This is a genomic window from Empedobacter brevis (assembly GCF_965118635.1).
In the GTDB taxonomy this organism is placed as follows: Bacteria; Bacteroidota; Bacteroidia; order Flavobacteriales; family Weeksellaceae; genus Empedobacter; species Empedobacter brevis_A.
On sequence record NZ_CBCPHV010000001.1, the window covers coordinates 1 to 115,343 of the forward strand.

The window sequence follows — 115,343 nt, forward strand, 5'->3', positions numbered from 1 at the left end:
TATATTACTGTAATTAAGACAATTAAAAAAAATGAAATAATGATTAAAAATATTTTAATGTTTTTTTGATTTCGAATTTCTAAATCGTTTCTTTTATTCTGAATTTCTTTCTCAAGTATTTGAAGTTTACCACTTTGATTAATCGCATCTAATTTTGTAGCAAGTTCTTCTAGTATAACTCTTGTTTCATACGCTTTTTCCCATTTTTTGAATTTAGCATAATGATAGGATAAAGAATCATACATATTATATATATACAAATCCATCTTATATTTCTTAGCATAATATAGTCCTTTATTAAAGGCTTCCATGGATAATTCTTCTTCACCCATATCAGCATAAACACTCACAAGTTTTCGATAGATATTTGGTAAATGTTTTGGACTATTTTTCTCAAGTATATCAATTGCTATTTCATATTCTTCGACAGCCTTTTCATAGTTCTTTTTTCTAGCTTGGTCCGTACCTAAAACAGAGATGAAAAATGCATGCGTTTCTGGATCTAAAGTAACTAGATCTTCTCGAATTACTTTTTTCAATAAGTCATCCACTTCAATAAATCTGAGATGATCAAATTCTATAAAAATTCGTTCAACAAGAATGCGAGTTTTAATTTCTTTGAGATGATCTTTATCTTCCAATCCATATCGTTCAGCAATGTTAAGATTTTCTTCCGCTTGTGGATAGTTTAGTAAACTTTTATAGGTTAAATATTTTTGTAAATATGCATTATACAAATCATAGTTTGTCGAATTTTTATCATGTATAATTTTATCTAATCGAATTATAGATTCGGTGTAGCGTGCTTCACTATTATATTTTGCTATTTCGTACTTTAGAATTTCGGAATTATTAATAGAACAAAACCCTACTTGAGCGAAAAGTGTATAAATGATAATTGCTAAATACTTTTTAAATAAAATCTTTAAATGCATGATGTACAGATATTAAAAATTGACTACCTATAAGGTAGGTGATAAAACTACCTCTTAACTACTCTTGTAAAAATAGTTATTTTATATTTTATAAATGATATTTGTGTAGATCAACTTAAACAATTAGAAAGTATTAATTTATTAAATCAGATTATTTTTTAAAATAATAAATGAATTTGAGACTATAATAATCTATTCTGTAAACTAATTTCTTATATATAAAAACAATTAACAATGAAAAACATTTTTATTTTAGGTTTCACTTTCTTGACAACTTTTGCTTTTGGTCAAGTAGATAAAATTTACAAACATTCTGGAGAAGTTATAGAAGGACAAATTAAACGTGTAGGTGAGTTCACTGTAGAATTTACTTATGACGGAGAAGATGCCATACAATCGTTAAGTCGTTATTCGGTAAATAAAGTTTTTTATGGAAAAAGTACTCGGATAGAGGATGTTTCTTCAAAAATAGAAATTACTGATGATAATGATTGGAATAAAGTTATTATACTAGAAGATAAACAATTAGTTGCTGGTCTTAAAAAAGGAGATGATTTAAAATCAAAAACAGGTTGGGTTAATTTTAGATCAGGTAACGGAAAAGACGAGCGAGCAGAAAAAGTTTTAAAACAACAAGCTGCAGATGTAAGATGCCCTTTTATTTTATTATTATCTGATAAAACAGTAGGGAAATCAGCAAAGAAAACAGGAAGTTGCTATAAGTACCAATAAGGATTTATAAGCCTTATTTTTTAAACCAATTAACTATTATTTGATGAGTAAGCTACTATAAATGTAGCTTACTGTTTTTATTTTTTTGGATTATAAATCATAACAATATGTTGTATAGAAAAACACGGAGAACCGTTAGATTTGGTTCTAAGAAGAATAGTTTGATAGATTTCGTAATCGTATCAATTATTATTATGGTTATATTGATATTTCTTTTAAATTTTTTAAACTAAATATCTTTAATAATTATTAATCTTTTTTCTATTACCTTTTATCCGAAATAAAAAGAATCTCTATCATTCAAGAAATTGAAATGGTTTCGGGTTTTATCTTGTTCTTCTTTATCAATTTCAAATTGAAAAATTTCGGGATGATTATTAACCTTTTGTAGATCTTGTCCTAATGTATCAAATAAATGCGAATCTCCTTCATATTCGAGATTATAACCATCTTTTCCAATTCTGTTAACTCCAGCAACAAAAGACATATTTTCTATAGCTCGTGCTTTAAGAAGTGAAATCCATGCTTCTCTGCGTGCTTTTGGCCAACTTGCATTACAAAGAATTAAATTGTACGGATTTTCTTCTGTGTTACGAATCCAAACAGGGAAACGCAAATCATAACAAACAATTGGTCGTATTTGCCATCCTTTATAATCTATTGTGACAATTTTATCTCCAGCAGAATATACATTGGCTTCTTTTCCGTAACTAAACAAATGTTTCTTATCGTAAATGTAAATAGAGCCATTTGGACAAACGAAATAAAATCGGTTATAGTATTTATCATTTTCATGTGTAGAAACGCTCCCAGCAATCGCAGAATTCAATTCTTTAGCTTTTTGTTGCATCCATTCGAATGTTTCTCCAAAAGGCTTTTGACCAATTTTTTCTACATTCATAGAAAATCCTGAAGAAAACATTTCTGGTAACAAAATAAGATCAGTTTTATGATTCATCAGTAATTCGTCTAAATATAGCTGATTAGCCTGCGTGTCTTCCCAGATTACATCGTACTGAATTAATGATATTTTAAGTTTATTTTGAATTTCCATGGTTGATGAATTTTTGATCCAATTTTGGATTATTTGATTGGTTGATGATGTAATACATAAAGATAAATATAAAAAAACCAATAAATGAACCACCAACAGTATCTATTGCAAAATGACGCGATAAATAAATTCTACTGATTGCTATACTTGGAAAATGTAAAGCAAAAAATAATTGTAACCACCTATTTTTTGTTAATAAACATAATGTCATCGAGATAATAGCAGCTGTTAACGAATGGCCAGAAGGGAATGTTGAAGCCATTTGTATTGCATAATCTTTGACTAAAACAATGTCTATCTTTTTCTGAGTAAAATAATATCCAGGTCTTAAAACTTGTTGGAAATAAACATTCTTAAAAAATACACTAATTGTTGTCGCAACAGCTCCTGTAGCCAATAAATAAAAAAAGTATCGACGTGTTGTTCTCCAAAATAGATAACCAAGAAGCATAAAAAATAAATAATAAGTCCCGAAATCAGTATAAAAAACAAAGAATTTATCGGCGTAATGATTGCTGTATTGATTGAAATGCAGATGCAATTCATCTCTACCATAATATTGCGTCAAGGCAATTGCAGCAAAATTATAGATAAAGAATACGACAAAAAATGGCCAAATACGTAGAAATAAGTCTTTTTGTTGGTTCATAACAAGTAAAATGTTTTATCAAATTTAGGAAAAAAAAAAACTTGACTAAATAGCCAAGTTTTAAAACGTTTTAATATTGTTTAAAAAAATTATTTTACTTTTTCTACGATTGCTTTGAAAGCTTCTGGATTGTTCATCGCTAAGTCAGCTAAAACTTTACGATTTAATTCAATTCCAGCTTTGTGGATAGCTCCCATAAATTTAGAGTAAGATAATCCGTGTAATCTTGCTCCAGCGTTAATTCTTTGAATCCATAACGCACGGAAATTTCTTTTCTTTTGACGTCTATCACGGTAAGCATATACTAAACCTTTCTCTACTGCATTTTTAGCAACAGTCCAAACGTTTTTTCTTCTTCCGTAATATCCTTTTGCAAGTTTTAAAACTCTTTTTCTTCTAGCTCTTGACGCAACTGCGTTTACTGATCTTGGCATAATTTTTAATTTTTTTGTAGTGGGCGAGATTTCTCTACTTTAAGGCCCAACGACAGGGTTAATAATGAATTAATAAACCAAATAAGAACGTGTTCTTATTTTAATCTTAATTGTTGTTTTACTGAATGAACATCAGCTTGATCAACTAAACCAGTGTGAGTTAAATTTCTCTTTTGTTTAGTCCCTTTTTTTGTTAGGATGTGGCTTTTAAAAGCGTGTTTTCTTTTAATTTTACCTGTTCCTGTTAATTTGAAACGTTTTTTCGCTCCAGATTTTGTTTTTAATTTTGGCATGATTACAAATATTTAAAATTAAAACGTTTTTTATTTTTTGTAAGATAATGAAGACCTAAATTATTTTTTAGGTCCCATCATCATAATCATTCTTTTACCTTCAAGTTTTGGCATTTGTTCTACTTTTCCAACATCTTCCAATTCTTGTGCTAAACGTAACAATAAGATTTCTCCTTGATCTTTAAAGATAATAGAACGTCCTTTGAAGAAAACATATGCTTTCAATTTAGAACCTTCTTCTAAGAAAGATCTTGCATGACGTCTTTTAAATTCATAATCATGATCATCTGTTTGAGGACCGAAACGAATTTCTTTAACGACAACTTTCTGTTGTTTAGCTTTCAGCTCTTTTTCTTTCTTCTTTTGTTCGTATAAGAACTTTTTGTACTCTACGACACGACAAACAGGCGGAACGGCTTTTTCACTGATCATTACCAAGTCCAAATTTTGTTCCTCAGCAAGCTCCAATGCTTTTGCAATTGGATATACACCAGGTTCTATACCTTCTCCGACAACGCGAACTTCTTTTGCGTCAATCTTATCATTGATCTTGTGTTGATCTTCCTTAATTACTCTGGCTGGACCTCTGCCGCCTTTTCTTCTAATTGCGATAGTTATTCTGTTTTTAAAATTATTTTAATTTGATTTGCTCTTTCATGAAGTCGATAAATGCTGGAATCGTCATCTCTCCTAAATCACCTTCTCCATGTCTTCTAACAGAAACTGTACCGTTTTCTGCTTCCTTCTCTCCAATGATTAACATGAAAGGAATTTTGTTGATTTCCGCATCACGAATTTTTTTACCAGTTTTCTCGTTTCTACTGTCAATCAATCCGTTAATTTCTTCTTCGGCCAGCAAATTTAATACTTTTTCTCCATATTCCACATATTTTTCACTAATTGGTAAAATTGTGAATAAATCTGGTGTTAACCAAAGTGGTAAATTACCTGCTGTATTCTCTAACAAAATGGCAATGAAACGTTCCATAGAACCAAATGGAGCACGGTGAATCATTACTGGTCTGTGTTTTTCATTATCAGCTCCAGTGTAAGTTAAATCAAAACGTTCTGGTAAATTATAATCCACTTGGATTGTTCCTAATTGCCATTGACGTCCTAACGCATCTTTCACCATAAAGTCTAACTTCGGTCCATAGAATGCAGCTTCGCCATATTCTACAACTGTTGGTAATCCTTTTTCTTCTGCTGCTGTAATAATTGCTTGTTCAGCTTTTGCCCAGTTTTCGTCAGAACCAATGTATTTTTCTTTATTCTCTGGATCTCTTAATGAGATTTGAGCTGAATAATTATCAAATCCAAGATTTTTAAATACATATAATACTAAATCAATTACTTTTTTGAATTCATCTAATAATTGATCTGGTGTACAGAACAAGTGAGCATCATCTTGAGTAAATCCACGAACACGTGTTAAACCATGTAATTCTCCTGATTGTTCGTAACGATAAACTGTACCAAATTCTGCATAACGTTTTGGTAAGTCGCGGTACGACCATTGCGATGTTTTGTAAATTTCGCAGTGGTGAGGACAGTTCATAGGTTTTAATAAGAACTCTTCTCCTTCGTTTGGTGTTTTAATTGGTTGAAAACTATCTGCACCATATTTTGCATAGTGACCAGAAGTTACATACAATTCTTTTTGACCAATGTGTGGAGAAATTACCATTTCGTAACCCATTTGTTGTTGCTTTTTCAATAAGAAGTTTTCTAATTTTCTTCTCAAAGCAGCTCCTTTAGGTAACCAAAGTGGTAAACCTGCACCAACTTTTTCAGAGAAAGCGAATAAACCTAATTCTTTTCCTAATTTACGATGATCACGTTTTTTTGCTTCTTCTAATAACTCAAGATATTCTGTTAGATCTTTTTGTTTTGGGAATGTAATTCCGTAGACACGAGTTAACATTTTGTTTTTCTCATCTCCACGCCAATATGCTCCTGCAACATTCAAGATTTTTGCAGCTTTTACAATTCCTGTATTTGGAATATGTCCACCACGACATAAATCTGTAAAATTATCATGAGAACAGAATGTAATATCTCCATCATTTAAGTTAGAGATTAATTCTGTTTTGTATTCATTGTCTTTGTATGTTTCTAATGCTTCTGCTTTTGAAACTGAATATAATTTGAATTCAGCTTTTTTCTTCGCATTTTCTAACATTGCTTTTTCTACTTTCGCAAAATCAGCTTCTGTAAATTTATCCTCCCCAAAATCAACATCATAATAGAAACCTTTGTCAATTGCTGGTCCGATTGTTAATTTAGCATTAGGATAAAACTCTAAAATAGCTTGCGCTAATAAGTGAGCAGATGAATGCCAAAAAGCTTTTTTACCCATTTCATCATTCCAGGTTAACAATTTGATCGTTGCATCTGTGGTGATTGGGGTTGTTGTTTCAACTTGTTTATCATTTACTATAGCCGAAATTACATTACGTGCTAAACCTTCACTAATGCTTAGCGCTACGTCCATAGGAGTTACGCCACTCTCATACTGTCTTACACTTCCATCTGGAAGAGAAATGTTTATCATCTTACTTTTAGAATTTGTACTAGGATGCAAAAATACGAATTTTCTGCTAGTTAACGAAATTTTTAAAGGGTTGATTTAGTTTAAAATATTAAGTAAATATTTGAAACACTGTTTTGAATCTAATTGGGATAATTTTGAATAAAATTATTTCTTAATAAACTTCAAAACTTCATTCGATTCTTTTGTTTTAATATAATAAACTCCAGCAGCTAACCCTTGAAAATCAATTGTTATACTTGATTGATTATTGATAGGAACAGATTTTACGAATTGTCCAATTGAATTGTAAACAAAAAATGTATTATTCAGTGCATTTAATCGTGATTTATCAATCCCAATCATTATTTTTCCATTCGTGATATTAGATGATTCTAACCAAAAAAATGGTTTTGATTCGATTGTTTTTGTACTTAAATTATCATGAATCTTAAATTGCATAACCACTGGCAAATGATCGCTCATATAATAAAGATTATTTCGTAATGTTTGAGAGAAAATACCTGTACAGTTTGGATCTTTTACATCTTTATCTAAGCAATTTCCATTATTTCCGTAAGCTTTATAACTATCATTTACATAAGATAAACTTGAGCTATTTTTAAAATTTTTACTCATCATAATAAAATCGAAACGATCATCTAAGCCGCCGCCCGCTCCAGAATTTGTACCACTTCCGAAACCAACACTAGAAACTCGCGTACTTTGTGTATGTAGATAACTAAAAGCAGGATTATCTTGCCATTTTCCTGGAGCATCGATAGGATCAATCATTAAAATTGCATTTTCTGGATTTAGAATTTCTTGATAAGCAGGTTCTGTTGAATTATATAAATTGAAGTCTCCTGCAAAAAGCACATATGTATTAGGTTGTGTTAATTTCTTCAATGATTTTGTAACTTCTTGAACCATCTCTAAACGCATTTGACGATTTGCTGGTCCTGTGCTCGATTTTAAATGCGCAACAAAAACTTCTAAATTAATAGGATCGTTTGAGCTCACATTTAATTGAAAAGAATATTGATTGATGTCGCGATAAACTGTCGGAATTTTTTGTTGCTTTACTAACGTTAATTTACGTGTGTTATAAAAAACCATTGTTTGCAATGGGTCGTCCAATTTAGTAGAATCAGGAACAAAAAGTGCGCGAGCAAATTTATCTTTTTGATTTTCTAAAGAAGTATTTAAGATTAAATCAGCACCATTTTCTGATACTAATTCACAAATCATAAATAAATCGGGTTTGTATTCATCTAAAATGTCTTTTAAAATAAATTGACGATTTTGAGGAAGTGAATTCGGAAATTTGAATACGTTGTAAAACATTGTATTCAATGTTTCTTGAGAAAAAAGAGAAACCGAAAGGATTAAAAATAAAAAGAGTAATTTTTTCTTCATATAAATTGATTTTGTGTATTAAAAATAACCTAAATATACTTATAATCAATAGAATAAAAAATATTATTACTACTTACAACCAAAACATAATATATTTATAACATAAAAAAAATCCAGCTTCTAAAAGAAACTGGATTTTGAAATATTTTATGAACGTGCTCGTCTCAGATATAAAAACAAGGTTAGTAATCCGAAGACAATGTTTGGTATCCACGAGGCGACAAGTGGCGAAACATAGCCTTTTTCGGAAAATGTAGACGTTGTTTGCGAGAAGAAAATATAGACAAATGCTAATGTTATACCAACAGCAAGATTAACTCCGATTCCTCCACGGCGTTTTTTAGACGAAAGCGATAAAGCCAAAAGTGTTAAAATAATAGTTGAAAATGGTCCGCTTAAACGGTTATTTAATTCATTTTCGTATGTATTAACATTCGCAGAACCTTTTGCTTTTTGTTTTTGAATAAATTCGTTCAATTCAAATGTATTCATTGTTTCAGCAACATATTCTTCTGGTAAAATTTCGTCAGGAGAAGCAGCTAATTTTATATTGGCATTTGCTTCGTAATTTAACTTTTCGGTTTTGTCTTTATTAATTTCGCGTGTGTAAACACTCATCAATGCATAAGTAGAATCTTTATCATTCCAATTAAAACTTGAAGCGATGATTTGTTTCTTTAATTCTGTAGAATCAAATTTTTGATACATGAAAGAATTTCCTAATTTCTCTGTTCTGTCGTAACCGTCAACAAAAACAAATTCGGAAGGAGAAATTTGCGAACCAATGCGCTGTCGTTTATAATATTCTTCCTTGTCGTTGTTACTTAATAAATGGGTATATTGGTATTTATTTTTTTTGATATTTGCCCAAGGCAAGACTACATTTCCTACTAGTAAAGCGGAAACGGCTAAAAAAATAGCAACCCAAATATAAGGAAGTGTAAATCGATAAAAACTAATACCACCCGAAAGAACACCTACAATTTCAGTTTGCATCGTCAATCGTGATGTAAAATATATCACTGTAATAAAAACGGCAATTGGTAAAAAGGTGTTAATAATCCAAATAGACCAATAAGGATAAAATTGGGTTAAAGCTGAAAAAGCTGTAGAACCACTATCATTAATACGTCCTAATTTTTGACTAAGATCGACAATAACGGCGATGGTAGACAAAATCAAAACCATGAAAATGAAGGTCCCGATAAAGTTTCGGATGATGTATTTATCAATTATTTTCAAACTACAGTCGTTGTTTTAATTGTGGAACAATTTGTTCTTTCCATTGAGCGAAATCTCCTGCTAAGATATGTTCTCTTGCAACTCTTACCAAATCTAAATAAAAGGCAAGATTGTGAATAGACGCAATTTGTTTTCCTAAAGCTTCGTTCGCATTAAACAAATGACGAACATACGCTTTTGTGTAATAACTATCCACATAGCTCGTTCCACTTTCGTCTAATGGATCAAAACAATCTTTCCATTTTGCATTTTTCATGTTCATGACACCATTCCAAGTAAATAGCATTCCATTACGCGCATTACGTGTAGGCATAACACAGTCGAACATGTCAACTCCAAGAGCAATACATTCGATGATATTCCAAGGTGTTCCAACTCCCATCAAATAACGAGGTTTGTCTTGTGGAAGAATTTCCGTAACGATATCTGTCATTTCGTACATTACAGGTTCTGGTTCTCCAACAGATAATCCTCCAATTGCATTTCCTTCAGCACCAAAATCGGCAATATATTTAGCAGATTCTTGACGTAAATCTTTAAAATCATTTCCTTGTACAATTGGGAAAAGTGTTTGTTTGTGATCGTAATATTCAGGATTGTTGTTTAACCAAGTTCTACAACGCTCTAACCAACGATGTGTAACATGCATAGCACGTTTTGCATCATGATATTTTGCTGGAATTCCTGTTAATTCATCAAAAGCCATAAAAATATCTGCACCAATGAAACGTTGAATTTCCATTGATTTTTCTGGTGTAAACATATGATAAGAACCATCTATATGCGATTTGAAACGTACACCTTCTTCAGATTTCTTGCGACTTGTAGCTAAAGAATAAACTTGGAATCCTCCAGAATCTGTTAAGATTGGCTTTTGCCAATTCATAAATTTATGTAATCCGCCTGCTCTGTGTAAAATATCAGTTCCTGGACGCAAATATAAATGATAAGTGTTTCCAAGAATGATTTGAGCTTTAATGTCTTCTTCTAATTCACGTTGGTGAACAGCTTTTACTGTACCAACTGTACCAACTGGCATAAAAATAGGTGTCTGGATTTTACCATGATCGGTTTCTACCACACCAGCTCTTGCCTTAGAAAATTCGTCTTTTTTATCGATTGAAAATTTCATAGTGTGCAAAGATATTAATTGTTTAGCTTGTTGCGAGTTGGTTTCGAAAAAAATAATAAAAAAATAAGGATAAAGTATTTTTTATCCTTATTTTGATTTAAAAATATTTTGAAAAATGATTACTTTGTGAAACGCAAAGACATTTTACGATCAGAAGCTCTTTCCTCATCAGAAGCTGTTTCTGGAACTTTTGCAAATTCTTCTCCGTAACCTTCAGCTGAAATAACTTGCGATCCAACACCAAGTTTTGTTAATTCTGCTTTTAAGTAATCAGCTCTTTTTTGAGATATTTCTTTGTTTTTCGCATCATCACCAACTTTGTCTGTGTATGCACCAAGTTTAATTTTTGCTGTTGGATATTTTTTCAAAATTGCAACAACATTCTCTAATTGAACTTCAGATCCTGGTTCTAATTGATCTGTTTTACCAAAAACGAAATTAACATTATCAAAATCAAACCATTTTTCTTTCAATTGATCTTCTGTCATTGTAGCAAAATCAGGAGCTTTGATGAATTTGATAATTTGATCTTCTAATCCATTTGTATAACCTTTCAGGGCAACACCATCTAAATCGATTTCAGATAATTCTTTTGGAGAAGTATGAATAGAATCTTTGCTCAATGAATCTACAACAATTTCAGATTCTTCTGTAATTACAGTTTTTTCTTGTTTGTTATTGCATTTCTTTAATAAGAAAAACGCAGCTATAACCACTAAGATCAACGGAATTATCCATTTCCAAAAACCTCCGCCTCCATTCTTGTTGTTGTGCGTTTCTGCATAAGCATTAACTGGTGCAACATAAGGTTTTTCTTCTGGTTCCACATCTACCACTTTTTTAGTTTCAGTAATAGTCTCAGTTACATGATCTTTTTCTATATCGATAGTTTCTGTAATTGTAGGAGTATCATTGAATATTGTTCCTAAACCTAAAGCGCCAAGTCCTAATCCTGCTGGAATTAAACCTAAAATTTTGTCTTTAATTCCATTTAATGAAGAAAAGAAATCAGATTCTGTTATATTGTTAAATTCTGCTTCTTTACCAATAGATCCAAAAGTTGTTAAGGCTGTTAAGTCTAATAATTTTGATGATGAAGCTCTTGAAATTCCTGCATATTCTGCAACTTTATAAATAACTGGTTCGGCATTTTTATCAAAAATTACATTGACTAATTCTTTTAAAGTATCTGGAGTTTCTAATTCTGTTGAGAGATTTGTTAATCCACGAGAAGCTCCAAAAGATTTGATTGTATGAAATAATCCTGTAGTAGAATCTTTTTTTTCTAAAACGCCTGCTAAAAGAATTGGAATATAAGCATCAATTGCTTTAGAAATTCCCGCTTTGTTTTCTCCTAATTCTGATGAAGTTTTTGAGATCAAATCTGGAGTAATGTATCCTTTTACTAATTCAATAATGTTCATAGATTTTAATTTTTTAATTTATAGTCTTTGTTGTTGTAACATCTTCTTAACAAATATTGTACTAATATTCGGCTGTATTAAAATTAGTTAAAAAAAACTGATAATTTTTATATTTTTTTGAAAAGATGTAACATTGGCATTAATTTTATAGACAGAAGTATAAAAAACAAATTTTATGGAAGAACAAGACAAGGTAGATAGTTTAAAAGATGTGATAGAAACACCATTTAAAGATGTAGAGTATATTACAAATTTATTGATAACAAAAGGTTCTGAAATAGGATGGAGTCTTTTATCTGCTATAATAACATTGACAATTGGTTTATGGTTAGCTGGTAAATTGAAGAAACTGATTGAAAAACGTATGATAGCTCGTAATGTAGATTTATCAGTTAGAAGTTTTGTCATTCCGATTATCAATATTGTTTTGAAATTGATTGTGATTATGTTTGTATGTTCTAGATTAGGATTTAATACAACAGGATTAGTTGCAGCTTTAGGAGGAGCTAGTTTAGCAGTAGGTTTAGCTTTACAAGGTTCATTATCTAATTTTGCAGCAGGAATTTTAATCATCATTTTTAAACCTTTCAAAGTAGGTGATTATATTGTTTCGCAAGGAAATGAAGGAACTGTAGAATCAATCAGTCTGTTAAATACAGTTATAGCAACTGCAAAAGGACAAATTGTGACATTGCCAAATGCCAATTTGTTTAATAATCCAATTACAAACTATTCTGTAAAAGAATATCGTCGATTAGATGTAAATGTTGGTATTTCTTATGAAGATGATTTCGATAAAGCTAAAAAAGTATTATTAGATGTTTTAGATTCAAATAAATTGGTAGATGATACTCAGCCTAAAACAGTTGAAATTTTAGAGTTTGGCGCAAGTTCTGTTAATTTGGCTGTACGTTGCTATGTTAAAAATCATGATTATTGGACAGCATATTGGCAATTGTATCGCGCAGTGAAATACGCATTGGATAATAACAATATTTCGATGCCTTATCCACATACAGAAATGATTATTAAAAACGATACAAGTTCACCAACAATTCCTCTTGAGAATAAAGATTAATGAAATATTTACTTATACTATTATCTTTTTTTTCCTCTGTTTATCTTTTTGGACAAAGAGAATTAATTGAAAAACATCTTAATTCTGATTTCTATTCAAATCAATTCACAGGTTTTTATCTGTATGATCCGATAACAAAGGAAGAAATTTATAATTACAACGGAAATAAATTTTTTATTCCAGCATCTAATACCAAAATTTTCACGCTTTATACCGCGATGAAAATGCTGAATGATTCAATTCCAGCTTTCAAATATCAATTAATTGGAGATGAATTGCATATCGAAGGAACAGGAGACCCTACTTTTTTGCATCCAAAATATAAGAATACAAGAGCAATTGATTTTTTGAAAAATAATGGAACAAAAATTATTTTTCATTGGAATAATTTTGATGAAGAATCTTTTTTGCCAGGATGGACATGGGATGATTTTAGAAAAGATTATGCTCCAGAAAGAAGTCAATTTCCAATTAATGAAAATTTAGTATCCATTTCGAAAAGTGGAAATGCGGTCAAAACTTTTCCGAAGTATTTCGAGGAATTAACAGAAATCAGAGAAACAGCAGAACCTCGAGATTTTTATGATAATAAATTTTATATCAGCAATAAAAAACGTTCAGAAAAAGTTCCTTTTATTGTAAATGAAACGGTGATAGAAAAATCGTTGTCACAAATTTTAGGAAAACCTGTTGATATGATCAAAACTCCAATGACGAAAGATGTAAAAGTTTTTTATAGTCAACGGACCGATGATGTTTGCCGCGAAATGATGGAAAATAGTGATAATTTTTTAGCAGAACATCTTCTTATTTTAGCATCAAGTACATTATTCAATAAATTAAGTTCAGCGCAGGTTATAAACTATTCGAAAAAGAATTTTCTAAAAGATTTGAAACAACAACCCGAATGGTTCGATGGTTCTGGATTATCGCGTTATAATCTATTTACGCCACAAAGTTTGGTTCAGGTTTTAGAAAAAATGTATAACGAATTTCCAGTGCAACGTTTGTTTTCGATTTTTCCGATTGGTGGAAAAACGGGAACAATCAAAAATAGATACAAAGATTCTGCACAACCATATATTTATGCGAAAACGGGAACATTAAATAATAATGTTACGTTAAGTGGTTATTTGAAAACAAATTCAGGAAGAACGTTAATCTTTAGTTTGATGAATAATAATTCTACTAAAAATTTAACAGTGATTAGAAATGAAAATGAAAAGTTACTAAGAATGATTCGAGATAATTATTAACGAATATTATTTACAATAAAAAAAGCCTTCCGATTTGGAAGGCTTTTGCTTTATTAGAAAGACATCTTTACAGTGTCGCTATTTCCTGTTAATACTTTTGTGTCCTTTTTATTTTTGACATCAAAAGTTACAATATTTTGTTGATCATTAAAAATATCTGTCAACAAAGCTACTCTTAATTCTATTGAGCTGATATCAGAAATTTTATCAAACTTAAAGAAAACTCGAGTCGATTTATCATTTACCTGATAACCATAATAAGAAGTTCCTAATGCTTTTCCGTTAACTTTTACATCAACTTTACTATTTACATATGACTTTAACTTATTTTCAAAATTTGATTTATTTGAAACATCAGCACCAACTGCTTTTTCTAATTGATTTGTAAATGTACGAGCTGTTATGTTTAGAGTTCCAGTTTCTTGTTCATAATCAACCTTGATATTTGCTGTGTGGAAATCTTGAGCATTTAGGTTAAAAGTTATTAAAACCAAAAGCAAAGAGAATAGATATTTTATATACTTCATTTTATTTCTTAGTTTGTACTAGTGTATTTCAAATCGAGTGCCAAAAATTCTTAAATCTTAAAAAGAAAGATATAACAATATAGTTATAACAAAATTAAAATAAAAAAATTGTGTGTAATATTTAAATATAAAAAGAGTATTAAGTTCATTAATACTCTTTTTATAAATTATTTTTTATTTAAGACAACCAAATGTCATAAGGAATTCTACTTAAAATACAAGCTAAAGCAACAATTGCAAAGATTGCAACACTCATTGGCACTGTTGTAGAACGTTTTAATTTTGCGTTTGCAATTGTCATAAAAACAACACCAGCAATCATCATCATAGGATGCTCAACAAAAGTAAATCTTAATCCTGCATCTTTCATTATTCCAGAAGGTTCTAAAGCAGAGAACTTTGTGATATAATACGCTAATCCAATTAATAATTGTACGTGAAAAGTGATAGTTGTGAATAATCCGATTTTCTTAATTGTTGCGTTTGTATCTTTTTTAGAAATCGCATAAATTAATGTTGAAATCACAAAGATAAAACCCATCAAAATGACAAGATAAGCCCAGCCACTATGAAATTGTTTGATAAAATCCATTTTTCTAATTTTAGTTTTTCAATACAAAAATAACAAACCTTTTTACATAAATACTATTAGATGATATTTATGTGTTTTGAGAACAGTTTTTTAGATTAATCAAAATCTTGTAATTTCGCGCAAAATATATCCGAAATGGGAAAAGATAAAATCAGAAGATTTAACGAAAATAAAACTTTTCAGAATGTTGTGCAGCCAACACGAGAAGAGGCAATTAATGAGTTTGCATTAAAAGGAAATTGGAACAAAGAATTTTTCAAGAACGATAATCCAATTGTTTTAGAACTTGGTTGCGGAAAAGGAGAATATACTGTTGCAATGGCACGTCGTGATAAGGATCGTAATTTTATCGGAGTAGATATTAAAGGATCGAGATTTTGGCGAGGAGCAAAAATTTGTTTGGATGAAGGAATTGAAAATGCTGGATTTCTTAGAACACAAATCGAAATTATCGATCATCTTTTCGCAGAAAATGAAGTGAGCGAAATTTGGATTACTTTCCCAGATCCACAAATAAAATACAGAAGAACAAAACATCGTTTAACAGATCCTGAATTTTTGAAAAGATACAGCAAAATCTTGAAACCTGAAGGAACAGTAAACTTGAAAACGGATTCTGAATTTTTGCATGGTTATACACATGGTGTAATTCATATCGAAGGTCACGAAGTGATTCGTTCTACGCACGATGTTTATCATCCAGATCATTCGGATATTCCAGCAATTGTAACGGAAGTGCAAACGTATTACGAATCAAAATTCTTGGAAGAAGGTAAAAAGATTACCTATATAAAATTCCGATTAAAATATTAAGATAAATCCATTGAAAAATGGATTTTTTTATTTTTAAAATAACTCTGATAATACTTTATAAATCATATATTTGTTGTAACACTTATATGATTTTATGAAAAATAAACGTATACTTTTTACACCTTTTTTATTTAGTACTATTCTCTCTTTTGCACAAACGAAAGAAAACTTTGTTTATGCAACAATGGAAACTGAAAATGCAGTTTTCTTACAAAAAAATAAACCAGATTCAATTCAAATTATCACTTCGGAAAATAATTTATCTGTAATTTATTTTCATCCAGAAATAGCGGAGAGTTTACATCATAAGTTTGCTCATGGACATGGTTATATTTTTAGAGAAACAAAAGAAGAAGCGCTTCAATCACTTCAAAAAAAGCCTTCGCAGAGAAGAGCACCTTTCAATTATACAATTTCTGAACAAACATTTATAACAGCAGCTTTGAATGATGTTGATGTAAAAGAAATTGAGAAAACTATTTTGCTTTTAGAAGGTTTCAAAACGCGCTATCATACAAGACAAGAAGCAAATGATGCTATTTTCAAGATAAAAGAAGTTTGGGAGAAAATGATTGCAGATGCAGGACGAATAGATGTTGCTGTAAAAATTGTAGATCATGTAAATACACCAATGAAATCATTGATTTTGACTTTTAATGGAAGCGAAAAGAAAGATGAATTTGTGATTATTGGCGGTCATGCAGATTCTACCGTTGGTTGGGTTGCAGATCAAACTTTTGCTCCTGGAGCGGATGATAATGCATCGGGAATTGCAACAATTACTGAAATATTGCGTGTTTTATTGAAAAATAATTTCAAACCACAACGTACAACAGAAATTATGGCATATGCTGCTGAAGAAGTAGGATTGGTTGGATCTAAAGAAATAGCTAAAAAATATGCCCAAGAAAATAAAAATGTGATTGGTTATGTTCAGTTTGATATGACGAATTACAAAGGTTCTGCAAAAGATATTATCTTAATGACAGATAATTATTGCGATGCAAACCTCAATTCGTTTTTAATGCAATTGATGGATGAATATAATAAAACAGGCTTACATCAATTTACATATGATACGTCAAAATGTGGTTACGGATGTTCGGATCATTTTAGTTGGTCAGATAATGGTTATGCGGCGACTTTACCTTTTGAAGCGAAGATGAATGAAGATAATCCTTACATTCATTCTGTAAATGATACGTATGCAAATATGGGAAATACATCTACGCATGCTGCAAAGTTTACGAAATTAGGAATTGAATATGTGGTAGAAGCTGCTAAAACGTCTTCTTTAGGAACGAATGATCTTGATAAAAACTTATCCAAAATTTATGTTTCAAATAAAATGTTGAATTATAAACTTAATTTTAAATCTCCTATTTCAATTAAAATTATCGATGCAACAGGAAGAATGATTAAAACAATTCATACAGAAAAATCTATTGGAAGTATAAATCTTTCTAATTTATCAGCAGGATTTTATGTTGCAACAATTAAAGATAATAACGGAAATTTGGTTTCACATAAATTTGTGTTGAAGTAGATTTTAAATATAAAAATATAAAAGCAAGCTAAAATAGCTTGCTTTTATATTTTTAAAATTTATTTTAAATCTTAATCATTCAAACTTTGTAAGTAAGAAATCCAACCTAATGTTTGGTATTCTTTTGCTGCAGTTTTTACATCAGCAGCTTTATAAATTCCTCGACCAACAATCATAAAATCGGTATGGTAATTTTTGAAAACTAATTCTGGCGTATTGTATTGTTGCCCTTTGCTATCTCCAGTTGAAGAGATATTAACACCAGGAGTAAACAATAACAAATTATCAGGAATTTGACGTTGAGCAACAGCTCCTAAAACATTACCAGATTGTTCTGATACATTTATTGCTTTCGTAAAATAATAATCATCAGTTAATGTTCCTTTCGAAGACATTTCTACAATAGTGATAACTCCTGTATTTTCGAAAACTTTCAACGATTCTAAACCTCCAATTGGATGAACAGTTACTAAATCTGCCCAATCAGAAATTTTGTAAATCGATTTTTTAAATTGTAATTCTTGTGTATTCCCAATATCTCCAAACTTGCGATCTTCGAATAATAAAAATTCTTTTTCGCGAGCGATTTTCTTCAATTCGACAATTAAGTTATCCGAAAAATCTTGAATAATATCTGAATGTAATTTTAAAGCAACAATATGATCTCCAACTTTTTTAGCGAAATCTATAATTTCGTCAGAAGTGATTAAATCCGCAGAAGCAATCAAATTAGATTGTTTTTTCAAGGCTAATTCAACCAAACGTTTTCCAACTGGATGAACAATTTTTTTGTCCTCTAACGCAATACGTTGTTTTGCAGGAACAGCCTCTGGGGGTAAAGCTAAAAAGTCTTTGATTTTTTTCGCTTCAGCATCGCTCAAACGGTGATATTTATGTAAAATATCGATTACTTCGTGAATTGTAAATAACGTTTTCACATTGTAACCTTGTTCTTTCAATTTTTCAGATCCACCTTGCGCACGATCCAAAACAACAACCAAATCTTTTACACGTAAACCTTCGCGCTCAACTTGATCAATTGTTTCTAACAAAGATTGGCCAGAAGTAATTACATCTTCTACCAAAAGACAAGATTGCCCTTCTGCAAAAACACCTTCTACCATACGTTTAGTACCATAGCCTTTGTTTTCTTTACGTTTAATAATCAAAGGAATATTTGATGTTAAACTCATTGTAGTCGCCATTGGCAAAGCTGCATAAGGCACACCACAAATCAAGTCGTACTCTACATCTTCAACTAAATCTAATAAGTTATTTGCTAAAGTTTTTAGTAATTGTGGACTCGAAGCTAAAGGTCTTAAATCGACATAGAAAGGAGATTCTATACCACTTTTTAAAGTAAAATTTCCAAATTTTATAATTCCCAGCTCGTAAGCTTTCAATAAAAAATCTTCTCTTGGTTGCATCTGTGTAATGTTTGAGCAAAGTTAATAGGTTTTTGAGTCATTTATGGCATTTTCACTAAAATTAATTTTAAGATGAATAAAAATTGAATATTTATACTTGTTTGATTTATAATTTGTTTCGAGACTGAAATTTTATACTGAATTTCTGTTTTGAATTGATTGATATCTTCATCGTATTTCCGAAAATTTCATCTAAACATAGCTTATCTCTTGTTTTTGATTTTGAAACTATATTTTTTGAGCGATTCTTTTTACCGTTTAAAATTGGATAAAATACTGTGCTTTTTATTCAAACTTCACTTGTTTTTCGTTAAGAAACCTCATAAAATAATTTTACTTTTGAATTCTATAAAAACACAAATGAAAAAATATATATTCGCCAGCATTGCTTTTGTAAGTATGTTGGTTTCTGCACAAGAAACACCTTTCAAATTCAAAGAATTAGTTAATAATTCTGCGCTTCCTGTTATTTCTCAAGGAAAAACTGGGACATGTTGGTCATTTTCAACAACATCTTTTTTAGAATCAGAAGTAAAACGTTTAACAGGAAAAGATGTTGATTTATCGGAAATGTATAATGTTCGTTATACTTATCCTGTAAAAGCGTATAATTATGTATATCGCCAAGGGAAAGCGCAATTCAGCGAAGGAGGTTTGTCACATGATGTTTTAAATTCAGTTCGCAAAAATGGATTAGTTCCCAATGAAGTTTATGCAGGTTTTGCAAACGGAACAGATGTAAAACACAATCATGAAATGTTAGTAAAAGATTTGAAAGTTGGATTAGATTCAATTGTAAAAAATCCTAAAAAATATTTAACAACAGATTGGAAAGCTAAATTTGATCAAAAATTAAATGATAAATTAGGAACTCCTCCAACAAAATTCAAATACGAAGGAAAAGAATATACGCCACAAGAATTTGCAAAATTCTTGAAAATTAATCCAGATGATTATGTATCCTTAACATCTTTTCAACAAGCGCCTTATTATTCACAATTTATTTTACAAGTTCCAGATAATTTTTCGAATGGTTCCTATTATAATTTACCGTTGGATGAATATATGAATGTTTTGGATGAAGCATTATATAAAGGGTATACAGCGGCTTTTGATACAGATGTTTCAGAAAAAACATTTTCCAAAAAATATGGAATGGCAATTTGGCCTTCAGAAGGTTTAGAAACTGATTATTTTGTTCAAATTTTACCCGAAAAATGGGTTTCAGCAGAAGAACGTCAAGCAGCTTTTGAAGATTATTCGACAGAAGATGATCATTTAATGCATATTACAGGAATTTTAAAAGATCAATTGGGAAATCAATATTACGATGTGAAGAATTCTTGGGGAACAGAAAATTTAGGTAATAATGGGCATATTTATATGTCGAAACCTTTTTTTAGAATGAAATCAATTGCTTTTACAGTACATAAGGATGCATTGTCAAAAGAAATGAAAAAGCGATTAGGAATAAAATAAAAAAACTAACAAATGATGACATTAGAACAAGCGGTAGAGAAGTTAGATTACAAAGGTTATTTGGATATAGAAATTCCAAAAGAAACCGATTTGATTGCAGAAATTAATAAATTACGTAAAGAAAAAAATGCGGTAATTTTAGCGCATTATTATCAATCAGGCGAAATTCAGGATTTAGCAGATTATTTAGGAGATTCTTTACAATTAGCTCGAGCTGCAGCAAAAACAGAAGCAGATATGATTGTTTTTTGTGGTGTCCATTTTATGGCAGAAGCAGCAAAAATTCTTAATCCCTCTAAAAAAGTTGTTTTACCAGATACAAAAGCAGGTTGTTCTTTAGCAGATTCTTGTTCCGCAGAAGGTTTGCGTGGTTTGCGTGAGCAACATCCAAATGCGATTGTTGTAAGTTATATTAACTGTGATGCAGGTGTTAAAGCAGAATCAGATATTATTGTAACTTCTTCCAATGCGGAAGCAATTATCAATGCTTTACCAAAAGAACAAGAAATCATCTTTGCACCTGATCGTAATTTAGGTCGATATTTGAATCAAGTTTGTGATCGTAAAATGATTTTGTGGGACGGAGCTTGTATTGTGCACGAAGCTTTTTCATTAGAAAGAATAGCACAACAAATGGCCGATCATCCAAATGCAAGATTAATTGCTCATCCAGAAGCACAAGAAGATTTATTGAGATTTGCACATTTTGTTGGTTCTACTTCTCGTTTGTTAGATTATGTAGTAGAAAATGATGCACAAGAATTTATTGTTGCGACAGAAGAAGGAATTTTGCACGAAATGCAAAAAATGGCTCCAAATAAAACATTAATTCCTGCTTTGGTACAAGACGAATCGTGTAATTGTTCCGAATGTTATTATATGAAATTATCAACTTTAGAAAAATTATATCTGTGCATGAAATATGAATTGCCAGAAATAGAAATCGAAGAAAATTTACGTGTAAAAGCATTAGCAGCAATTAATCGTATGTTAGATTTATCAGAAAAAATAAAATAATGGCAATTCAAGATGTTTTAGTTATTGGTTCCGGAATTGCCGGACTTTCTTATGCATTGAAAATTGCAATTCGAAATCCTGATGCAAAAATTACAATTGTAACCAAATCAAATAAAGACGAAACAAATACAAAATATGCCCAAGGTGGAGTTGCTGTTGTGAGCGATTTTGAGAAAGATAGTTTCGAAAAACATATTCAAGATACGCTTCGTGCAGGAGATGGATTATGTAAATTAGATGCAGTTGAAGTTGTTGTAAAAGAAGCGCCAGAACGCATTCACGAAATTATAGATTGGGGTGTTCGTTTTGATAAAAATAACGATGGAATTTATGATTTAGGCAGAGAAGGAGGACATTCCGAAAACCGAATTGTTCATCACAAAGATGTAACAGGTTGGGAAATTGAGCGTGCAATGTTAGAAGTGATTAAAGAATATCCAAATATTCAAGTTTTTACACATCATTTTGTTGTAGATTTAATTACGGAACATCATCTAGGAAATGATTCTGCTAAAGAAACAACATGTTTCGGAGCTTATATTTTAGATTTGAATACAGATAAAGTAGAACGACATTTAGCTAAAGTTACTTTATTGGCAACAGGCGGAGTTGGTCATGTTTATAAAAATACAACCAATCCTATAATAGCTACTGGAGATGGAATTGGTTTGGCACGACGAGCAAAAGCAACTGTTTCTGGAATGCAATTTATTCAATTTCATCCAACTGCTTTTTACAGCGAATTCGATGGACAATTATTTCTAATTTCTGAAGCTGTTCGTGGATTTGGAGCAAAATTGCGTACAAAAGATGGAGAATTGTTTATGCACAAATATGATGAACGAGAAGAATTAGCTTCGCGAGATATTGTAGCACGAGCGATTGATAATGAAATGAAATTACGCGGAGATGATTATGTTTACATTGATTGTCGCCATTTAGAAAAAGAAAAATTCTTAGAACATTTTCCAAACATTTACGAAAAATGTAAATCCGAAGGATATGATATGTTTACCGAATTGGTTCCTGTTGTTCCGGCTTCGCATTATTTATGTGGCGGAATTGATGTTGATTTAGAAGGAAAAACTTCTATCGAAAATTTATTTGCTGTTGGCGAATGTTCAAATACAGGTTTGCATGGTGCCAATCGTTTAGCTTCCAATTCGTTGTTAGAAGCAATGGTTTTTGGTCATCGCGCAGCGTTAAAAACGGTTGATTTATTAAGTAATAATCAATTTTCGATTTATAATTTTGAGTTTCCAGAATGGAACGAAGAAGGAATGAAAGTGCAAGAAGAATTAGTGCTGATTTCTTATTTGCGCAAACAATTACAAGCAATGATGAGTGAATTGGTCGGAATTGTACGAAACAATAATCGTTTGCAAATTGCACAACAAAGAATCAATGAAATAGAAAAAATGGTGAAAGAAATTTATTATTTTACTATTGTTTCGCCAAAAATTTTAGAACTTAGAAATTTGGTTGATGTTGCTCATTTAATTATCGAACAAAGTATCAATCAAAAGGAGAATCGAGGAACTTTTTATAACAAAGATTTTAATTAATGAAGAAATTATTTCTGTTCGTTACATGTTTTACAATGTATTTCACTTCTGCTCAAAATTCGAAAGAAAAACTAAGCGAAAGCATAATTGATAGTAGAGAAGCGAAGAAAAACGTTGTCTATTTTGGTTGCGAAAATCTAAAAGATAATAGCGAACTAAAATCGTGTATGAGCAAAAATTTGAGTGAAGATATACAAAACCAAATTGCCTATTTTTCTAATATCGCAGATTATTTACATATAGATAAAGCAGAATCTAGATTGACTTTTGTAATTAATGAAGAAGGTTATTTTGATAATATTGCTTCAGACGGCGAAAATCCAATTTTTAATAGCGTGGCAATGTCAACGTTGATTTTGTTGAATAATAAAATGAATAGAAATAATATCAAGATTCAGCCAGCGATAGATCAGAGAAATAAACCTGTTAAAATGAGGTTTAATATGCCTTTACGTTTTGTGGCGGAAGATAAAGATAACAATTTTGAAAATTTTCCTTCAGAAAGCCGAGTTTTGTTTACATTAAAAACAGAAGATGAAACCATAGAAGTTCGAATTGATAAAGAATTTAATTTAACAACTTTCGGGAATAATGGAAATCGAGAATATTATTTAGGCAAGTTTTCTAATCTTTTCGAAATGGCTTCTACCGATCCTTATGCAACAGCTTTTGATGCGGCTTTTAAGTCAGGAATAATTGATATTACAACTGGAAAAATAGACGATAAAGAATATAAACTTCAAATCAAAAATTTCTTCGAAAATGATCCATCTGCACAAGTTTTAATTACAGTTGTGCGTGAAGAAAACGGAACTTGGGCCGAATATTATGAATATAAAACCAAGAAAGAATTTAATCAATCAAAATTTGCATCTTTAACATATAGATAATGAATCTTCCGACATATATATCACAAGAAAAATTACAATTATTTATTCGTCAAGCCTTCCTAGAAGATGTAGGAGATGGCGATCATTCAACATTAGCTTGCGTTCCTTACGATTCTATTCAAGAAGCAGAACTAAAAGTGAAAGATAATGGAATAATTGCTGGAATAGAATTAGCAAAAATTATTTTCTCAACATTTGATCCATCTATTATAATCGAAACTTTCAAGAACGATGGAGATAAAGTTCAATTTGGAGATATAGCTTTTAAGATAAAAGGATCTTCACAATCAATCTTAACTTGTGAACGTTTAATGTTGAATTGTATGCAACGAATGTCTGGAATTGCCACTTATGCAAACGAAATGATGGAATTGGTAAAAGGTACTAATACCAAGATTTTGGATACACGAAAAACAACGCCAAATTTTAGAATGATTGAAAAATGGGCTGTTAAAATTGGTGGAGCAGAAAATCATCGTTTTGGTTTATATGATATGGTGATGTTAAAAGATAATCATGTTGATTTTTGTGGAAGCATAACCAAAGCTGTTGCGCAAACTAAAGATTATTTAGCAAAGCATCATTTAGATTTAAAAATAGAAGTCGAAACTCGTAATATGAACGAAGTCGAAGAAGCTTTGAACGCAAATGTAGATTTTATCATGTTAGATAATTTTGATCTCGAAACAATGAAGAAAGCTGTTTTGTTTATTAATGGAAAAACAAAAACCGAAGCTTCGGGCGGAATTACAAAAGAAACTGTACGTGAAATTGCAGAAACTGGTGTAGATTTTATTTCTTCAGGTGCAATTATACATTCTGCTAATAATTTTGATTTAAGCTTAAAAGCGATAAAATAATTTAACATTACATTTCGTTAAAATTTTAAGATAAGAAAGAGTTTATTTTCTATTTGGTTGTATTTTAATGTATTTGACAAAAATAAAAGTTTAAATACTTTTAAAATGTTAATAAAACGTTTAAAATTTTACAATAATTTAACAATACTTTCATTTAAAGTACAGAAATTTGTAGAGTAAACTTTTAAACTATTTCATAAGATGAGGTTAAACTCAACTAAGCTTTTACTTGTAGGAGCTTTTGCCTTAATGGCATCATTATCTTTCGCTCAAGTTGTTGAACCAACAGATTCTACAAAGGTTGAACATGACGAAAACGTATCTTTAGGAGAAACATTAATTGTAGGGAAAGGAGTTATTGATATCGTTGAAGATCGTAAAACTCCAGTAGCTGTTTCTACAATTAGTAAAGCAACTATCGAAGATAAAGCTGTTGGAAATGTTGATTTTCCAGAAATTTTCGCAACAACACCTTCTGTTTATATTTCTGGACAATCAGGTGGATTTGGAGATTCTCAAATGTATTTACGTGGATTTAGTAGCCAAAATACAGCTTACTTATTAAACGGACAACCAATCAATGGTATGGAAGATGGTAATTTGTATTGGTCTAACTGGTCTGCAATGACAGAAGTTGCAAATGCAGTTCAAATTCAACGTGGTTTAGGATCTTCTAAATTAGCTATTTCATCTGTTGGTGGTACTGTAAATATGGTAACAAAAGCAACAGATAAAAAACAAGGAGGTTTTGTAAGATTCAACACAGGTAACGATAGTTACATGAGTGCTACAGTTTCTTATAATACAGGTATGAAAGGTAAATGGGGAGCATCTTTCTTGTTCAACCAAACATCTATGCATAGATCTTGGGCACAAGGAACAGATGCTAATTCTCAAGCATATTTTGTTTCTGTTGGATACAAACCAAGTGAGCGTCATAATTTAAACTTTATGATTTTTGGTGCACCACAAGAACATGGTCAAAATTATTATACTAAGAGTGATATACAATGGGCTGATGCAGAAAAATATGGTTACGGTAAAAAATACAATACCACTTTTGGGTATTACAATGGTAAAGGAGAAAATTTAAGAACTAACTTTTACCACAAACCAGTAGCTAATTTAAACTGGGATTGGAATATTAATGAGAATATGAACTTGTCTACTGTTGTTTATGCTTCTGTAGGAACAGGTGGTGGTACTTCTGGTGTTGGTAGAGCTACAAGTACAGTGAAAAATGGTTTAATTGATTTTGATTTAATCGAAAGTAATAACTTGTTAGATTTAGACGGAATCGGAAATAACGGAGGGGTTGATGCTAACGGAAAGCCAATTAATAATGGTGCTATTCGCACATCTGTAAACAATCACTTTTGGTATGGAGGTGTAACAAACTTAAATTACGATACAAAAACAGGTTGGAATTTTAATTTAGGAGCTGATATTCGTTTTTATCATGGAAATCACTTCCAACAAATGAATAACTTATTTGGTTTAAATTCTTGGCAAGATTACAATAAAATAGATGGAAAAAATAATGAAGCTGTAATTGTTGATCAAACCTTCAGTACAAATCCTTGGTCAGCTTTATTCAAATCTGCTAAAAAATCACAAAGATCAGGTAGAGATTATTCAGAAGATATTAACTATCAAGGAGGATTTGGACAAGTAGAATACTCTAATGAAATCTTTACAGTATTTGCACAAGGAGCAATATCAAACCAATTCTACCAAAAATTTGATACTTGGAATTATGGAGGTGTAGAAAAATCATCTAAAAAAGTAAATAAAACAGGTTGGAATATTAAAGGAGGTTTATCTGTTAACATTAATGATGAAAATACAGTTTTTGCAAATGCAGGAAAATATTCTCGTCAACCATTTTTAGATAATGTATTCGAATATAATAAAGTAGATTTACGAGACCCAGAAGTTAAAAACGAAGAAATTATAGGTTTTGAAATTGGTTACAAATACGAAACAAAAAATTTAAGAGTTAATATTAACGCTTACCATACGAAATGGGGAAATCGTTTCTTAGGTCTTTCATCATCTAGAACAGTTAAAAATGAAGAAAATGTAGATGTTACTCGTCCAATTTATACATCTTATACTGATATTACACAGATACATAAAGGGGTTGAAGTTGATTTTGATGCAAGAGTTTCTCAAGTATTCAGTTTATATGGATTCGCATCTTATGGTGATTGGAAATATGATGGATCAACTCCATTCGAAACAATGTACACTGATACAGACGAAATTTATGAAAAAGGAAATGTTGATTTAACAGGAACTTATATCGGAGAAGCAGCTCAGTTTACTTTCGGTATGGGAACCAAAGTTAACTTTACTAAAAAACTATATTGGGATGTAGATTTTATGTACAATGCACGTACATATGGACAAGTGAACACGGAAGATGTTGTTAAAAGCGCATTAAAAGGAGAGGTGTATCAAGCAGAGAAAATTGCTCCATTTGCTCGAGTTAATACGGGGTTAGCTTATGAATTTAAATTTGGAAAACAATCTATTAAATTTAGAGGAAATGTTCGTAACTTATTTAATGACCAATATTTAAGTAAAATCGATAGAAATGGATATGGATATGCAGTAGGTAGAACTTGGAATGCAGGTGTTACTTATAATTTCTAATAAAGATTAAAATTTAACATATTTGAGCGGACTTTTTTTAAGTCCGCTTTTTTTATGACCAATTGTCTTGTAATTAATTATCTCAAATGAAGAAAGTATTGAAATGTAATTTAAAATAAATCTAAATAATTTTATTTTAAGAATAAAAATACATATATAATGTATAAAATTTCATTTTAAAGATCTTTTTCATTATTTAATAGATTCTATTTGTTATGAAATTTTATAAAATTTTAAATATTTATTAATGTGATTAATTTTTTATTGACAATTATTTGTTTTAATTAAATATATTTTTCAGTTATATGTAATTAACATGTTTTTATTATAATTATACCAAATTAACATAACATTTATAATGGTTTTAACAGATATACATCTCAAATTTGCAACGGTAAACATTTAAAACTATTTCATAAAATGAGGTTAAACTCAGTAAAGCTTTTATTCGTAGGAGCTTTTGCCTTAACGGCATCATTATCTTTCGCTCAAGTTGTTGAGCAAACAGATTCTACAAAGGTTCAACATGACGAAAATGTATCTTTAGGAGAAACGTTAATCATTGGTAAAGGTGTAATCGACTTACAAGATGATCGTAAAACGCCAATTGCAGCAACAACAATTAGTAAAGAAATAATTGAACAAAAAGCAGGAGGAGCACTAGATATTACTCAAGCATTTGTAAATACTCCAGCAGTTACAGTTGCTGGACAAGGAGGTGGTTTTGGAGAGTCAAGAGTTGTAACTCGTGGTTTTGATCAATCTAATACAGCATTTTTATTTAATGGACAACCAATTAATGGAATGGATAACGGTAGTGTATATTGGTCTAATTGGTCAGGTTTAGCGGATATAGCTAGTGCAGTTCAAATTCAGCGAGGTTTAGGTTCCTCTAAATTAGCTATATCTTCTGTTGGTGGTACATATAACTTTGTTACAAAAGCAACAGATAAAAAAGAGGGAGGATTCTTTAATGCGGGAATAGGAAATAACTATTTTTTTAAATCTACACTAGGGTATAATACGGGATTAATTAATAATAAATTTGGTGTTTCTGTTATGATGTCTCATTGGCAAGGTGATGGATATAATAGAGGAAATGCTGGACAAGGGCAAACTTATTTTTTATCTGTAGGTTATAAACCAGCTAGAAATCATACTTTAAATTTAATGATTACAGGTGCTCCTCAATGGCATGATCAAAACTCAAGTAATACAATTGATAAATATTTAACTTACGGTAGAAAATACAATAGTAATTTTGGATATTTACACGGAAATGAATATAATACTAGACGTAATTATTATCATAAACCAGTAGCGAACTTAAATTGGGATTGGGATATAAATGATAAATTATCATTGTCAACTGTTCTGTATGCATCCTGGGGTAGAGGAGGTGGATCACAGCCAAGTGGAATAAGTAATGATCCAGTTAGTGGCCTAACAAATATTCAATCAGTTTTTGATAGTCAATCAATTAATGGAGGAGAAGCTAAAGGAAAAATTTATTCTTCAATTAACAATCATCAATGGTATGGAGTAGTATCTAATTTAAATTATAAAATAAACGATTATTTTAATTTTAATGTAGGGGTTGATGCTCGTATGTACAAAGGAGAGCATTTTCAACAATTAAACGATTTATTGGGTGGAGATTATTTTACTGTAAAAGTAAACAAACAATATTCAGATTATCAAATCAATAAATTATATTCAAAAAATCCTTGGTCTGCTTTAAATGGATATGCTAAGCATTATAATCAAAAATTAGGCTGGGATTATGATCAAAAAATTAATTATGGAGGACTATTTGCTCAATTTGAATATTCAAATAGAAATGTATCTGCATTTTTTCAAGGTTCTGTCTCAAATCAAACGAACGAACGTGTAGACTTTTTTAATTATACAGTAGGGAATGAAAAGTCTGAAAAAATTGATAAATGGGGTTATAATTTAAAAGCAGGAGCTAGTTATAAAATAGCGAATGATCATCAAATTTTTGCAAATGCAGGATTTTATTCTCGTCAACCATATCAGAATAATATCTTCATGAATTTTAAGAATGATGTCAATCCATTTGCTAAAAACGAAGAAATTTTAGGTCTTGAAGCTGGTTACAAATTTAAATCTAGAAATTTTTGGGCAAACTTAAATTTATATTACACAACTTGGGAGAATCGTATAACTTCTACAAGTCGATTTGATGAAATATTACAACAATTCTTATATACAGTTAATCGAGGTGTAAAACAAGAGCATAAAGGTATTGAACTTGAATTAAATTATAAACCAATTAGAGAAATAACGTTGACAGGTTTTGGATCGTTAGGAGATTGGAGATATAAAGGAAATTCAAGTACTACTGTTTACACTGAAAATCAAGAGATCTATACACCAGAAGATACACAGAATTTTAATAATTTAAAAGTAGGTGGATCTGCTCAAACTCAATTTGGTTTAGGTGTTAATTATGAGTTTATTAAAGGATTGTCTGTTGATGCAGATTATCGTTATAATGCAGATTTATACTCTTCACAAGTAACTCAAGTTTCGACAGATACAAAAAATAATGGATCTGGAAATTTAAAATTACCAGATTATTCTGTAATGGATGCTGGTATTACTTGGCATCATAACTTAACGAAGAAAAATAAATTAACATTACGATTAAATGTAAATAATGTGTTAAATCATATTTATATTTCTGAAGCGAGAACAAACTATCAAAAGGATTATAAGGGAGCAAATGCTTATGATGGATTAAATGTAAATAATCAAGTGTATTTCGGTTATGGAAGAACTTGGAATGCGACAGTTAAATTTACTTTTTAATTGAATATAGAATATATAACAAAAAGACGAACTCATGTAGTTCGTCTTTTTTTTGTGTTTACCTTTACTAAAATTTTATAGAGAAAATGATTCAACCCGATTTTCTAAAAGAAGGTGATAAAATAGCAATCGTAGCACCTGCAAAACGAATGTTGCAAGGAGAATTAGACGAAGCAATAGAATTAATAAAATCTTGGAAATTAATTCCTGTATTGAGTAAAAACCTTTATGCTGAATATGATTTTGGATATAAATATGCAGGAACAGATGAGATAAGAACTGAAGATTTTCAATGGGTATTAGATGATGATGAAATAAAAGCGATTTGGTGCGCTCGAGGAGGATATGGATCTGTAAAAATTATTGATGAATTAAATTTAACAAACTTCAAAAAGAATCCAAAATGGATTATTGGTTATTCAGATATTACAGTTTTTCATAATCATTTTAATCGTTTGGGATTTCAAACTTTGCATGGAGTTACGGCTAAAAAACTAGCAAATGTCGATTATCATCCAGATTCTTATCAAAGTGTTTATAATACTTTAGTTGGAGATCAAATTCAGTATGAAATAGAAACTCATCCATATAATCAATTAGGAGAAGCAAAAGGCGAATTAGTTGGAGGAAATTTATCCATCGTGTATTCACTTTTAGGAAGCGAATCTGCGATTATAAATCCTTCAGATAAAATTTTATTTTTAGAAGATTGGTTCGAGAATTGGTACGCAGTTGATCGAATGTTGATGAACCTTAAACGCAATGGAATTCTTAATCAAGTCAAAGGAATTATATTAGGAAGTTTCACTCATATGGATACAGAAGAAGAAAATTCCGAAAACTTCAATCATCCATTTGATCCCAAAACTTACGAAATCATCCATGCATTTACTCAAAATTTAAATATACCAATCACTTTTGGTTTTCCTGCTGGACATACAGGTCACAATTTAGCATTAAAAATGGGTGCGAAAGTTCAGCTAAATGTTACTTCAAAAAATGTAAATTTGTATTTTATAGATTAATATATGAAACAAGATAATTTAACAGTTATTACTCATCCCTTAGTAAAAGCAAAAATTACGCAAATGCGTGATAAAAATACAACCACAAAAGAATTTGGAGAGTTGGTTGACGAAATTTCAGGATTAATGTGTTACGAAATCACTCGTAATATTGAGTTGGAAGAAATAGAAGTTGAAACACCAATCACAAAAACAATTGGTTATAAATTAAAAGGAAATGATATGGCTATCGTTCCTATTTTACGTGCAGGATTGGGAATGGTAAAAGGAATTCATCAGCTAATTCCTACAGCTAAAGTTGGTCATATTGGGCTTTACAGAGATCACGATACATTACAACCAGTAGAGTATTTATGCAAATTACCAACTGATTTAGATTCTCGTGATGTAATATTGGTTGATCCAATGTTAGCAACTGGAGGTTCTGCAATTAAAGCAATAGAAATTCTAAAAGAAAAAGGAGCGAAATCAGTTCGTTTAGCTTGTTTGGTTGGTTGTCCAGAAGGAGTAGAAGCAGTACAAAATGTTTATCCAGAAGTTCCAATTTTCTTAGCAGCTTTAGATGAAAAATTGAACGAAGACGGATATATTGTACCAGGTTTAGGTGATGCTGGAGATCGTTTGTACGGAACAAAATAATTTTTATGAATGAGCATTAGTTACGATTTTGGAAAAGAAGCAGAGGATTTTGCAGCTAATTATTTAATCCGAAATGGATATAAAATATTAGCTCGAAATTATTTTTTTAGAAAAGCCGAAATCGATATTATTGCACAATTAGAAAATGAGATTGTTATTATAGAAGTAAAAAGCCGTTCTTCCAATCGTGTTGCAGAACCAGAAAGTTCCGTTAACACAAAGAAGAAGAAATTGTTAATTCTTGCTGCAGATGATTTTATTCAGAAAAATAATTTTATTTGTGAAGTAAGATTTGATATTTTAGCACTTTTAAAAATACAACAATCTTGGAGCGTTAATCATATCCAAAATGCATTCAACGCTTCAGAAATATAATCAACTTTATGGAAGTATTTATGAGTCTTTTTGACTTTATTATGCACATCGACCAACATTTAGCAGAATTTGCAAATGAATATGGTCTGTGGCTTTATGGAATTTTATTTTTAATCATTTTTGTTGAAACAGGTGTAGTTGTGATGCCTTTTTTACCAGGAGATTCATTGTTGTTTGCGGCTGGTATGTTAGCAGCGCAAGAAACAAATGACATGAATGTATGGATTATGATTGCCATTCTTTTGGTGGCCGCCGTGCTTGGTGATACATTAAATTATACAATTGGTAAAAAAGTAGGATATAAAGCGACTAAAGTCAAGATTTTTGGAAAAAATTTCATCCAAGAAGAACATATCACAAAAACACATGAGTTTTACGAAAAATATGGTTCAAAAACAATTGTAATTGCTCGTTTCGTTCCAATCGTTAGAACTTTAGCACCTTTCGTTGCTGGAATTGGGCGAATGGGATACTCAATTTTTATTACATACAATGTAATTGGAGCAGTTTTGTGGGTAGTTGGCTTAACGCTTATTGGATACTTTTTAGGAAATATTCAATGGGTTCAAGATAATTTTTCTAAAGTTATTTTAGGAATAACAATTATTTCCATTCTTCCAATTTTTGTCGAAATTATTAAAGAAAAACTTGGCAAAAAAAAGATAGCTGAACAAGATTAAGAATCTAAAATATAACTCGACTTCGGTCGAGTTTTTTTATACCTTTAAATTATGGAACTTTTAGATTATATACTACATATCGATAAATATCTAGAAACAATTTTGAATGAATACCAAAACTGGTTTTACTTAATTTTATTTCTACTAATCTTTATAGAAACGGGTTTGGTTGTGCTTCCTTTTTTGCCTGGCGATTCATTATTATTTGCAGCAGGAATGTTAGCGGCTAGTTTTCCTGAACAATTAAATATTTATGCTGTTTTAGGATTACTCTGGATAGCTGCAATTGCAGGCGATACGGTGAATTATACAATTGGTAAAACTTTGGGAACAAAATTAGTTACAACCAAAATTTTAGGAAAACGTATTATAAGAGATTCTGCCATCCAAAAAACAGAAGATTTCTTTAAAAAATATGGTTCAAAAACAATTGTTATCGCTCGTTTTGTACCAATTGTTAGAACTTTAGCACCATTCGTTGCAGGAATATCTAAAATGCATTACGGCACATTTATCAAATACAATTTCGTAGGAGGAACTATTTGGGTTTTTGGAATAACATTAATCGGTTATTTTTTAGGTACGATTCCGCTTGTCAAAAATAATTTTGAAATTGTTGTAATGGTAATTATTCTCTTTTCATTGTTACCAATTCTAATAGAGTTCTTAAAAGAAAAACGTAACAAAAAAGCATGATGAATACAGAAAATACAATTTTTATAATCTTACTTTTATTAATGATTTTTCTACCAATTATTTTATTTATCGTTAATTCTCAAAACCAATATAAACACTATAATGATGAAGTTATTGAAGTTAAAATTGGATTTCTAAAGTATCATTTAATTTTCTTAATGATTCTTTTAATTTGTCTTTGTTTTACTTTTTTATTTGTGGCTTATAAAACTTTATTTGCAATGGAATTTACATTAACTAATAGTATTGTTGGTTGTATTTCATCATTTCTATTCTTAGCTTTTTGTATTCCAATTGCTAATATTTATAATCATTTGTGGAGAGAATCTAAACGTCAGATATATTTTTTTAGGAACAAAAAGACTTTATTAATTGTTGAAAAACAAACAGAAATTACAATAGATTTAGAAGATCAAATGAAGAAAATTAATCAAGAAGTTCCTCGTAAAAGTTCTAAGTATCAAACTAATCTTGGTAAATACAATTTTATATTGAATGATAAAATTGTTTCCATTTCTGATGCAATTAACTTTCCGCAAGATTTTCTTGATCACAATAAAATAGAACAAGTTAAAGTTTCGAAACTTTTTATTTGGATATAGTTCGTAACTTAAATATTTCTTATCTTCTAACTTTAAAAACATCAACCAATGAAAAATATTTTAATTCTTTTCTCTTTTGTCATTTCTTTTTTTGTGCAAGCTCAACATGGTTATCCCATTCCTCCAAAATCAGAAAATAGATTATTTTATATTCAGCACAACGAAAATAAAAATACGTTTGTATATGATGCTATTTTTTCAAGTAAAGGTGTTTTAAATGATGAAAATCCAGTTGATATTTATCGTATTCTTTATGCAGAAAATGGAGAAAAAAAGCCGCTAACTTCCATTCAAAAAAAATTAGCATACGGTTTAGAGATTAAAAAAGCAGAAAAAAATGTTTTTCAATTAACATTGGTTTCTTATCCTTCTCAAAAATTAACGTTGAAACTTGATCATCAGAAAAATCCAATTGTTCAAACAACTATTAATAATAAATTGATAACATTAAATCGTGTTTTCCTAAAACAGAAAAAAGGAACTGCTGGAATTTCGGTTAAACTTGATTATATTTTATTTTACGGAAAAGATAAAAATGGAAAATCTGTAGAAGAGAAAATAGTTCTCTAAAAAAAATCTCCCTAAATTAGAATTTGAAAGACCAATTTAAAATTATATGATCGAAGTAAAAGAGGTGAAATCGTCGAAAGAAATGAAAACATTTGTCGATTTACCTTTTCAAATATATAAAGACAATCCTTATTGGGTGCCTTCTTTGAAGAAAGATGAACTAGCGAGTTTCGATAAAAAAAATGCTATTTTCAAAACAGTAGAAGCAAAGTATTTCTTAGCTTATAAAGATAAAGAAGTTGTTGGACGGATTGTTTCAATTATTAATTGGACAGAAGTAAAAGAACTCGGAAAAACGAAAATGCGTTTCGGATGGTTAGTTTTTAAAGATGATATCAACATTCTAAAAGCCTTATTAACAACTGTTGAAAACATTGCTAAGGATAATAAACTTAGTTATATAGAAGGTCCTATGGGATTTTCTAATATGGATAAAGCAGGGATATTAACAGAAGGTTTTGATAAAGTTGCAACTTTAATCGGCTTATATAATTATGAATATTACCCAAAATATTTACAAAAACTAGGTTATCAACCAAAAGCAGAATGGTTAGAATATTCTATTGAGCTTGCAAATTTAGGTAAGGTGAAACAAATGGATAAATTGTGTGAAATTCTCAAAAAACGGTACGAAATTGATACGTATAAATTTAACACAATAGACGAAATGTTACCATATGTAGACGAAATGTTCGATTTGTTGAATTTAACTTACGCAGAATTACAAAGTTTTGTCCCAATAGAAAAATTTCAGGTAGAACATTACAAGAAGAAATACCTGAAATTTCTCCATCCAGATTTTATTTCTTGTGTAAAAGATAAAAACAACAAAATGATTGCTTTTGCGATTACGATGCCTTCTTTTTCGAAAGCGTTTCAGAAAACAAAAGGAAAATTATTTCCATTTGGTTGGTGGCATTTATTGCAAGCACAAAAAAAGAATGATCATGTCGAGTTTTATTTAATCGGAATTGATCCTAATTATCAAAACAAAGGAGTAAATGCATTGATTTTTAAAGAACTTTATGATCGATTTATAGCTAGAGGAATTAAAACTTTAGAAACGAATCCGTTGCTTGAAGAAAATACAAAAGTTCAACAACTTTGGAAAGATTTTGATCCTATTGTGCATAAACGAAGAAAAACATTTTATAAAAATATAACGCAGTAAAAAAGGTTAGGATTTTGTCCTAACCTTTTTTATTGAAAAATAGTGAATTAATCTTGATCGTCTTCTTTCCAATCTTTGATTGTTTTTTCAATTTCTTCTCTAGATTTTCCCGTTTTTTCCTGAATTTTTCCTACAACTTCGTCATATTTTCCTTCAGCATATGCTTTATCGTCATCGAACCAATCACCGTATTTTTGTTTTACAGCACCTTTGATTCTATTCCATTTTCCTTCTAATTCTAATTTGTCCATAATTTTTGTTTTTTATAAGTTGTGAATAAATTTGTTACTATAACTATAAATAACAAATATTAAACCACACAGACTTAAATATTTATAAAATAATGTTAAATAAAACATATTTGTTTAGTTAGAATACAGCTAAATAAATTAAGATTATAATGACGATAACTACCACAATAAATTCAAGAATAGAAATAGTTCTTCCGCCAGATCTTAAACTTCTTTTTCTTTTTGAATACATACCAAACCAACTTAATAACCTATATTGAGTAAATTTAAGAAAAAAATAGATTATTTATAAATTCGTAGAATTTTAGAAATAGTTAGAAATGTTATCCGAAATTAATCGATTTCATTATTCAAAAAAAAGACTTTGAAAACAAATTGTTATCAAAGTCTTTGAAGTTGTACGGGCGGAGAGACTCGAACTCTCACACCTTGCGGCACTAGATCCTAAGTCTAGCGTGTCTACCAATTCCACCACGCCCGCTAAAATCTCACTGATTTGGACTGCAAATATACACAAGTTTTCTTTCTAACAAAATTTCGAAATAAAATTTTTTTAATCTTTTTTTACATTCTAAATTTGTACAAAGCTTTTACAAAAATGGAAATTACAGGAAGAATTAAAAAAGTATTTGAAACTCAAAACATTACTGCAAGTTTCAAGAAAAGAGAATTCGTTGTTACAACGCAAGAACAATATCCACAAGATATTTTAATTGAGCTTACACAAGATAAGACAGATGTATTGAATGCTTACAAACCTGGTGATGAAGTGAAAGTTTCTATCAACATTCGTGGTCGCGAGTGGATTAATCCAGAAGGTGTAGCAAGATATTTCAATACTATCCAAGCATGGAGAATTGAGAATATGGCAAATGCTGCTGCACAAGCTCCTCAAGGTTACGATAATTTTCAAGCAGCGCCTCCAGTAGATACTTTTTCTAATGGAGATGATGATGATTTACCGTTTTAAGTAAGACAAAAACATCAATTAATACTAAAACGTGTTCTTTATTGAACACGTTTTTTTAATTTTAAATAATATTATAAACAAAACATATGTATTGGCTAAGTTCTGATTTAATCTTTCCTGATTACGATGAAGTAAATGATGAAGGAATAATAGCAATAGGAGGAGATCTTTCCCCAGAGCGCCTTATTTTAGCTTATCAGAAAGGAATTTTTCCTTGGTTCAATGAAGAAGATCCAATTCTTTGGTGGTTTCCTCATGATCGATTTGTTTTGTTTCCAGAAAATTTACATGTTTCGAAATCGATGAAGAAAGTTTTTCGAGATCAAATATTTACATATTCCGAAAATAAAGCATTCCGAGAAGTAATCACGAATTGTTCGCAAGCCTATAGAAAAGATCAGGATGGAACGTGGATTACAAATGAAATGATCGAGGCATATTGCACTTTACATGAAATGGGAATTGCAAAAAGTATCGAAGTTTGGCAAAACGACGAATTGGTTGGTGGTTTTTATGGTATTGATATGGGAGAAGTTTTCTGTGGAGAAAGTATGTTTGCGAAAGTAAGCAACGCTTCCAAAGCAGGTTTTATACAATTTGTTGCAAAATATCATAAGAAATATAAATTAATCGATTGCCAAGTTTATACCGAACATTTGGCAAGTTTGGGTGCAATGGAAATCCCAAGCGATGTATTTCTAGAATATTTGGAGAAATAAAAAAATCCGACAAATAAAATAATTGTCGGATTTTTTTTATGTGAATCACTTACTTTGTAAAAGTGATAGGATATTTTAAATTTTTATATTCGTTAAGATCAGCATTTAAAGATCCAACCAATAAACCAGCTTTTATTTTTAGCGGAACTAAGTTATCATCATCAGAAATCCACATCGTAACCGATTCTGATTCTTTGAATACGCGACCAGATTGTACATAAGGACGAATTTTGATTGCTGCAATTTTTCCGAATTTTGTTTTTAGAGTTTCACGTCCCAAAACTTTTAATCGAAACTTTAATGTTTCGTCACCTAGAAAAATATTTTCATTCAAAAAATCTCCTGTTTTCAATTTAGAATGATCTGCATTACGTAAATTATAGAAAGCGGAAAGTAAATCTTGTGCATCGTATGGAATTGTTTCGGTTGTTATTTTTCCATCTCGTTTATTTTCAACTTTTGCTTTTTTATTTGCATGATCAAAATAATAGATTTGATGACGTTTATAACTTCCTTCTACAACGTTTCGAATAAATTTAGTTGGTTTTAGATCAGTTTTGTCGATATATGATTCGTAGTTATCATCAACTTTAAAAAAAGCTCGCACAGCACCCGAAGAATTTCCTTTTCCTACTATATGGTAATGGCTTTTACCATTCAATGTTGCTTCACGTACATCTATGGTTGCAAAGCCAGCATTTAGTCCAGAATAATGAACTCTAAATTTAAGGCTTTCTCCGACTTTATAATTAGTTTGGGCATTTAATGGAACAGCGAATGAAAGGAGAATAAAAGTAAAAAATAAAATATATTTTTTCATTTTCAAATTTTCGTTTTGTGGTTAAGATTCAAATTGTTTGCCAAAAATAATAAAACGCCTTTATAAATTGATATAAAGGCGTTTTTATTTATTGGAATAAAACGATATTCTAATTTTCTTCTTTCAAAGAAGATATCTGATCAGCTTCAGTCGAAGTTTCAAAATCTGAAACATTGATAACTGAAACAATTTCAGGTACATATTTTTTAATGGTCATTTCAACACCTGATTTTAATGTCATTTGGTTGACAGAACATGCTATACATGCACCTGTAAGGCGAACTTTTACAATATTATCTTCGACAGATACTAATTCGATATCGCCTCCATCTGAATTTAAGAATGGTCTAATTTCAGTTAAGGCCTTTTCAACTTCTGAATATTTTTCTTCTGGAGTCATGATCTTTTCTTTTTTTAATTTTTTGCTGAACAACCTGCCATCGTTGTAATACGAACGGCTTCTGTTGGAGGCAAAGTGTTGTTACGTTCTACTAAACTTTGTACTGTATTTCGTGCGATTTCTTTGTAAACATTAGCGACAACAGTATCTTCTTGCATTGCAGCTGGACGACCAATGTCGGCAGCTTCGCGAATAGATTGTACAATTGGAATTTCACCTAAGAAAGGTACTCCAATTTGTTCTGCTAAGTTCTTTGCACCATTTTGTCCAAAGATATAATATTTGTTGTTAGGTAATTCTTCTGGTGTAAAATACGCCATATTTTCTACAATTCCTAAAACAGGAACATTAATAGCTTGCATTTGGAACATCCCAACTCCTTTTTTAGCATCTGCTAATGCTATGTTTTGAGGTGTAGAAACAACAACTGCTCCTGTGATTGGAACTTGTTGAACGATAGATAAATGAATATCTCCTGTTCCAGGAGGTAAATCAATTAATAAGAAATCTAATTCTCCCCAATGTGCATCACGAATCATTTGATTTAACGCTTTTGCAGCCATTGGTCCTCTCCAAACAATTGCTTGGTCTGTATCAGCAAAGAATCCGATTGATAAAATTTTGATTCCGTATGCTTCTACTGGTTTTATTTTTGTTTTTCCATTAACTTCTACAGAATATGGACGTGCATCTTGACAATCGAACATAATTGGCATAGAAGGTCCGTAGATATCAGCATCTAATAAACCAACTTTGAATCCCATGTTTGCTAAACTAATGGCTAAGTTTGATGAAACAGTAGATTTACCAACACCTCCTTTTCCTGAAGCGATCGCAATAATATTTTTAACACCTGGTAATTCAGTTCCTTTTATTTCGCTTGGATCTTTTTCTTCAACTTCAACAGAAATGTTAATTTTAAGATTTGCTCCAGGTAAACTTTCTTTAAATGCATTTTTTAATGCAACTTCTAAACGCTTGCGTTCGTGCATTGCTGGCGAAGGAGAAACAATATCCAAAATAATATCATTTCCCACAATTTGAGTGTTACGCATCCAATTACGAATACCCAACTCTTCTAATACTTGATATATTTGATCTCTTGTGTAAGCCATCTTTTAAATTTAATTATACAAAATTACGAAGAATCAAAGACTTTAAATAATCTAAAAACGTGATTTTAATTGTTTTGCTTTATAATTTGATAAATAGAGTTAATTTGATGTATATTTAAATTTTAAATCTAACTATGGAAGAGCATATTATTTATCTGACGAATATTAGAAAACAGATTATTGATGAGCTTGATCAACACTCTCTAGAGCAACTTCTTTATATACCTGTCGGCTATAAAAATAATTTGTTTTGGAATGCGGCTCATGTTTTAGCAACACAACAATTAATTCATTATTATTTAACTGACAATAGAATGTTGGTTGATATACAGTTTATTCAGAAGTATAAAAAAGGAACATTCGGGAATACTGATGTAACGGAAAAGGATGTGACTGAATTAAAAGAAATGTTGGAAAGTACGCCTATGCAAATGTTTAAGGATTATCGTTCGGAGAAATTATCGTATTATCGTTCGTATAAAACTAGTTTTGGAATGACATTGGAATCTATTGAAGATGCAATTTTGTATAACAATATTCACGAAGCTATGCATTTAGGTTATATGTTGTCAATGAAAAAAAATATTCCTTTTTAAAATCGAACATAGAATAAGAATTGAAATTCATACTTTTTTTGATTTTCAATGCATAAATTAAATCAACGATTAACATAAAAAAATCTCACTTTATTAAAATTAAAGTGAGATTTTTTTAATTATTATCGAATTGCTTTTATAGCTTCTTTAATTTGCTTGCGCGTGATAAAGAAAATGATAAAGTATAAAATAGCTCCTACAAAAATTACGAAAATATAGACATATGAATAGTCAATAGATTTATCTTTTAAAATAAAAGATAATGTTCGCGCGCTAGAAAATGTTAAAAGAATAAAAATTAATGTAATAATGTAAAACGGATAAGTGAGAAATGAAGGATTTATCATAAAATAAATGGAAATAATATTGAAAATCAAAGCAATTATTGAGTACAAATTATATTTTTGATAAGTTAGCATTGCTTTCTCATATTTAGAATTTCTTATCCGTCCAGTTAATTCTAGTTGATCCATTTTTATTCCTCTTTCTTCAAGAATTTGTATTGCAGCATTTCTTATTTCAATAGAATATCCATGTTGTTTGTATGATTTTACAACATCAATTAGCAGATTCGTCTGCATAGATTTTAACTTTTCAATTCGATTATCCATAGTAGTAGAGCGATTAATTATTTTATTTCCCAATGCTCCAAATCAGCGCTTTTTCTTTTGTAGCGCTGTAGATTGTAGCATGTTCTTCTTTAGGTTCTGGAGAATAATTCCATTGTAGATTTGGAAGATTTTCTTGTGTTAATATATTTTTTAAATCATCAGTAAAAGGTAAAATATCACTTGTTCCCGAACCTGCAAACCACAATTCTTTTGGAGTTGAAGGAAATTTTGCTAAATCATTTTTTGCATTCAATAACATTTTATGATCGTTCCACCAAAGCGAAGGATCAATTGCAATATAATAATCAAACATTTCGGGTTGTTTCAGAAAAGTTTCCATGATAAATAAACCAGCCAACGATTCGCCAATAATTCCTCTTTGAGATTGAGTACGATATTTTTTTGCGATCTCAGGAAATAATTCATCGTTTATAAAACTTCTAAATTCATCCGAATGTCCAACAATTGGCGCGACTTTTTTATCTTCTTCATTTTCGGTTATCGGAGTTAAATCTTTGCGACGTTGGATATTCTCAATTCCAACCAAAATAACAGGTTTTATTTTTTCTGAATTGATTAATTTTTCCAATGTATTTGCAACATGCGAAAAATCTTCCTTTATTCCGCCATCAGGCATATATAAAACAGTTAATGAATCTTTAGAAGTTGGATATTCTTTCGGGAACCAAACATTAATAATTCGTTTTTCATTCAGAATTTTAGAATCAATTGTAAATGTTTCGTGCCTTGGAATAGGATCGTCGTAAACAACTGGATTAGAGTTTTTACAAGAAGTCAAAAAAAGAATAAAAAGTATAAAAAATAAATAGTTAAAAATCGATTTCATGTGTTTTATGTTAATTATATAATAGTGCTTAATCAAATATACGAAAATCATAAACAATTGATTTTCTATTCATAAAAAAAGGTTGCTAATTTTAGCAACCTTTCTCGAATTATATTTTAGTATTTTTTAATATTCTAAAAATCTAACTTTATTTTCTATTGGTTGACGAACAGCTTCGGAAGATTCTCCGTCAAATTTTCCCATATAAAAAACACCAACACATTTTTCACCTTCTTCCATAGTTGTAAACTCATCAACATTTGCAATTACATTCGATGGAGAAGACCAATATGCACCAATGTTCAATGCACTTGCCATTAACCACATATTTTGAACAGCCATAGATGTTGCCGCTAATTCTTCCCATTCCGGATTTTTTTCTGTATTGATAAAGTTGATTAAAACAATTTTATTCGACTTATCGCATTTCTCAATTAATGCATTTATTTTTCTGTCGCTTAACTGATCTGTCGGTGTTCCTTGTACATAAACACGTTTCACATATTCGCGAAAACGATCTTTTGCAGGACCTTCTAATACGACAAAACGCCAAGGTTCTGTTTTTTTGTGTGAAGGCGCCCAATTTGCAGCTTCAAAAATTAAATTCAATTCTTCGTGCTTAATTTCTTCTCCATTGTATTGAGGAGGAAATATAGAGCGTCTATTTTTTATGATTGATAATAAATCGTTTGCATTCATAATTCTAACAATTATTAATTTTATTCTATTACTAATAAATAATAAAGCAAATTTACATTAATTTCAATTAAACTAACCTAAGATAAAAACATTAGATTACAACAATAATCGTAACATTTACAATTGGTAACATAATGATTTATTTTATATTAAAGGTATGATTTTAATAGATATAAAAAAACAGAAATTGATCGACTTGGTACAAATCAAGAATAATATTAATTTTAGCGAATGTTAGCAAAGCATTCTATTTTTACGAAAATGAATGAATTGGGAGCGACAAAAGTTCCCTTTTTTTTTATGATCGATTTTTTGAAAGAAAATGGAGAAGTAATTCCGTTAAATGAATTACCAAATGATATAAAATTTGAAATAGATTCGATGAAAAAAGAATCTTTCCAAAAAGATTTTAAATTCAATAAATACCCGATTTCTTTTGACGAATATTTACCAAAATTCAATTATGTTCACGATAATCTTTTGTTCGGAAATTCGTATTTAACGAATTTAACACTTCCCACAAAAATAGAAACCGATTTAACATTGGATGAGGTTTATAAATTCTCACAAGCAAAGTATAAGATCAAATATAAAGAGGATTTTGTATGTTTTTCTCCCGAACGTTTTGTGAAAATTGAACATCAAAAAATCTTTTCAAATCCAATGAAAGGAACAATCGATGCTTCGATTCCGAATGCGGAAGAACTTATTTTGGATGATGAAAAAGAAGCTGCTGAACATGCAACAATTGTAGATTTAATTAGAAATGATTTAAGTCTAGTTTCCACAAATGTGGAGGTGACAAATTATCGTTATATCGACTTGGTAAAAACAAACGAAAAAACATTGTTGCAAGTAAGTTCTGAAATTAAAGGTGATTTGAATGATGATTATTGCCAAAATTTAGGAACAATTTTCGATCAGCTTTTACCTGCAGGTTCCATTTGTGGAGCACCAAAAAAGAAAACAGTTGAGATTATTCTAGAAGCCGAAAAATACAATCGAAATTTCTATACAGGAGTTTTTGGGGTTTTTGATGGAAAAAATCTTGACAGTGCAGTAATGATTCGTTTTATTGAAAATAATGAAGGCGAATTATTTTTTAAAAGTGGAGGAGGAATAACCGCAAAAAGTAATGCAAAAGCAGAATACGAAGAATTAATTCAGAAAGTATATGTTCCAATTTATTGAATCGATTTGTTGTGTTGATAAACAACTTCGAAATTTAGAATTTCATCAAGCGAGATTTGATCGAACAAGAAATGATAATTTTAGTGAAATCAATCCGATTTTGTTGAATGAAATAATCACTTTTCAAACAGATTTAACGGAAGAAAAATATAAAGTAAGAATTGTTTATGATCGTGAAATTCAATCTGTAGAATTTCAACCATATGAAATCAAACCAATTGAAACGATTCGAATTTTTGAAATTGAAAATAAAATCGATTATTCTTACAAATACTTAGATCGATGGTTTTTTGATGAATTTTTAAAAGAATCAAAAACAGATGATTTGGTATTGGTGAAATCAAATTATATCACAGATTGCATCTATTCGAATATTGTTTTCTTTGACGGTTCGCAATGGATTACGCCAAGAAGTTTTTTATTGAAAGGAACCATGAGAGAAGCTTTGTTGGAATCAGGCGAAATAATTCAGAAAAATATAAAAGTTGCAGATTTGGTTCATTTCAAATCTTTCAAAAGAATCAATGCAATGATGAATTTACAAGAAAGTCAAGAATTAGACATTTCCTTACTTGTAAAATAACTCTATAAAATTGATAGAGTTTTATTTGTGTATTTATTTTTTAACATTATCTTTGCATAACTTATCAAGAAAGGTGGAGGGATTGGCCCTGTGAAACCTTAGCAACCAGATGACTTATAATCTAAGGTGCTAAATCCAACCTATTAAAGGGAAAGATGAGTAAAAGTATTTCACTTTTATCTGTTGGTTTCTTGAGAGTTTTATGAAAATTATACATGAAAAGAAACAAATTTTTACTTGCTTCATTCGCATTTATTTGCGCATCAACACTTTTCGCTCAAGAAGTTGAAAAAGAGGAAACAAATCTTAATGAAGTTATCTTAATTGGTGGTCGTACATCTGAAAGAACAGTTGTTAATTCGTCAGTTCCTGTCGATATTATCGACGTTGAGAAATTGAAAACATCTTCACCTCAATTGAGTGTAAATGATATTTTGAATGTTGTTATTCCTTCTTTTAACTCAGTTCGTCAATCTTCTGCCGATGGAACAGAACATATAGATCCAGTTACATTACGAGGAATGGGACCAGATCAAGTTTTGGTTTTAATTAATGGAAAAAGACGACATACGACTTCTTTAGTAAACTATCAAAATACGGTGGGAAATGGATCTGTTGGAACAGATTTAGGCGCAATTCCAATCTCGGCAATCGATAAAATTGAGGTTTTACGTGATGGTGCAGCTGCGCAATATGGTTCTGATGCGATTGCGGGAGTTGTAAACATTGTTTTGAAATCTAAACCAGGAGGAGAAGTTTCTTTAACTTATGGTCAAACATCTCGAAATGATGGAGAAACTTATAATTTTAACGGAAGCTATGGAGCTAAATTAGGACAATCTGGTTCGATTGTTTTTTCTGCTGTTGTAAGTGAACGTAAGAAGACAAGTCGTTCAAAAGATCATAATTTAGGTATTTTTGGAGATGATTTTGCGTACGATTTTGCAAATGATCCAGATGCGGCAAGAGCTGCAGATGATGCAAAAATTGCTGCTTTAGGACTTTCGAGAAAAGATTTTAGATTTCAAATTGGTGATGCAGCAATCAAAAATCAACAGTTTTTTGTCAATGCAGAAACAGCAATTAATGATCGTTTAGATTTTTATTCATTTGGTGGAGTTTCGTTACGTCAAGGAAATGGATTTGGTTTTAGAAAATTACCAAGAGATTTATCTCAGGAAGCATTAAAGGTCTATCCTAATGGATTTCAGTCTGTTTTAAAATCAAATGTGAATGATTATTCAAACTCAACAGGATTACGTTATTCGTATGATGGATGGAAAATAGATTTGAGTAATACTTTAGGTTTAAACTCTTTTAAATATGACTTAAAAAATTCCATAAATCAGATATTAGGAGTTGATTCTCCTACCGATTTTTATGCAGGAAAACATCAATTTTTACAAAATACGGTCAATTTAGATTTTTCAAAACGAATCAATCAAAATGTTAGTTTAGCTTTTGGAGGAGAGTATCGTTATGAACAATATAAAATAGAAGCTGGAGATGAAGCTTCTTATGTAGGAAAAGGTTCTGAAACATTTTCAGGTTTTTCTCCTTTAAATGCTGTAAAAGGTGATCGTCATTCAGTTGCAGCTTATGTAGATGGAGAATTAAAATTTGGAGATTTTACAGCTGATTTAGCAGGACGTTTCGAAAATTATTCTGATTTCGGAAGTACAATCAACGGAAAATTAGCACTTAGATATGAATACATAAAAGGCTATTCGATTCGTGGAGCAATTTCAACAGGATTTAGAGCACCTTCTTTACAACAAAAATATTTCAGTAATTCTTATTCTGATTTATTTATTGATGATAATGGAAATCAAGTCTTGATAAATAAAGTTATTGTAAGAAATGATTCAGATTTATCTCGAGAAATTGGTTTAGATAAATTGAAAGAAGAAAAATCAATCAATGCAAGTTTAGGTTTAACGTTTCGTCCAACTTCAAAATTATTCATCACATTGGATGGATATTTCATCAGAGTAAATGATAGAGTAGTGCTAACATCTGATATTACAAATCCAGTATTAGAAGCGAATGGGATTGCTGCTGCTCGTATCTTTACCAATGCTATCGATACAGAAACAAAAGGTTTGGATTTAGTTGTTTCTTATGATACACGATTAGGTCAAGGTAAATTCAATGCGAGTTTATCTGGAAATATAAACGAAACTAAAATTGTAGATTATCATTTTCCAAAAGCACTAACAATTTCTACTGAAGAATTTTTTGGACCAGATCAAGTTAATATTATCGAATCTTTAAGTCCAAAAACAAAAGCAACTTTAGGATTAAATTATGCAATTTCTGGATTTAATTTTATGTTGCGTAATACTTATTTCGGAAAAGTGAAAAGAGATGGTTATCCTTGGGGAAGTGTTCAACAACATACAGGAAAAGTTGTAACAGATGCTTCTATTGGTTATAATATTACAAAGAATTTTAACTTCACAATTGGGGCAAATAATTTATTCGATGTATTTCCTGATAAACAAGTTTACGAGAATTCGTATTATGGTGTTTTTCCATATGCGCCAGTTCAAATGGGAATGACAGGAGCATATTATTTTGCGCGAGCAAGTTTTAAATTTTAATCAATAATAAAATATTCAAAGTGTCAATTTTAATGTAAATTCAGCATTCAATTGGCACTTTTTTGTGTATGAAACATTCTAAAATTGGTTGGAAAACCGCAGCAGCATTAGTTATTTCGAATATGATCGGAACTGGTGTATTTACTAGTTTAGGTTATCAAATTTCTGATCTCAAAAATACATCTTCTATCTTATTGCTATGGTCAATAGGAGGATTATTAGCATTGATTGGCGCTTTTATTTATTCAGAATTAGCTTCAAAATTTAAACAATCAGGAGGAGATTATATTTATTTGTCCCGAACATTTCATCCTGTTTTTGGTTATTTATCAAGTTGGATTTCTTTGTTCGTTGGTTTCTCTGCACCGATTTCTTTGGCTGCTTTGGCAATGGGAAAATATTTGAATGTTTTTGGATTAGATTTTGGAAAAGAATTCGCCATAGTAATGATTTTAATTGTTGCAATTTTTCAATCATTTAGCCTAAACTTAAGTAGTAAATTTCAAAATATTTTTACTATTCTGAAAGTTGGTTTTATCTTGATTCTAATTGCTTTAGGTTTTTATTTTGCTCCAGCAGTTGAGCCAAATGCTATACTTTTTGATTCTTCATGGAAAGACGAACTTTTGTTACCAGCATTTGCGACATCTTTGGTTTATGTCACATTTGCGTATACAGGCTGGAATTCGGCTTCTTATATTATTGAAGAAATTGATCAACCCAAAAAAAACTTGCCAAAAGCATTATTTCTAGGTGTTATTTTTGTTACGATTTCTTATGTATTATTAAATTATGTTTTCCTAAAACATGCTTCTTCATCAGCTTTAGCTGGGCAAGAAAATGTAGCTAATATTTCATTTGGTAATTTACTTGGAAACAATGTAAAATGGGTCAGTTGTTTTATTGCTTTACAATTAATAGCAACGATTAGTGGTTATTTGTGGATTGGTTCTCGCTTAACACAAGCAACAGCGCGCGAAAATAAACTGTGGAGTTTTATGGCAAAAGAGAATAAAAATAGAATTCCAGTTCGTGCAATTTGGGTGCATACAGGAATAAGTATTTTATTGATTTTTTCTGGCGATTTCGAAGTGATTTTTACGTACACTTCTTTTGTTTTACAAATTTTAGCAACATTAGCAGTTTGTACAGCATTCTTTATTAAGAAAGATCAATTAACTATTATCAAAAGTAAATTATTTTACGTATTACCTGCGATTTTCTTAGCGTTTAGCTTGTATATCTGTTATTTCGTTTTGATGCAAAAACCAAAAGAAAGTATATTTGGTTTAGGAATTATTGGTTTAGGAATTATCCTTTTCTACTTTGATAAACGAATAGAGAACAAGAATTAAAAAAAGTAATTTATAATAACAGAAAACCCACTCAATATGTTGAGTGGGTTTTTATTTTTAATCTTTTATTCCGTTAAAAATATATTGCAAAATTGGATTTATTTCTGGATTTTCCAGATGTTTTTTGAAAATTTTGGTATAATATTTCGGTTTATTAATCATTTTACGTTCAACTAATTCGTCAATCGTATCAATGTATTCAACAGAAGTTTTTCCGATTAATAAATTATCCAAAGAATGACCTTGATCGACATAATTTAAAATCGTTTTCAAACCTTTTAAATAAAGCGCATCTTTTGTAAATCCGCCACCACGATAAACGCGAGTTGTTAGATAAAATGCATCTTCTGGTTGCATTTTGTATTCTTCCATCAAAATCATAAATGTTTCGTTGAAAGTTTTTCCGCTGGTCAACATATGAACAGCCATAACGCGTAAACCAAGTTCTCTTAATCGATTATGATTAATAGAATCAGTATAATATTCACTTAAAATGGCTAAACCTTCTTGCGTCAAAGTATTAACGGGTAAACCAATGCTGAAAATTTTCAATGGTTGATCCAAAGCATTCATCGTTGTTACCATATGAACTCCGATTTCATGCTCGATTAATCCATTTGTAAAACGCTTATCAAACTTAACTCCTCGCTTGATGACAACTTTTCTTTTGCTATTAATAACAAGTGCTTTCGAAGCAATATCATCTGAAACTTCAATGTTAAATTTGAAACCATAATCATTTGTAGCATTTTTAAAGAGATTGACAACTTCTTCTTCTGTATAATCGCCTTGTTTATCCATTCTAAATTCTGGACAATAAAGGATAAAGTTTGCATTCTCAATATCTTTTTTCGTTGGTTCACCAAAATAACGTAACGAATTGTATAAAAATTTATCCGTTCCGAGATTTGCCAACAAATCTACCTTATCGAAATATGAGTTAATTGTATTAACATACATATTTTGAATACTAATATCATTGATTTTTTCGACTTTAATATTCGATAATTTTCGTTTAAATTCGAATGGATCAATGTTAAGAGGATTGTATTTAAATTGTGGTTCGTATGTATATTTTGAAGCTAAAAACTTCTTCTTTTCAAATTCTAAGTTTATTGGATTGATAACACTTAACAATTCAAAATTATTCACCAATTGATACAATTGTTTATCAATTTTTACCAAATCAGATTCTAATTCATTGTGTAAAATATTGACTTGTTTAGAACCAACTTTATATGTTGTTTCTGTTTTTACAAACTTGTATGCATGATTAAGAATTGCCGATTTAAAACCTTCTTTGATCTGATTAATAATTTCAGGAAAAGATTCGCCAGACAATTCGTCACAATAAATTTTAGAAACTTCTGTGGCTAAAACTAATGTATTCTGGAATCGATTTGTGACAAATTCTAACAAATATCCGCGTCCATAAAAGACATCATTTATTGCAGAATAATTATGAATATTTTCTAACTCAATATTAGCCAATTCATCGCGCCAGCTTTCTACATAATTTCCATAACGTTCGTTATTTATACGTTCTGCACCAATATTGAAAACAGGAACTGGTCGATCCCAACGTTTCCAATTGTAGGAATGAATGTCATAAACTAAACATGATTTGAATTTGGATTCTAGTTTATTAATTAAAGCTTCTAAAACTTCATAAAAAGCATGATGTTTCGCAATGCTTTTTTGTTTTTGAGAAACCGATAAAGGTTCTTTCCAAACTTGTTTTCCCCAAGCCTCTTCGTATACAGCAGTTTCAGGACCGCGATTCAAATCATATTCAAAACGTGAATCACATCCTTTAATTACGATAGGAAATGTTTCGACAAATTCAGCAGTATGCGGATCTTCTTCGTACCAACGTTCATAATTACTCAATAAACATTTTTCGCGAATATCTTCACGCATTTGTCCACCATCGTGGATTGCTGCACATACATAAGGAATGTATTCGTCGATTTTTATTTTGAATGATTCGTCTTCTGCATAAGCTTCAAATACGATTTCATTCTCAATATTATCTATAATTTGCTGTATAGTTAAGGTTTTCATGCTTTAAATTCTTTATATTTTTCCAATAACATCGAGATAATTTGTTTCTGAATTTCGGTGTTATTGTTTACATTGTTGTGAGGAACAATTCCTCCAGGACTTACGACATTTAGCTCAACCATTTTTCCGTTAATCAAATCGATTCCGCAAAAATAAATTCCATCTTCATTTAGTTGTTTTCCTATTTTTCGGCACAATTCTAATTCATGTTCGCTCATGTCATGCTTAATTGCAGAACCACCAGCCGAAATGTTAGAACGATGATCTCCTTCAGCAGGAACTCGCATAATTGCACCAATAGGTTCTCCATTAATCACGATTGCGCGAACATCACCTTTTTCTGCACCATCTATATAATTTTGACAAATAATAGGTTGAGAATTTCCGGTATGATTGATATAAAAATCGCAAATCGAGCTTAAGTTACCAATATTTTTTCGTTCGAAAAGTATAACACCTTTTCCTCCCATTCCATCTAATGGTTTGATGATGAATTTTTCGAAATTATTTTCTTCCACAAATGATTTTATCAAATCAATATCTTTTGAGATAAGTGTTTGAGGAACAATATTTTCTTGACCATCATCAAAAGAAGCAGCGTATATTTTATTATTTGCTTTGCGTAATCCCGAAATTTTATTCACGAAGAAGACTTTATCTTCGATTAATTCTAACATATTTAATAAAAGCGAATCTATTGGAGGATCAGCTCTCATAAAAACTATATCAAATTCGGTTAAATCTTTTACACTACTTTCAAATTTCATGGTATGATAAAATTCTACACAATCATTTGTTTCTGTAGTAATCATTTTTTTACAATTGCCGACAACCTTTCCTTTGGAAATAGAGATATCTTTTTTTGTTAAATAGGATACTTCAAAACCACGGTCTACGCATTCTTTAATAATTCGCATTGTGGTATCTTTACTTGGTTCAACCTTGTCCCAAGGATACATTACGAAGCATATTTTCATATAAATAAAAGGGGTATTAAAATCAATGCAATAATAACTAAAAGTTTGATACAAAAATAGTCTATAAAAAAATATTATTTTTCACTCATTTTATATTTTAAATTGATTTAATATCAGTTTGTTAATAATCTAATTGAAATTAATTTTTAATTTTCAAAATAGCTGTAAATGTTTTGATTTTAACTAAAATTTTATAATAAATGATTAAAATATTTATTTCAATTAATGATAAGTTCATTTTATGTTAAAGAAATAAAGTTTTCATATCAACAAAAAAAATCTGAAGCCTAAACTTCAGATTTTTTTATGTTTTTTAATCTAAAAATTGTTTGTGAATTGAAAACTATAATTGCTAAAAGTATCAAACTATAACCGATCATTTGCATCGATGAAATAGGTTCTTTGTAATAGAAAATTGCCAAAATAAAATTCATTATTGGATTTAAATAAATTAAAATACCAACCGTTGAAGAATCAATCCCTTTTAGTGCAAAATTATTTAGGAACATTGGAATGATGGTGAATAAAACGACAATCATCATAATACATTTATAGAAAATTGTCTCTGTTGGAATTGGCCCTGAAAAGAAGAAAGCTAAAGGTGACATCAAAATAGCTACAATTAATAATTGTGTCATCAATAAATTAAAACTATCAAAAACATTCAAACTTCTTTGAATAATGATATATAATGCGAATGAACATGCTACAATTAAACTATAAACCAAGTCAATAAAATGACCAAAAGAAAGTACTAAACATGCTAAAAAACTAATCCCAACCGCAATCCATTTTATTTTTGTCAAATGTTCTTTTAAAATCACAAAAGCCAAAACAGTTGTAATAATTGGGCAAACTAAATACGAAAGTGAAGCTGCTTGTACGCTAATATGATTCATCACAATAATGAACATCAACCAATTTATCATCAGGATCAACGAGCCTCCTATAATTAAACTTCCTAATTTTCTCTGCTTCTTTTTATCAAAAGATTTGATCAAAGCAAAATCAGCTTTCATTTTATTTCGACGAAATCCTACATTAATCAAAACTAAAAAGAAAACAGATACATAAAGTCTAAAAAACAAAATATCTAATGGTGGATAATGTGCGATTGGTTTCAATCCAAAGCTAAAAAACCCCCATAAAAAATAGGTTACAATGGCTGCAATGATGTATTTTGATTGATTCATAAAAGAAGTGTCAATTTGTACAAATGTATCGAATATCCAATTTGGAAATGACTATTTTTGTTTTAAATTTTATAGGAATGGAGAATCTTTTTACAGACGAATATTTTATGCGAATTGCCTTTCAAGAAGCGGTAACTGCTTTCGAGCGAGACGAAATTCCTGTTGGAGCTGTTATTGTTTGTAACAATAAAATCATTGCAAAAACACATAATTTAACCGAGACATTAATTGATGTTACTGCGCATGCCGAAATGCAAGCGATCACATCTGCTGCTAGCTATTTGGGTGGAAAATATTTACAAAATTGTACGTTGTATGTTACTTTAGAACCTTGTGTTATGTGTGGAGGAGCTTTGTATTGGAGCCAAATCTCGAAAGTGGTTTATGGTGCTTCAGATGAAAAACGAGGATTTAAAGCAAAAATTGGTGAATTGCATCCAAAAACTGAAATTGTTTCAGGAATAATGGAAGATGAATGTGCCCAATTAATGAAAGAGTTTTTTCAACGTAAACGCTAAATTGATTTTAAAATCGATAAAACTTCGTCATAATTTTCAATGTAAGCCATATGTCCGCCTTCAAGTTTATACAAATGAATATTAGACAAATCTGGAATCAATGTTAAAAATAATTCAGGATTAACTGTTTCATCCTGCAAGCCAACAATGATATATATTCCACCTTTAAAATCATACAAAATAGAAGAACGATCTGGACGTTCTCGCATTCCTTTCAAAGCAGTACAAACCCCATCAATTGGTGTTTTTAAGGCAATTTCTTTTATAAATTTTAGTTCTTCTTTGAACTTATCACGATTCTGAGAAGCAAATAAAGCAGGCATACTAAAACTAACCAATGCATTGAAATTTTTTCGAGCCGTTTCACAGGCTTTCAAACGTTGATTTTTCTTTGCCTCGTCATCAGGTAAAGTCGAGGAATTCATCAAAACAATATTTTCAACACGTTCTGGAAAAAGATCTGCTAATGCACTAGTAACATAACCGCCCATTGAATGTCCTACAAAAGTTGCTTTTTTAAGATTTAATTCATCTAAAATCTCAATCACTTTTTCGGCCATTTCTTCCATTGTATTTACGTCGTGTAAATTTTCTGAATTTCCATGCCCAGGTAAATCTATTGTAATAATTTGATGATCATTTATTAAATCATTTTTTAAACGATTCCATATTTCATGATTTTCTAAAAACCCATGAAGAAAAACAAAAGGTTTTCCAACGCCAATATTTTCGTAAAACAACATATTTTGGTTCAGAATTTGTAATTATATAATACACAAATTTACAATAATGAAAAAATATAGTCCTATAATAATACTTTCAGTAGCAATTGGCGCTATAATTATTTATTGTATAAATAGAGATAAGCCTTTTATATCAGGAAATTTTCATCAAAAAGAAATTAAAAAGGATTCTTCTTTTCAAGAAATTGCTCTGGCTTCGCCAAAACAGATAAATAATACAGAGTTAAAATTAATTCAAGGAAAAGGTAGTTTTGAAATAAAAAAAGAAGCAAAAGAACAACAAACTTTTAGCTTCAGGAATGATTCTTCTTCAGCTGTTTTTATTCAAATAATCCCTCAAAATAAAAATGGAAACATCAGAATAAATCAACTTATTTCTCCAAGTGATAAAAAAGATGGTCCATTTGGACAAGAAATCAATTATAAGTTAACCGAAAAAGGCTTGTATCAAATACGAATTGGAGAAAGTTTGATGCAAGGCGATCCATTTGAAGGAAAATATACCTTGAAATTGCAGTTAAAATAGTTACTTTTACATCAGAATTTTTCTGTTATGAAATGGACTTTTATCGCTTTTATTGCATTAATTATACTTTATAGTTGCGAAGATAAATCTACGCCAACCATTTATCCAAGTAAAATTGGAGTTGATTCTGCTTATAAAAATTTAGTAAAAAAGGATAATCCTACAACAGAAGATGTGATGAAAGAAGATGTTGTAAAAACAGCTAATTCACAGAAAAAAATCGTAAAAAAGCCTCAGCAAAAAATTGTAGCTAAAACAGATAAAATTGTTCCGCTAAGTGCAAATAACACAACCGAAAATCTTGAAGTAAGTTATGCAAAAGCAAAGGCTGAACCTACTAAAATAGCTGGACAAACTAATACGTTTACCTTCGATGCCGATTCTGCAAAAAAAGTTTGGATCAAGATTTCTGCACAAGATTCTACAGCAAATATTCGAATTAATCACATCAAAGGACCAGTTGATTCTATAAAAGGAGGACCTTTTGGGAAAGAAACTATTTTCGAATTACCTGCGCGCGGTGTTTATCAATTTTCTATTTCTGAGAAACCTACAAATCCGAAACCTTACGCTGGGAAATATAAAGTTGAGTTGAAATTATTGTGGAAATAAATCTATTTATAATAGATTTTATAGTTAAGCGAATAATCTTTCAGAATATCTTGTTTTCTCATTTCTGAATTTATTTCATAATACAAATCAACTAATCGTTTTGTTTGAATCAGGTCGAAATAACCATTTCCTTCTGGACAAAAAGGATTTTCGTACGCTGTTTCTAAACCAATAAAATAATTTTTAGCTTCGGAAGGTTTAAGTTTTAAATGAATCGGAAAAATATATTTTCCTTGATAATCTTTATCCACTTCAAACCATTTTTCTGCAATTAAACTCTGTTTATCTGTAATCGATTTTAGAATAATTGGTTTGAAATAATAATATTCGTTGCAATAATTTTTCTTTTTCACTTTTGTTTCAAACAAAATCTCAATTGCGACAATCTCTATTTCTTTCTCATTTGGAAGTAATAAAGTTGAAAATATTTTGAGTCCAAAACTTGTATTATCTGTTAATCTTTCAACTTTTTTGAACGTTGGTCGAAATTGTTTGAAATTGGAATAATTTACAACTTCAAGCTGATTGAGATTAATTGTATCCAATTCTTGAGCAAAACTGAAAGTAGAAAGTAATAAACAAAGAATAAATTTCATTTGATTAAAATAAAAAAGTCTGAACCTAAATTCAGACTTTAAAATTATAATTATTCGATTAAATCAACTTCAAAACTTGTTCTAAATCTTCTAATAAATCGTCGATATCTTCGATACCAACAGACAAACGAATTAAATCATCTGTGATTCCAATTTCAGCACGTTTTTCTGCTGGAATAGAAGCGTGCGTCATCGTTGCTGGATGATTCGCTAATGATTCAACTCCTCCTAAAGATTCAGCCAAAGTGAATACTTTTAAGTTTTCTAAAATTTTGAAAGCATCTTCTTTTTTACCAGAAGTTAATGTAAATGTTACCATTCCACCGAAATCTTTCATTTGTTTTTTCGCGATTTCGTGTTGTGGATGATTTTCTAAACCTGGATAATATGTATGTGCAACTTTTGGATGAGCTTCTAAAAATTGAGCAACTTTCATTCCGTTTGAACAATGGCGATCCATACGAACTGCCAATGTTTTGATTCCGCGTAAAACTAAATAAGAATCTTGTGGACCTAAAATTCCTCCTGTTGCGAATAAATTGAAATGAACATCTGTTGCCAATTGTTCTGAATTTACGACGATTGCTCCTGCAACTAAATCTGAGTGTCCTCCTAAATATTTTGTTGCTGAATGCATCACAATATCTGCTCCTAATTCGATTGGACGTTGTAAATATGGTGATGCAAATGTATTATCTACCGCTACTAAAACATCTGCTTTTTTAGCTTTTGCAGCATCATTTACAGCTTTGATATCAACCACTTTCATCAATGGATTTGTAGGTGTTTCAACCCAAACCATTTTTGTATTATCATTGATTAAAGCAACAACTGCTTCAACATTTGTCATATCTACGAAATGGAATTTCAATCCGAATTTTTCGTAAACACGCGTAAATAAACGATAAGAACCTCCGTATAAATCGTCCATCGCGATGATTTCATCACCAGGTTTGAACAATTTTAAAACTCCATCGATTGCTGCTAAACCAGAACCAAAAGCAAAACCTGCAACTCCTCCTTCGATAGATGCTAAAGCATTTTCTAAAGCTGTTCGTGTAGGATTTGCACCACGAGAATATTCATATCCTTTGTAATCTCCTGGAGATCTTTGTGCGTATGTAGATGTTTGGTAAATTGGAGTCATTACTGCTCCTGTTGAAGGATCGTGTTGTTGACCTCCGTGTATAGTTTTTGTATTGAATTTCATTATAAATGCTTTAAACTATAGCAAATATATGGAGTTTTATTTATTCTTTGTTTTAAAGATTTGTTAGAATTTATTTCGGGAGATTAACTAAACAATTCGTGTAAAACTTGTAGTGATTTTGGTTTTTTGAAATTATTGGTGTGAATTTGATAATACTTCACTAGAATTTCTAGTAATAAAGAACGTTGTGGTTGATTGAATGTATTTTTTGATTCTTCGGAAAAATGTAATTCCAACAATTTTTTAAACAAAACAGTTTCATCTGCTTTCAACATATTGATAGATGAATTTGAATTGGTGAAAAAACCATTTTCTAAATCGAATAAGTATCCATCAATTTCCAAATTGGGATAAAAACCTAGAAAATGGGATAATTGAAGTAAAAAAATCAAATGAAAATCTGCAAAATCATCTTTCTTTTGATCAAATTCTTTCAATGAATGTTCGATATAAAAGTATAATTCTGGATTGTCTGCTTCTTCTTTTAAAACCAAATTCAAGATTTCTGCCAAGAAAAAAACAATGGTAGATTTTATCGGATGAAAATGCAACGACTCATAATAATGTGAAGTTTGTGCTGATTTTAAGAAAACTAATTGCTGTTCATTTGACTTTGGCTGAAAACTTAAATCTATCTCGGCTAAAGGAAAATACAACGAAGTATTTCTTTTCTTCTTCGAAAAAACGCCTTTTGCAATAAATGATTTTAAGCCGAAATTTTGTGTATAACAACGAATAATTAAACTTGTATCTCCATATTTCAAACTAGAAAGTACAATGGCTTTGGTTTCTAAAATTTTCATTAACGTACAACTGCAATTTTCAATGTTTTCGTTTCTGTTCCATCAGAGTTTGTCATCAAAACTAAATAAATCCCAGAAGCAACTGCTTTTCCTTTCGCATTATTTGTATCCCATTCTACAATTCCTCCTTCGGCTTTCTTTTCAAAAAGTAAGTTTCCAACTACATCTGTAATTTTTACCAAAGCACGATTTGGAAGATTTTTTATCGTAACATTTCCTTTATATTCTGGTCGATAAGGATTGGGATATGCGATTGCTTTACTAAAATCATTAGCTTCTGTAGAAACATCGCCTTTGTAAGAAACTACACCTTTTTCGGTTGCGAAATATACGTTTCCTGTCGATTCATCAATCGAAATATCATATACAATATCAGAAGGCAATGGCGAATTTTTAGTCGTAAAATGTTGTTTTGTTGTTTCTCCATTACCGGAAACATAATAAACACCTGAACCGCTTGTCGCAATCCATTTATTGTTTGCATTATCAACTTTTATCGAATAAATCTCAATATCTGTTAACAAAGCTTCTGGTATTCCATCTTGAATGATAACAATTGGCTCAGCAATTATATTATTTGTACGCACAGCGTTATCCGCATCGTACAAGACAACTAATCCTTGTCCTGTTCCTATCCAAAGATTATTTGATTTATCTAATGCAACAGAATAAACATAATTGATTGGTAACTTATTCGAAGTTGTCAGAGTTGTAACAATTTCATATTGTTTGTTCAATACAGTAACTCCTCCACCTTGTCTTCCACTTGCATAATAGGTATAATTATCAGAAAAATCTGGAGAAAGTGCTACTACTGGAGAAGTTTTATCTACAAATGTGCTTTTCCAAGTTCCATTAACACTACGTTCTATATAATAAGCAGATTGATAATCGGGCGATTTTCCGTTTGGAAATGAAGCTCCAATATGTAAGTTTCCTAATTTATCATAAGCTAATCCCGAAATTCTAGAGCTTGGAAATTGATTATCAATGATTTTTTTAGCTATTAAATCATTACCAAATTCTAACAAATCTGTACGTCCATAAGTGTCTCTTCCAAATTTATTGAACGATGATATGATAAATGTATTATTGTCTTTATTTGGATGAGCTACGATTTTTAGAATATCTCTAGCATCTAAAACTGATTTTAAACGAAGATTATTCCACTTTTTTGTATCATAATAATAAAATCCATCATTATTCTCTAATACATTCGAATAACCTTCGGTTCCTCCAGGTGCAATCCATAATTTTCCATTTTTCGTTGTTACAGACCATGTTTTATTATTAAATGGTCCATCGGGATAAAACTCATTTTTATTAGGAAAATCAATAATTCCATGGTTTACAGTACCTCCATATAGTTTATCATTTATAAAAATTCCTGTATTGAAATTGATGTTTTTTTCTTCTTCATCAATTTTAGTGTAAGTATTTTCATTTAGAATAGAAATTTGATTGTTTTGCGTAATGATTAATTTTCCATTTGAAGTCTTCAAATCTTCTATAAAATTAAATGATTGTGAAACAGAAGCACCAGAAATATTATTCAATTGATTTCCTGTCGAGTAATAAATATCATTTCCAAACGCTTCAATATTTGTAATGTTTTGACTAAATGTAGGCTGAGTCCAAGAACTAATATCTGTATTATTTAATTTTTTATCTGTTAAATCACTTGAATAAATTCCGTTTTTAGTTGCGATGAACAATTTGTTATTCAAAATCGCTGCATCATTTACAACAGCTGCATTTGTACGTGTTGTTTCTTTAAATTCTTCAGCTTTCAAATCATAAGAAACAATCCCAAAAGCACCAGAAATAAAAGCAATTCCTTCATTAATCAAAATGTGATTCACTTTTTTATCGCCCGCAAATCCATTCCATTTAATATCTAAAACCATTGTCGATTCGCCAGATTTTAATAAATCTAAACCGCCATTTTCATAACCAACTAAAAACGAATCTGAATCTTTATCATAAGCCATTGCAGAAATTCCAACATTATTCAAAAAATTGGTTTTGTTTAGCTTAATCCAATCACTTGTTGGATTTTGAGGATTGAATAAGAAAATTCCGTTTTCAGTTCCACAATAAATCACACCATTTGCTTCTTCCAACAATTTTACATTATTGTACGAAAAAAAATCAGTCCAACGTCCTTTATTACTTTGAGCGTTTAAACTTATGAAAATCATGGTGATGAAAATGAACAATTTTGTCTTCATAATGCACAAAAATACTGTAATTTATAACAATATAACTTGCTAAAAATTGTACTGTTTGTTATAATAAATCATAAAATTTTCCGGGCAGCGTCGAAATTATTTGCTTCAATTCCAAATCTAATAAGATTGGCATCAATTCATATGATTTCAAATTTAAGTCGAAAGACATTTTATCTATATGCTGTTTTCCATTCGTTTTTAGATAATTAACGAGTTTAAGTTCTTCTTCAGAAAACTCAATAAACAAATCCATTTGTTTTGGTTTCTTCTTCGAATTGAAATTAAAATAATCGATAATATCTTTCGAATTTTCGACTAAATAAGCTTGATGAGATTTTATTAAATAATTGCACCCAACGCTCAAAACATCTGTAGATTTTCCTGGCAAAGCAAATACATCTCGGTTATACTCATTTGCAAATTTCGCAGTAACTAAACTTCCTCCTTTAAAAGCTGATTCTACAACAATCGTAATATCTGATAAACCTGCAATAATACGATTTCGTTGAAGAAATGCTTCGGGTGAAGCGTTTTTAAAACTTGGTTGTTCAGTAATCCAGCCCCCATTCTGTAGTATTTCTACTGCAATTTTTTTATGAGCTGCAGGATAAATTCGTTCAAAATTTGTTCCCATTACCGCCCATGTCGTAATTTTATTCTGAAGTGAATTTGTATGCGCTTCTATATCACAACCATACGCTAATCCACTCACAATTGTAACATCAAAATCAGCTAAATCCTGTATTAATTCAGTAATAAAATTTCGTCCATAATTTGTCATTTTTCTTGTCCCAACTATTGAAATCTTTTTATTCTTGAATTGATTGAACTCTAAATTTCCATTGCAAAAAATCACCAAAGGTGCGTCAATGCATTCTTTTAAGATTTGTGGATATTCTTCATCATAAAAAGTCAGAATATCGATTTTGTTAATTTTACAATATTCAATTTCTGCAAAAGCTAAATCTAACCATTTATTATTTCCAAAATCGTTACTTATTTGCAATCCGATTCCCGAAATTTGCATTAAATCTTTTGGCATACAATTCCAAGCAGCTTCTGGCGAACCAAAAAATTGAATAATTTTTCGAGTCGTAGAATCTCCAATTCCTTTTTGAAAAGAAAGTGCTAAAATGTAAGGTAAATCGGTTTGCATTTTGTTAAATTATTAATATTAAACCAACTAAATAGCATTTTAAGTACTTATTTTTTTGCTGAATCTAAAAAAAATGTTAATTTCGTAATATGAGGTTAGAAGAGCATATCAGTCAATTATTATTTCAACACGATTGTGTAATCGTTCCAAATTTTGGTGCATTTATATCAAACACTGCAAATGTGGCTTTTGATGAGCAAACGAACACATTTATTCCACCAAGAAAAGAGCTTTCTTTTAATTCAACTTTAACAAAAAGTGATGGTGTTTTGGTGAATAAAATTGTGGAAGATGAACCAATGTCTTTCGAAAATGCACAAACATTTTTGAATGAACAAGTTTATTTTTGGCAAGAACATTTGAAAAATGGAAAAGTTTTAACCTTAAAAAATATCGGGTCATTACAATTTAATGATGCTAGAAAAATTGACTTCAAACCAGAAAATGCTCAAAATTATTTCATTGCCGCTTATGGTCTTTCAAATTTACAAGCCAATTACATTTTAGATTCGTCTAAAACTAAAACTTCTAACAAACACATGTCAAAATTTTTAGCCGCAGCCTCTTTAATTCCTATTATTGTTGGTGGCTTCCTATATTTTAATACGCCGCAACCCGTACAAGAATTCGTAACGGAACAATGGAGCGGTTTGGTTTTACCAATGATTGGTCAAGATGACGCAAACAAATCTGAGGCTCCAGTGCAATATGATGTGTACAATATGCCACAAACGATTGCTGAACCTTCTTTAGTTGAGTATCAAATTGCTGAGACCGTTACAAAAACGGATACAATTGAAACACCTAAAAAAGTTGAAATTACGGTTGTTAAGGAAACCAAACTGAATGATACAGATAAAGAAATAACGGCAATTGTAAAGGAAAAACCTTCAACAAAAGAAATTGTAAAAACTGAAACGAAAAAATTAACAAAAGTAGAAGCCCCTACAGCAGTCGAAAAGAAAGTTGATTCAAAAAAAGAAGCAGCAACTAAAATAGATGCAAAATCTGCTAATAAGAAATATCAAGTAATTGCCGCTTCATTAAAACGTCAAGAAGATGCTGATCGTTTGGTTGGAGAATTGAAAAAACAAGGGTACAAAGATGCTGGAGTTTCTTATGTAAAAGGTCGCTATTATTATGTAACATACAGCACATTTAATAATATGGATGATGCACAAAAATACATGAATGATGTAAATAAAAAATCACCTGGAACTTGGGTGAGAACTGAAAATTAATTCATCTATTATAATATAAATCGAAATAAGCTGTCCAAAGGACAGCTTATTTCTTTTGTTAGAATGAATATGAAAACTATTTCCAGCCTCCGCCTAAACTTTTGTAAATAGCGACAACTGTACTCAATTGTTTTTCTTTTGTTTCGATTAGTTCCATTTTAGCATCCAATAAATCGCGCTGAGTTGTTAATACTTCTAAATAATCGGCACGATTATTTTTAAACAACTGATTCGCAATATCAATAGATTCTACAAGTGCTTTTGCTTGTTTATCTTTGTAAGAATAACTTTGTTCTAAATTATTAATCTTAGACATTTGATTTGCAACATCTAAATAAGCATTCAAAATTGTTTTATCATATTCATACAAAGCTTGAATTTGATGAGCATTTGCTGTATTGAATTCAGCTTTTATTGCACTTTTATTAATTAAAGGCGCAGCTAATTCTCCTGCTAATGAATATAAAATAGATTCTGGCATTTTCACCAAATAAGACGGTTTGAATGCATTCAATCCTAAAGTAGCTGAAATATTAAGCGACGGATAAAATTCTGCACGAGCAACTTTAACATCTAAAGCAGAAGCCTTCAACTCTAATTCTGCTTGTTTGATATCAGGACGATTTGACAATAATTCGGATGGAATTCCTGCATGCATTGTTTGTGGAATTAAATCCATGAATGAAGAACCATCACGTTTTATTGTTTGCGGATATCTTCCCAATAAAGCATTAATTCTATTTTCTGTTTCTGTAATATCTTGTTTGATATTAAATTCTTCGCTTTCTGATTTTAGTAATTCTGCTTCAAATTTCTTAACTGCCAATTGTGTTTCACGAGCTGCTTCTTTCTGAATTTTCACTACTCGAAGCGATTCTTTTTGTAAAGCAATATTTCGATGAATTAAATCTAATTGGCTATCCAACGATAACAATTCATAGTAAGATGAAGCAATTTCAGAAATCAAATTAGTCAAAACAAAATTCTTTCCTTCAACTGTTGATAAATAACGCGCAATTGAAGCATCTTTTGAATTTCGTAACTTCTTCCAAATATCAACTTCCCAATCAGCATTTAATCCAATTGCATAATCCATCAACGGATCGGGCATTTCTTTTCCTGGTTTTATTTCAGTAGAAGCATCTCCTGCACCTTGACTTGTATAACGACCAACTTTTTCTACACCAACACCAGCTGTTGCTGCAACTGTTGGTGTTAATTTTCCATTTTTGTATAATACTTCATTTTTAGCAATTTCTATTTCTTGAAGTGTTATCATTAATTCTTGGTTATTTTTTAAGGCTTCTTCAATCAAAACGACCAAATTAGGATCAGTAAAAAATTGTTTCCAAGGAGTTAATCCAGAATTTGGTTTATCATCATTTATCGTATTTTGATAAGTTTCTGGAATTTTTGGCGCTTGATGATTTTCTATTTCTTTGCTTACTGCAGGAGCTTTACAACTCCAAATCATTGTTCCAAAAAGACTTATTGCGATTATATTTTTTAAGCTATTTTTATTCATCTTCAGAGATTTCTTCAGTTAAAGGATTTTCATCTTCATATTTTACCAATTGCATTTTATCTGCCAGAGCACCAAAAGCAACATACAAACCAGGTACGATAAACAACCCGAAAATAGTTCCGAACAACATTCCTCCCGCAGCAGCAGTACCAATTGTTCTATTTCCTACAGCTCCTGGACCCGATGCAATAACCAACGGAATAAGACCTGCAATGAATGCAAAAGAAGTCATTAAAATTGGACGAAAACGAACACCTGCACCTTCTATCGCTGATCTTACAATTGATAATCCTTCGCTATGTTTCTGCACTGCAAACTCAATAATTAACACCGCATTTTTACCAAGAAGCCCAATCAACATGACCATTGCAACTTGTGCATAAATATTATTTTCTAATCCTAATAATTTTAAGAAGAAAAATGCACCAAAAATTCCTGTTGGTAATGAGATAATAACTGGTAAAGGCAAAATAAAACTTTCGTATTGTGCTGCTAAGATCATGTAAACGAAAATTAAACAGATTGCGAAAATAATGACTGCTTCATTTCCACGAGAAACCTCATCTTTCGAAATCCCTGCCCAATCAATACCAAAACCACGAGGCAATGTATTTTTTGCTACTTCATTAATAGCTGCAATCGCTTGTCCACTACTATAACCTTGCGCTGGAGTTCCACTAATTTCTGCAGCATTGTACATATTATGACGTGTTATTTCGGATAATCCATATACTTTTTCTATTTTCATAAAAGCTGAATAAGGAACCATTTCACCTTGATCGTTTTTAACATACAGCTTTAATAAATCTTCTGGCAACGCACGATATTCTGGTGAAGCTTGTACCATTACTTTATAAGGACGATCGAATTTGATGAAACTTGTTTCGTAATTAGAACCAACCAAAGTTGATAAATTATCCATTGCATTTTCGATAGAAACACCTTTTTGCTCAGCAATATCATTATCAATTTTTAAGACATATTGCGGAAACGAAGCACTATAAAATGTGAAAACAGAACTTAATTCTGGACGGTGGCTTAATTCTTTTACAAAATCACGGCTCACTTCTTCCATTTTATGATAATCGCCACTACCTGCTTTATCCAACAATCTCAATTCAAAACCTCCAGCTGCACCATATCCAGGAACAGAAGGCGGTTGAAAATATTCGATATTCGCACCATTTATATTTCCTGCTTTTTCTTCTAATTCTTTAATAATTTCTTCAGCAGATTTTGATCGATCTTCCCAACTTTTCAAGTTTATTAAACAAGTTCCTGAATTCGCTCCAGTTCCTTCTGTTAAAATCTCGTAACCCGCCAAAGACGAAACTGATGAAACGCCATCTATGCCTTCTGCAATTTTTTGTAATTTTTGAGAAACTTCATTTGTTCTTTCTAATGTAGATCCTGGAGGAGTTTGAATAATTGCATAAAACATTCCTTGATCTTCATTAGGAATAAAACCTGAAGGCAAACTATTATTCAAGAAGAAAACTCCCGCACAAAATGCTAATAATATTCCGAAAGTAACGGTTCTTTTATTTACTGTTTTGTTTAAAACTTTCTCATATTTAAAAGATCCTTTATTAAACAAATTATTAAACTTTAATAAGAATCTATTTAATATCGTTTTCTTTCTTGGTTGATTATGATTATTCTTCAAAATCATTGCACATAAAGCTGGAGTTAGCGTTAAGGCTACAATTCCTGATAAAATAATTGATGTTGCCATAGTAATCGAGAATTGTCGATAAAAAATACCAACTGGACCAGACATAAATGCAACAGGAACAAACACAGCTGCCATTACAAATGTAATCGCTATAATTGCACCACTAATTTCGCGCATCGCTTCTTCTGTCGCTCGTAAAGGAGAGAGATTTTTCTCTTCCATCTTGGCATGCACCGCTTCTATAACAACAATCGCATCATCGACAACAACTCCAATTGCCATAACTAATGCAAAAAGAGAAATCAAGTTTAATGTAATTCCAAAGAAACTCATCAAAGCAAAAGTTCCGATCAAAGAAACAGGAACTGCTAATGCAGGGATTAATGTAGAACGCCAATCACCTAAGAATAGAAATACTACAATACCAACCAATACAAAGGCTTCGAAAAGTGTATGTACAACTTTTTCCATGGAAGCATCTAAGAATTTCGAAACATCATAAGAAATTTCGTAATCCATTCCTTTTGGTAAATTATTTTCTTTCAAATCTGCCATCAAAGTTTTGATATTTTTGATGACTTCGCTCGCATTACTTCCGTACGATTGTTTTATCACAATTGCCGCAGAAGGTTTTCCATTCAATGTTGAATAGATATCATACATTGAACTTCCAAATTCGATATCTGCAACATCTTTCAAACGTAAGATTTCTCCGTTAGAATTTGCTCTTAAAATGATATTTCCATATTGTTCTTTTGTATTATATCGACCTGAATATTTCAGTACATATTCGAATGCTTCTGAACGTTTTCCTGAACTTTCGCCAGTTTTCCCAGGCGAAGCTTCAATACTCTGTTCGTCTAACGCTTTCATTACATCATCTGCAGAAATACTATAAGCTTGCATACGATCTGGTTTCAACCATACGCGCATTGCATATTCTCTGTTTCCTAAAATATCAGCTTGTCCAACTCCATTAACACGTTTTAATTCAGATAAAATATTAATATCTGCATAATTATATAAGAATTGTTGATCTGCTTTTGGATCGTTACTATACAAGTTAATGTACATCAACATATTCGATTCTTCTCGCGTGATTTTTACTCCTTCACGCACAACCAATGGCGGAAGTTTATTTACAACAGAAGAAACACGGTTTTGCACATTTACTGCTGCAATATTTGGATCAGTTCCTAAATCAAAAATTACTTGAATAGAAGCTTCTCCATCATTCCCTGCATCAGATGTAATATATTTCATTCCAGGAACACCATTTAGCGCGCGTTCTAATGGAATAACAACAGATTTTATCAACAATTCGTTATTCGCACCAGGATATTCTGCTGTGATATTAACCTTTGGAGGCGAAATTGAAGGGAATTGTGTAACAGGTAATTTGACTAATGATAGAATTCCTAAGAAAACTATAATCAACGAAATGACAATCGAAAGAACGGGTCTTCGAATAAATTTATCAAACATAATTTTGATTTTTTTTAGATTAGTTTGATTTTAATTTTAATGATGAAAGAACTTTTTTAGGTGCAATAAATTTCGTTTTGATTTTATCATCATCCTTCACTTTCTGAACACCTTCCAACAAAATATTATCTTTCTCCGAAAGTCCGCTTTCTACGACATAAATATCTGGCATTTCTAAACCAATCGTAATATTTCTTGATTTCACAACACCATTTTTATCAACAACAAAAACGTACGTTTTATCTTGAATTTCGTAAGTTGCTTTTTGCGGAATTAATAAAACATCGTGTAATGGCACAGTCATTTTCACTTTTCCTGTTTCACCATTTCTCAATAAATGATTTGGATTAGCAAAACGCGCACGAAAAGCAATATTTCCAGTTTCGTTGTTGAATTCTCCTTCTATTGTTTCGACCAAACCTTTTTCTGGTAAAGGTTTATTATTCGCCATAATCAATGAAACTTGTTTACTAGCTCTGTTCTGTACATTTGTTTGATAATCTAAATATTCAGGCTCAGAAACATTGAAATAAGCAAACATTGATGAGTTATCAGACAAATTTGTCAACAACATTCCTTCGTCAATTAAACTTCCTAATTTCATTGGAATTCTATCAATCACTCCAGAAAAAGGAGCACGAATATCTGTAAATGATAAATGTAATTGAGCTAATTGCATTTCTGCTCTTGATTTTTCTAATCGTGCTTGTGCAATTGCTTTCTCATTTTTCGAAACGACATTATTATCTGCTAAAGTTGCCGAATTTTGCAATTCGATTTGTGCTTCTTTTACTTCTGCTTTTGATTTTAAATATTCGGCTTGATATATCGAAGGCATAATGCGAAACATCAATTGACCTGCATGTACATATTGCCCTTCATCCACAAATATTTTTTGTAAATAACCTTTTTCTTGTGCACGAATTTCTATATTTCGTACCGATTGAATTTGGGCAACATAATCCTTATCCACAATTGTATCCATTTTGATTGGCGTTGTGATTGGATAATCTTTCACTTCTTCTTTTTCCTCTTTTTTTGAACAACTTGTTGTCAATAAAACAGTACTTAGAGCGACAAACAATGCGACTCTTTTCATAATTCTTCTAACTTATTAAATGTAAAATTTGATTAAATTGATTTCTTGACAGAAGTAGTTTTACCAAGAAATATTACACATAGAAATATACAAGAGCTCAGCTATTCACGGACTGAACGCTATGTTTTTTGTGTAATTTTAAAAATTTTAGAAATCAATCAGATTCTAATTGTACGTAACAAAATGTACTTACAACTCGAAAATTTGATGCTTTTATTGTAGAAGATATGTTTCTTTCTTAAACCTTGAATAATAAAATTTAAGACTAAAACAACGCTTAATAATTTGATACAAGTTTCTAGATCAACTTTATTTGATGTTTGAAAATTCTCATCGATTGCTTCGACACCAGGATTTAATTCTTGTAATTGATTCGAATTTGAAGATTTAGAAAATTTAGTTTCAACAATTTTACCTGCATGATAAATATGTGTATTATCGTTGACAACTGTTTGTGAAGTTAAATTTCCTTGAAAATGTTGTGTACCAGCAAACACTTTAGTTTCTGCGAAAAACAGCAGAAATAAAGCAGATAACAGATATGTGACAAACGTTTTCATAATTCTGTTCAAATGTAAGATATGAAATAATATAAAAATCTATATTAACATTTTTTAACTATAAAATTTATTTGTTTTTATAATTAATTTATTTACAAATACTTAAATATGTAGCAAGAAGTATTTTAAATAATCAAATATTTTGTTGAAATTTGCAGAGAACAAACAAAAGTTTATGGCGAAAGCAAAAACAGCAAAAGAGTCATTAGCAGTGATGACAAATCTGGTTTTACCGAATGAAACCAATAATTTAGGAAATATGTTTGGAGGTGAATTATTAGCTTCTATGGACAGAATTTCTTCTATTTCTGCAAAAATGCATGGCGGAAGTTTCTTGGTTGTAACAGCAAGCGTAAATCACGTTGCTTTTAATATTCCTATTCCAATGGGAAGTACAGTGAAGTTAGAATCTAAAGTAACGCGTGCATTCAAATCTTCAATGGAAGTTTATGTTGATGTATATGTTTACGATTATGATAATAGTACGTATAACCAAACAAATAGTGGAATTTACACATTTGTTGCGGTAGATAATGACAATAAACCTGTACAAGTTCCTGAATTGATCCCAGAAACTGAGCAAGAAATTGAGCGTTATGAAGCTGCTTTGCGTCGTAAACAATTAAGTTTAATCTTATCTGGACGAATGAATCCAGCTGATGCGCATGAACTAAAATCGTTGTTTATTGTAGAGTAAAATCAGAATTATAATAAAAAAGTCGAAACTATGTTTCGACTTTTTTATTATATAGATTTTTATTAATCTTTCTTTATTAATCGATCAACAACATATTCTACTTGTGTTTTCCCATGTGCTTTTGGTTTACCATTTTCATCAAGGTTCACCATTGTGATTCGATCAACTGTAATAATTGTTTCATGAGTCATTTTATTTCTCACTTCACATTGTAAGCTTAAAGAGGTTGTTCCAAATTTTACAACTTCTATTCCTATTTCTACAATATCTCCTTCTCTTGCTGAAGCCATAAAGTTTATCTCAGACATATGCTTAGTTACAACATGCGAATTTTCAAGTTGAACAATGCTATATAAAGCTGCTTCTTCATCAATCCAAGCCAAAAGTTTTCCTCCGAAAAGTGTTTTATTTGGATTAAGATCTTCTGGTTTTACCCATTTACGAGTGTGAAATTTCATAATTTTCTGTTATTTTTTCTTGTTTACCCTCTTTTGCTAAAAAATTAGCTTCCGATATAAATTTCACTAAATTTATAGCATATTTTCCTTCTAACAAAGATTCGTTATCACGAGTTAAAGCATCAGAAATTTCAGCAATTGCATTTGGATGAAAATTCTTTTGATCTGTTGACATTTTGTTTGAACAACAAACATTTTTCAAATCTGAATAAATCATTTGATTTAGATATTGATCGCCAATTTTTATTGTTCCTTTTTCAGCAATAATAGTGATATTACTTTCAAAATTTTTATTGAAAACAGACGTTGTATAAATCATATGTCCAATTGCTTCGTCGGCAATAAAATCGACACATCCAGAATCATCAAATGCAGTAATATCGTTATGCGTAAAATTGAAACTTTTTGAATTTGTACAAATTACCTCATCAAACCAAAAGTTCATAATATCAATAAAATGAGAGAATTGAGTGAATAAAACTCCTCCATCCATTTCTAGATTTCCATGCCATTCTCTCAATTTATAATAATTTTTATTGCGATTCCAATAACAATTGATATTCACCATAAAAATTTTTCCTAAAGAATTATTATCGATTAAATTCTTTACATATTGCACAACCGGAGAAAAACGAAGTTGCATGGAAGTAAAAACTCTACGTTTTTTTTCTTCAGCAACTTTCAAGATTTCTTTTGCATCTTCTACAGTTAGTGCAATTGGTTTTTCAATCAAGACATTTTTTCCAGCTTTTAAGCAACGAATGGCATGTTCACGATGCAAACCATTTGGCGTAGCAATCACAACAACATCGGTTTCTTGGTCTTCTTTTAGAAAACTTTCAAGAGTAGAATAACCTTTAACTGGTAAATCATCTGGTAAATTAAAATCTATTACCGAGATTAGTTGTGCGTTTTCCGTTTCATCTATCGCTTGTTCATGTACACGACCAATGTGACCGTAGCCTAAAATGGAAAATTTTTTCATTAAATTTATTTAATAATTTTTTCTAATATCTTTTGTGTAATTAGATATGTTGGTTTTACACCTGTTAATCCTAAACCTCCAGAAGCTAATGTACTTCCTGTTTCTAAAGGATTATCAGAAGCGTAATAAGCATACATTACTTTTACATCTTTGTCTATATGATGTCTAATTTTTGAAGCAACTTGAATTGCTTTTTGATAATGTGCTCCTTCCATTTCTAATCCAATTGCTTGGAAAGACGAATTTTTGAAATATTCTAAAACATCTTTATTTTGCAAAGAAGTTCCTAAAACCGAAATCATTGGTCCTTCGTAAACACCTAAACCTTGTCCTTCGAAATCTTCTTTCGTTAATTCGTTTTCAAACACATAGTTATCTGTTGTTCCTTCGAAAACATGAGCAGTTGCAATCATAATATCTCCTTTGTTTCCTTCCAGAATTCCAGCTTTTCCCATAATTGCGACAGATTTTACATTCATTTTGAATCTTACATCTCCAACTTTGTATGGTTTCAACAATTCGTCCATTGCTTCGAATGCTTGTTCTCCAAAGGCATAATCCATTACAATGATTACTTCATTGTTTTTATCTTTTGCATAAGAAAACGCAGAGTTTGCAACATTTACTTTAGATAAATCAATAATCTGAACATCGATATTTGTTCCTGATTGATCTTTGATGTAAACTAAACCGTTTTGTTGAGTATATTCATTTAACGATTCTCTCAACATTTTGTTGTTTGAAGCGCTTAAATCTTCGTAAATTTCTACTCCATCATTTTTGTATTTTCTTTTCAATCCATCATATGCATATAACATGTTTGATACACTGTGCATATTTGCAGAAATGATATGAATATTTTTGTCTTGAAGATTATTTTCAAATAATACACGTTTGATTTCATTTGCCCATTTTTCTCCAATCATGTGATGACCAATCGATTCACGTAATGTTGAGGTAAATGTAATTTCACGTTTCTTTGTTCCGATGCGATCTTGTTGACTTGTATATCCCATCCAATAAACAATTCGGAAAAAACGATCTTTGTCTTCAGAAGTTCCAAAATAGTTGTGGATTTCTTGAGTTTCTTCAAACGTTCTTCCTAAAATTGTTGATAAATGCATCAAAGCAACTTCACGCTCTTTACGCGAAATTTCCACTTCATCAAATACAACATTTTCAATAAATTCCCATGCTCTACTTTTCGAAAGTGTTTCATTGCTAAATGCTCTATTTCTGATTTTATCTGCTTCATTGTATAAAAATGTTAAATGCGTTAAAACATCATAAATATCAGAACGACCACGAGAAATTTCAATATTCATTTGATCATCATCAATTCTGTAGCAAAAACGACGACGTTTTGCAGGAATGATTGGTGTAAAAATAGAACGATCATAACCTTCATCAGATGTAAAAGACACGTAAGGTGTTTCTACAATTCCTTCTGGTAAACGATCTAAAACGTACATTAATCCACTTAATTCTACTTTGTTTGGATCTGTCATTGATCCGTAGATTTCAGGATTGATTTCAAATAATAAATTTCTTAAAATTTTTCCAGGTGCACCAGATGGACGGTACACTCCTCTATGAAATAAATGACGCATTGATATATATAATCTTTCAATAGCGTCAGTAGATCTTCTTGCTCTTGTTATTGACATAAATTTTTTACTTTTTTTGGTTGTTTAATTCTTGTTGAATGGTCATTAATTCATTATACCATTCTTGTCCAAATTTTCGGACTAACGAATCTTTTGCAAATGTTGCGACATTCACTTTCAATTCTTTTCCTAAGGTACAAGCATCTGCGCAAATATCCCATACATCGTAGTTAACTGAAGTGAAATTTGAATATTCCTTAACACGCACTGGATATAAATGACACGAAATCGGTTTTTTGTAATCTATTTTTCCGTCTTCGTATGCTTTCTCAATTCCACATTTTGAAAAACCATTTTCTTCGAAAACTAAATAAACACATTCGCGGTTATTGACTAATGGAGTTACCCAATCTCCGTCAGTATCCATTGTGTATTTACCTTCTTGCTCTATAACCGCAATTCCTTCGGGACGCAAATAAGGTTTTACATCTTCATAAATATCGTCTAATACAGTTAGTTCGTCTTCATTCAAAGGTGCGCCAGCGTCACCTTCTACACAACAAATCCCTTTACATTTGTTTAGATTACAAACAAAATCTTCATTTAGTAGTTCTTGAGATACAAGGGTTTTTCCTATTTGGAACATGTTACATTAAATTTTGTAACATACAAAGGTACGGAAAATTCCTCAGAAAAATGTAATTTTGTAAAAGAATAATGGATAATCTACTTTCAAAAATCAATCATCCTAAGCAACTTAGGCATTTTGAAACATCTCAACTAAAGGATTTAGCTCACGAGATGCGCGAATTTATTTTAGAAACCTTAAGTGTAAAACCGGGGCATTTAGGAGCTAGTTTAGGTGTTATTGAATTAACGCTTGCGTTGCATTATCATTACAATACACCAACAGATTTATTACTTTGGGATGTAGGTCATCAAAGTTATCCACATAAAATTTTGACAGGCCGTCAACAAATTTTTGATTCATTACGCCAAAAAAATGGAATTTCTGGTTTTCCAACACGAACAGAAAGTGAGTTTGACACATTTGGAGTTGGGCATTCATCTACTTCAATTTCAGCAATTGTTGGAATGGCAACAGCAGATAGAATTAATCAGATTAATCGTAAACATATTGCCATTATTGGTGATGCATCAATTACTTCTGGAATGAGTTTGGAAGCTTTAAATCATCTTGGATCAACAGATTTAGATGTTTTAGTCATTCTAAATGATAATGATATGGGAATTGATCCTTCGGTTGGAGGATTAAAAAAACATTTTAAATCATTAAAAAATCAATCAGAAAACATTTTTACCAATTTTGGTTTAAATTTTATTGGAACAATTGACGGACATAATTTTGAACAATTGTTTCAAGCTTTTGAACAAGCAGATTTGATAAAAGGTCCAAAAGTTTTACACATCAAAACCATTAAAGGAAAAGGCTATAAACAAGCTGAAATTAATCAAGTAAAATGGCACGCGCCAGGTTTATTTGATAAGATAACAGGCAAAATTAAATTAGAGAAAAAGAAGAAATCTTTTCAAGATGTTTTTGGTGAAACAATGCATGAACTTCTTCAAAATAATTCACAAATCGTTGCCATAACTCCTGCGATGTTAACAGGAAGCAATTTGGTGAAATGTCAACAAGTTTTCCCAGAACGAGTTTTTGATGTTGGGATTGCTGAGCAACACGCTGTTACATTTGCGGCTGGTTTAGCAACACAAAATACCATTCCGTATTGTGTTATTTACTCTACATTTTTACAGCGAGCATATGACCAGGTTATTCACGATGTTGCTTTACAAAATCTACCTGTTGTATTTTGCATTGATCGTGCTGGTTTTGTCGGTACAGATGGCGCAACGCATCATGGATATTTTGATATTGCATATTTGCGCGAAATACCAAATATGATTGTTTCTTCGCCTCGAAATGAAAAAGATTTTAAAAATCTATTGTATACAGCTCAATTTACAACTCAACCATTTGCGATTCGTTATCCAAAAAATAACATCCAAACAAGTGATTCTAAAATTGAGAAAATAGAAATTGGTAAATCTGAAATTATTTTTGAAGGAAATCAATTAGCCATTCTTTCAACTGGATTGATTAGTTCTCGAATTGAAGAAATTATTATTCAACATAACCTTCAAAGTAAAGTTGCCTTGATTGATTTTCCATTTATCAAACCGTTGGATGAATCTCGATTGAAAGCAATTTCATTAAAATATTCAACTATTATAACTTTTGAAGATGGAATTAAAAAAGGAGGTTTTGGAAGTGGAATTTTAGAATTTCTAAATACAATTCACTACAAAGGAAATGTCTCAATTAATGGCTATCCAGATGAATTTATCGAACATGCTTCAATTTCTGAATTAGAGGAAATAGTTGGTTTAGATAATTCATCGATTTTAGAAATGATAAAAAGTTATTTGTAATGAAACATGAATATTTTAAAGAAGCTTTGAATTCTTTTTTATTTGGTTTAGCAATACTGATTATAGCCGTCATTTTAAACAACCCATTTAAAAAGAAAAAGATTAAACAAAATTTAAGTTTTGGATTGGAACAAAAAGACAAATTAGAGTATATTAGTGATGGTTTGAGAAGTAATAATTCTATTAGATTAATTAGATTAAAAAGTATATATTTATTTGCAACTATTTTTATTATTGCATCAATTTTCTATTTGATTTTAGGAATTATTGAATATTTTTAAACTTCATAATTTTCGGTACGAGAGTTGTAATGGCTTTCTCTAATTTATAAACACACAACCAATGAAAAAAATAATCGGTTTATCTTTTGTAGCACTATTGTTGACATTACAATCTTGCAGCACAACCAATAATATGCATGAATTTTACACAAAATATGACAAACAAGCGACTGTAATTCCTTTACCTTCTTTTGCCTTAAAATTAGCTGGGAAAGCTGGTGGGACAGATTTATTTAATTATCTAAAATCAGCAAAAGTATTTGTTGTTTCAGATGCTGGACAAGGAAAACAAAAAAGAATCATGAATGATTTACAATCGTCTATGCGCGGTGAGAGATTTGAAAATTTAGTGAAATTCAAAGCGAAAGACAGCCGTTTGAATATTTCATTACAAGAAGATCAAGGTCGTGTTAAAAAAATGATTTTTGGAATTAATGGTTTACAAAATGTATTAGTTATTGACTCAAAATTAGATATTCCAAGAGCAGATTTAGATAAAATTTTGGATAAAGTTTCCGCTGAAGATATTATAGATTTAGCAGAAATTTTGAAATAATATAAAAAGCCAGCTAATTAGTTGGCTTTATTTTATAAACAAGTTTAATAGATTTATCTTTAAAATTATATTCTCTATAATAAATGACTACCTGATGATTTATAAACAATTTTGTATTTTCAAAAAACTTCTTGATATTTAATTTACTATCATCTAAGATGTATAAATCTTTTGCATCCATTTTCATTATAAAGAGAAGTTGTATAATTATTTTTAGACTTTCGAGTTTTTTCAGCTAAATAATCTTCTTCATCATAACCTAAACAACTTTTTCCTATATCGGATAAGCGAATTATCTGAATTTTTGCTTCAGGCAATTTCATCATCAAACAACTATTTGATATAAAAAGGATAATCATAAATCCAAGAAATCTGTAGTTTTTCATTATATTTATAATAGGATTAGTATCATATATTAAAGATAGATGAAAATGCTTTACTTAATATGATATATAAAAAATCAGAAGAAAATAATTCGCTTCGGACTTTTATAATTTTGTTTTAATAAATCTATTTCAAGTCTTCATTTCGCATAAATTCTTCAGCTTTTTCAACCATGTTTTTTGAACCGCAAAAGAAAGGAATACGTTGGTGTAATTCTGTTGGTTCAACATCCATAATACGATTAAAACCATCTGAAGCTTTTCCTCCAGCTTGTTCTGCAATAAAGGCCATAGGATTACATTCGTATAATAAACGCAATTTTCCGTTTGGATTATTTGTTCCTGAAGGATAGATATATATTCCTCCTTTCAACATATTTCGGTGAAAATCCGAACAAAGAGAACCTATGTAACGAGAAGTATACGGGCGGTCTTCTTCATCTGCCTGACAGTATTTTATGTAATTTTTAACTCCTTGTGGGAATTTTACATAATTACCTTCGTTCACAGAATAAATGTTTCCATCTTCAGGAATACACATATTTGGATGAGATAAATAAAATGTTCCGATTCCTGGATTTAAAGTAAATCCATTAACGCCATTCCCAGTTGTGTAAACCAACATTGTCGATGTTCCATAGATAACATATCCAGCTGCAACTTGCTTATTTCCTGGTTGTAAAAAATCTTCTATTGTAACTGGCGTTCCTGGTTCTGTAACACGGTGATAAATAGAAAAAATAGTTCCTACAGAAACGTTAACATCAATATTAGAAGAACCATCTAAAGGGTCAATCAATACAACGTATTTACTGTTTTTAGAATTTTTGGAAGGTTGAATTGCAATAAAATCTTCATTTTCTTCTGAAGCGATTCCACACACAACTTCACGCTGTGATAAAGTATCTATAAAAGTTTCGTTTGCGAAAACATCCAATTTTTGTTGTTTTTCTCCTTGGACATTTTCATTACCGACTTCACCTAAAATACTAACTAAACCAGCTTTGTTAACGTTGTAATTGACAACCTTTGTTGCTAATTTAATAGAACTTAGTAATCGAGATAGCTCTCCAGATGAATAAATAAAATCGGCTTGATTTTCTATGATAAACTCTCCGAGAGTTTGATGAGAATTTGTGTTCATAATTATGTTTTGCTCGTCAAATATCGGAATAAAAACTTAATTTTTCACCATTTCAAACGTTTGAAATTAATCTAAATATATGAAAATCATTTGACAAATTTATTTTTCATTTTAAGTTGATTCAGTTAAGATATAATTGTAGTTTGGTTATATTTGCAAGTTAATTAATTGTAAAAAAAAGTTTTTATAGGAATGAAAGTTTTCAAATTCGGTGGTGCTTCTGTAAAAGATGCAGCCGGCGTTAGAAATGTTGCAGAATTACTGCAATCTGTTGGTTACGAAAATACATGCGTAATAGTTTCTGCTATGGGCAAGACAACAAATGCATTAGAAGAAGTAGTCAAACGTTATTTTGAAAAGGATGATTTCGAAAAAACTATCAAGAATGTTAAGGAACAACATATTGATTTAGCAAAAGAATTATTTGATGATGCAACAGAAGTTTCGAATGAGATTTCACAATTTTTTGATGATATTGTTTCATTTCTAAGACGAAATAAATCACCAAATTATAGCTATGTATATGATCAAATTGTTTGCTGTGGAGAGTTAATCTCGACAAAAATTATCAGTATGTATCTTAATTCTATTAAGATTACGAATGAATGGTTGGATGTTCGCGATTACATCAAAACAGATAATACATACCGCGAAGGAAAAGTAAACTGGAAATTAACAGAAGAGAATATTACAAAACTGACGCAAACAGGATTATTTATAACACAAGGTTTCCTTGGCTCTGATCTTAATTTCTTTACAACAACTTTAGGAAGAGAAGGATCAGATTATTCAGCTGCTATTTTTGCATATTGTCTAAATGCTGAAAGTATGACGATTTGGAAAGATGTTCCAGGTGTTTTAAATGCAGATCCACGTTATTTTGATAATGCAGAATTATTGCACCATATTTCATATGAAGAAGCAATAGAATTGGCATATTACGGAGCATCTGTTATTCACCCGAAAACATTGCAACCGCTTCAACAAAAGGAAATTCCTTTCTTCGTTAAATCATTTATTAATCCAACAGAAGCAGGAACAGAAGTAGCAAAAGGTCAACCATTAGAACCAAAAGTTCCTTGTTTTATTCTGAAAAGAGATCAACACTTAGTACGTTTATCGAGTAAAGATTTTTCATTTATTACAGAAGATAAATTAAGTGGAATTTTCAATAAACTATATGATTATCAAATCAAAGTGAATCTGATGCAAAATTCTGCAATTTCACTATCTTTATGTTTAGAGGATAAATACAACAATTTAGATAAGTTTGTAGCTGATATGAACGAAGAATTCAAAGTACAAGAAGAAAATAATGTTTTATTGTACACTATTCGTCATTTCAATTCAGATTCAGATAAAGTTGTATCAAAAGAAAAAGAGTTATTGCGTCAAACAGTACGTGAAACATTACAAATCGTTGTAAAAGCTTAAATGAGTTTAATTACTACACAAGATATCTATTCGGCATCAGGTCTTTCTAAAATTGGAGTTTTAGGAAAACCTGTAGCTTGGACATTGAAAAAAATTTTCAGTATAGATCAGTTAAATGATTTATATAACAGAGGAAAACATTTAGAATGTGAACCTTTTTTAGATTACTTAATAGATGATATGGGAGTGGATTACGAAATCCACGAAGAAGATTTGAAACGTATTCCAAAAGAAGGACCATTTATTATTATTTCTAATCATCCGTTAGGAGCATTGGATGGAATTATTTTGATGCATTGCATGTCAAAAATTCGTCCTGATTTTAAGGTGATGGGTAATTTTTTATTGCAGAAAATTAAACCATTAGATCCTATGATTATTCCAGTTAATCCTTTCGAAACAAGAAAAGAAGCTTACAATAGTCTTTCTGGGATGCGAGATGCATTAAAATTATTAAGAGATGGAGGATGTTTGGGAATTTTTCCTGCAGGAGAAGTTTCGTTCCGTGATGAAGAAAGAAGAATAATAGACAGAGAATGGCAAGAATCAGCAATGAAGTTGATTAAGAAAGCTAAAGTTCCTGTTGTTCCTATGTTTTTTAGAGCGAGAAATAGCAATGTTTTTTATCGCTTAGCAAAACTTCATCCAGATTTTCAAACAGCGATGTTGCCTGCAGAAATGATGAAGAAACGAACTCGTCCAATTCAGATTCGAATAGGAAAACCAATTTTGCAAAAACAGCAAGATGAACACGAGACAATTCAAGATTATTCAGCATTTTTGAGAAAGAAAACTTACATGCTTTCTTCTTACTATAATCAGAAAAGAAGTTTTACTGAAGTCTTAAAAAATCCGACACATATCGAGCTAAAAATTCCGAATTTACCAAGTTTATCTTCTTCAAATAAAAAGGTTAAGCCTGTAATTTCAGAAACGCCTTTAGAACTGTTATTGCAAGACATTACAGAATTGCAAAAGGATGAACAAGCGTTATTATTTACGAATAATAATTACGAATGTTTTTTTGCAACAGCGCAACAAATTCCAAATATTTTAAGAGAAATCGGTCGTTTGCGAGAAATTACTTTCCGAGCAATTGGAGAAGGAACAAATGACGAAATTGATTTGGATAGATTTGATAATCATTATCATCATTTGTTTTTATGGGATAAGGAAACTAACAAGATTGTTGGGGCTTATCGTATGGCAATTGGTTCAGAAGTATACGAAAAATATGGAATCAATGGATTTTATGTGAACGAGTTATTTAATTTCGATCCAGAAATACATCCTTTTTTTAAGAAATGTATCGAAATGGGTAGAGCTTTTGTTTCGGCTGAATATCAGCAAAAACCAATGCCACTTTTCTTATTGTGGAGAGGAATTGTACATGTTACGTTGAGAAATCCAAATCAAAAATTCATTATTGGTGGTGTAAGTATTAGTAATCAGTTTTCTGATTTTTCAAAATCATTGATGATTGAGTTTATGAAATCTCATTACTACGATTCAACGGTTGCACAATATGTGCGAGCAAAGAATGAATTTAAAGTAAAATTAAAAGAAGAGGATAAAGAATTTATTTTTGATGAATCTGAAGCTGATTTAAATAAATTTGATAAATTAATTGATGAGCTTGAACCTAATATGTTGCGTTTACCAGTTTTAATCAAAAAATACATCAAACAAAATGCGAAAGTCATAGCATTTAATGTCGATCCAAAGTTTAATGACGCGATAGATGGTTTAATGTATATAAGAGTTTCAGATATACCAGAATCTACTGTTCGTCCTGTTCTAGAAGATATTCAAGCAGAATTGGATCGTAAAATTCAATCAGGAAAATTTGACGGAAATTTTATTTAAAGAATATAAAATTCAAACATAAAAAAAGCGCTTAACCTAGTTAAGCGCTTTTATATTTTAGCTTCGCTTTAATTATTTAGCTACTGCTGTAGAATCTGCTGCTGGAGCTGCTGCTGAATCAACAACTGCTGCTGCAGAGTCAGCTACTGGAGCTACTGCTGAATCAACTACTGCTGTAGCAGAATCTGTAGCTGGTGCTTCTTCTACTGGTGCTTCTTCAGTTTTCTCTCCACAAGATACTGCTCCTAATGATAAAGCTGCTACTGCAACTACTGCGAAAAATTTTTTCATCTTCTAAAATTTAATTAATTAAACGTTTTGTTATTTGATAGGTCAAATTTAGAATGATTTTGACCTGATAGAATAAAAAACGTTTGTAATTATTTTGTAAAATAAAAAGATTTTACAAAAATCAATCAATCATTTATTTAGCATAGAAATTTTCCGAAATTATAAAGTTTATTAAAAGAATTTATTCTCAAATTTTATAATTCATTCGTGATTTTTCCTAAGATTTCAGCTGTTATTTTAAAACTTGAGCTTCTAATTTGAATTTTTCAATTTTATTTGAAATTAAATCTAATCTCAAATTATGAATACTTCCGATATGTGAAGTTTGAAATTCTTTGTGTGGGACGTATGTTCCATTTTCTACAGATAAACCAACTTGTCTGTAAGCATCACGGAAAGGAGTTCCATTTTTGATCGCTTCGTTTATGTTTTCTACGGTATAAATAGGATCGTATTTTTCTTGATTTAGATAATTATCTTTAATCTGAAGTTGAGGAATTGCAAATGTCAAAATATCAATAATATTATCAAATTGCATCATTGGTTCGAACAAGATTTCTTTTAGAATTTGATAATCGCGATGATATCCACTTGGAAGATTATTTATCGTCATCATAATATCATTTGGCAAAGCTTGGATTCTATTACAATGCGCGCGCGTTAATTCGAATACATCAGGATTTTTCTTATGTGGCATAATCGATGATCCTGTTGTCATTTCGTTTGGTAATTTTACAAAGGCCAAATCTTGTGAATTGTATAAAACCAAATCGTATGACATTTTAGATAATGTTCCACAAATCATAGCTAAAGCCGTTGCAACAGATTTTTCTGTTTTCCCACGTAACATTTGCGCACCAACAGAAGAAACTAAAATTTCAGAAAAACCTAATTCTTGAGTTGTTTGTAAACGATCAATTGGGAAACTTGTTCCAAAACCAGCTCCAGAACCTAAAGGATTTTGATCAGAAATTTTATAAGCTGCTTCAAAAAAGTATAAATCGGTCAATAAACTTTCTGCATAAGCAGAAAACCACATTCCGAAACTACTTGGCATAGCTGCCTGAAAATGTGTATAGCCTGGTAATTGATAGTTTTTAAATTCTTCAGCTTTTTGTAAAAAGATATCAATTAGCTTGATGATTTTATCTGTAATCTGTTTTAAATAATGTTTTTCAAAAAGTTGAATAGCCACTAAAACTTGATCATTTCGAGAACGTGCAACGTGAATTTTTTTTCCAGCATCTCCAGTTTTCTCAATCAAAAAAGCTTCAATTTTTGAATGTATATCTTCGTAATTTTCATCTATTTCGAAATTATTCTCAGCAATTAACACCAAAACTTCATCTAAAGCAATTTGTAAAGCATCATTTTCTAAATTACTAATCAAGCCTGTTTTTGCAAGCATATTTGCTTGTGCTTTGGATGCTAATGCATCGTATTTTGCAAGATGAGCATCTAATTCTCTGTCTTTTCCTACAGTAAATTTTTCGATTTTATCATTAATGGTAAAACCTTTGTCCCAAAGTTTCATATCTATAATAATGAATTAAGATGCAAAGCTAATAAAAACTTGTATAATATTTCATTAAATATGTATAATTATTAATCTTATTAAATATTTATTCATATTGAGAATTTTTAATTGGTTTTTTAGATTATTTAGATGTTTGATAACATTTCGAAAGAATGATTATTGAATGTTTATTAAAGTTTTGAAATAATTTAATTTCGTAAAAATATGACCTGAAAATTATGAACTTGATATTTTAACAACTCTTAAATTTTTAACTTGTATTTATTTTCGTTTAAAATATTGTCAAAGTGAAATTTAGACCTTTTTTATAATAATTCTAAATTATTAAAATATAACTAAAATATATCATCCTTTGATGAAAAATCATTACTATAAACGTAATTTTGTGTATCAATTTATAGCTAAACGCATATTTGTTTAGATAATTGTTAATGTAAAATTTATGATTTTATCTCTTTCTCAAATACTTATTTGTATTGATTTTGTTAGAGTTAAATTCTTAAAAATTACACTTCGAAAAAAATTACATACTTAGTTTGTATTCTGATAACAGTAGTTGCCTATGCCAAAATGTTTTTTTTGAAAAAAATTGCATAAGATGTAACGATACAACAAAGTGTTATTATATAATTCATTTTGATTGAATGAAATCAGGTGTAAGTAGCTTGATTTTAAACAATCTTTAATATTTAAAAAGAAAAGATAGATAATTATGAGTCTTTATCAAGAGTATCTTAACGAGATTGAAGAAAGAAAAGGTCAAGGTTTACATCCAAAACCAATTGATGGTGCAGAATTACTAAGTGAAATCATTAATCAAATTAAAGATGTTAACAACGAATACCGCGAGGATTCTGTTAAATTCTTTATCTATAATACTTTGCCAGGAACAACATCTGCTGCAGGTGTAAAAGCAAAATTTTTAAAAGAGATTATTTTAGGAGAAGCTACAGTTGCTGAAATTACACCAACTTATGCTTTCGAATTATTATCTCACATGAAAGGAGGGCCATCTATTGAGGTTCTTTTAGATTTAGCTTTAGGAAACGATGAAGCAATTGCAAAACAAGCTGCTGAAGTTCTTAAAACACAAGTTTTCTTATATGATGCAGATACAGCTCGTTTAGCTGATGCTTTTAAAGCAGGAAATGCAATCGCAAAAGATATTTTAGAAAGTTATGCAAAAGCAGAATTCTTTACAGAGTTACCAGCTGTTGCAGAAGAAATAAAAGTAGTAACTTATATTGCTGCTGAAGGAGATATTTCTACAGATTTATTATCTCCAGGTAACCAAGCACACTCTCGTTCGGATAGAGAATTGCATGGTCAATGTATGATTACACCAGAAGCTCAAGCAGAAATTAGAGCTTTGCAAGCACAACATCCAGATGCTTCTGTAATGTTAATCGCTGAAAAAGGTACAATGGGAGTTGGTTCTTCTCGTATGTCAGGAGTTAACAACGTTGCTTTATGGACAGGGAAACAAGCATCGCCTTATGTTCCTTTCGTAAATATTGCGCCAATTGTTGCTGGTACAAATGGAATTTCTCCAATTTTCTTAACAACTGTTGATGTAACAGGAGGTATTGGAATTGATTTGAAAAACTGGACGAAAAAAGTTGATGCAAATGGAGATGTTGTTCGTAACGAAGCTGGAGATCCAGTTTTAGAAGAAGTTTACTCAGTTGCTACAGGAACAGTTTTAACAATTAATACTAAAACTAAAAAATTATATAATGGAGATCAAGAGTTAATTGATATTTCAAGATCATTAACTCCTCAAAAAATGGAATTTATCAAAGCAGGAGGTTCTTATGCAATCGTTTTTGGTAAAAAAATTCAAACATTTGCGGCTCAAACTTTAGGTATCGAAGCGCCAGTAGTTTTCGCTCCTTCAAAAGAGATTTCAAATGAAGGTCAAGGTTTAACAGCAGTTGAGAAAATTTTCAATAATAATGCAGTTGGATCTACTCCAGGAAAAGTTTTACATGCTGGTTCTGATGTTCGTGTTAAAGTAAACATTGTAGGTTCTCAAGACACAACAGGTTTGATGACATCTCAAGAGTTAGAAGCAATGGCTGCTACAGTTATTGCTCCAACAGTTGATGGTGCATATCAATCAGGATGTCACACAGCTTCAGTTTGGGATAAAAAAGCACAAGCAAATATTCCTAAATTGATGAAATTTATGAATGATTTCGGTGTAATTACAGCGCGTGACCCTAAAGGGGAATACCATGCAATGACAGATGTTATTCATAAAGTATTGAATGATATTACAATTGATGAATGGGCGATTATTATTGGAGGAGATTCTCACACACGTATGTCTAAAGGAGTTGCTTTTGGTGCCGATTCAGGAACTGTAGCTTTAGCTTTAGCAACAGGTGAAGCTTCTATGCCAATTCCAGAGTCTGTAAAAGTAACTTTCAAAGGAGAGATGAAAGAATACATGGATTTCCGTGATGTAGTTCATGCAACTCAAGCACAGATGTTGAAACAATTTGACGGAGAAAATGTATTCCAAGGTCGTATTATTGAAGTTCATATCGGAACATTATTAGCGGATCAAGCATTTACATTTACAGATTGGACAGCAGAAATGAAAGCAAAAGCATCTATTTGTATTTCTCAAGATGATACTTTAATCCAATCGTTAGAAATTGCCAAATCTCGTATCCAAATTATGATCGATAAGGGAATGGATAACAAAAATAAAGTTTTACAAGGATTAATTGATAAAGCAAATAAACGTATCGAAGAAATTAAATCTGGAGAAAAACCAGCTTTAACTCCAGATGCAAATGCAAAATACTATGCTGAGGTTGTAATTGACTTAGATATTATTGATGAGCCAATGATTGCCGATCCAGATGTAAATAATGCTGATGTTTCTAAACGTTATACACACGATACAATCCGTGATTTAACTTACTACGGAGGAGATAAACACGTAGATTTAGGTTTCGTAGGATCTTGTATGGTGCACAAAGATGATTTAAAAATCGTTTCTCAAATGTTACGTAATGTAGAAAAAGCAAATGGTAAAGTTGAATTCAAAGCGCCTTTAGTTGTTGCTGCACCTACTTATAACATTATTGACGAATTGAAAGCTGAAGGAGATTGGGAAATGTTACAAAAATATTCAGGATTTGAATTTAGTGACTTGTTACCAAAATCAACAGCGCGTACAGAATACGAAAATATTATGTATTTAGAGCGTCCTGGATGTAACCTTTGTATGGGTAACCAAGAAAAAGCAGAAAAAGGAGATACTGTAATGGCTACATCTACACGTTTATTCCAAGGTCGTGTTGTTGAAGACCGCGATGGTAAAAAAGGAGAATCTTTATTAGCTTCTACTCCAGTAGTTGTTTTATCAGCAATTTTAGGACGTATTCCTTCAATCGAAGAATATAAAGCTGCTGTAGAAGGGATTAACTTAACAAAATTTAAACCAATTTCAATGAACTAATTTGTTCTGAGAAAAAGAATATATCAACCGAGATTATCTTTAGATAATCTCGGTTTTTTTATACCTTAAATATATGTTGTGATGAATTAAGTTAGAATTGATATAAATAAGAGTATTAATCATTTAGCGATGTAAATTATTAAATAATTCAGTATATTGGGGTATGTTTTTTGATTAATAAAAACTAATTAAATAAATCAATTATTATGGCATTTGATATAAATATGATTAAAGGCGTTTATGCGAAGATGCAAGAGCGTGTTGATGCTTCTAGAGCTATCGTAGGTCGTCCTTTAACGTACTCAGAAAAAATTTTATATGCTCACTTATTTGCGGGAGAACCAACAGAAGCTTACACAAGAGGTGAGTCTTATGTAGATTTTGCTCCAGATCGTGTAGCAATGCAAGATGCAACTGCGCAAATGGCTTTATTGCAATTTATGCAAGCAGGAAAAACTAAAACTGCTGTTCCATCGACTGTTCATTGTGATCACTTGATTCAAGCAAAAGTTGGAGCAAAAACAGATTTACAAGAAGCTATCAATAAATCATCTGAAGTATTTAATTTCTTAGAATCAGTTTCAAATAAATACGGAATTGGATTTTGGAAACCAGGTGCAGGAATTATTCACCAAGTAGTTCTTGAAAATTATGCTTTTCCAGGAGGAATGATGATTGGTACTGATTCTCATACACCAAACGCAGGTGGATTAGGAATGGTAGCAATTGGTGTTGGTGGTGCTGATGCAGTAGATGTGATGTCTGGAATGCCTTGGGAATTAAAAATGCCAAAATTAATCGGAGTTAAATTGATTGGTAAATTATCTGGATGGGCTGCTCCTAAAGATATTATTTTAGAAGTTGCTGGACTTTTAACTGTAAAAGGAGGAACAGGAGCTATTGTAGAATATTTTGGAGAAGGTGCAGAATCTTTATCTGCAACAGGTAAAGGAACGATTTGTAACATGGGTGCAGAAATTGGGGCAACAACTTCTATTTTTGCTTATGATGATGCCTCAGAAAGATATTTAAGAGCAACTGATCGTAATGATGTTGCTGATGCTGCAAATGAACATAAAGCATATTTACGTTCTGATGATGAAGTTTATGCAAATCCGGAAAATTTCTATGACCAATTAATTGAAATTAATTTATCAGAATTAGAACCTCGTTTAAACGGACCTTTTACGCCAGATTTAATGACACCAGTTTCTAAAATGAAAGAAACTGCTGCTGCAAATGGTTGGCCATTAGATGTAGAATGGGGATTAATAGGATCTTGTACGAATTCTTCTTATGAAGATTTATCTCGTGCAGCTTCTATTGCTCAACAAGCTTTAGATAAAGGATTAGAAGCGAAATCATCTTTTGGTATTAATCCTGGTTCAGAAGTTGTTCGTTATACAGCAGACAGAGATGGTTTTTTAAAAACATTTGAAGATTTAGATGCTGTTATTTTTACAAATGCTTGTGGACCTTGTATTGGTCAATGGGATCGTGAAGGTGCAGATAAAGAAGAAAAAAATACAATCGTTCACTCATTTAATCGTAATTTCAAAAAACGAGCAGATGGTAATCCAAATACGTATGCTTTCGTAACATCTCCAGAAATGGTTGCTGCGATTGCAATTTCAGGACGTTTAGATTTTAATCCATTAAAAGATAAATTAATCAATAAATTTGGAGAAGAAGTAATGTTAGATGCTCCAAAAGGAGAAGAATTACCAACAAAAGGTTATGCTTACGAAGATAATGGATACCAAGCGCCTGTAGAAGACGGATCGAATGTAGAAGTTGTCGTTAATCCAAATTCCGAACGTTTACAATTATTAGAAGGATTTAAACCTTGGAATGGAGAAAACATTATGGGAGCTAAACTGTTAATTAAAGCATTTGGTAAATGTACAACTGACCATATTTCTATGGCTGGACCTTGGTTGCGTTTCCGTGGACATTTAGATAATATTTCAAATAATACTTTAATTGGAGCTGTAAATGCATTCAATCAAGAAACCAATTCTGTAAAAAATCAATTAACAGGAGAATATGGTCCAGTGCCAGATACAGCTCGTGCTTATAAAGCAGCAGGTGTTCCTTCTGTTATTGTTGGTGACGAAAACTACGGAGAAGGTTCTTCTCGTGAACACGCTGCAATGCAACCTCGTCATTTAGGAGCAGTAGCTGTTTTGGTAAGATCTTTTGCTCGTATTCATGAAACAAATCTTAAGAAACAAGGTATGTTAGCATTAACTTTTGCAGATAAAGCAGATTATGACAAAGTACAAGAAGATGATACAATCAACTTTATTGACTTAAAAGAATTTGCTCCTGGAAAACCATTAAACATAGAATTTGTACATGCTGATGGTTCAAAAGATTTAATAGTTGCCAACCATACATATAATGCACAACAAATTGAATGGTTTAAAGCTGGTTCAGCACTAAACTTAATTAAAGCACAACAATCAAAATAATTAATTGAACATAAATGAAAAGCCGATGTAGAAAAACATCGGCTTTTTTATGTATTTATAGTTTTGCCAAATTATCTAACGCTTTTAATAATGTTTCGTCTTTTTTAGCAAAACAAAAACGAATAACATGATCATCTATTTTATTATGATAAAATGCCGAAATAGGAATAGTTGCAACTTTATTTTTAATAGTTAGTTGTTTCGAAAATTCATCATCAGGCAAATCGCTTATTTTCGAATAATTTGCAGTTGCAAAATAAGTTCCTTCGCAAGGTAAAACATCGAAATTTGTTGAAGCTAAACCTTCAATAAATAGATTTCTTTTTTCTTGAAAAAAATCATTCAAATGCAAATAATGTTCAGGATTTTCCAAATAATCTGCAATTGCATATTGTGAAGGAGTATGCGTAGAAAATGTATTAAATTGATGACATTTTCTAAATTCTTTCATCAATTCTTTTTCCGCTAAAATGTAACCAATTTTCCAACCTGTAATATGAAATAGTTTTCCAAAAGAACCAACGATGAATACTTTATCTTTCACAGATTTTAATTTTGCAAAACTTTGATGTGCTTTTCCATCAAATGTAATGTGTTCATAAACTTCATCTGCTAGCAAATAACAATTCGTTTCTTGTAAGATTTGTTCAAATTGTTTTAAATCATTTTCAGACAAAATCCTTCCAGTAGGATTATTCGGATTATTAACAATAATTAATTTCGTTTTATCATTAATTTTTTCCTTTAAAATTTCAATATCGATTGCATAATCAGGATATTTTAATTGAATAGGAATAACTTTTCCACCAAATAATTCAACTGTTGGTTGGTACAAGTCATAAGCAGGTTCAAAAATAATCACTTCATCATTTGGATGAATTAAAGTTGAAATAACATTAAAAATTGCTTGACTTGCACCGCTTGTAATATTTATTTCATCCTGAAAATTATAATAAGATTGATAAAGATTCGAATATTTTTCTGAAAGTAAAAAACGTAATTTTTCGACGCCAGTCATTGGCGCGTATTGATTATAATTTTGAGTCGAATAAAAATTTAATCGACTAATTAATTCATAATCTGTGTTAAAGTCAGGAAAACCTTGTGCTAAGTTTATGGCTTGATGTTCATTAGCCAATTGACTCATTACTGAAAAAATAGTAGTCGAAACATTGGGTAGTTTTGATTTTATCATAATGGTAAATTAGGTTGATTTTGCTCAAAATCAAAAGAATAAACCATAATATTTTTAAGAAATTTTTTCTTATTTTTGTAAAACTCGTTTAACACTCAACAACTCAAATGTCAGAAATAAATCAACAGGTAAATTATACAGAAGATAATATCAAAACCCTTGATTGGCGCGAACATATTCGTATGCGACCTGGGATGTATATTGGGAAACTGGGAGATGGTTCGTCACAAGATGATGGGATTTATATTTTGTTGAAGGAGATTGTGGATAACTGTATCGATGAATTTGTAATGGGTGCAGGGAAAACAATCGAAATTAATTTGCGTGAAGATGAGGTTACTGTTCGTGATTATGGACGCGGTATTCCGTTAGGTAAAATGGTAGATGCCGTTTCGAAAATGAATACCGGAGGTAAATATGATTCTCAAGCATTTAAAAAATCGGTTGGTTTAAATGGTGTTGGTACAAAAGCAGTAAATGCATTGTCGACATGGTTTAGAGTTCAATCTATTCGAGATGGAAAAACACGTATTGCAGAATTTGAGCAAGGAATCTTAATAACTCAAGAAGATGAAAAGGAAACATCTTTGCGAAAAGGAACTAAGATTACGTTTGTACCAGATAAATCTATTTTCTTAAACTTTAAATTCAGAAAAGAATATGTAGACAAAATGTTGAAAAACTATGTTTACTTAAATCCTGGTTTGAAAATCATTTTTAATGGAGAAGAATTCTTTTCGAAAGATGGTTTAAAAGATTTATTGAAAGATAATATAGAAGAAGAAACGATTTATGAAATAATCCATTTGAAAGGTGAAGATATCGAAATTGCGATGACACACAGTTCAAAATCATATTCAGAAACCTATTATTCTTTTGTAAATGGTCAAAACACAACGCAAGGAGGAACGCATTTAACAGCTTTCAAAGAAGCCGTTGTAAAAACAGTTCGTGAATTTTATAATAAAAATTACGATCCAGCAGATATTAGAAAATCAATTATTGGAGCAATTTCAATTAAAGTAATTGAACCCGTTTTTGAATCGCAAACTAAAACTAAACTTGGTTCTAACGAAATTGGACCAGGAATGACAACTGTTCGTACATTTGTAAATGATTTTATAAAAACTAATCTTGATAACTTTTTGCATAAAAATACAGAAGTTGCGCAAGCATTAGAACGAAAAATTAAACAATCAGAAACAGAACGAAAAGAACTTTCTGGAATTCGAAAATTAGCACGCGATCGAGCTAAAAAGGTTAGTTTACATAACAAAAAATTGCGTGATTGTCGTCAACATTATAATGATCCGAAAGCTGAATTACGTTTAGAGACAACTATTTTCATTACCGAAGGAGATTCGGCAAGTGGATCAATCACGAAAAGTAGAAGTGTCGAAACACAAGCTGTATTTAGTTTGAGAGGAAAACCTTTAAATTCATATGGTTTAACAAAGAAAATCGTTTATGAAAATGAAGAGTTTAATCTTTTGCAGGCAGCACTTAACATCGAAGAAGGACTAGAAGATTTACGTTACAATAATGTTGTGATTGCAACTGATGCCGATGTCGATGGAATGCATATTCGTTTATTGATTATTACATTTTTCTTGCAGTTTTTCCCAGAATTAATCAAGGAAGGACATTTATATATCCTACAAACTCCACTTTTCCGTGTGCGAAATAAGAAAGAAACTCGTTATTGCTATTCCGAAGCAGAAAGAATAAAAGCTTTGGAAGAAGTGAAAAATCCTGAAATTACACGATTCAAAGGTTTAGGAGAAATTTCTCCTGATGAATTCAAACATTTTATTGGAAAAGATATTCGTTTGGAACCTGTGATGATTGGAAAAGATCAGACAATAGAAAGTCTTTTAGAATTCTACATGGGAAAAAACACACCAATTAGACAAGAATTTATCATTAATAATCTAGCAATAGAATCTATAAAAAATTAAAAAAAGTAATTAATCTAACTCAATCAACACCTAATTATTAATTTATGAAAAAAAATAATAAAGACGTTATTCAGTTGTTCAAAATGCTGAATATCGCTATCGTTATTTTAATCATTCTAAATCTTATTATGTATACAGGTATTTTGCCAGAAAAATACCACATAATATCACCTTATGTTGTGACGGTTTTTATAGCTGCATTAATATATATAAGTTATAAAAGTGGAAATCAATTTTTTGAAATGGATACAAAGGGTGAAACAATAACTTTTGAAACAAAGAATATAGGATTTTTATCTTTCTTTGATTCGAAAAAAAAATAAAATCGATTTACCGAAATATAAATTGATTAAGTATGATTTTCAAAAAGGAATTCTTTCAAAAAGTATTGTTTTTTATATAAACAGCAAGAAGAATCCGACTAATTTAACAAAAATTAAATTTCGTTTAGCATTCATATCTAACCGAAATATAAATATTATTTTAACAGAATTAGATAAGATTATTAAATCTAATTATGTGATTAAAGAAAATTTAGAAGTAGTTATTTAACATGATGCAAGACAATCAAGAGAGCATCAAGAAGGTTTCTGGTATGTACCAAGAATGGTTTCTTGACTATGCTTCTTATGTAATTTTAGAACGAGCAATTCCATCTATTTATGATGGTTTGAAACCTGTTCAGCGTAGAATATTGCATTCAATGCGCGAATTGGAAGACGGACGATATAATAAAGTTGCAAACATTGTAGGAAACACAATGAAATATCACCCACATGGTGATATGGCGATTTCTGATGCAATGGTTCAAATTGGTCAAAAAGAATTATTGATCGATATGCAAGGAAACTGGGGAAATATCTATACCGGTGACCGTGCTGCTGCATCGCGTTATATCGAAGCTCGATTAACTAAATTTGCGTTAGAAGTTGTCTATAATCCAAAAACTACAAAATGGCAACCATCTTATGATGGCCGAAATAAAGAACCAATAGATTTGCCAATTAAATTTCCTTTACTTTTAGCACAAGGAGTTGAAGGGATTGCTGTTGGTTTATCAACAAAGATTTTACCTCATAATTTTAATGAATTAATTGATGCGTCAATTTTACATTTAAAAGGAAAGAAATTTCAGATTTTTCCAGATTTTTTAACTTCAGGATTAGTTGATGTTTCTGATTATAATGATGGATTACGTGGAGGGAAAGTTCGTATTCGAGCAAAAATTTTGCAAGAAGATAAAACAACACTTAAAATTACGGAAATCCCATATGGAACAACAACTGGATCTTTGATTGATTCAGTTTTGAAAGCCAATGATAAAGGAAAAATTAAAATCAAGAAAATTGAAGATAATACAGCCGCTGAGGTTGAGATCTTAATTCATCTTGTTCCGGGAAGTAGCCCAGATAAAACGATTGATGCTTTGTATGCATTCACAGATTGCGAGATTTCAGTTTCGCCAAATGCTTGTGTGATCAATGAACAAACTCCTGAATTTTTAACAGTTTCTGAAATTTTAATTCACAATACAAACAATACGGTTGATTTGTTGAAAAAGGAATTAGAAATTGAATTAGATGAGCTACAAGAACAATGGCATTTTTCTTCGTTGGAACGAATTTTTATCGAGAATAGAATTTACCACGATATCGAAGAAGAGGAAACTTGGGAAGGAGTGATTTCTGCAATTGATAAAGGATTAAAACCGCATATAGCGCATTTAATTCGCGCTGTTACAGAAGAAGATATTACACGTTTAACAGAAATTCGAATCAAACGTATTTCAAAATTTGATTTAGATAAAGCACAACAATTCATAGAATCTTTAGAAGAAAAAATCGAAAATGTAAAACATCATTTAGCCAATTTGATCGATTACGCAATTAATTATTTTAAAAATTTAAAGACAAAATACGGAAAAGGAAAAGAACGTAAAACGGAAATCAGAACGTTTGATACAATTGATGCAACAAAAGTTGCCGTTGCAAATACACGTTTTTATGTTGATAGAACCGAAGGTTTTATCGGAACTTCGTTGAAAAAAGATGAGTATTTATTTGAGTGTTCTGATATCGATGATATTGTAGTTTTCAAACATGATGGTTCGATGATTGTAACAAAAGTTGATGCAAAAACTTTTGTTGGAAAAGGAATTATTCATGTCGGAATTTGGCATAAAAACGATAAACGTACGATTTATAACTTGATTTATCGTGATGGTAAAAATGGACCTGCTCATCAAAAACGTTTTGCAGTTACAGGAATTACGCGCGATAAAGAATACGATTTAACAGCAGGGAATAAAGGATCGGAAGTGTTGTATTTTTCTGCAAATCCAAATGGTGAAGCCGAAGTTGTATCAATTATTTTGAAAACACATCAACGAATTAAAAAATTAAAATTTGATATTAATTTTGCTGATTTAGCGATAAAAGGTCGTGCATCGAAAGGAAATTTAGTAACAAAATATCCAATTAAAAAAGTAGAATTGAAGGAGGAAGGAGTTTCGACTTTAGCGCCTCGCCAAATTTGGTTTGATACAGATACAAAACGTTTAAATGCCGATGGATTAGGAATTTTATTAGGTTCTTTTAAAGGAGATGATAAAATTTTAACGATTAATAAAAAAGGTGAAGCCAAGTTAGTTTCCTTTGATTTGAGTAATCGTTTCGATGAAGATTTAGAGATTATAGAAAAATGGAAACCTGCAAAACCGATTTCTTGTGTGTATTATGATGCAGAAAAAGATCGTTATTTTGTAAAACGTTTCCTTTTGGAAGATACACTTTCACCACAAATATTTTATTCTTTAGAAGATGATAAATCATCAATAAAAGTAGTTTCAACCGATTATTTGCCAGTTATAGAGCTTCTTTTTCCAAAGATAAAAGGCGTAGAAAAAGATCCTGAAGTAATTAATTTGGAAGAATTTATTGCAATTAAAGGAATTAAAGCGCAAGGAAATCAATTGACAACGTATAAATTAAAACAAATTAATGTATTGGAACCGCTTCCGTTTGAAGAGCCTGAAGAAGAGGAAGAAGTAGAAGAGGAGTTGCAACCAACGTTATTTGATGCAATTGAAGAGAATAATAATGAAGAAGAAAATATAGAAGAATAATGGGAGATATCTCTATTGTAGCGCTTGTCGTTATAGGATTGAATGTTTTGGTAAGCTGGAAAGGTTTTAACGATTTAGCTTTTTTTGAAAAATATAAATTTCAAGTTGGATCGATTTTATATAATAAAGAATATTATAGAATTTTAAGTTCAGGATTTTTACATGTAGATTTTACACATTTGTTGTTTAACATGTTAACCTTATACTTTTTTGCAAATCCTGTAATTGCTTTTTTTGCTAGTCCTGAAGGTTTTTTATTTGGAGATTTTTCGATTGTAAAACTAAATGTAGGTTACGGAATGTTTCTTTTGATTTTTTTAGCAGCTGTTATTGGTGGAAATCTTTTGTCGTTGTTAATTCACAAAAAAGAAACTTATTATTCAGCAGTAGGAGCTTCTGGTGGAGTAACAGGGATTTTATTCGCTGCAATTGCTGCTTATCCTGAAATGGAATTGAGATTGTTTTTTGCATTACCAATTCAAGCTTGGATTTTTGGAATATTATATTTAGGATATTCAGTTTACGGAATGAAAACTAATTTAGGGAACATCGGACATTCTGCGCATTTAGGTGGAGCAATTGTAGGATTATTATCAGCAGTATTATTTTATCCAACTATTTTACAAGTCAATACATATTATATTTTAGGAATGATTGTTCCATTGATTGTATTATTTGTAATGATTTTGAGAGAGCATCGAAAATAAAAATAAAACAAAAAAGAAAAGCATCAAGATTTACTTGATGCTTTTTTTATGATAATGAATTTATATTAATTATTATAATACTCTTTTTACGTATAAGAATTTAGGTCCCCAATATCTATCATTTAAAGAAGAAACCATAACGCCTTGAGAAGTAGATGAATGAATAAATTCTAAAACGCCGTCTTTATTTCTTCCATGAACAATTCCTACATGCGAAACTCTCCCTCGACCTCTTGTTGCAAAGAATACTAAATCTCCTTCTTTTGCTTCGTCTGTACTTACTGTAAAACCTTCTCTGGCTTGATCTGCAGATACGCGAGGTAAATTTTTATTGAAAGTTTCGAAAACGTTTCTAACAAATGCAGAACAATCAATACCATTTCTTGTTGTGCCTCCGTATCGGTATGGTGTACCAATATAAGTTTCTGCTTCTTTTAATAAAAATCCTGTAAACAATTCATTTGTTTCTTCTAAAACACTGTTTAACACAACCATAGATTTTGCTTCGTCGTTAATTTCAATCGGCGTAACATCTAAATTGGCATGTTTATTGATTATTTTAGCTTGAGCTTCTATTGCTCTTGGTTTTGGTATAAAACTTCTCGAAGAATATTCTGTAGCTTCATTAACTGGGGTCAAAGATGAACAAGATGTTATAAACATCGTGCAAACCACAGCAGCTACACCTAATATCGATGTTTTCATATATAGAGTATTCGTTTGTATAAATTTTAATAGCACCGCTAAAGTAATTGTTAAAAATATAACTCATTATAGATAAGATATGTTTTGACAAAATATTAACTTCCTTAACATTTTTTAACATAAAATTTATTAAAAAAACTTTCGAATAAATTTGGAAGTATAAAAAATAGTTCTACATTTGCACTCGCTTTTCACAACAAGTGGATAAGCCGTCATGCGGCCCATTCGTCTAGTGGTTAGGACATCAGGTTTTCATCCTGGAAACAGGAGTTCGATTCTCCTATGGGCTACATAAAAGTGTTTTAGAAAATTATTAAATTAATTTGGCGAGATAGAATTTTTGTTTATATCTTTGCCGAACTAAAATAGAAAGAGATTTAAGTTATGGCAAATCATAAGTCAGCATTAAAAAGAATTAGACAAGCAGCGGTAAGACGCGATCGTAATAAATATTATCACAAATCAGCTCGTACAGCTATTAAAGCTTTAAGATCTGAGTCAGATAAAAATGAAGCAGAAACTGTTTTTCCAAAAGTTTCTTCAATGATTGATAAGTTAGCAAAAAGAAACATTATTCACAAGAATAAAGCTTCAAACTTAAAATCAAAGTTAGCGAAACATATTGCGGGATTAGCTTAATAAAATAAAAGTGGTCCCTTCGTCTATCGGTTAGGACACTAGATTTTCATTCTAGAAAGAGGGGTTCGATTCCCCTAGGGACTACAAATTAATAGATGGATTGCATTATTGCAATCTTTTTTTTCCTTGTTCATAGTTGTTGATGTTTTATTAAACAACCAGTAGAATACTGTGTAAAGGAAATTGTTTTTTGTGTTTTGTTTGTAAAGGTTAATCATAATGTTTAGATGATTAATCGGGAATGAAAATGTCGCTGTATAATTCAACTTGGTTCAAATTATTAGAATTATACATCGACTTTTCTACAACTCCCAACACAAATTGACGTTCATTAAGAAATAAAGAATATTTGAATTAATTCAGATAAAGTGGTCCCTTCGTCTATCGGTTAGGACACTAGATTTTCATTCTAGAAAGAGGGGTTCGATTCCCCTAGGGACTACAAATTTGACTTAATAAAAAATAGTATAAAATTTTTCTAAAAATTGTTTGGTAATAAAAAATAAACGTTTATTTTTGCACCACAATAATACGAAAGGAGGTCCCTTCGTCTATCGGTTAGGACACTAGATTTTCATTCTAGAAAGAGGGGTTCGATTCCCCTAGGGACTACAAAAAAGCATTCAGATTTGAATGCTTTTTTTATTTTGAAATAGTTTAGTTTATATTGATTGTTATGATCAATAAAAAAGCGTTTGAGGAAATTAACTTCAAACGCTTTTTGTTTTTATATACTATCTATTTTCCTTCTTATAGTTTAGGAATAGCTTCTATTAATTCTTTTGTGTAGTTTGTGCTAGGATGAGTATAAACTTTATCTGCATCGGCCAATTCTTTCATTTCTCCATGTTGCATTACCAATAATTGATCACTCATATATTTTACAACAGCTAAATCGTGCGAGATAAATATATAGGTAAAACCAAACTCGGTTTTTAAGTCGTTTAATAAATTCAAAACTTGTGCTTGTACAGAAACGTCCAATGCTGAAACAGATTCATCACAAATGATAAATTTAGGATTTAGAGCTAAAGCTCTTGCAATTCCAATTCGTTGACGTTGTCCACCAGAAAATTCGTGCGGATATTTGTTTAAATCTTGTTCCGATAAACCTACTTTTTGTAAAAGAGATGAAGCTGTTTGTAATCGTATTGTTTTATTTTGCCCAATTTTATGAACCTGCATAGGTTCTGTGATAATCTGGGCAACCGTTTGTCTAGGATTCAAACTTGAATAAGGATCTTGGAAAATAATCTGAATTTCTCTTCTTAATTTACGAATTTCTTCTTTTTTCAGTTTTGTAATATCTATACCATTATAATAGATTTCGCCTGCAGTTGGTTTTTCTAATAATAAAACAGTTCTACTTAATGTCGTTTTACCAGAACCAGATTCTCCAACTAATCCCATTGTTTCTCCTGGATAAACTTTGAACGAAATGTCATCTACAGCTTTTACATTAGGAATTGTTGCGTGTCCAAATAAAGATGAAGGATAGAAATATTTTTTTAAATTCTTAACTTCTAAAATAGGAGGTTTTGAATAAATTTTTTCATGAAAAGCTTCGCGTTCTTGTTCTGTATAGATTTCTGTTTTGAAATTCGGATTTCCTAGAAAATCTTTTACGGTAGGTAAACGTTTAGCACGTTCATCCAATCGTGGTCTACAAGCAATTAATCCTTTTGTATAATTTTCTTTCGGATGATTAAAAATTGTTTCCACATTTCCTTGTTCTACGACATCCCCACGAAACATGACCAAAACTTCTTCACATACATTTGCAATTACACCCAAATCATGTGAAATAAACAACATGCTCATGTTGTTTTTTTCTTGTAATTCTTTCAATAAATCTAACGTTGCTTTTTGCACTGTTACATCTAAAGCAGTTGTAGGTTCGTCGGCAATTAATAATTTAGGTTCACAGGAAATTGCCATAGCAATCATTACACGCTGTTTTTGACCTCCAGATAATTCGTGAGGATAAGCTTTGTAAATACGCTCTGGATTAGGCAATTTTACTTGTTCAAAAAGACTAATTACTTTCTTTTTAGCATTTTCTTTCGTTAAGTTCTGATGCAAACGAATCGCTTCTTCTACCTGTTCTCCACATCTCAAACTTGGATTTAGAGAAGTCATTGGTTCTTGAAAAATCATTCCGATTTCATTTCCTCTAATTTCTTCTAATTCTTTAGGTGAAAGTTTTAACAAATCAATTATTTTATCATCTTGATGAAAAAGAATTTCACTTTCTGGATGAATTGTAGCATTTGGAGATAACAATCCCATAATTGCTAATGATGTTAAAGATTTTCCAGAACCAGATTCTCCAACAATTCCTAATGTGTCGCCTTGTTCAACCTTGAAATTGATATTGTTTAGAACTTGTTTATCTCCAAAAGAAATCGATAAATTTTTGACCTCAATAATATAATGTAAGTCTTGCTTTTGCATGAAAAATTGTTGCTTGGTAAATGAAGTGGAAATTTAGTGATTTTTTAGCCATTTTCTCAAATCAATAATTTCTAAGATTTTGTATTTATAAATTTTGTATTTTTGTTACGAATCAGAACGTTGTGATTTTTAATTTTTTTTATTAATTTAGATGTATTGATTTACTGACTCATAAAAACTTATAACAAGTCAGTGTTTTAAATTCGAAGAATGGATACATACTCCCAGATTTCGACATTGTTTTTAGTCGCTAATCACAATGTCGCCGATGAAATTTCAGTAGCAAAACTTTTGCTTACAATTTTCCTTGTTTTATTAAATGGTTTTTTCGTTGCAGCAGAGTTTGCAATTGTAAAAGTACGTTCATCACAAATTGAAGTTAATCAAGATATTAATGAAAGAACTTCAAATGCCGCAAAGCGAATCGTAACACATTTAGATTCTTATCTTGCAGCAACTCAATTAGGTATTACGCTAGCTTCACTTGGTTTAGGTTGGGTTGGAGAAAGTTCGTTAACGCCTGTTATTGTAAAACTTTTTGAAGTTTTTGGTTTAACTTCTGCTTCTTGGACAACAATTGCGCATAATGTAGCATTCCCAGCAGCATTCGTTATTATTACAATTTTGCACATTGTTTTTGGAGAATTAGCGCCGAAATCTATTGCAATTCAGTACCCAACAAAAACTACATTTACAGTAGCTTGGCCACTTCGTGCATTTTATTTTGTTTTCAAACCACTTATTGTTTTAATGAATGGTTTAGCAACAATTATATTGCGTGCAGTTGGAATTCATCCTATTCATGGTGGAGAAATTCATACAGAGGAAGAATTAAAAATGATTATCACAGAAAGTAGTGAAGGTGGTGCGATTGAGGAATCTGAACGAAATTTAATTCAGAATGTATTTGAGTTTGATGATCGTCGTGTGATGAATATTCAAACTTTACGTAAAAATGTTTCTGCTATTAATATTAATACATCTGTAAAAGATGCATTAGATTTTGCGATTAATGAAGGTTATTCGCGTTATCCTGTTTACGAAGAAGAATTTGATAATATAAAAGGGATTATTTACGCAAAAGATTTAATCAAACAATTATTAGAAAATCCAAATCAAACAGAGATTGAAGGATTATTGCGTGAACCGATTTTTATATCTGAGAATGCATTAATTAAAAATGTAATGAAACAATTTCAGAAAAAACATATGCAAATTGCAATTGTAACAAACGAAGTTGGAGAAGTTGCAGGAGTCGTTTCGATGGAAGATATTTTAGAGGAATTGGTAGGAGAAATTCAAGATGAATACGATAACGAAGATCCTATTGTTTCTCGCGTTTCTGAAGGTATTTACAATGTAAATGCTCATAGCGCGATAAGTGATATTAACCGTTTGATGCCGTTTAGATTTGAAGAAAGCGAACATTATGATACATTAGCTGGATTGATTTCAGAATTTTATCCTGATAAAGAGCTGGTTGAAGGTGATTTAATAGATCTGGGTGAATATATAGGAACAATTATCAAAATGTACCGAAATTCTGTAGAGCAAGTTCAATTGAAAGTAAAAGATGAATTGATTGATAATTGCCGTGACGAACCAGATTCAACGGAAGATGATGAAAATTAATGTTTAAAATATAGAAAAAAATCTGCTTATTATAAGCAGATTTTTTTATTTTTAATCGATAACAATTCTTGTATTATGTTTTTAGAAATTCATCCCAAACTTCCGATGAGAAGTAAAGAAATTACATCTAAATATTATGTAGATCATTTAGGATTTGTTCCTTATGTGAATGATTTAGAAGATTATTTTATGGTGAGAAAAGATGGAATTGAAATTCATTTTTTCAAATTTGAAGAGTTGATTCCAGAAGAAAATTATGGACAGGTTTATATAAGAGTTGCTGATATCGAAATACTTTACAAGACTTTTATAAAAGATAAAGTTCAAATTCATCCCAATGGAAAATTGGAAGTAAAACCTTGGGGACAAAAAGAATTTTCTATTCTAGATCCTGATAATAATTTACTGACTTTTGGTCAAGCTATATAAGATATTACAATTCTTCTTTTCGTTGTAATGGATGGTCGTAACGCATTTTTCTGAAAACATTGATTAAGGTAACAACATCTTTCTCACAATAATCTTTGATGCGCTCTATATTATTTTCGTCATAATATACGCGCGCAACTTGCGATCCGTCAATATCGTCTTTTGGTGTTGGGATTTCGAAAACATTAGCCAATAAATCCAATGAAGTGAAATTTTTATAATCTCCGAATTTCCATAATTCCATGGTGTCTAAATGTTGAACTTCCCAAGGTTTTTTACCAAATAATTGCAAAATAGCTGGAATTTCAATTTGATTAATCATCATTCGGCGAGCGATATAAGGAAAATCAAATTCTTTTCCGTTGTGCGCACATAAAATATGATCAGGTTTGAAAAAGTTTTCAATCAACATTGAATTAAAATCTTCTAATAATTTCTTTTCATCATGTCCATAAAAACTTTTGATATGAATAAAAGAATCTTTGACAACAATTCCGACCGAAATACAAACAATTTTACCAAATTCAGCCATTATTCCAGCGCGTTCGTGATAAAATTCTTCTGGAGAAATTTCATTATTATTACGTTGATAAGCCGTTTTCTTTTCCCAAAGTGTTTTTGTTCTTTCTGACAAAATATTCCAATCATCAGTTTGTGGAACCGTTTCAATGTCTAAAAATAATATTTTACTGTAAGGAATTCGTTGGATCATTTTCTTTTACTTTTTGATTAATTCGCATTGCTTCGTCTACCAATCGATAAACATCTCCATCGCCAATAGGATGATTATTAGGCTGATCGTTATGTGTTTTTCCTGTTCGAACCACCACTAATTTTTCTGATGGAATTACAATTATTCGTTGCCCTAAATGGCCTAGCATAGCATAAAAAGGTGTTTTGTAATCATAATCCATCCAAACTGAATAACCATAAATTTGATGCCCATTTGGTGCGAATGCTTTTTTATTTGGAAAAACCATTTTTTTGACAAATGCAGAATCTAAAATTTGTTTTCCGTACCAATTTCCATCATTCAATAATAATTGTCCAAGTTTAGCAAAATCTCTTGCAGTTGCATTGAAACAACAATAAGTTTTTTCCATTCCTTTCGGATTGTCTTTGGACCATTGCGCATCCAATTCCATGCCCATTGGTTGCCAAAATTCTTCCTGAAAATATTGTGATAAAGATTTATTTTTTAAAGCTCGTTCAATCACAATTCCTAATAATTGTGTATCACTTGATTGATATTTGAAATGTCCGCCAGGTTTTGAAGAAAATTTTCTACTCAACATTTGTTTTACAATATCATCGCCATAATAAGCTTTAGCAGTTGGGTTAAGTGGAAAATAATAATCTTCGTCCCAATCATAACCAGATGTCATTGCAGATAAGTCGCCAATGGTGCATTCGGCTCCAAATTTATCGTCTTTAAATTCTGGAATAAAATCGATTATTTTTTGATCTAAGCTTTTGATATAACCTTGTTCAATCGCTTTTCCGAGCATCATAGTTGTAAAAGTTTTTGCCATCGAAAAAGAATTTGTAATATCATTCTGAGCATATCCATTAAAATAATATTCGCTCAAAATTTGATTATCTTTTATCATAACCAATCCAGCGGTTCCGAAATCATTCATCTCTTTTTCGAAATTAACTGACAAAGGAAATTGATTATAATCCAAATGTTGATGCCAAACTCGTGGCGAACCTGCCAAAATTACATTGTTATCAAAATCTTTGTAATCGTCGATGTTTGCTGTCTTTTCACCTTTCATGTAGGTTAAATTTATCCCACGAAAAATGTAATCATTTCCTGTTGCATATAGAATTAAGATTAATACACAAATGATTATGATGAACCATTTAATTATTTTCCAAAGTATTTTCATTTCAAAAATTTTGAATCTTTTACTAAAATAAGCTTTTACTATTAAATAATGTTAAAATTATATCATTTAGGAATCATATTTGTAGAGTTATTATGTATCTTTATAAAAGAAAAAAATCTAAAAAATAAATATTATGGCTTTTGAATTAGCAAAATTACCTTATGCATTTGACGCATTAGAACCTTATATTGATGCAAGAACAATGGAAATTCACCATGACAAACATCATGCTGCGTATACAAATAACTTGAATGCTGCAATTGAAGGTACAGATTTAGCAAATGCTACAATCGAAGAAATTTTAACAAAAGGAACTGATAAACCAGCTGTTCGTAACAATGGTGGTGGTTTTTACAATCACAATTTATTCTGGGAATTCTTAACTCCAGGTGGAGCGAATGAACCAACTGCAGAAGTTGCTGAAGCAATTAATGCTGCTTTTGGATCTTTCGAAGCATTCAAAGATGAATTTGCTAAAGCTGCAGCAACACGTTTTGGTTCTGGATGGGCTTGGTTAATTGTAAAAGATGGAAAATTAGTTGTAACATCAACGCCAAATCAAGATTCTCCATTGATGCCAGTTGCTGAAGTACAAGGATTTCCTATTTTAGGATTAGATGTTTGGGAACATGCTTATTATTTACATTACCAAAATCGTCGTCCTGATTATATCGAGGCTTTCTTTAAAGTTGTTAACTGGGATAAAGTTGCAGAAAGATTTGCAGCTGCGAAATAATAAAGTTTAAATATATTAAACAATACAAGACTTGTGTAGAAATACGCAAGTCTTTTTTTATCTTTGGAGTATGGGAATAATTATTTTAGAAAATATAAAAATATATTCGAATCACGGATGTTTAGATGAAGAAGCACGAATTGGTTCTGATTATTTAGTAGATTTGGAAGCGCATGCAGATTTTACAAAAGCGGCAGAATCTGATGAATTGATAGATGCTTTGGATTATGTTTCGTTAAATAAAATTGTGAAAGAAGAAGTTGGTATTCGTTCAAAACTTTTGGAACATGTTTGTAAAAGAGTGTTAGATCGTATAGGTCAAGAACTTACGAATGTTACTTATGCAAAAGTAAAATTATCTAAGTTGAATCCTCCTATTGGTGGGCATGTAGAAAAAGTGAGTGTTATTTTAGAAAAATCGTATTAAACTTTTTTTTTCTGAAATTATTACTATATTTGCAGTCCAAAAGAACGGGAATGGTTCCTTGACCGAGAGGCTAGGTAGCGGTCTGCAAAACCGTCCACAGCGGTTCGAATCCGCTAGGAACCTCATTAAAAAAAGCTCTAATCAATTGATTAGAGCTTTTTTTATTTGATTAATTTTTATTTGTTATTGTACTTCTTTCTTAAATAATTTGTTCAAGGTTACAGCAATTGCGCCATCTCCCGTTACATTTCCTGCTGTTCCGAAACTATCCATAGCAATATATAAAGCAATCATTAAAGCTTGGTTTTCTGGACTAAATCCTAACATAGAAGCAATAATTCCGATTGCAGCCATAATCGCGCCTCCAGGAACTCCAGGAGCAGCAACCATTGCAATTCCTAGCATCATCATAAATCCTAAAAATTGAATAAAGTTAATTTCCATTCCTTGAATTAGCATTAATGCCAAACAACAACAAACGATTTTTAACATCGAACCAGATAAGTGGATTGTAGCGCATAATGGTACAGCAAAATTTGCAATTTCTTCGCGAACACCAATTTTTTTTACTTGAGCAATTGTTATAGGAATTGTTGCCGCAGAAGATTGTGTTCCCAAAGCTGTAAAATAAGCAGGTAACATCAATTTCATCATCGTAAAAGGATTCTTTTTTGTGATAATCCCAGCAATTGTAAATTGAAATAACAAGAGTAGAACGTGAAGCACAAAAATAACTCCAATAATTTTTAAGAAAACATTCATAATCGTCATTACTTGTCCAGAATAAGACATATTCAAGAAAATTCCGAAAATGAAAATTGGTAATAATGGAATGATTAAATTCTGAATTAAATATGTAATAATTGATTCAAAATCATCTGCAAATTTTCCGAAAGTAGAATCTTTTAATCGTGATAATCCTGTTCCAAAAAGAAATGAAAATACCAAAGCTGGCATTACATCAAATAATGGCGGAAATTCTATAGAAAAGTAAGGGAGAAATTCTTTTGCCTTTTCAGCCAAACTAATTTGACCAGTTTGATGTTCTAATAATTGTGGAAATACGGACATACTAACAGAATATCCTAATAATCCAGAAAGAATGGTAGATCCATAAGCGATTAAAACAGTTGTTAATAATAATTTTCCTGCTGTTTGTCCTAATCTACCAATTGATGGAACAATTAGCCCAACGATAATTAATGGAATTAAAAAGTTAAGTAATTCGCTGAAAAAGTCGTTAAATGTCATAAAAATACGACCAATAGCTTCAGGCATTATTCTACCGAGTACAATTCCTAATACAATGGCAAGAATAACTTTTAAAAGTAAATTGTTTTTGAGTTTGTGCATGGCCAAATTTAGAAAAAATCCACACAATTTGTCATTTTAATTCTAAATCTTAACAAAAAGAAAAGCGAAGCTTAATTTAAGCTTCGCTTTTAATTGTATTATTATTTTTAATAAAATTATTTCTTAGGTAAACGTACTATACGACTTGCATCGTTTGTATAAGCTTTATTTCCACTTACTTTTTTGTATGCAAATTTAGAAGCTAAACGCGTATTTTCAGAACTAATGTTATTTGTAACATCACCTTTATTATTCATTCTATCAACAATATCGTAAGTTACATCATATCCTAATTGTTCGTAACGCGTAGGAAATTGACAATAAACATCTTTAAAATCTTTAATCACACTTTGTACTTCTGTATCTCTAGTATTGATTAAACGAGCTGTGCTAAATACAAAACCAAATTCTCGGAAAGCATCTATATTTTTAGCATTATCTTGATTGTAAACATCGTAAACCGAAACAGATTTAATACCAAAAGCTTTGATATTATCTTTGTTAAATGTTTTTAATTTTTCTAAATATTGTTTTCCTAAATTATCATTATCTCCAACTAAAACGGTAATAATTGGTGTATAATAATCTTCTCCATTTACTTTGTCATGAGGTTGTACAATTTTAGAAACATTATCAACAATGACAACATTTGCTTTCAATTGTTTTTCCAATTGTTTTTTGGTGTAATTCGCTAATTCTTGATCATCACGATTGGTTAGCAAATAAATTTGTTCTCCAGCAAAATTTTTACCGATCTCTTCAATAATCTGATCAGCGATTACTTCGTCTTTAGGATTTGAAATTAACAAATCGTTGAAAGCATTCAACGAATCATCATTTGCGTAAGGAGAAATTACTGCAATACCAGAATTGTTGAAGAAATTGGCAACTTCTGTAACATCAGAAGTATTTAAAGGTCCAATAACGGCATCCGTTTTACTAAAATCTGTTGTGGCTAAAATATCATGTAAGTTTCCATTTTTTGTATCGATAACTTTTACATTCACATTTTTACCTTTTTTTGCTAAACGTGTTAAAGCTAATTTAGCTCCAGTGAAAAATTGCATGGCTTGCGAATTTTTCAATTGTGGATTATTTGCCACATCAAAAGGAAGCATAATCGCAACATTAATTTCGTTATCGTTTACGCGTTTTAATTTTCCAGCAGTTCCGTATTTTATGATTTTAGCATTTTTCTGCAAAGGTATTCTTAATGTCATTCCAGCTTTTAATCCGTTGATTAAATCAGGATTTAAACGCAATAACTCATCTAAGTTTGTATTGTATTTTTCTAAAATTCCGTAAGCAGAATCTCCGTTCTGAACAACATAATTAATTGTGTTCTCTTCGATCACAACAGAACCAGATTTTTTTGGAATTGTAATCACCATTCCTTCTTTTACACCAGTTTGTAACGCTGGATTTTCTGCATAAAAATCATCAACACTTACATTATATTGCTTTGCTAAAGTATATAATGTTTCTCCTTTTTTAATTAAATGAGTTCCTTTTGGAACAGAAAAATTTTTGTTTGTAACATCTTTAGGAAGTTTTATAACATCACCAATTTCCAAACCTCTTTCTTTGATTTGAGGATTTAAAGAATTTAATGTTTCTTCCGAAATTTTATATTTTCTTGTCAAATTATAAACAGTTTCTTTCGGTTCAATTGTTATGTATTGATAATTATCGTCCGAAGTATTTACGTTTGACGTTGTTGTTTTAGGGTTTGATTCAGTTGGTTTGGTTGTCGTAGTTCCTTTGCTAGGAATCACAATCAAATCACCTGGATGAATCCCACTTTTTTCAATTTTGGGATTGGCTTTATACAATTCTTCTTGCGAAACACCATATTGTTTCGAAATTCCATAAACGGTTTCTTTTGCTTGAACTGTATGCGTCTTTTGTTGTGCATAAAGTGCTGATGCTCCAACAAATAACAATAAAGCTAATATTTTTTTCATTTAGATGAATTTTCGTGATCAAATATACAAATTACTTTTTGTTTAAAGTTCTTCATTCAATGTATTTATGATAAACTCAAACGCAAAAGGTCGAAGACTATCTTCTATAAAATCAATGAAATAATGAATGTCGATGTAATCAAAATCGGCAAAGTTTTTCTGACGTTCTTGCAGACTATTTTGCTGAGAAAGTTCATTCAATAATTGTTGAATTCTTTTCAATAAATCTTCATTTTTCTTGACTTCTGCATGCACTAAACGTTTCTTTATTTTTTCAAAACCTTTCAACTGTTTTGTGCGTTGCGCTTGTATCATATCTGCAAAAGAAGATTCTGTTAACGAACTCATATGCTCCAAACGATTAAAAATACTTTTTAATTCTTCTTCCAATTCTGGAAGTTTTGGTGCAATTTCAGACGAATTTATCGAATGTTTTTTTGTAATAGTTAAACTATTTGAAAATAAATCTTCGTTAGATAAATTTAATTTTAGTTGCTTTTCATGTTGTTTTTTAGTTCGGATTAACAACGAATTTCTCAAAACTAAAAGAGGAAAATCAACCTCGAATTCATTGAACATTTCTTTCAATTGTAGCCAATAAGCCATTTCTCCGCCGCCGCCAACATAAGCAACATTTGGTAAAATTGTTTCTTGGTACAATGGTCTCAAAATTACATTTGGACTAAATTTTTCTGGATTTTGATGTAAATCACTAATGATTTCTTCTTTCGAAAATTTGATTGAAGTATTATTGACAAAATATGTTCCGTTTTGTTCTATAATACGTTCGCGTGAATTATTTTGATTGATATAAAATAAATTTATTTCACGTGGATTGACTTGAATCGAATAACCTAATTCTTCTAATTTCTCATTTTGAGGAATTACTTTTTTGAATGCTGTTGATTGAGTTAATTCTTGCTCGAAAGCTGGAATCATTAATTTTTTAAGTTCTTTATCATCTCCGTCAATCATTAATAATCCATGATCTTTGAAAAGTAAATGAACTAATTTTCGTGTAGCATTAGTCAAATTATCATTCGATAAATAAGAAGCTTCAATTAAATTTTGTAATTCGGTTTTCTTTTTTCCATTCGGAAGAAGTGATAAAAACGAATCAAAAACTTTTTGTAAACCATCTGTTGATAAACGACCAACTGGTCCACCAAAATCCTTTTCCCAATGAATAATTCGATCTTTGAATTTGAAATGATTGATTTCTTCGAAATCATGATCTTCGGTTGCCATCCAAAACATCGGAACAAAATTTATTTCACTTTGTTCATTATTCAATTCTTGACATGCTTTGATGACTTGCAAAATTTTATAAAAAAAGAAAATAGGACCAGTAAATAGGTTTAATTGATGTCCAGTTGTAATGGTTATAGTATTCTTTTCTGATAACTTTTTGAGATTTTTTTGTTGCTTTTTCGAAAGTTCTAAATGACTTAATTGCTTCGAAATTTGATTAACAAGAATTTCTCTGTTTTTATAATGTTCAAGCTTATTTTTGGCTTGTTTTATATAATTTTCTTTGGTTGGAAATAGGTTGTAGAAGGCTTTTAAATTCTCATCTTGATTGATGTAATTTAACATCAATTTTGAGAAATAATTTGAATCCTTAAGTGATATTTTTTCCATTTAATTTTTATTAATCGTTTGATGCACATCCATTGCTCTGTCTGTAGCAAAAATGTCGACACCATCTTTTTCTAAGTCGCGGTATAGCTGTCCATTTTTCGCAGAAGTACTTCTATCTAAGTTTCCTAAAGTTCCAAAAATAACCAAAATATCTTTGCTATGAATTTTATCTAAAAGCGATTTATCATTGCGTCGAGTTCCTGTAAAAGCAACCATTTTGTCAGTTGGAATTCCGCTATTTATCATGTCATTAAATTCGAGTTCGTTTCGCATCGAAACAGATAATAACATATCTGGTGCAAGTTGGTGTAACTTCCTAGCTTGTCGAACTGTATATGTTACTAAAACAACATTTTTCTGCATGTTTTCACGTTTTATTGTCGAAACAATGTCACGATAATTAACACCTTTCTTGATGTCAACCATAAAATAAACAGGTTTATTTTTTCCCCATTTTAGTGCTTCAGCAAAAGTCGGAATTTTATACGATGTTTGTTGTCCGAAATCATCTACCAAAAAGTATTCCTTAATCGTTTTTAGATTAACTTGATTGACATCTTGTCGCCCTGTACTTGTTCGTTGTAAAGAATTATCGTGCATCAAAACGAGTTGATTGTCTTTTGTTTCAGCAATATCAATCTCAAAAATTTGAATTCCTTTTTGGTAAAGATGTTCAAAAGTTTCCACACAATTTTCTGGAAAACCATTTATTCCACTTCCTCCACGATGCGCACTAACAAAATTTTTGTTTTTGGTCGAATATTTGAAGGATATTTCTTCAGATGAAATATTTTGATGTGTTTCAGACTGATTTTTATTCGGATTACAACTAACAATAGATAATAAACTAAGAATGAAAATACTGAAATAATATCGTTTAAAATAATTGAAATTCATAATTTTAATTAAATAATTAATTGATTTCATTCAAACTTGTCGAATGAAGTTGTAAATTTAAAGTGAAAATAATCAACAAAATAAATTATTATGGGACTTAGAACTTTTTTGAAAAGAATTTTAGGAAAAACGGAAACTGCAATTGATGTTGCAGGAGATAAATTTGACGATGTTTCGGCAACTGTAAAAAAGACAGGAACGCTAATCGCTGACGATGCATCAGATTTTGCACGTAAAACAATCACTAATTTGAAAGGAGCTTCAGGAGATTTGAAAGAACAATCAAAAGAAGCGGCGAAAGATTTTAGAGAAAGATCTAAGCAAGATTATAATGATGTAAAAGATATTGCAGAGAAACAAATGAAACATACGAGTGAATTTGTAAAAGAAAAAGTTTCTGATCTTAAAGATACTTTCAAAAGTGAAAAGGCAGAATTAGGAGAAAAAGCAGATGAGCTGAAAACTGAAACTGAAAATAAGTTAGATAAGATTGATGATGATATTCAAAATGAATTAAAAGATTAATATTTTTGAGATTATTTATAAAGTTTATCTTTATTTTAAATGTTAAATTTTATATTAGTTATTGATTATTTCGAAAGTGGTTTAATTTTTGTGTTAATATTTCCTACTCGAAATAATGAAAATGACGGAATATAAAGATCTCGAGCCCTCTACAAACCCTAAACATAAAAATGAATTCGTAAAGAATATTGTTATTGCTGTATTAGCAGTAGCCTTGTTATTGGCTATTGGTTATATAGTTTATTCTAAAGAAGCAAATGCAAAATCTTCTTTGGAAATGCAAAGTGATATTAATAATCTGGAACGATCTAGAGAAATTCTGAAACAAGAATTACGTATTATAAGATCTGATTTTGATGATGCAAAAACTCGTGTTGTAAAAAAAGATTCTTCTTTAAGTTATCAAGACAGATTGATTTTAGAAAAACAAAAAGAAATTCAATCAATCCTGAATAAAGAAGGAATTACAAGTAAAGAATTGCAACGTGCAAAACGACTAATAACTTCTTTACAAGCTGATATTAAAGTTTACAAAGAAGAAATTGTTCGTTTGAAAGATGAAAATAAAAAGCTAACAAACACGAATACAAAATTAACTTTGGAAAATTCTGATTTGACTGAAAAGAAAAAAACAGTTGAAACAAATCTGAATGCTGAAAAAGAAAATCATCAAAGTTTAATTAAAGAAACAAATTCAACGTTATCGATTTCGAATTATACGATAAAAGGATTGCGTGTAAAATCGAGCGGGAAAGAGATTGAAACAACTAGAGCGAGAAGAATTGATAAAGTTCGTGTGTCTTTTGATTTGGATAAAAATCTGAACGCAAGTTCTGAAACGAAAGAATTGTACGTTTCTATATATAAACCTAACGGAGAGATTGGAAAATTTAAAGGTGCAGATGCTGGTGAAACGAATTTACGTTCGGGTTCTTCTGTAGAATATTCTGATCGTGTAAAAGTTAATTATAATAATATGTCCGGTTCTAGAGTTAGCTTTGATTGGGTTGATTACGATTTTCCAAAAGGCGAATATAAGATTGATATCTATCAAAATGGATATAAAGTTGGTCAAAATGTGATTACGCTTAAATAGAATTATAATTTATAAAAACATAAAAAAATCTCTTCAAAATTTTGAAGAGATTTTTTTATGTTAATACTTTTTTGAAAATATCGAATCCAATCAAGCTCAAAAAAAGACTCATTACAGTAACAACAATTAGATTTCCTAAAGCAATTTCAACAGGAAAAAAGACAAATCGTATGGCTGAAAGAATTGTTGTGAATAAAATTATTTTGAACCAAAAAATGTAGTTAAACTTTGATTTAGAAATTGATTGTTTAGGCATTTTAAGAATCCAAAGCGCGATGAAAATAGCTCCAATAAATGTGCTAAAATGTTGTAGAAATTTATATCCTTTAACTTCGAAATTATTATAGAAAGGAATCCGAAACCAAACTTCTTGCAAAGCAGGAATTAATTTTACAAAATAACCCCATTCGTGTGTAAAAGCATCCCAAAAAATATGAGAATATCCTCCGATTATAATAGAAGTAATCACGATTAACCAATGTTTTTTGAAATAAGAAATCCAACTGAAATCTAAAAATTGAACAAATCGTTCTTGTAAAAAAATTGGTAAATGATTGATTAAAATATTCCGGACAAATAAATGAAAAACGAAACAATAAACTAAAGCGATCGGTAAATCGAAATATAGAATTCCCCAAAACAAATGGCTGTGTGTCGCTACAATTTCCATTCGAGAAAAATATTCTAAATCTGGAGACATGGAACCAATGATTAATCCTGTTATGGAAAACCAATTTGATTTAAGTTTTTTTAAAGGAAGAACAATTGCTGGATGGCAAAAAGTTAGTGGCATTTAAGGTTCATTTTAATGTAAATAAAATTAAAATATGCTTAACTTCCAAAACGTTTAATATTAACTTTTCGTTCCTTAATTTTTAGAATAAGTGGTTCGTATTCTATGTTTTGTTCCTTTTCTACTGTAACTTTATTCAGATGTTTTTTTGCATAAACATGTTCTGGTAAACTGTTTTCTAAAAGATAAAATGTATAATTTCCGACAGGTAAGAAGGCTGTATATTCACCTCTATCATTTGTTTTCACTGTAAAAATTTGTCCATTTTCGTGATTAAAAATCAATGTAAATCCAAATAAATTTGCAGAAACTTGATATTCTAATTTAGATGACAATTCATATTCGACTTTTCCTCTCACAACACCAGTTTGTTGCATTGGAATGGAAATAGTTGTCGTCTTTTCATTGATATTAATGATATAATCTTGAGCAAACCATTTCTGTCCAGGAAATTTGATTAAATAACTTCCATAAGGAACTTTTCTATACTTAATATTTCCATTCAAATCTGTAATAAAATTAGTGTCATTTATCTTAACATTTCGGCTATCAGCTACTTTATCACCTTCATCAAAAATACCATTTGCATTGTAATCATAGAATACAAATAAATTTAATGTTCCGTTTTTAACATCGGTAACAGCGCTTTTTGCAGGTAAATTATATTGAACACCAACTTGTAAATAAGTTTGTTTACTATACAATATTTTCGAATCGTAATGGCTTAAATTAGCTTGAGCACTCAAAATAAAATTATCAATTGGGTGATAATCTACATTAGCGCCAAAAGTTATTGTATTCCCAAAATTTTTATCAATATTGTAATAAGTCGAAACCGATGTATTTAATTTTTTCTGAAAAAAGCTTTGACGAAAACTTGCTGAAGTGGTAAAGCGTTCTAATTGATGATTTAGATTGTAAGTAGAATAAACTTCCGCAATCATCATACTTCCGCGTTGATAAATTGTATTTAACTGAAAGTTTTTAACATTCCACGTGAATTGGCCATAAACAATAGGATCGATTTTATTTAAATCATTTAACTCAGAAAAACCGCCCAAAGTATTGAATACTAATTGATGTACGCGTGAATTTGATAACCATGTAAAAGATCCATTTAAATAAATTGATTTAAAATGCATGGGCGAATATGTAAATTTCTCATAATTCAGAATATTTGACTTTTCTATGTTGAATTTAGGAGAAATTGACAAATTGAAATGGTGCGCTAATTTGAATGAAATTCCTGTTTCAAAACGCAAAGCTTTCGATTCGTTTGCTTGCAGATAATTTATCAAATACGGATCAATAGATTTTGGATTATTATTGGTAATGGTTAACGAAGACCACATCGAAAATTTTGAAAATGTGCGTTGCAAACGCTGATTTAAATACAATGCGCCACGTCGCGTTCCAGGGTAATATCCCGAACTATAATAATTGGAACTATAAAAATCAAACTTTCCAATTGTTCCCGAAACATTTGCAGAAACCGATAATGAATTCTCGATATCATTTGTTTCTTTAAATTTTGATAAACCATAACCAAATTTTACTGAGTGCGTCCACTTATTTGGTGTTATCCACTTGTATCCGTTTGTTAAAACGAAATTAGTTGTCGAATAATTTCTATCGAACAAAGCAGTTGTTTCTAATTCGTTTTTATCTTTTATTAAAAATCGACTATTTGCAAAAGTTGTATGGCTATTTTTGAAAATATCGTTGTTTAAATCATCTAATAAATTATAATTTTTTTCGACTGTTCCAACTACAATTCGGTTGTTGTTTTTATCATAATTATTAAACAACATCAAACCTCGTCCGTTAATTGGAATATCAAAATCATTATTATTGATTGATCCAATTAGAATTCCTTTGTTTTTGCGTTGATATTTTATCCAAGAATCAGTCAAAACCATATCTTGATCATTTTGCCACGAAGTTCCATTGATATTGTAAGCAAATTCATTTAACCCAACAGAAAATTCTTGATGCGCCATTAAGTTATAATTTGCATTGGTTGAATTGATATCTCGAGCAGATAATCGAACATAGTTTGTTGAAAAATTCGTCCAATTTTGATTCAGCATAGTTGGATCTGTATAAACACGATTTGAACTAGCATTTTGAATCATAAAAAATACATTTCCAGCAAAATCTTTTGTATTGGTATAACCCGAAACATTAGCTTGAAATCCTTCAATTTTCATCATGTCTCGATCGACATATTTAGAAAATCGAACCGTTTTTTCTTGAAAAGCATCAATTTTAATTCGCTTATTGTCAGAAATGAAATTTCCTCTGAAATCTGGCAAAACATTGGTTAATAAAACTTCTTCTGCTTGATTTCCCATATTCATTACTTTCAATTCATAATGAATAGAATCTCCTTCTTGACGATAAAAAATAGTACTT

103 protein-coding genes, 6 tRNA genes and 1 riboswitch (1 of these 110 running past the window's edge) are annotated in these 115,343 nt (G+C 30.5%); of the genes, 55 read left to right on the forward strand and 54 right to left on the reverse strand.

Translation table 11 applies throughout. The annotated features are described in order from the left end of the window. The coding region (locus ACMHJW_RS00005) for a hypothetical protein (protein WP_413531472.1) at positions 1-935 on the reverse strand (935 nt) is incomplete at its 3' end. Positions 936-1,169: 234 nt separating this feature from the next. On the opposite strand from ACMHJW_RS00005, the gene ACMHJW_RS00010 reads away from it, so the two are divergent. Continuing rightward, positions 1,170-1,667 (forward strand): hypothetical protein, encoded by a 498-nt coding sequence (locus ACMHJW_RS00010; protein WP_413531473.1) that lies wholly within the window; start codon positions 1,170-1,172, stop codon positions 1,665-1,667. Positions 1,668-1,938: 271 nt separating this feature from the next. On the opposite strand, the gene ACMHJW_RS00015 is transcribed toward ACMHJW_RS00010, so the two are convergent. From ACMHJW_RS00015 to ACMHJW_RS00060, 10 genes are all read right to left on the reverse strand, one after another. Continuing rightward, positions 1,939-2,721, reverse strand: coding sequence for a nitrilase-related carbon-nitrogen hydrolase (locus ACMHJW_RS00015; protein ID WP_413531474.1), 783 nt, complete (start codon positions 2,719-2,721; stop codon positions 1,939-1,941). Then, positions 2,705-3,370, reverse strand: a complete 666-nt coding sequence (locus ACMHJW_RS00020) for a phosphatase PAP2 family protein (RefSeq protein ID WP_413531475.1) — start codon at positions 3,368-3,370, stop codon at positions 2,705-2,707. Before ACMHJW_RS00020 ends, ACMHJW_RS00015 begins: the two co-directional genes overlap by 17 nt. Before the next feature lie 89 nt (positions 3,371-3,459). Beyond that, complete coding sequence (gene rplT, locus ACMHJW_RS00025) at positions 3,460-3,804, reverse strand: 50S ribosomal protein L20 (RefSeq protein ID WP_038337134.1); 345 nt, start codon at positions 3,802-3,804, stop codon at positions 3,460-3,462. Between the two features lie 95 nt (positions 3,805-3,899). Then, the gene (rpmI, locus tag ACMHJW_RS00030) at positions 3,900-4,097 is read right to left on the reverse strand and encodes a 50S ribosomal protein L35 (RefSeq protein ID WP_413531476.1); all 198 of its coding nucleotides are present in this window, start codon (positions 4,095-4,097) and stop codon (positions 3,900-3,902) included. Positions 4,098-4,157: 60 nt separating this feature from the next. Then, complete coding sequence (gene infC, locus ACMHJW_RS00035; protein WP_413531806.1) at positions 4,158-4,667, reverse strand: translation initiation factor IF-3; 510 nt, start codon at positions 4,665-4,667, stop codon at positions 4,158-4,160. 61 nt (positions 4,668-4,728) lie between these two features. Beyond that, positions 4,729-6,651, reverse strand: a complete 1,923-nt coding sequence (gene thrS / locus ACMHJW_RS00040) for a threonine--tRNA ligase (RefSeq protein ID WP_413531477.1) — start codon at positions 6,649-6,651, stop codon at positions 4,729-4,731. A 144-nt stretch (positions 6,652-6,795) separates the two neighbouring features. Then, positions 6,796-8,046: a T9SS type A sorting domain-containing protein gene (locus ACMHJW_RS00045; RefSeq protein WP_413531478.1), complete on the reverse strand. Its 1,251-nt coding sequence runs from the start codon at positions 8,044-8,046 to the stop codon at positions 6,796-6,798. A 147-nt stretch (positions 8,047-8,193) separates the two neighbouring features. After that, positions 8,194-9,288, reverse strand: a complete 1,095-nt coding sequence (locus tag ACMHJW_RS00050) for an LptF/LptG family permease (protein ID WP_413531479.1) — start codon at positions 9,286-9,288, stop codon at positions 8,194-8,196. A 1-nt stretch (position 9,289) separates the two neighbouring features. Beyond that, complete coding sequence (tgt, locus tag ACMHJW_RS00055; protein WP_413531480.1) at positions 9,290-10,420, reverse strand: tRNA guanosine(34) transglycosylase Tgt; 1,131 nt, start codon at positions 10,418-10,420, stop codon at positions 9,290-9,292. Positions 10,421-10,539: 119 nt separating this feature from the next. Continuing rightward, positions 10,540-11,844: an OmpA family protein gene (locus tag ACMHJW_RS00060; protein ID WP_413531481.1), complete on the reverse strand. Its 1,305-nt coding sequence runs from the start codon at positions 11,842-11,844 to the stop codon at positions 10,540-10,542. 175 nt (positions 11,845-12,019) lie between these two features. Between ACMHJW_RS00060 and ACMHJW_RS00065 the strand changes: the two genes are divergently transcribed. Then, positions 12,020-12,922: a mechanosensitive ion channel family protein gene (locus ACMHJW_RS00065; RefSeq protein ID WP_413531482.1), complete on the forward strand. Its 903-nt coding sequence runs from the start codon at positions 12,020-12,022 to the stop codon at positions 12,920-12,922. Next, positions 12,922-14,178: a D-alanyl-D-alanine carboxypeptidase/D-alanyl-D-alanine-endopeptidase gene (locus tag ACMHJW_RS00070; protein WP_413531483.1), complete on the forward strand. Its 1,257-nt coding sequence runs from the start codon at positions 12,922-12,924 to the stop codon at positions 14,176-14,178. The genes ACMHJW_RS00065 and ACMHJW_RS00070 overlap by 1 nt, the downstream gene beginning before the upstream one ends. A gap of 53 nt (positions 14,179-14,231) precedes the next feature. On the opposite strand, the gene ACMHJW_RS00075 is transcribed toward ACMHJW_RS00070, so the two are convergent. Beyond that, positions 14,232-14,705 (reverse strand): DUF6702 family protein, encoded by a 474-nt coding sequence (locus ACMHJW_RS00075; RefSeq protein WP_413531484.1) that lies wholly within the window; start codon positions 14,703-14,705, stop codon positions 14,232-14,234. A 178-nt stretch (positions 14,706-14,883) separates the two neighbouring features. Continuing rightward, positions 14,884-15,297, reverse strand: a complete 414-nt coding sequence (locus ACMHJW_RS00080; protein WP_413531485.1) for a hypothetical protein — start codon at positions 15,295-15,297, stop codon at positions 14,884-14,886. A gap of 135 nt (positions 15,298-15,432) precedes the next feature. Between ACMHJW_RS00080 and trmB the strand changes: the two genes are divergently transcribed. Together trmB and ACMHJW_RS00090 are read left to right on the forward strand one after the other, a co-directional pair. Continuing rightward, entirely contained in the window at positions 15,433-16,110 is a 678-nt protein-coding gene (gene trmB / locus ACMHJW_RS00085; RefSeq protein ID WP_413531486.1) for a tRNA (guanosine(46)-N7)-methyltransferase TrmB, read from the forward strand. A gap of 94 nt (positions 16,111-16,204) precedes the next feature. Continuing rightward, positions 16,205-17,656 carry a M20/M25/M40 family metallo-hydrolase gene (locus ACMHJW_RS00090; RefSeq protein WP_413531487.1) on the forward strand — a complete coding sequence of 484 codons (1,452 nt, stop codon included), beginning with the start codon at positions 16,205-16,207 and terminating at the stop codon, positions 17,654-17,656. 71 nt (positions 17,657-17,727) lie between these two features. On the opposite strand, the gene ACMHJW_RS00095 is transcribed toward ACMHJW_RS00090, so the two are convergent. Then, complete coding sequence (locus tag ACMHJW_RS00095; RefSeq protein ID WP_413531488.1) at positions 17,728-19,083, reverse strand: orotate phosphoribosyltransferase; 1,356 nt, start codon at positions 19,081-19,083, stop codon at positions 17,728-17,730. Positions 19,084-19,443: 360 nt separating this feature from the next. Between ACMHJW_RS00095 and ACMHJW_RS00100 the strand changes: the two genes are divergently transcribed. From ACMHJW_RS00100 to ACMHJW_RS00170, 15 genes are all read left to right on the forward strand, one after another. After that, positions 19,444-20,562, forward strand: a complete 1,119-nt coding sequence (locus tag ACMHJW_RS00100) for a C1 family peptidase (RefSeq protein WP_413531489.1) — start codon at positions 19,444-19,446, stop codon at positions 20,560-20,562. A 12-nt stretch (positions 20,563-20,574) separates the two neighbouring features. After that, a complete protein-coding gene (gene nadA / locus ACMHJW_RS00105) occupies positions 20,575-21,579 on the forward strand; it encodes a quinolinate synthase NadA (RefSeq protein WP_413531490.1) in 1,005 nt (334 codons plus the stop codon). After that, on the forward strand, positions 21,579-23,144 hold the full coding sequence (nadB, locus tag ACMHJW_RS00110; protein WP_413531491.1) for an L-aspartate oxidase: 1,566 nt from the start codon (positions 21,579-21,581) through the stop codon (positions 23,142-23,144). The genes nadA and nadB overlap by 1 nt, the downstream gene beginning before the upstream one ends. After that, positions 23,144-24,034: a hypothetical protein gene (locus tag ACMHJW_RS00115; RefSeq protein WP_413531492.1), complete on the forward strand. Its 891-nt coding sequence runs from the start codon at positions 23,144-23,146 to the stop codon at positions 24,032-24,034. Before nadB ends, ACMHJW_RS00115 begins: the two co-directional genes overlap by 1 nt. After that, a complete protein-coding gene (gene nadC, locus ACMHJW_RS00120) occupies positions 24,034-24,894 on the forward strand; it encodes a carboxylating nicotinate-nucleotide diphosphorylase (protein WP_413531493.1) in 861 nt (286 codons plus the stop codon). The genes ACMHJW_RS00115 and nadC overlap by 1 nt, the downstream gene beginning before the upstream one ends. 201 nt (positions 24,895-25,095) lie before the next feature. Next, complete coding sequence (locus ACMHJW_RS00125; protein ID WP_413531494.1) at positions 25,096-27,552, forward strand: TonB-dependent receptor; 2,457 nt, start codon at positions 25,096-25,098, stop codon at positions 27,550-27,552. Between the two features lie 420 nt (positions 27,553-27,972). Continuing rightward, on the forward strand, positions 27,973-30,387 hold the full coding sequence (locus ACMHJW_RS00130) for a TonB-dependent receptor (RefSeq protein WP_413531495.1): 2,415 nt from the start codon (positions 27,973-27,975) through the stop codon (positions 30,385-30,387). A gap of 86 nt (positions 30,388-30,473) precedes the next feature. After that, positions 30,474-31,412 (forward strand): S66 peptidase family protein, encoded by a 939-nt coding sequence (locus ACMHJW_RS00135; RefSeq protein WP_413531496.1) that lies wholly within the window; start codon positions 30,474-30,476, stop codon positions 31,410-31,412. 3 nt (positions 31,413-31,415) lie between these two features. Beyond that, positions 31,416-32,051 (forward strand): uracil phosphoribosyltransferase, encoded by a 636-nt coding sequence (gene upp / locus ACMHJW_RS00140; RefSeq protein WP_413531497.1) that lies wholly within the window; start codon positions 31,416-31,418, stop codon positions 32,049-32,051. Positions 32,052-32,060: 9 nt separating this feature from the next. After that, the gene (locus tag ACMHJW_RS00145) at positions 32,061-32,426 is read left to right on the forward strand and encodes a YraN family protein (RefSeq protein WP_413531498.1); all 366 of its coding nucleotides are present in this window, start codon (positions 32,061-32,063) and stop codon (positions 32,424-32,426) included. An 8-nt stretch (positions 32,427-32,434) separates the two neighbouring features. Further along, positions 32,435-33,106 carry a DedA family protein gene (locus ACMHJW_RS00150; RefSeq protein ID WP_413531499.1) on the forward strand — a complete coding sequence of 224 codons (672 nt, stop codon included), beginning with the start codon at positions 32,435-32,437 and terminating at the stop codon, positions 33,104-33,106. Between the two features lie 51 nt (positions 33,107-33,157). Further along, positions 33,158-33,802: a DedA family protein gene (locus ACMHJW_RS00155; RefSeq protein WP_413531500.1), complete on the forward strand. Its 645-nt coding sequence runs from the start codon at positions 33,158-33,160 to the stop codon at positions 33,800-33,802. Then, positions 33,802-34,404 (forward strand): hypothetical protein, encoded by a 603-nt coding sequence (locus tag ACMHJW_RS00160; RefSeq protein ID WP_413531501.1) that lies wholly within the window; start codon positions 33,802-33,804, stop codon positions 34,402-34,404. Before ACMHJW_RS00155 ends, ACMHJW_RS00160 begins: the two co-directional genes overlap by 1 nt. 48 nt (positions 34,405-34,452) lie before the next feature. After that, positions 34,453-34,974, forward strand: coding sequence for a DUF4833 domain-containing protein (locus ACMHJW_RS00165; protein WP_413531502.1), 522 nt, complete (start codon positions 34,453-34,455; stop codon positions 34,972-34,974). Between the two features lie 46 nt (positions 34,975-35,020). Continuing rightward, entirely contained in the window at positions 35,021-36,145 is a 1,125-nt protein-coding gene (locus tag ACMHJW_RS00170; RefSeq protein WP_413531503.1) for a GNAT family N-acetyltransferase, read from the forward strand. A 47-nt stretch (positions 36,146-36,192) separates the two neighbouring features. Here ACMHJW_RS00170 and ACMHJW_RS00175 read toward each other — a convergent pair whose 3' ends face one another. Further along, a complete protein-coding gene (locus ACMHJW_RS00175; protein ID WP_413531504.1) occupies positions 36,193-36,396 on the reverse strand; it encodes a CsbD family protein in 204 nt (67 codons plus the stop codon). A gap of 399 nt (positions 36,397-36,795) precedes the next feature. After that, positions 36,796-36,877, reverse strand: a tRNA-Leu gene (locus tag ACMHJW_RS00180). A 117-nt stretch (positions 36,878-36,994) separates the two neighbouring features. Between ACMHJW_RS00180 and ACMHJW_RS00185 the strand changes: the two genes are divergently transcribed. Both ACMHJW_RS00185 and aat read left to right on the forward strand, forming a co-directional pair. Continuing rightward, the gene (locus ACMHJW_RS00185) at positions 36,995-37,366 is read left to right on the forward strand and encodes a DUF3127 domain-containing protein (RefSeq protein WP_413531505.1); all 372 of its coding nucleotides are present in this window, start codon (positions 36,995-36,997) and stop codon (positions 37,364-37,366) included. Positions 37,367-37,452: 86 nt separating this feature from the next. Further along, positions 37,453-38,085 (forward strand): leucyl/phenylalanyl-tRNA--protein transferase, encoded by a 633-nt coding sequence (gene aat, locus ACMHJW_RS00190; protein ID WP_413531506.1) that lies wholly within the window; start codon positions 37,453-37,455, stop codon positions 38,083-38,085. 49 nt (positions 38,086-38,134) lie between these two features. On the opposite strand, the gene ACMHJW_RS00195 is transcribed toward aat, so the two are convergent. The 3 genes from ACMHJW_RS00195 to ACMHJW_RS00205 all read right to left on the reverse strand — a co-directional run bounded on the left by ACMHJW_RS00195 (position 38,135) and on the right by ACMHJW_RS00205 (position 40,420). Then, positions 38,135-38,905 carry a DUF3108 domain-containing protein gene (locus ACMHJW_RS00195; protein WP_413531507.1) on the reverse strand — a complete coding sequence of 257 codons (771 nt, stop codon included), beginning with the start codon at positions 38,903-38,905 and terminating at the stop codon, positions 38,135-38,137. Between the two features lie 109 nt (positions 38,906-39,014). Next, entirely contained in the window at positions 39,015-39,305 is a 291-nt protein-coding gene (locus ACMHJW_RS00200) for a NifU family protein (RefSeq protein WP_114998704.1), read from the reverse strand. A 14-nt stretch (positions 39,306-39,319) separates the two neighbouring features. After that, positions 39,320-40,420: an Mrp/NBP35 family ATP-binding protein gene (locus tag ACMHJW_RS00205; protein WP_413531508.1), complete on the reverse strand. Its 1,101-nt coding sequence runs from the start codon at positions 40,418-40,420 to the stop codon at positions 39,320-39,322. A 134-nt stretch (positions 40,421-40,554) separates the two neighbouring features. Between ACMHJW_RS00205 and ACMHJW_RS00210 the strand changes: the two genes are divergently transcribed. Then, the gene (locus ACMHJW_RS00210; RefSeq protein WP_413531509.1) at positions 40,555-41,016 is read left to right on the forward strand and encodes a DinB family protein; all 462 of its coding nucleotides are present in this window, start codon (positions 40,555-40,557) and stop codon (positions 41,014-41,016) included. Positions 41,017-41,138: 122 nt separating this feature from the next. Here the strand turns inward: ACMHJW_RS00210 and ACMHJW_RS00215 are convergent, their stop codons facing one another. The 3 genes from ACMHJW_RS00215 to ACMHJW_RS00225 form a co-directional block, all read right to left on the reverse strand. Continuing rightward, positions 41,139-41,597 (reverse strand): hypothetical protein, encoded by a 459-nt coding sequence (locus ACMHJW_RS00215; protein WP_413531510.1) that lies wholly within the window; start codon positions 41,595-41,597, stop codon positions 41,139-41,141. Positions 41,598-41,649: 52 nt separating this feature from the next. After that, entirely contained in the window at positions 41,650-42,474 is an 825-nt protein-coding gene (locus ACMHJW_RS00220; RefSeq protein WP_413531511.1) for an alpha/beta hydrolase, read from the reverse strand. A gap of 126 nt (positions 42,475-42,600) precedes the next feature. Continuing rightward, on the reverse strand, positions 42,601-43,173 hold the full coding sequence (locus tag ACMHJW_RS00225; protein WP_413531512.1) for a nitroreductase: 573 nt from the start codon (positions 43,171-43,173) through the stop codon (positions 42,601-42,603). Positions 43,174-43,404: 231 nt separating this feature from the next. Between ACMHJW_RS00225 and ACMHJW_RS00230 the strand changes: the two genes are divergently transcribed. From ACMHJW_RS00230 to ACMHJW_RS00245, 4 genes are all read left to right on the forward strand, one after another. Beyond that, complete coding sequence (locus tag ACMHJW_RS00230; protein ID WP_413531513.1) at positions 43,405-44,364, forward strand: aminodeoxychorismate synthase component I; 960 nt, start codon at positions 43,405-43,407, stop codon at positions 44,362-44,364. Further along, positions 44,348-44,947, forward strand: a complete 600-nt coding sequence (locus ACMHJW_RS00235; protein ID WP_413531514.1) for an aminotransferase class IV — start codon at positions 44,348-44,350, stop codon at positions 44,945-44,947. The genes ACMHJW_RS00230 and ACMHJW_RS00235 overlap by 17 nt, the downstream gene beginning before the upstream one ends. 58 nt (positions 44,948-45,005) lie before the next feature. Then, a riboswitch (SAM riboswitch) is annotated at positions 45,006-45,109 on the forward strand. 53 nt (positions 45,110-45,162) lie between these two features. Beyond that, positions 45,163-47,550 (forward strand): TonB-dependent receptor plug domain-containing protein, encoded by a 2,388-nt coding sequence (locus ACMHJW_RS00240; RefSeq protein WP_413531515.1) that lies wholly within the window; start codon positions 45,163-45,165, stop codon positions 47,548-47,550. Positions 47,551-47,618: 68 nt separating this feature from the next. Next, the gene (locus tag ACMHJW_RS00245) at positions 47,619-48,905 is read left to right on the forward strand and encodes an APC family permease (protein ID WP_413531516.1); all 1,287 of its coding nucleotides are present in this window, start codon (positions 47,619-47,621) and stop codon (positions 48,903-48,905) included. A gap of 57 nt (positions 48,906-48,962) precedes the next feature. On the opposite strand, the gene ACMHJW_RS00250 is transcribed toward ACMHJW_RS00245, so the two are convergent. From ACMHJW_RS00250 to ACMHJW_RS00260, 3 genes are all read right to left on the reverse strand, one after another. Beyond that, positions 48,963-50,969 (reverse strand): flavohemoglobin expression-modulating QEGLA motif protein, encoded by a 2,007-nt coding sequence (locus ACMHJW_RS00250; RefSeq protein ID WP_413531517.1) that lies wholly within the window; start codon positions 50,967-50,969, stop codon positions 48,963-48,965. Next, the gene (gene gshB, locus ACMHJW_RS00255; RefSeq protein WP_413531518.1) at positions 50,966-51,946 is read right to left on the reverse strand and encodes a glutathione synthase; all 981 of its coding nucleotides are present in this window, start codon (positions 51,944-51,946) and stop codon (positions 50,966-50,968) included. The genes ACMHJW_RS00250 and gshB overlap by 4 nt, the downstream gene beginning before the upstream one ends. Before the next feature lie 287 nt (positions 51,947-52,233). Beyond that, the gene (locus ACMHJW_RS00260) at positions 52,234-53,139 is read right to left on the reverse strand and encodes an EamA family transporter (RefSeq protein ID WP_413531519.1); all 906 of its coding nucleotides are present in this window, start codon (positions 53,137-53,139) and stop codon (positions 52,234-52,236) included. A gap of 77 nt (positions 53,140-53,216) precedes the next feature. Between ACMHJW_RS00260 and ACMHJW_RS00265 the strand changes: the two genes are divergently transcribed. Next, positions 53,217-53,657 carry a nucleoside deaminase gene (locus ACMHJW_RS00265; protein ID WP_413531520.1) on the forward strand — a complete coding sequence of 147 codons (441 nt, stop codon included), beginning with the start codon at positions 53,217-53,219 and terminating at the stop codon, positions 53,655-53,657. Here ACMHJW_RS00265 and ACMHJW_RS00270 read toward each other — a convergent pair. Further along, entirely contained in the window at positions 53,654-54,400 is a 747-nt protein-coding gene (locus ACMHJW_RS00270; RefSeq protein WP_413531521.1) for an alpha/beta fold hydrolase, read from the reverse strand. The two genes, ACMHJW_RS00265 and ACMHJW_RS00270, sit on opposite strands and share 4 nt — an antisense overlap. A gap of 46 nt (positions 54,401-54,446) precedes the next feature. Between ACMHJW_RS00270 and ACMHJW_RS00275 the strand changes: the two genes are divergently transcribed. Together ACMHJW_RS00275 and ACMHJW_RS00280 are read left to right on the forward strand one after the other, a co-directional pair. Then, a complete protein-coding gene (locus tag ACMHJW_RS00275) occupies positions 54,447-54,926 on the forward strand; it encodes a hypothetical protein (protein WP_413531522.1) in 480 nt (159 codons plus the stop codon). A 27-nt stretch (positions 54,927-54,953) separates the two neighbouring features. Further along, positions 54,954-55,538 carry a hypothetical protein gene (locus ACMHJW_RS00280; RefSeq protein WP_413531523.1) on the forward strand — a complete coding sequence of 195 codons (585 nt, stop codon included), beginning with the start codon at positions 54,954-54,956 and terminating at the stop codon, positions 55,536-55,538. A 2-nt stretch (positions 55,539-55,540) separates the two neighbouring features. Here the strand turns inward: ACMHJW_RS00280 and ACMHJW_RS00285 are convergent, their stop codons facing one another. The 5 genes from ACMHJW_RS00285 to dprA form a co-directional block, all read right to left on the reverse strand. After that, the gene (locus ACMHJW_RS00285) at positions 55,541-56,134 is read right to left on the reverse strand and encodes a hypothetical protein (protein ID WP_413531524.1); all 594 of its coding nucleotides are present in this window, start codon (positions 56,132-56,134) and stop codon (positions 55,541-55,543) included. Positions 56,135-56,192: 58 nt separating this feature from the next. Beyond that, on the reverse strand, positions 56,193-57,344 hold the full coding sequence (locus ACMHJW_RS00290) for a cystathionine gamma-synthase (protein ID WP_413531525.1): 1,152 nt from the start codon (positions 57,342-57,344) through the stop codon (positions 56,193-56,195). Positions 57,345-57,427: 83 nt separating this feature from the next. Next, entirely contained in the window at positions 57,428-58,147 is a 720-nt protein-coding gene (recO, locus tag ACMHJW_RS00295) for a DNA repair protein RecO (protein WP_413531526.1), read from the reverse strand. Next, positions 58,147-60,348, reverse strand: coding sequence for a two-component regulator propeller domain-containing protein (locus ACMHJW_RS00300; RefSeq protein ID WP_413531527.1), 2,202 nt, complete (start codon positions 60,346-60,348; stop codon positions 58,147-58,149). The genes recO and ACMHJW_RS00300 overlap by 1 nt, the downstream gene beginning before the upstream one ends. 88 nt (positions 60,349-60,436) lie before the next feature. After that, complete coding sequence (gene dprA / locus ACMHJW_RS00305) at positions 60,437-61,534, reverse strand: DNA-processing protein DprA (RefSeq protein WP_413531528.1); 1,098 nt, start codon at positions 61,532-61,534, stop codon at positions 60,437-60,439. Between the two features lie 89 nt (positions 61,535-61,623). On the opposite strand from dprA, the gene ACMHJW_RS00310 reads away from it, so the two are divergent. Beyond that, the gene (locus ACMHJW_RS00310; protein ID WP_413531529.1) at positions 61,624-62,775 is read left to right on the forward strand and encodes an SPOR domain-containing protein; all 1,152 of its coding nucleotides are present in this window, start codon (positions 61,624-61,626) and stop codon (positions 62,773-62,775) included. 76 nt (positions 62,776-62,851) lie between these two features. Here ACMHJW_RS00310 and ACMHJW_RS00315 read toward each other — a convergent pair whose 3' ends face one another. From ACMHJW_RS00315 to ACMHJW_RS00330, 4 genes are all read right to left on the reverse strand, one after another. Beyond that, entirely contained in the window at positions 62,852-64,300 is a 1,449-nt protein-coding gene (locus ACMHJW_RS00315; protein ID WP_413531530.1) for a TolC family protein, read from the reverse strand. Then, positions 64,293-67,460 (reverse strand): efflux RND transporter permease subunit, encoded by a 3,168-nt coding sequence (locus tag ACMHJW_RS00320; RefSeq protein ID WP_413531531.1) that lies wholly within the window; start codon positions 67,458-67,460, stop codon positions 64,293-64,295. Before ACMHJW_RS00320 ends, ACMHJW_RS00315 begins: the two co-directional genes overlap by 8 nt. Positions 67,461-67,479: 19 nt before the next feature. Then, a complete protein-coding gene (locus ACMHJW_RS00325; protein WP_413531532.1) occupies positions 67,480-68,559 on the reverse strand; it encodes an efflux RND transporter periplasmic adaptor subunit in 1,080 nt (359 codons plus the stop codon). A 158-nt stretch (positions 68,560-68,717) separates the two neighbouring features. Beyond that, complete coding sequence (locus tag ACMHJW_RS00330; RefSeq protein WP_413531533.1) at positions 68,718-69,119, reverse strand: hypothetical protein; 402 nt, start codon at positions 69,117-69,119, stop codon at positions 68,718-68,720. A gap of 175 nt (positions 69,120-69,294) precedes the next feature. On the opposite strand from ACMHJW_RS00330, the gene ACMHJW_RS00335 reads away from it, so the two are divergent. Continuing rightward, positions 69,295-69,816 (forward strand): acyl-CoA thioesterase, encoded by a 522-nt coding sequence (locus ACMHJW_RS00335; RefSeq protein WP_413531534.1) that lies wholly within the window; start codon positions 69,295-69,297, stop codon positions 69,814-69,816. A 62-nt stretch (positions 69,817-69,878) separates the two neighbouring features. Here ACMHJW_RS00335 and ACMHJW_RS00340 read toward each other — a convergent pair whose 3' ends face one another. The 4 genes from ACMHJW_RS00340 to ACMHJW_RS00355 are packed head-to-tail and all read right to left on the reverse strand — an operon-like array spanning position 69,879 to position 73,512. Then, positions 69,879-70,274, reverse strand: coding sequence for an acyl-CoA thioesterase (locus ACMHJW_RS00340; RefSeq protein ID WP_413531535.1), 396 nt, complete (start codon positions 70,272-70,274; stop codon positions 69,879-69,881). Beyond that, positions 70,255-71,259: a Gfo/Idh/MocA family protein gene (locus ACMHJW_RS00345; protein WP_413531536.1), complete on the reverse strand. Its 1,005-nt coding sequence runs from the start codon at positions 71,257-71,259 to the stop codon at positions 70,255-70,257. Before ACMHJW_RS00345 ends, ACMHJW_RS00340 begins: the two co-directional genes overlap by 20 nt. Before the next feature lie 5 nt (positions 71,260-71,264). Further along, positions 71,265-72,926 carry a DUF6909 family protein gene (locus ACMHJW_RS00350; RefSeq protein ID WP_413531537.1) on the reverse strand — a complete coding sequence of 554 codons (1,662 nt, stop codon included), beginning with the start codon at positions 72,924-72,926 and terminating at the stop codon, positions 71,265-71,267. 7 nt (positions 72,927-72,933) lie between these two features. Continuing rightward, complete coding sequence (locus tag ACMHJW_RS00355) at positions 72,934-73,512, reverse strand: DUF3109 family protein (protein WP_413531538.1); 579 nt, start codon at positions 73,510-73,512, stop codon at positions 72,934-72,936. A 71-nt stretch (positions 73,513-73,583) separates the two neighbouring features. Here ACMHJW_RS00355 and ACMHJW_RS00360 point away from each other — a divergent pair, with 71 nt between their 5' ends. From ACMHJW_RS00360 to ACMHJW_RS00370, 3 genes are all read left to right on the forward strand, one after another. After that, positions 73,584-75,320, forward strand: a complete 1,737-nt coding sequence (locus ACMHJW_RS00360; protein ID WP_413531539.1) for a 1-deoxy-D-xylulose-5-phosphate synthase — start codon at positions 73,584-73,586, stop codon at positions 75,318-75,320. After that, positions 75,320-75,601 (forward strand): hypothetical protein, encoded by a 282-nt coding sequence (locus ACMHJW_RS00365; protein ID WP_413531540.1) that lies wholly within the window; start codon positions 75,320-75,322, stop codon positions 75,599-75,601. The genes ACMHJW_RS00360 and ACMHJW_RS00365 overlap by 1 nt, the downstream gene beginning before the upstream one ends. Before the next feature lie 61 nt (positions 75,602-75,662). After that, a complete protein-coding gene (locus ACMHJW_RS00370) occupies positions 75,663-76,157 on the forward strand; it encodes a DUF4252 domain-containing protein (protein ID WP_413531541.1) in 495 nt (164 codons plus the stop codon). A 149-nt stretch (positions 76,158-76,306) separates the two neighbouring features. Here the strand turns inward: ACMHJW_RS00370 and ACMHJW_RS00375 are convergent, their stop codons facing one another. Together ACMHJW_RS00375 and fbp are read right to left on the reverse strand one after the other, a co-directional pair. Next, complete coding sequence (locus ACMHJW_RS00375; RefSeq protein ID WP_413531542.1) at positions 76,307-76,543, reverse strand: hypothetical protein; 237 nt, start codon at positions 76,541-76,543, stop codon at positions 76,307-76,309. Positions 76,544-76,667: 124 nt separating this feature from the next. Continuing rightward, positions 76,668-77,684, reverse strand: a complete 1,017-nt coding sequence (gene fbp, locus ACMHJW_RS00380) for a class 1 fructose-bisphosphatase (protein WP_413531543.1) — start codon at positions 77,682-77,684, stop codon at positions 76,668-76,670. A gap of 192 nt (positions 77,685-77,876) precedes the next feature. Here fbp and ACMHJW_RS00385 point away from each other — a divergent pair, with 192 nt between their 5' ends. Both ACMHJW_RS00385 and ACMHJW_RS00390 read left to right on the forward strand, forming a co-directional pair. Then, complete coding sequence (locus tag ACMHJW_RS00385) at positions 77,877-79,118, forward strand: aspartate kinase (RefSeq protein ID WP_413531544.1); 1,242 nt, start codon at positions 77,877-77,879, stop codon at positions 79,116-79,118. Beyond that, positions 79,119-80,984, forward strand: a complete 1,866-nt coding sequence (locus ACMHJW_RS00390) for a GNAT family N-acyltransferase (protein ID WP_413531545.1) — start codon at positions 79,119-79,121, stop codon at positions 80,982-80,984. Positions 80,985-81,056: 72 nt separating this feature from the next. Here ACMHJW_RS00390 and ACMHJW_RS00395 read toward each other — a convergent pair whose 3' ends face one another. Together ACMHJW_RS00395 and argH are read right to left on the reverse strand one after the other, a co-directional pair. Then, positions 81,057-81,275 carry a hypothetical protein gene (locus ACMHJW_RS00395; protein WP_413531546.1) on the reverse strand — a complete coding sequence of 73 codons (219 nt, stop codon included), beginning with the start codon at positions 81,273-81,275 and terminating at the stop codon, positions 81,057-81,059. A 232-nt stretch (positions 81,276-81,507) separates the two neighbouring features. After that, positions 81,508-82,809: an argininosuccinate lyase gene (gene argH / locus ACMHJW_RS00400; RefSeq protein WP_413531547.1), complete on the reverse strand. Its 1,302-nt coding sequence runs from the start codon at positions 82,807-82,809 to the stop codon at positions 81,508-81,510. A gap of 715 nt (positions 82,810-83,524) precedes the next feature. Between argH and ACMHJW_RS00405 the strand changes: the two genes are divergently transcribed. Next, positions 83,525-86,287: a bifunctional aconitate hydratase 2/2-methylisocitrate dehydratase gene (locus ACMHJW_RS00405; RefSeq protein ID WP_413531548.1), complete on the forward strand. Its 2,763-nt coding sequence runs from the start codon at positions 83,525-83,527 to the stop codon at positions 86,285-86,287. A 206-nt stretch (positions 86,288-86,493) separates the two neighbouring features. After that, a complete protein-coding gene (locus ACMHJW_RS00410) occupies positions 86,494-88,761 on the forward strand; it encodes an aconitate hydratase (protein WP_413531549.1) in 2,268 nt (755 codons plus the stop codon). A gap of 55 nt (positions 88,762-88,816) precedes the next feature. On the opposite strand, the gene ACMHJW_RS00415 is transcribed toward ACMHJW_RS00410, so the two are convergent. Next, a complete protein-coding gene (locus ACMHJW_RS00415) occupies positions 88,817-89,956 on the reverse strand; it encodes a methionine aminotransferase (RefSeq protein ID WP_413531550.1) in 1,140 nt (379 codons plus the stop codon). A 107-nt stretch (positions 89,957-90,063) separates the two neighbouring features. Between ACMHJW_RS00415 and ACMHJW_RS00420 the strand changes: the two genes are divergently transcribed. The 4 genes from ACMHJW_RS00420 to ACMHJW_RS00435 all read left to right on the forward strand — a co-directional run bounded on the left by ACMHJW_RS00420 (position 90,064) and on the right by ACMHJW_RS00435 (position 95,745). Next, positions 90,064-91,914: a DNA topoisomerase IV subunit B gene (locus ACMHJW_RS00420; RefSeq protein WP_413531551.1), complete on the forward strand. Its 1,851-nt coding sequence runs from the start codon at positions 90,064-90,066 to the stop codon at positions 91,912-91,914. Positions 91,915-91,958: 44 nt separating this feature from the next. Beyond that, positions 91,959-92,237: a hypothetical protein gene (locus ACMHJW_RS00425; RefSeq protein WP_413531552.1), complete on the forward strand. Its 279-nt coding sequence runs from the start codon at positions 91,959-91,961 to the stop codon at positions 92,235-92,237. A gap of 233 nt (positions 92,238-92,470) precedes the next feature. Continuing rightward, positions 92,471-95,038, forward strand: coding sequence for a DNA gyrase/topoisomerase IV subunit A (locus tag ACMHJW_RS00430; RefSeq protein ID WP_413531553.1), 2,568 nt, complete (start codon positions 92,471-92,473; stop codon positions 95,036-95,038). Further along, positions 95,038-95,745, forward strand: a complete 708-nt coding sequence (locus ACMHJW_RS00435; protein ID WP_413531554.1) for a rhomboid family intramembrane serine protease — start codon at positions 95,038-95,040, stop codon at positions 95,743-95,745. The genes ACMHJW_RS00430 and ACMHJW_RS00435 overlap by 1 nt, the downstream gene beginning before the upstream one ends. Before the next feature lie 72 nt (positions 95,746-95,817). Here ACMHJW_RS00435 and ACMHJW_RS00440 read toward each other — a convergent pair whose 3' ends face one another. Next, positions 95,818-96,450, reverse strand: a complete 633-nt coding sequence (locus ACMHJW_RS00440; RefSeq protein WP_413531555.1) for a C40 family peptidase — start codon at positions 96,448-96,450, stop codon at positions 95,818-95,820. Positions 96,451-96,668: 218 nt separating this feature from the next. Here ACMHJW_RS00440 and ACMHJW_RS00445 point away from each other — a divergent pair. From ACMHJW_RS00445 to ACMHJW_RS00465, 5 genes are all read left to right on the forward strand, one after another. Continuing rightward, a tRNA-Glu gene (locus ACMHJW_RS00445) sits at positions 96,669-96,740 on the forward strand. A gap of 94 nt (positions 96,741-96,834) precedes the next feature. After that, positions 96,835-97,089: a 30S ribosomal protein S20 gene (rpsT, locus tag ACMHJW_RS00450; RefSeq protein WP_413531556.1), complete on the forward strand. Its 255-nt coding sequence runs from the start codon at positions 96,835-96,837 to the stop codon at positions 97,087-97,089. Positions 97,090-97,101: 12 nt separating this feature from the next. Beyond that, positions 97,102-97,173 (forward strand) — tRNA-Glu (locus ACMHJW_RS00455). Positions 97,174-97,459: 286 nt separating this feature from the next. After that, positions 97,460-97,531, forward strand: a tRNA-Glu gene (locus ACMHJW_RS00460). Positions 97,532-97,629: 98 nt separating this feature from the next. Further along, positions 97,630-97,701 (forward strand) — tRNA-Glu (locus ACMHJW_RS00465). A 138-nt stretch (positions 97,702-97,839) separates the two neighbouring features. Here the strand turns inward: ACMHJW_RS00465 and ACMHJW_RS00470 are convergent. Continuing rightward, positions 97,840-99,576 carry an ABC transporter ATP-binding protein gene (locus ACMHJW_RS00470; RefSeq protein ID WP_413531807.1) on the reverse strand — a complete coding sequence of 579 codons (1,737 nt, stop codon included), beginning with the start codon at positions 99,574-99,576 and terminating at the stop codon, positions 97,840-97,842. A 177-nt stretch (positions 99,577-99,753) separates the two neighbouring features. On the opposite strand from ACMHJW_RS00470, the gene ACMHJW_RS00475 reads away from it, so the two are divergent. Both ACMHJW_RS00475 and ACMHJW_RS00480 read left to right on the forward strand, forming a co-directional pair. Continuing rightward, positions 99,754-101,175, forward strand: coding sequence for a hemolysin family protein (locus ACMHJW_RS00475; protein WP_413531557.1), 1,422 nt, complete (start codon positions 99,754-99,756; stop codon positions 101,173-101,175). Between the two features lie 75 nt (positions 101,176-101,250). Then, complete coding sequence (locus ACMHJW_RS00480; RefSeq protein ID WP_413531558.1) at positions 101,251-101,604, forward strand: bleomycin resistance protein; 354 nt, start codon at positions 101,251-101,253, stop codon at positions 101,602-101,604. A gap of 4 nt (positions 101,605-101,608) precedes the next feature. Here ACMHJW_RS00480 and ACMHJW_RS00485 read toward each other — a convergent pair whose 3' ends face one another. Then, positions 101,609-102,316, reverse strand: coding sequence for a 3'-5' exonuclease (locus ACMHJW_RS00485; RefSeq protein WP_413531559.1), 708 nt, complete (start codon positions 102,314-102,316; stop codon positions 101,609-101,611). Then, positions 102,291-103,496 (reverse strand): serine hydrolase domain-containing protein, encoded by a 1,206-nt coding sequence (locus ACMHJW_RS00490; RefSeq protein ID WP_413531560.1) that lies wholly within the window; start codon positions 103,494-103,496, stop codon positions 102,291-102,293. Before ACMHJW_RS00490 ends, ACMHJW_RS00485 begins: the two co-directional genes overlap by 26 nt. Before the next feature lie 133 nt (positions 103,497-103,629). Between ACMHJW_RS00490 and ACMHJW_RS00495 the strand changes: the two genes are divergently transcribed. The 3 genes from ACMHJW_RS00495 (at position 103,630) to ACMHJW_RS00505 (ending at position 104,782) form a co-directional block, all read left to right on the forward strand. Then, positions 103,630-104,232 (forward strand): superoxide dismutase, encoded by a 603-nt coding sequence (locus ACMHJW_RS00495; protein ID WP_413531561.1) that lies wholly within the window; start codon positions 103,630-103,632, stop codon positions 104,230-104,232. Between the two features lie 70 nt (positions 104,233-104,302). Beyond that, a complete protein-coding gene (gene folB, locus ACMHJW_RS00500) occupies positions 104,303-104,659 on the forward strand; it encodes a dihydroneopterin aldolase (protein ID WP_413531562.1) in 357 nt (118 codons plus the stop codon). A 52-nt stretch (positions 104,660-104,711) separates the two neighbouring features. Beyond that, positions 104,712-104,782 (forward strand) — tRNA-Cys (locus ACMHJW_RS00505). 60 nt (positions 104,783-104,842) lie between these two features. Here the strand turns inward: ACMHJW_RS00505 and ACMHJW_RS00510 are convergent. The 4 genes from ACMHJW_RS00510 to ACMHJW_RS00525 all read right to left on the reverse strand — a co-directional run bounded on the left by ACMHJW_RS00510 (position 104,843) and on the right by ACMHJW_RS00525 (position 110,544). Further along, complete coding sequence (locus ACMHJW_RS00510; protein WP_413531563.1) at positions 104,843-106,012, reverse strand: dicarboxylate/amino acid:cation symporter; 1,170 nt, start codon at positions 106,010-106,012, stop codon at positions 104,843-104,845. Between the two features lie 116 nt (positions 106,013-106,128). Further along, on the reverse strand, positions 106,129-107,976 hold the full coding sequence (locus tag ACMHJW_RS00515; protein ID WP_413531564.1) for a LysM peptidoglycan-binding domain-containing protein: 1,848 nt from the start codon (positions 107,974-107,976) through the stop codon (positions 106,129-106,131). 42 nt (positions 107,977-108,018) lie between these two features. After that, the gene (bshC, locus tag ACMHJW_RS00520) at positions 108,019-109,617 is read right to left on the reverse strand and encodes a bacillithiol biosynthesis cysteine-adding enzyme BshC (protein ID WP_413531565.1); all 1,599 of its coding nucleotides are present in this window, start codon (positions 109,615-109,617) and stop codon (positions 108,019-108,021) included. After that, complete coding sequence (locus ACMHJW_RS00525; protein WP_413531566.1) at positions 109,618-110,544, reverse strand: glycerophosphodiester phosphodiesterase family protein; 927 nt, start codon at positions 110,542-110,544, stop codon at positions 109,618-109,620. Positions 110,545-110,604: 60 nt separating this feature from the next. On the opposite strand from ACMHJW_RS00525, the gene ACMHJW_RS00530 reads away from it, so the two are divergent. Together ACMHJW_RS00530 and ACMHJW_RS00535 are read left to right on the forward strand one after the other, a co-directional pair. After that, on the forward strand, positions 110,605-111,039 hold the full coding sequence (locus ACMHJW_RS00530) for a hypothetical protein (RefSeq protein ID WP_413531567.1): 435 nt from the start codon (positions 110,605-110,607) through the stop codon (positions 111,037-111,039). A 121-nt stretch (positions 111,040-111,160) separates the two neighbouring features. Then, positions 111,161-112,135: a hypothetical protein gene (locus tag ACMHJW_RS00535; protein WP_413531568.1), complete on the forward strand. Its 975-nt coding sequence runs from the start codon at positions 111,161-111,163 to the stop codon at positions 112,133-112,135. A 55-nt stretch (positions 112,136-112,190) separates the two neighbouring features. Here the strand turns inward: ACMHJW_RS00535 and ACMHJW_RS00540 are convergent, their stop codons facing one another. Both ACMHJW_RS00540 and ACMHJW_RS00545 read right to left on the reverse strand, forming a co-directional pair. Beyond that, entirely contained in the window at positions 112,191-112,928 is a 738-nt protein-coding gene (locus ACMHJW_RS00540) for a DUF4184 family protein (protein ID WP_413531569.1), read from the reverse strand. A gap of 38 nt (positions 112,929-112,966) precedes the next feature. Further along, a protein-coding gene (locus ACMHJW_RS00545; RefSeq protein ID WP_413531570.1) for a hypothetical protein crosses the window boundary here: on the reverse strand, positions 112,967-115,343 show its 3' portion. The gene runs 341 nt beyond the window's last position; 2,377 of the gene's 2,718 nt are visible here — the last part of the coding sequence; its start codon lies off the right edge, out of view; it ends in the stop codon at positions 112,967-112,969.

Excerpts from the sequence above, each read along its gene's own strand:
- ACMHJW_RS00230 (WP_413531513.1), top strand. The coding sequence starts at position 43,405 with ATGTTAGCAAAGCATTCTATTTTTACGAAAATGAATGAATTGGGAGCG.
- ACMHJW_RS00410 (WP_413531549.1), top strand. The coding sequence starts at position 86,494 with ATGGCATTTGATATAAATATGATTAAAGGCGTTTATGCGAAGATGCAA.
- ACMHJW_RS00125 (WP_413531494.1), top strand. The coding sequence starts at position 25,096 with ATGAGGTTAAACTCAACTAAGCTTTTACTTGTAGGAGCTTTTGCCTTA.
- thrS (WP_413531477.1), bottom strand. The coding sequence starts at position 6,651 with ATGATAAACATTTCTCTTCCAGATGGAAGTGTAAGACAGTATGAGAGT.
- ACMHJW_RS00260 (WP_413531519.1), bottom strand. The coding sequence starts at position 53,139 with ATGAATCAATCAAAATACATCATTGCAGCCATTGTAACCTATTTTTTA.
- ACMHJW_RS00540 (WP_413531569.1), bottom strand. The coding sequence starts at position 112,928 with ATGCCACTAACTTTTTGCCATCCAGCAATTGTTCTTCCTTTAAAAAAA.
- ACMHJW_RS00220 (WP_413531511.1), bottom strand. The coding sequence starts at position 42,474 with ATGAAATCGATTTTTAACTATTTATTTTTTATACTTTTTATTCTTTTT.
- ACMHJW_RS00090 (WP_413531487.1), top strand. The coding sequence starts at position 16,205 with ATGAAAAATAAACGTATACTTTTTACACCTTTTTTATTTAGTACTATT.
- ACMHJW_RS00015 (WP_413531474.1), bottom strand. The coding sequence starts at position 2,721 with ATGGAAATTCAAAATAAACTTAAAATATCATTAATTCAGTACGATGTA.
- ACMHJW_RS00385 (WP_413531544.1), top strand. The coding sequence starts at position 77,877 with ATGAAAGTTTTCAAATTCGGTGGTGCTTCTGTAAAAGATGCAGCCGGC.
- ACMHJW_RS00525 (WP_413531566.1), bottom strand. The coding sequence starts at position 110,544 with ATGAAATCAATTAATTATTTAATTAAAATTATGAATTTCAATTATTTT.
- bshC (WP_413531565.1), bottom strand. The coding sequence starts at position 109,617 with ATGGAAAAAATATCACTTAAGGATTCAAATTATTTCTCAAAATTGATG.
- ACMHJW_RS00440 (WP_413531555.1), bottom strand. The coding sequence starts at position 96,450 with ATGAAAACATCGATATTAGGTGTAGCTGCTGTGGTTTGCACGATGTTT.
- ACMHJW_RS00065 (WP_413531482.1), top strand. The coding sequence starts at position 12,020 with ATGGAAGAACAAGACAAGGTAGATAGTTTAAAAGATGTGATAGAAACA.
- ACMHJW_RS00290 (WP_413531525.1), bottom strand. The coding sequence starts at position 57,344 with ATGAAATTCAATACAAAAACTATACACGGAGGTCAACAACACGATCCT.
- argH (WP_413531547.1), bottom strand. The coding sequence starts at position 82,809 with ATGAAACTTTGGGACAAAGGTTTTACCATTAATGATAAAATCGAAAAA.
- ACMHJW_RS00200 (WP_114998704.1), bottom strand. The coding sequence starts at position 39,305 with ATGACTCCAGAAGAAAAATATTCAGAAGTTGAAAAGGCCTTAACTGAA.
- ACMHJW_RS00080 (WP_413531485.1), bottom strand. The coding sequence starts at position 15,297 with ATGGATTTTATCAAACAATTTCATAGTGGCTGGGCTTATCTTGTCATT.
- ACMHJW_RS00340 (WP_413531535.1), bottom strand. The coding sequence starts at position 70,274 with ATGAAATTTCACACTCGTAAATGGGTAAAACCAGAAGATCTTAATCCA.
- fbp (WP_413531543.1), bottom strand. The coding sequence starts at position 77,684 with ATGAACACAAATTCTCATCAAACTCTCGGAGAGTTTATCATAGAAAAT.
- ACMHJW_RS00415 (WP_413531550.1), bottom strand. The coding sequence starts at position 89,956 with ATGATAAAATCAAAACTACCCAATGTTTCGACTACTATTTTTTCAGTA.
- ACMHJW_RS00510 (WP_413531563.1), bottom strand. The coding sequence starts at position 106,012 with ATGCACAAACTCAAAAACAATTTACTTTTAAAAGTTATTCTTGCCATT.
- dprA (WP_413531528.1), bottom strand. The coding sequence starts at position 61,534 with ATGCAAACCGATTTACCTTACATTTTAGCACTTTCTTTTCAAAAAGGA.
- ACMHJW_RS00060 (WP_413531481.1), bottom strand. The coding sequence starts at position 11,844 with ATGAACATTATTGAATTAGTAAAAGGATACATTACTCCAGATTTGATC.
- ACMHJW_RS00355 (WP_413531538.1), bottom strand. The coding sequence starts at position 73,512 with ATGTTCCAAATAGGAAAAACCCTTGTATCTCAAGAACTACTAAATGAA.
- ACMHJW_RS00135 (WP_413531496.1), top strand. The coding sequence starts at position 30,474 with ATGATTCAACCCGATTTTCTAAAAGAAGGTGATAAAATAGCAATCGTA.
- ACMHJW_RS00285 (WP_413531524.1), bottom strand. The coding sequence starts at position 56,134 with ATGAAATTTATTCTTTGTTTATTACTTTCTACTTTCAGTTTTGCTCAA.
- ACMHJW_RS00330 (WP_413531533.1), bottom strand. The coding sequence starts at position 69,119 with ATGAAAACGTTTGTCACATATCTGTTATCTGCTTTATTTCTGCTGTTT.
- ACMHJW_RS00395 (WP_413531546.1), bottom strand. The coding sequence starts at position 81,275 with ATGAAAAAATTTTTCGCAGTAGTTGCAGTAGCAGCTTTATCATTAGGA.
- ACMHJW_RS00370 (WP_413531541.1), top strand. The coding sequence starts at position 75,663 with ATGAAAAAAATAATCGGTTTATCTTTTGTAGCACTATTGTTGACATTA.
- recO (WP_413531526.1), bottom strand. The coding sequence starts at position 58,147 with ATGAAAATTTTAGAAACCAAAGCCATTGTACTTTCTAGTTTGAAATAT.
- folB (WP_413531562.1), top strand. The coding sequence starts at position 104,303 with ATGGGAATAATTATTTTAGAAAATATAAAAATATATTCGAATCACGGA.
- ACMHJW_RS00100 (WP_413531489.1), top strand. The coding sequence starts at position 19,444 with ATGAAAAAATATATATTCGCCAGCATTGCTTTTGTAAGTATGTTGGTT.
- nadB (WP_413531491.1), top strand. The coding sequence starts at position 21,579 with ATGGCAATTCAAGATGTTTTAGTTATTGGTTCCGGAATTGCCGGACTT.
- ACMHJW_RS00420 (WP_413531551.1), top strand. The coding sequence starts at position 90,064 with ATGTCAGAAATAAATCAACAGGTAAATTATACAGAAGATAATATCAAA.
- ACMHJW_RS00300 (WP_413531527.1), bottom strand. The coding sequence starts at position 60,348 with ATGATTTTCATAAGTTTAAACGCTCAAAGTAATAAAGGACGTTGGACT.
- ACMHJW_RS00165 (WP_413531502.1), top strand. The coding sequence starts at position 34,453 with ATGAAAAATATTTTAATTCTTTTCTCTTTTGTCATTTCTTTTTTTGTG.
- ACMHJW_RS00115 (WP_413531492.1), top strand. The coding sequence starts at position 23,144 with ATGAAGAAATTATTTCTGTTCGTTACATGTTTTACAATGTATTTCACT.
- tgt (WP_413531480.1), bottom strand. The coding sequence starts at position 10,420 with ATGAAATTTTCAATCGATAAAAAAGACGAATTTTCTAAGGCAAGAGCT.
- ACMHJW_RS00155 (WP_413531500.1), top strand. The coding sequence starts at position 33,158 with ATGGAACTTTTAGATTATATACTACATATCGATAAATATCTAGAAACA.
- ACMHJW_RS00210 (WP_413531509.1), top strand. The coding sequence starts at position 40,555 with ATGGAAGAGCATATTATTTATCTGACGAATATTAGAAAACAGATTATT.
- aat (WP_413531506.1), top strand. The coding sequence starts at position 37,453 with ATGTATTGGCTAAGTTCTGATTTAATCTTTCCTGATTACGATGAAGTA.
- ACMHJW_RS00405 (WP_413531548.1), top strand. The coding sequence starts at position 83,525 with ATGAGTCTTTATCAAGAGTATCTTAACGAGATTGAAGAAAGAAAAGGT.
- ACMHJW_RS00335 (WP_413531534.1), top strand. The coding sequence starts at position 69,295 with ATGGCGAAAGCAAAAACAGCAAAAGAGTCATTAGCAGTGATGACAAAT.
- gshB (WP_413531518.1), bottom strand. The coding sequence starts at position 51,946 with ATGAAAATATGCTTCGTAATGTATCCTTGGGACAAGGTTGAACCAAGT.
- ACMHJW_RS00360 (WP_413531539.1), top strand. The coding sequence starts at position 73,584 with ATGGATAATCTACTTTCAAAAATCAATCATCCTAAGCAACTTAGGCAT.
- ACMHJW_RS00130 (WP_413531495.1), top strand. The coding sequence starts at position 27,973 with ATGAGGTTAAACTCAGTAAAGCTTTTATTCGTAGGAGCTTTTGCCTTA.
- rpsT (WP_413531556.1), top strand. The coding sequence starts at position 96,835 with ATGGCAAATCATAAGTCAGCATTAAAAAGAATTAGACAAGCAGCGGTA.
- nadA (WP_413531490.1), top strand. The coding sequence starts at position 20,575 with ATGATGACATTAGAACAAGCGGTAGAGAAGTTAGATTACAAAGGTTAT.
- ACMHJW_RS00515 (WP_413531564.1), bottom strand. The coding sequence starts at position 107,976 with ATGAAAAAAATATTAGCTTTATTGTTATTTGTTGGAGCATCAGCACTT.
- ACMHJW_RS00265 (WP_413531520.1), top strand. The coding sequence starts at position 53,217 with ATGGAGAATCTTTTTACAGACGAATATTTTATGCGAATTGCCTTTCAA.
- ACMHJW_RS00350 (WP_413531537.1), bottom strand. The coding sequence starts at position 72,926 with ATGTCAATAACAAGAGCAAGAAGATCTACTGACGCTATTGAAAGATTA.
- ACMHJW_RS00310 (WP_413531529.1), top strand. The coding sequence starts at position 61,624 with ATGAGGTTAGAAGAGCATATCAGTCAATTATTATTTCAACACGATTGT.
- rplT (WP_038337134.1), bottom strand. The coding sequence starts at position 3,804 with ATGCCAAGATCAGTAAACGCAGTTGCGTCAAGAGCTAGAAGAAAAAGA.
- ACMHJW_RS00315 (WP_413531530.1), bottom strand. The coding sequence starts at position 64,300 with ATGAATAAAAATAGCTTAAAAAATATAATCGCAATAAGTCTTTTTGGA.
- ACMHJW_RS00010 (WP_413531473.1), top strand. The coding sequence starts at position 1,170 with ATGAAAAACATTTTTATTTTAGGTTTCACTTTCTTGACAACTTTTGCT.
- ACMHJW_RS00425 (WP_413531552.1), top strand. The coding sequence starts at position 91,959 with ATGAAAAAAAATAATAAAGACGTTATTCAGTTGTTCAAAATGCTGAAT.
- upp (WP_413531497.1), top strand. The coding sequence starts at position 31,416 with ATGAAACAAGATAATTTAACAGTTATTACTCATCCCTTAGTAAAAGCA.
- ACMHJW_RS00170 (WP_413531503.1), top strand. The coding sequence starts at position 35,021 with ATGATCGAAGTAAAAGAGGTGAAATCGTCGAAAGAAATGAAAACATTT.
- ACMHJW_RS00245 (WP_413531516.1), top strand. The coding sequence starts at position 47,619 with ATGAAACATTCTAAAATTGGTTGGAAAACCGCAGCAGCATTAGTTATT.
- ACMHJW_RS00375 (WP_413531542.1), bottom strand. The coding sequence starts at position 76,543 with ATGAAAAACTACAGATTTCTTGGATTTATGATTATCCTTTTTATATCA.
- ACMHJW_RS00225 (WP_413531512.1), bottom strand. The coding sequence starts at position 43,173 with ATGAATGCAAACGATTTATTATCAATCATAAAAAATAGACGCTCTATA.
- ACMHJW_RS00250 (WP_413531517.1), bottom strand. The coding sequence starts at position 50,969 with ATGAAAACCTTAACTATACAGCAAATTATAGATAATATTGAGAATGAA.
- ACMHJW_RS00320 (WP_413531531.1), bottom strand. The coding sequence starts at position 67,460 with ATGTTTGATAAATTTATTCGAAGACCCGTTCTTTCGATTGTCATTTCG.
- ACMHJW_RS00365 (WP_413531540.1), top strand. The coding sequence starts at position 75,320 with ATGAAACATGAATATTTTAAAGAAGCTTTGAATTCTTTTTTATTTGGT.
- ACMHJW_RS00345 (WP_413531536.1), bottom strand. The coding sequence starts at position 71,259 with ATGAAAAAATTTTCCATTTTAGGCTACGGTCACATTGGTCGTGTACAT.
- ACMHJW_RS00215 (WP_413531510.1), bottom strand. The coding sequence starts at position 41,597 with ATGCAGACGAATCTGCTAATTGATGTTGTAAAATCATACAAACAACAT.
- nadC (WP_413531493.1), top strand. The coding sequence starts at position 24,034 with ATGAATCTTCCGACATATATATCACAAGAAAAATTACAATTATTTATT.
- ACMHJW_RS00390 (WP_413531545.1), top strand. The coding sequence starts at position 79,119 with ATGAGTTTAATTACTACACAAGATATCTATTCGGCATCAGGTCTTTCT.
- ACMHJW_RS00475 (WP_413531557.1), top strand. The coding sequence starts at position 99,754 with ATGGATACATACTCCCAGATTTCGACATTGTTTTTAGTCGCTAATCAC.
- trmB (WP_413531486.1), top strand. The coding sequence starts at position 15,433 with ATGGGAAAAGATAAAATCAGAAGATTTAACGAAAATAAAACTTTTCAG.
- ACMHJW_RS00070 (WP_413531483.1), top strand. The coding sequence starts at position 12,922 with ATGAAATATTTACTTATACTATTATCTTTTTTTTCCTCTGTTTATCTT.
- ACMHJW_RS00020 (WP_413531475.1), bottom strand. The coding sequence starts at position 3,370 with ATGAACCAACAAAAAGACTTATTTCTACGTATTTGGCCATTTTTTGTC.
- ACMHJW_RS00235 (WP_413531514.1), top strand. The coding sequence starts at position 44,348 with ATGTTCCAATTTATTGAATCGATTTGTTGTGTTGATAAACAACTTCGA.
- ACMHJW_RS00205 (WP_413531508.1), bottom strand. The coding sequence starts at position 40,420 with ATGGCTTACACAAGAGATCAAATATATCAAGTATTAGAAGAGTTGGGT.
- ACMHJW_RS00175 (WP_413531504.1), bottom strand. The coding sequence starts at position 36,396 with ATGGACAAATTAGAATTAGAAGGAAAATGGAATAGAATCAAAGGTGCT.
- ACMHJW_RS00530 (WP_413531567.1), top strand. The coding sequence starts at position 110,605 with ATGGGACTTAGAACTTTTTTGAAAAGAATTTTAGGAAAAACGGAAACT.
- ACMHJW_RS00075 (WP_413531484.1), bottom strand. The coding sequence starts at position 14,705 with ATGAAGTATATAAAATATCTATTCTCTTTGCTTTTGGTTTTAATAACT.
- ACMHJW_RS00145 (WP_413531498.1), top strand. The coding sequence starts at position 32,061 with ATGAGCATTAGTTACGATTTTGGAAAAGAAGCAGAGGATTTTGCAGCT.
- ACMHJW_RS00490 (WP_413531560.1), bottom strand. The coding sequence starts at position 103,496 with ATGAAAATACTTTGGAAAATAATTAAATGGTTCATCATAATCATTTGT.
- ACMHJW_RS00485 (WP_413531559.1), bottom strand. The coding sequence starts at position 102,316 with ATGATCCAACGAATTCCTTACAGTAAAATATTATTTTTAGACATTGAA.
- ACMHJW_RS00045 (WP_413531478.1), bottom strand. The coding sequence starts at position 8,046 with ATGAAGAAAAAATTACTCTTTTTATTTTTAATCCTTTCGGTTTCTCTT.
- ACMHJW_RS00275 (WP_413531522.1), top strand. The coding sequence starts at position 54,447 with ATGAAAAAATATAGTCCTATAATAATACTTTCAGTAGCAATTGGCGCT.
- ACMHJW_RS00280 (WP_413531523.1), top strand. The coding sequence starts at position 54,954 with ATGAAATGGACTTTTATCGCTTTTATTGCATTAATTATACTTTATAGT.
- ACMHJW_RS00325 (WP_413531532.1), bottom strand. The coding sequence starts at position 68,559 with ATGAAAAGAGTCGCATTGTTTGTCGCTCTAAGTACTGTTTTATTGACA.
- ACMHJW_RS00240 (WP_413531515.1), top strand. The coding sequence starts at position 45,163 with ATGAAAAGAAACAAATTTTTACTTGCTTCATTCGCATTTATTTGCGCA.
- rpmI (WP_413531476.1), bottom strand. The coding sequence starts at position 4,097 with ATGCCAAAATTAAAAACAAAATCTGGAGCGAAAAAACGTTTCAAATTA.
- ACMHJW_RS00495 (WP_413531561.1), top strand. The coding sequence starts at position 103,630 with ATGGCTTTTGAATTAGCAAAATTACCTTATGCATTTGACGCATTAGAA.
- ACMHJW_RS00430 (WP_413531553.1), top strand. The coding sequence starts at position 92,471 with ATGCAAGACAATCAAGAGAGCATCAAGAAGGTTTCTGGTATGTACCAA.
- ACMHJW_RS00195 (WP_413531507.1), bottom strand. The coding sequence starts at position 38,905 with ATGAAAAAATATATTTTATTTTTTACTTTTATTCTCCTTTCATTCGCT.
- ACMHJW_RS00270 (WP_413531521.1), bottom strand. The coding sequence starts at position 54,400 with ATGTTGTTTTACGAAAATATTGGCGTTGGAAAACCTTTTGTTTTTCTT.
- ACMHJW_RS00535 (WP_413531568.1), top strand. The coding sequence starts at position 111,161 with ATGACGGAATATAAAGATCTCGAGCCCTCTACAAACCCTAAACATAAA.
- ACMHJW_RS00185 (WP_413531505.1), top strand. The coding sequence starts at position 36,995 with ATGGAAATTACAGGAAGAATTAAAAAAGTATTTGAAACTCAAAACATT.
- ACMHJW_RS00435 (WP_413531554.1), top strand. The coding sequence starts at position 95,038 with ATGGGAGATATCTCTATTGTAGCGCTTGTCGTTATAGGATTGAATGTT.
- ACMHJW_RS00160 (WP_413531501.1), top strand. The coding sequence starts at position 33,802 with ATGAATACAGAAAATACAATTTTTATAATCTTACTTTTATTAATGATT.
- ACMHJW_RS00480 (WP_413531558.1), top strand. The coding sequence starts at position 101,251 with ATGTTTTTAGAAATTCATCCCAAACTTCCGATGAGAAGTAAAGAAATT.
- ACMHJW_RS00095 (WP_413531488.1), bottom strand. The coding sequence starts at position 19,083 with ATGCAACCAAGAGAAGATTTTTTATTGAAAGCTTACGAGCTGGGAATT.
- ACMHJW_RS00150 (WP_413531499.1), top strand. The coding sequence starts at position 32,435 with ATGGAAGTATTTATGAGTCTTTTTGACTTTATTATGCACATCGACCAA.